The organism is Acinetobacter sp. SM1B, assembly GCF_003289665.1.
Taxonomy (GTDB): domain Bacteria; phylum Pseudomonadota; class Gammaproteobacteria; order Pseudomonadales; family Moraxellaceae; genus Acinetobacter; species Acinetobacter schindleri.
The window spans coordinates 700,473-782,475 of sequence record NZ_QMBM01000001.1 but is presented as its reverse complement, the minus strand read 5'-3'; the positions used below and the strand labels follow the sequence as shown (position 1 = coordinate 782,475).

78 protein-coding genes, 5 tRNA genes, 1 other RNA gene, 2 pseudogenes and 1 riboswitch are annotated in these 82,003 nt (G+C 43.6%); of the genes and pseudogenes, 43 read left to right on the top strand and 43 right to left on the bottom strand.

Annotated elements, in window-relative coordinates:
- Positions 1-76 precede the first annotated feature (76 nt).
- Entirely contained in the window at positions 77-949 is an 873-nt protein-coding gene (locus C8322_RS03745) for a hypothetical protein (protein ID WP_103799685.1), read from the top strand.
- A 37-nt stretch (positions 950-986) separates the two neighbouring features.
- Here the strand turns inward: C8322_RS03745 and C8322_RS03740 are convergent.
- The 4 genes from C8322_RS03740 to coaD form a co-directional block, all read right to left on the bottom strand.
- Positions 987-1,063 (bottom strand) — tRNA-Met (locus C8322_RS03740).
- Positions 1,064-1,135: 72 nt separating this feature from the next.
- Positions 1,136-1,513, bottom strand: an RNA gene (rnpB, locus tag C8322_RS03735) — RNase P RNA component class A.
- Between the two features lie 26 nt (positions 1,514-1,539).
- Positions 1,540-1,803, bottom strand: a complete 264-nt coding sequence (locus C8322_RS03730; protein WP_008305083.1) for a YfhL family 4Fe-4S dicluster ferredoxin — start codon at positions 1,801-1,803, stop codon at positions 1,540-1,542.
- Position 1,804: 1 nt separating this feature from the next.
- Entirely contained in the window at positions 1,805-2,296 is a 492-nt protein-coding gene (gene coaD / locus C8322_RS03725) for a pantetheine-phosphate adenylyltransferase (protein ID WP_103799684.1), read from the bottom strand.
- Between the two features lie 139 nt (positions 2,297-2,435).
- Between coaD and smpB the strand changes: the two genes are divergently transcribed.
- Positions 2,436-2,915 carry an SsrA-binding protein SmpB gene (gene smpB, locus C8322_RS03720; protein ID WP_008305081.1) on the top strand — a complete coding sequence of 160 codons (480 nt, stop codon included), beginning with the start codon at positions 2,436-2,438 and terminating at the stop codon, positions 2,913-2,915.
- A 59-nt stretch (positions 2,916-2,974) separates the two neighbouring features.
- Here the strand turns inward: smpB and C8322_RS03715 are convergent, their stop codons facing one another.
- The 3 genes from C8322_RS03715 to rluD are packed head-to-tail and all read right to left on the bottom strand — an operon-like array spanning position 2,975 to position 5,409.
- Positions 2,975-3,535 carry a flavodoxin family protein gene (locus tag C8322_RS03715; protein ID WP_008307619.1) on the bottom strand — a complete coding sequence of 187 codons (561 nt, stop codon included), beginning with the start codon at positions 3,533-3,535 and terminating at the stop codon, positions 2,975-2,977.
- Between the two features lie 40 nt (positions 3,536-3,575).
- A complete protein-coding gene (gene pgeF, locus C8322_RS03710) occupies positions 3,576-4,316 on the bottom strand; it encodes a peptidoglycan editing factor PgeF (RefSeq protein ID WP_008307617.1) in 741 nt (246 codons plus the stop codon).
- 40 nt (positions 4,317-4,356) lie between these two features.
- Entirely contained in the window at positions 4,357-5,409 is a 1,053-nt protein-coding gene (gene rluD, locus C8322_RS03705) for a 23S rRNA pseudouridine(1911/1915/1917) synthase RluD (protein WP_008307615.1), read from the bottom strand.
- 71 nt (positions 5,410-5,480) lie between these two features.
- On the opposite strand from rluD, the gene C8322_RS03700 reads away from it, so the two are divergent.
- The gene (locus C8322_RS03700) at positions 5,481-6,470 is read left to right on the top strand and encodes an outer membrane protein assembly factor BamD (RefSeq protein ID WP_004814916.1); all 990 of its coding nucleotides are present in this window, start codon (positions 5,481-5,483) and stop codon (positions 6,468-6,470) included.
- Between the two features lie 190 nt (positions 6,471-6,660).
- Entirely contained in the window at positions 6,661-8,595 is a 1,935-nt protein-coding gene (locus C8322_RS03695) for a DNA primase (RefSeq protein ID WP_103799683.1), read from the top strand.
- 65 nt (positions 8,596-8,660) lie between these two features.
- Here C8322_RS03695 and hemA read toward each other — a convergent pair whose 3' ends face one another.
- Positions 8,661-9,944: a glutamyl-tRNA reductase gene (hemA, locus tag C8322_RS03690; RefSeq protein ID WP_103799682.1), complete on the bottom strand. Its 1,284-nt coding sequence runs from the start codon at positions 9,942-9,944 to the stop codon at positions 8,661-8,663.
- Positions 9,945-10,023: 79 nt separating this feature from the next.
- Here hemA and C8322_RS03685 point away from each other — a divergent pair, with 79 nt between their 5' ends.
- The 10 genes from C8322_RS03685 to panD all read left to right on the top strand — a co-directional run bounded on the left by C8322_RS03685 (position 10,024) and on the right by panD (position 16,024).
- Positions 10,024-11,736, top strand: coding sequence for a tetratricopeptide repeat protein (locus tag C8322_RS03685; protein WP_034425016.1), 1,713 nt, complete (start codon positions 10,024-10,026; stop codon positions 11,734-11,736).
- Between the two features lie 7 nt (positions 11,737-11,743).
- A complete protein-coding gene (gene lolB / locus C8322_RS03680; protein ID WP_004814911.1) occupies positions 11,744-12,325 on the top strand; it encodes a lipoprotein insertase outer membrane protein LolB in 582 nt (193 codons plus the stop codon).
- A gap of 22 nt (positions 12,326-12,347) precedes the next feature.
- Complete coding sequence (gene ispE / locus C8322_RS03675; RefSeq protein WP_004814910.1) at positions 12,348-13,178, top strand: 4-(cytidine 5'-diphospho)-2-C-methyl-D-erythritol kinase; 831 nt, start codon at positions 12,348-12,350, stop codon at positions 13,176-13,178.
- Positions 13,177-13,251: transfer RNA gene (locus tag C8322_RS03670), tRNA-Gln, on the top strand. The genes ispE and C8322_RS03670 overlap by 2 nt, the downstream gene beginning before the upstream one ends.
- An 18-nt stretch (positions 13,252-13,269) precedes the next feature.
- A tRNA-Gln gene (locus tag C8322_RS03665) sits at positions 13,270-13,344 on the top strand.
- Positions 13,345-13,435: 91 nt separating this feature from the next.
- Positions 13,436-13,510: transfer RNA gene (locus C8322_RS03660), tRNA-Gln, on the top strand.
- 36 nt (positions 13,511-13,546) lie between these two features.
- The gene (locus C8322_RS03655) at positions 13,547-14,500 is read left to right on the top strand and encodes a ribose-phosphate pyrophosphokinase (protein WP_008307606.1); all 954 of its coding nucleotides are present in this window, start codon (positions 13,547-13,549) and stop codon (positions 14,498-14,500) included.
- 100 nt (positions 14,501-14,600) lie between these two features.
- A complete protein-coding gene (gene rplY / locus C8322_RS03650; RefSeq protein ID WP_004814908.1) occupies positions 14,601-14,897 on the top strand; it encodes a 50S ribosomal protein L25 in 297 nt (98 codons plus the stop codon).
- 19 nt (positions 14,898-14,916) lie between these two features.
- Positions 14,917-15,498 (top strand): aminoacyl-tRNA hydrolase, encoded by a 582-nt coding sequence (gene pth / locus C8322_RS03645; protein WP_008307605.1) that lies wholly within the window; start codon positions 14,917-14,919, stop codon positions 15,496-15,498.
- Positions 15,499-15,643: 145 nt separating this feature from the next.
- On the top strand, positions 15,644-16,024 hold the full coding sequence (panD, locus tag C8322_RS03640) for an aspartate 1-decarboxylase (RefSeq protein ID WP_008307603.1): 381 nt from the start codon (positions 15,644-15,646) through the stop codon (positions 16,022-16,024).
- A 71-nt stretch (positions 16,025-16,095) separates the two neighbouring features.
- Here panD and C8322_RS03635 read toward each other — a convergent pair whose 3' ends face one another.
- Both C8322_RS03635 and C8322_RS03630 read right to left on the bottom strand, forming a co-directional pair.
- Complete coding sequence (locus C8322_RS03635; RefSeq protein WP_008307601.1) at positions 16,096-16,680, bottom strand: GDYXXLXY domain-containing protein; 585 nt, start codon at positions 16,678-16,680, stop codon at positions 16,096-16,098.
- The gene (locus C8322_RS03630; protein WP_005222921.1) at positions 16,677-18,482 is read right to left on the bottom strand and encodes a DUF2157 domain-containing protein; all 1,806 of its coding nucleotides are present in this window, start codon (positions 18,480-18,482) and stop codon (positions 16,677-16,679) included. The genes C8322_RS03635 and C8322_RS03630 overlap by 4 nt, the downstream gene beginning before the upstream one ends.
- A 170-nt stretch (positions 18,483-18,652) precedes the next feature.
- Positions 18,653-18,807: riboswitch (FMN riboswitch) on the top strand.
- Positions 18,808-18,913: 106 nt separating this feature from the next.
- On the opposite strand from C8322_RS03630, the gene ribB reads away from it, so the two are divergent.
- Positions 18,914-19,573, top strand: a complete 660-nt coding sequence (gene ribB / locus C8322_RS03625; RefSeq protein ID WP_004814903.1) for a 3,4-dihydroxy-2-butanone-4-phosphate synthase — start codon at positions 18,914-18,916, stop codon at positions 19,571-19,573.
- 65 nt (positions 19,574-19,638) lie between these two features.
- Here the strand turns inward: ribB and C8322_RS03620 are convergent, their stop codons facing one another.
- A complete protein-coding gene (locus C8322_RS03620; RefSeq protein WP_005222924.1) occupies positions 19,639-20,250 on the bottom strand; it encodes a LysE family translocator in 612 nt (203 codons plus the stop codon).
- 44 nt (positions 20,251-20,294) lie between these two features.
- Positions 20,295-20,783: a DUF1289 domain-containing protein gene (locus C8322_RS03615; RefSeq protein WP_005222926.1), complete on the bottom strand. Its 489-nt coding sequence runs from the start codon at positions 20,781-20,783 to the stop codon at positions 20,295-20,297.
- 188 nt (positions 20,784-20,971) lie between these two features.
- Between C8322_RS03615 and C8322_RS03610 the strand changes: the two genes are divergently transcribed.
- From C8322_RS03610 to C8322_RS03590, 5 genes are all read left to right on the top strand, one after another.
- Complete coding sequence (locus C8322_RS03610; RefSeq protein ID WP_004814900.1) at positions 20,972-21,904, top strand: rhodanese-related sulfurtransferase; 933 nt, start codon at positions 20,972-20,974, stop codon at positions 21,902-21,904.
- A gap of 207 nt (positions 21,905-22,111) precedes the next feature.
- On the top strand, positions 22,112-22,390 hold the full coding sequence (locus C8322_RS03605; protein ID WP_004814898.1) for a hypothetical protein: 279 nt from the start codon (positions 22,112-22,114) through the stop codon (positions 22,388-22,390).
- Positions 22,391-22,474: 84 nt separating this feature from the next.
- Positions 22,475-23,092, top strand: coding sequence for a DedA family protein (locus C8322_RS03600; protein WP_005222928.1), 618 nt, complete (start codon positions 22,475-22,477; stop codon positions 23,090-23,092).
- A gap of 30 nt (positions 23,093-23,122) precedes the next feature.
- Entirely contained in the window at positions 23,123-23,545 is a 423-nt protein-coding gene (locus C8322_RS03595) for an ABZJ_00895 family protein (RefSeq protein WP_008307594.1), read from the top strand.
- Positions 23,546-23,730: 185 nt separating this feature from the next.
- Entirely contained in the window at positions 23,731-24,171 is a 441-nt protein-coding gene (locus tag C8322_RS03590) for an ABZJ_00895 family protein (protein WP_034593118.1), read from the top strand.
- Between the two features lie 79 nt (positions 24,172-24,250).
- Here the strand turns inward: C8322_RS03590 and C8322_RS03585 are convergent, their stop codons facing one another.
- Positions 24,251-24,775, bottom strand: coding sequence for a YecA family protein (locus tag C8322_RS03585; RefSeq protein ID WP_004814890.1), 525 nt, complete (start codon positions 24,773-24,775; stop codon positions 24,251-24,253).
- Positions 24,776-24,847: 72 nt separating this feature from the next.
- Positions 24,848-25,054, bottom strand: coding sequence for a PA3496 family putative envelope integrity protein (locus C8322_RS03580; RefSeq protein ID WP_004814888.1), 207 nt, complete (start codon positions 25,052-25,054; stop codon positions 24,848-24,850).
- 398 nt (positions 25,055-25,452) lie between these two features.
- On the opposite strand from C8322_RS03580, the gene rpoD reads away from it, so the two are divergent.
- The 6 genes from rpoD (at position 25,453) to C8322_RS03550 (ending at position 32,009) form a co-directional block, all read left to right on the top strand.
- On the top strand, positions 25,453-27,339 hold the full coding sequence (gene rpoD, locus C8322_RS03575) for an RNA polymerase sigma factor RpoD (RefSeq protein WP_111810399.1): 1,887 nt from the start codon (positions 25,453-25,455) through the stop codon (positions 27,337-27,339).
- A gap of 113 nt (positions 27,340-27,452) precedes the next feature.
- Positions 27,453-27,740 (top strand): YbeD family protein, encoded by a 288-nt coding sequence (locus C8322_RS03570; RefSeq protein WP_008307587.1) that lies wholly within the window; start codon positions 27,453-27,455, stop codon positions 27,738-27,740.
- A 154-nt stretch (positions 27,741-27,894) separates the two neighbouring features.
- A complete protein-coding gene (lipB, locus tag C8322_RS03565) occupies positions 27,895-28,554 on the top strand; it encodes a lipoyl(octanoyl) transferase LipB (protein ID WP_008307585.1) in 660 nt (219 codons plus the stop codon).
- A 75-nt stretch (positions 28,555-28,629) separates the two neighbouring features.
- Positions 28,630-29,163: a hypothetical protein gene (locus tag C8322_RS03560; protein WP_005222934.1), complete on the top strand. Its 534-nt coding sequence runs from the start codon at positions 28,630-28,632 to the stop codon at positions 29,161-29,163.
- A gap of 1 nt (position 29,164) precedes the next feature.
- A complete protein-coding gene (locus C8322_RS03555) occupies positions 29,165-30,349 on the top strand; it encodes an iron-containing alcohol dehydrogenase (protein WP_111810398.1) in 1,185 nt (394 codons plus the stop codon).
- A gap of 268 nt (positions 30,350-30,617) precedes the next feature.
- Positions 30,618-32,009, top strand: coding sequence for an APC family permease (locus C8322_RS03550; protein ID WP_076753989.1), 1,392 nt, complete (start codon positions 30,618-30,620; stop codon positions 32,007-32,009).
- A gap of 81 nt (positions 32,010-32,090) precedes the next feature.
- Here the strand turns inward: C8322_RS03550 and C8322_RS03545 are convergent, their stop codons facing one another.
- From C8322_RS03545 to rplU, 8 genes are all read right to left on the bottom strand, one after another.
- Positions 32,091-32,480, bottom strand: a complete 390-nt coding sequence (locus C8322_RS03545; RefSeq protein WP_051064890.1) for a hypothetical protein — start codon at positions 32,478-32,480, stop codon at positions 32,091-32,093.
- A gap of 173 nt (positions 32,481-32,653) precedes the next feature.
- Entirely contained in the window at positions 32,654-33,130 is a 477-nt protein-coding gene (locus C8322_RS03540) for a tRNA (cytidine(34)-2'-O)-methyltransferase (RefSeq protein WP_103799680.1), read from the bottom strand.
- Positions 33,131-33,167: 37 nt separating this feature from the next.
- Positions 33,168-34,541 carry a siroheme synthase CysG gene (cysG, locus tag C8322_RS03535; RefSeq protein WP_111810397.1) on the bottom strand — a complete coding sequence of 458 codons (1,374 nt, stop codon included), beginning with the start codon at positions 34,539-34,541 and terminating at the stop codon, positions 33,168-33,170.
- Positions 34,542-34,612: 71 nt separating this feature from the next.
- A complete protein-coding gene (gene serS / locus C8322_RS03530) occupies positions 34,613-35,884 on the bottom strand; it encodes a serine--tRNA ligase (protein WP_103799678.1) in 1,272 nt (423 codons plus the stop codon).
- Positions 35,885-35,984: 100 nt separating this feature from the next.
- Positions 35,985-36,740, bottom strand: coding sequence for a DUF3298 domain-containing protein (locus C8322_RS03525; protein ID WP_103799688.1), 756 nt, complete (start codon positions 36,738-36,740; stop codon positions 35,985-35,987).
- Positions 36,741-36,913: 173 nt separating this feature from the next.
- Positions 36,914-37,606 (bottom strand): outer membrane lipoprotein chaperone LolA, encoded by a 693-nt coding sequence (gene lolA / locus C8322_RS03520; RefSeq protein WP_005222953.1) that lies wholly within the window; start codon positions 37,604-37,606, stop codon positions 36,914-36,916.
- A gap of 240 nt (positions 37,607-37,846) precedes the next feature.
- A complete protein-coding gene (rpmA, locus tag C8322_RS03515) occupies positions 37,847-38,101 on the bottom strand; it encodes a 50S ribosomal protein L27 (protein ID WP_004814861.1) in 255 nt (84 codons plus the stop codon).
- Between the two features lie 19 nt (positions 38,102-38,120).
- Positions 38,121-38,432, bottom strand: a complete 312-nt coding sequence (rplU, locus tag C8322_RS03510) for a 50S ribosomal protein L21 (protein ID WP_004814860.1) — start codon at positions 38,430-38,432, stop codon at positions 38,121-38,123.
- A 456-nt stretch (positions 38,433-38,888) separates the two neighbouring features.
- On the opposite strand from rplU, the gene sdsA reads away from it, so the two are divergent.
- From sdsA to C8322_RS03475, 7 genes are all read left to right on the top strand, one after another.
- On the top strand, positions 38,889-39,866 hold the full coding sequence (gene sdsA / locus C8322_RS03505) for an All-trans-nonaprenyl-diphosphate synthase (RefSeq protein ID WP_111810396.1): 978 nt from the start codon (positions 38,889-38,891) through the stop codon (positions 39,864-39,866).
- Positions 39,867-39,881: 15 nt separating this feature from the next.
- Positions 39,882-41,924 (top strand): site-specific recombinase, encoded by a 2,043-nt coding sequence (locus C8322_RS03500; protein WP_004891896.1) that lies wholly within the window; start codon positions 39,882-39,884, stop codon positions 41,922-41,924.
- A gap of 745 nt (positions 41,925-42,669) precedes the next feature.
- Positions 42,670-43,938: an efflux RND transporter periplasmic adaptor subunit gene (locus C8322_RS03495; RefSeq protein ID WP_004891890.1), complete on the top strand. Its 1,269-nt coding sequence runs from the start codon at positions 42,670-42,672 to the stop codon at positions 43,936-43,938.
- A 12-nt stretch (positions 43,939-43,950) separates the two neighbouring features.
- Entirely contained in the window at positions 43,951-47,130 is a 3,180-nt protein-coding gene (locus tag C8322_RS03490) for an efflux RND transporter permease subunit (RefSeq protein ID WP_111810395.1), read from the top strand.
- On the top strand, positions 47,130-48,575 hold the full coding sequence (gene adeK / locus C8322_RS03485; protein WP_004891885.1) for a multidrug efflux RND transporter AdeIJK outer membrane channel subunit AdeK: 1,446 nt from the start codon (positions 47,130-47,132) through the stop codon (positions 48,573-48,575). The genes C8322_RS03490 and adeK overlap by 1 nt, the downstream gene beginning before the upstream one ends.
- Positions 48,576-48,685: 110 nt before the next feature.
- A complete protein-coding gene (locus tag C8322_RS03480) occupies positions 48,686-49,042 on the top strand; it encodes a YbjQ family protein (RefSeq protein ID WP_048882385.1) in 357 nt (118 codons plus the stop codon).
- 3 nt (positions 49,043-49,045) lie between these two features.
- Positions 49,046-49,483 (top strand): YbjQ family protein, encoded by a 438-nt coding sequence (locus C8322_RS03475; RefSeq protein WP_111810394.1) that lies wholly within the window; start codon positions 49,046-49,048, stop codon positions 49,481-49,483.
- A gap of 9 nt (positions 49,484-49,492) precedes the next feature.
- Here C8322_RS03475 and def read toward each other — a convergent pair whose 3' ends face one another.
- Positions 49,493-49,969, bottom strand: coding sequence for a peptide deformylase (gene def / locus C8322_RS03470; protein ID WP_111810393.1), 477 nt, complete (start codon positions 49,967-49,969; stop codon positions 49,493-49,495).
- A gap of 335 nt (positions 49,970-50,304) precedes the next feature.
- On the opposite strand from def, the gene C8322_RS03465 reads away from it, so the two are divergent.
- Positions 50,305-51,585, top strand: coding sequence for an MFS transporter (locus C8322_RS03465; protein WP_111810392.1), 1,281 nt, complete (start codon positions 50,305-50,307; stop codon positions 51,583-51,585).
- A gap of 63 nt (positions 51,586-51,648) precedes the next feature.
- Here C8322_RS03465 and C8322_RS03460 read toward each other — a convergent pair whose 3' ends face one another.
- From C8322_RS03460 to C8322_RS03450, 3 genes are all read right to left on the bottom strand, one after another.
- Positions 51,649-52,146, bottom strand: coding sequence for a DUF2505 family protein (locus C8322_RS03460; protein WP_004814839.1), 498 nt, complete (start codon positions 52,144-52,146; stop codon positions 51,649-51,651).
- 166 nt (positions 52,147-52,312) lie between these two features.
- The gene (locus C8322_RS03455; RefSeq protein WP_108619379.1) at positions 52,313-52,585 is read right to left on the bottom strand and encodes a hypothetical protein; all 273 of its coding nucleotides are present in this window, start codon (positions 52,583-52,585) and stop codon (positions 52,313-52,315) included.
- Between the two features lie 228 nt (positions 52,586-52,813).
- Complete coding sequence (locus C8322_RS03450) at positions 52,814-53,305, bottom strand: hypothetical protein (RefSeq protein ID WP_108675412.1); 492 nt, start codon at positions 53,303-53,305, stop codon at positions 52,814-52,816.
- 409 nt (positions 53,306-53,714) lie between these two features.
- Between C8322_RS03450 and C8322_RS03445 the strand changes: the two genes are divergently transcribed.
- On the top strand, positions 53,715-54,182 hold the full coding sequence (locus C8322_RS03445) for a GNAT family N-acetyltransferase (RefSeq protein WP_108675413.1): 468 nt from the start codon (positions 53,715-53,717) through the stop codon (positions 54,180-54,182).
- On the opposite strand, the gene C8322_RS03440 is transcribed toward C8322_RS03445, so the two are convergent.
- The 5 genes from C8322_RS03440 to C8322_RS03420 form a co-directional block, all read right to left on the bottom strand.
- Positions 54,183-56,030, bottom strand: a complete 1,848-nt coding sequence (locus tag C8322_RS03440; protein WP_108675414.1) for a diguanylate cyclase — start codon at positions 56,028-56,030, stop codon at positions 54,183-54,185.
- A gap of 173 nt (positions 56,031-56,203) precedes the next feature.
- Positions 56,204-56,542: an FKBP-type peptidyl-prolyl cis-trans isomerase gene (locus C8322_RS03435; protein ID WP_004891857.1), complete on the bottom strand. Its 339-nt coding sequence runs from the start codon at positions 56,540-56,542 to the stop codon at positions 56,204-56,206.
- Between the two features lie 79 nt (positions 56,543-56,621).
- Complete coding sequence (locus C8322_RS03430; RefSeq protein ID WP_004814826.1) at positions 56,622-57,245, bottom strand: MgtC/SapB family protein; 624 nt, start codon at positions 57,243-57,245, stop codon at positions 56,622-56,624.
- Positions 57,246-57,332: 87 nt separating this feature from the next.
- Positions 57,333-57,863, bottom strand: coding sequence for a YaeQ family protein (locus tag C8322_RS03425; protein ID WP_111810391.1), 531 nt, complete (start codon positions 57,861-57,863; stop codon positions 57,333-57,335).
- 81 nt (positions 57,864-57,944) lie between these two features.
- Positions 57,945-58,967: a CobW family GTP-binding protein gene (locus C8322_RS03420; RefSeq protein WP_111810390.1), complete on the bottom strand. Its 1,023-nt coding sequence runs from the start codon at positions 58,965-58,967 to the stop codon at positions 57,945-57,947.
- A 398-nt stretch (positions 58,968-59,365) separates the two neighbouring features.
- On the opposite strand from C8322_RS03420, the gene C8322_RS03415 reads away from it, so the two are divergent.
- A complete protein-coding gene (locus C8322_RS03415) occupies positions 59,366-59,602 on the top strand; it encodes a hypothetical protein (RefSeq protein WP_004814820.1) in 237 nt (78 codons plus the stop codon).
- Positions 59,603-59,968: 366 nt separating this feature from the next.
- Positions 59,969-61,573 (top strand): annotated as a pseudogene (locus tag C8322_RS03410) (bifunctional 3-(3-hydroxy-phenyl)propionate/3-hydroxycinnamic acid hydroxylase).
- Positions 61,574-61,647: 74 nt separating this feature from the next.
- Here the strand turns inward: C8322_RS03410 and C8322_RS03405 are convergent.
- From C8322_RS03405 to C8322_RS03380, 7 genes and pseudogenes are all read right to left on the bottom strand, one after another.
- Positions 61,648-62,265: a glutathione S-transferase family protein gene (locus C8322_RS03405; protein WP_111810389.1), complete on the bottom strand. Its 618-nt coding sequence runs from the start codon at positions 62,263-62,265 to the stop codon at positions 61,648-61,650.
- Positions 62,266-62,394: 129 nt separating this feature from the next.
- Entirely contained in the window at positions 62,395-63,288 is an 894-nt protein-coding gene (locus C8322_RS03400; RefSeq protein ID WP_111810388.1) for a LysR substrate-binding domain-containing protein, read from the bottom strand.
- Positions 63,289-63,301: 13 nt separating this feature from the next.
- A pseudogene (locus tag C8322_RS03395) lies at positions 63,302-64,489 on the bottom strand (MFS transporter).
- A gap of 31 nt (positions 64,490-64,520) precedes the next feature.
- Positions 64,521-65,084 (bottom strand): TetR/AcrR family transcriptional regulator, encoded by a 564-nt coding sequence (locus C8322_RS03390; RefSeq protein ID WP_171260588.1) that lies wholly within the window; start codon positions 65,082-65,084, stop codon positions 64,521-64,523.
- A gap of 132 nt (positions 65,085-65,216) precedes the next feature.
- Positions 65,217-65,738 (bottom strand): acyl-CoA thioesterase, encoded by a 522-nt coding sequence (locus tag C8322_RS03385; RefSeq protein ID WP_004814807.1) that lies wholly within the window; start codon positions 65,736-65,738, stop codon positions 65,217-65,219.
- Between the two features lie 296 nt (positions 65,739-66,034).
- Positions 66,035-66,211, bottom strand: a complete 177-nt coding sequence (locus C8322_RS14365; protein WP_004814805.1) for a hypothetical protein — start codon at positions 66,209-66,211, stop codon at positions 66,035-66,037.
- 344 nt (positions 66,212-66,555) lie between these two features.
- The gene (locus tag C8322_RS03380; RefSeq protein ID WP_111810387.1) at positions 66,556-67,554 is read right to left on the bottom strand and encodes a patatin-like phospholipase family protein; all 999 of its coding nucleotides are present in this window, start codon (positions 67,552-67,554) and stop codon (positions 66,556-66,558) included.
- Positions 67,555-67,676: 122 nt separating this feature from the next.
- Between C8322_RS03380 and chrA the strand changes: the two genes are divergently transcribed.
- Positions 67,677-68,885 carry a chromate efflux transporter gene (gene chrA, locus C8322_RS03375; RefSeq protein WP_111810386.1) on the top strand — a complete coding sequence of 403 codons (1,209 nt, stop codon included), beginning with the start codon at positions 67,677-67,679 and terminating at the stop codon, positions 68,883-68,885.
- Between the two features lie 52 nt (positions 68,886-68,937).
- Here chrA and C8322_RS03370 read toward each other — a convergent pair whose 3' ends face one another.
- On the bottom strand, positions 68,938-70,413 hold the full coding sequence (locus tag C8322_RS03370; RefSeq protein WP_005222998.1) for an alanine/glycine:cation symporter family protein: 1,476 nt from the start codon (positions 70,411-70,413) through the stop codon (positions 68,938-68,940).
- Positions 70,414-70,468: 55 nt separating this feature from the next.
- Positions 70,469-71,707 carry a sodium/glutamate symporter gene (gltS, locus tag C8322_RS03365; RefSeq protein WP_005223001.1) on the bottom strand — a complete coding sequence of 413 codons (1,239 nt, stop codon included), beginning with the start codon at positions 71,705-71,707 and terminating at the stop codon, positions 70,469-70,471.
- An 890-nt stretch (positions 71,708-72,597) separates the two neighbouring features.
- Here gltS and C8322_RS03360 point away from each other — a divergent pair.
- Positions 72,598-73,305 carry a nitroreductase gene (locus C8322_RS03360; RefSeq protein ID WP_005223003.1) on the top strand — a complete coding sequence of 236 codons (708 nt, stop codon included), beginning with the start codon at positions 72,598-72,600 and terminating at the stop codon, positions 73,303-73,305.
- 48 nt (positions 73,306-73,353) lie between these two features.
- On the opposite strand, the gene C8322_RS03355 is transcribed toward C8322_RS03360, so the two are convergent.
- On the bottom strand, positions 73,354-74,562 hold the full coding sequence (locus C8322_RS03355; protein WP_005223005.1) for a multidrug effflux MFS transporter: 1,209 nt from the start codon (positions 74,560-74,562) through the stop codon (positions 73,354-73,356).
- A gap of 150 nt (positions 74,563-74,712) precedes the next feature.
- Here C8322_RS03355 and yccS point away from each other — a divergent pair, with 150 nt between their 5' ends.
- The 4 genes from yccS (at position 74,713) to C8322_RS03335 (ending at position 81,218) form a co-directional block, all read left to right on the top strand.
- Entirely contained in the window at positions 74,713-76,887 is a 2,175-nt protein-coding gene (yccS, locus tag C8322_RS03350; protein ID WP_108675420.1) for a YccS family putative transporter, read from the top strand.
- A gap of 85 nt (positions 76,888-76,972) precedes the next feature.
- Positions 76,973-77,533 (top strand): YcxB family protein, encoded by a 561-nt coding sequence (locus tag C8322_RS03345; RefSeq protein ID WP_004814787.1) that lies wholly within the window; start codon positions 76,973-76,975, stop codon positions 77,531-77,533.
- 167 nt (positions 77,534-77,700) lie between these two features.
- Positions 77,701-80,337: a PepSY domain-containing protein gene (locus tag C8322_RS03340; RefSeq protein WP_111810385.1), complete on the top strand. Its 2,637-nt coding sequence runs from the start codon at positions 77,701-77,703 to the stop codon at positions 80,335-80,337.
- A 98-nt stretch (positions 80,338-80,435) separates the two neighbouring features.
- On the top strand, positions 80,436-81,218 hold the full coding sequence (locus C8322_RS03335) for a YdcF family protein (RefSeq protein WP_108675422.1): 783 nt from the start codon (positions 80,436-80,438) through the stop codon (positions 81,216-81,218).
- 25 nt (positions 81,219-81,243) lie between these two features.
- On the opposite strand, the gene C8322_RS03330 is transcribed toward C8322_RS03335, so the two are convergent.
- Complete coding sequence (locus C8322_RS03330; RefSeq protein WP_071320186.1) at positions 81,244-81,705, bottom strand: DUF2750 domain-containing protein; 462 nt, start codon at positions 81,703-81,705, stop codon at positions 81,244-81,246.
- A gap of 73 nt (positions 81,706-81,778) precedes the next feature.
- Positions 81,779-81,854: transfer RNA gene (locus C8322_RS03325), tRNA-Val, on the bottom strand.
- Positions 81,855-82,003: the final 149 nt, after the last annotated feature.

Here is an 82,003-nt window from a genome sequence, read left to right as displayed (position 1 = left end):
TATCACTTATAAATACGCTTTTAGTTGTTCAAACAAGTGGGACCACCTCTATTCCAAATAATTATTTTGAATAAATATGCAACTTTCAACTAAAACACTGGAAAAACTGCGCGAACTTATTAATGAAACTACCGAATATAGATCCGGCCCTAAAATTATAGATTTTTTTTCGGCTTTTGATTACACAGATGTATATGGTCAAGGTTTTCCATCAAGATGGGCATACACAGATTCTCGTTTAGCAAAGATAAATAGTAGCGAAAAGATAAAAATCTGCATTCAAAGACTCTTTAATCCTATTAATTATATGGATGACCTAAAGAGATTGGATACGCTAATAGCTGATTTTAATAAGTATCTTCAATTTGATAAATTTCTAGTTGTTCGAAAAAACACAGAAATTCATCTTAAACCTATTCATGAAATAAATCTCGATGAAAACTTACATACAGAAAAAGAATATCTAGAAAATAACTTTATTAAACACGAATTCAAAGTTGATTACTCACAACTCAATTTAATACCAACACTACTTCCTGTAATTGATAGTCGAATGCGAGAAATTGAAAAAGCATTTAAAGCAGAAGCGTACTTATCAGTAGTCTTACTAGCAGGTAGCACACTAGAAGGATTATTCTTAAATATTGCATCCTCAAACCCTAAGGTTTTTAATTTATCTCCACATAGTCCTAAAAAAGATGGAAAAGTTAAAAATTTTGATCAATGGACGCTCAATAATTTTATTGAAGTATCCCATTCCATTGGAATAATCGAGAAAGATACCTATAGATTCAGCAAAGAATTAAGAGATTTTAGAAATTATATTCACCCATTTCAGCAAATGACTGAAAGATTCTCACCTAGAGAACAAACAGCAAAAATTTGTCTACAGGTCTTAAAATCAGCCATCTCAGATATTCAAACTAACAAAAATAAATTTCAGCCATAAAAAAACCCACTCAATCGGAGTGGGTTTTTTCAGAATATGGTGGCTATGACGAGACTTGAACTTGTGACCCCCGCATTATGAGTGCGGTGCTCTAACCAACTGAGCTACATAGCCTTAAACTGTGCGCGCATTATGAGTTTTTCTAAAAAAAACGTCAACCCCATAATGCACTGATTGATCAAAATTTGGTGAAGTGAGCCGATAAGCCGGGTTCTGTCGAGAACGATCATTCCTCTAGGCGTACAATCACTCATACGCTCAAGCGACCTACCCGGATCCAGCATGGGCCATGCCTAAAGGATCCCTATTTGGTCTTGCTTCCAGTGGGGTTTACCATGCCATGAACTGTTGCCAGTCATGCGGTGCGCTCTTACCGCACCCTTTCACCCTTACCTCCGATTCCGATTGCTCAGAACCATAATGAAGGCGGTCTACTCTCTGCTGCACTTTCCGTCGGCTCACGCCGCCCAGGCGTTACCTGGCACCTTGCCCTATGAAGCCCGGACTTTCCTCCCCTGCTTCAATCACGGAGATCTCCACAGCAGCGATCGTCTGGCTCACTTCGAGCCGCATAGTACCAAATCTGGCGACTAATTGCTTGATGTTTTTTGAGCAGTCAGTTTTTCATACTTGGCCTGAAGCTCCTCACGCGTCTCGGCATGGTTCGGATCAAGCGGGATACAGTCCACAGGGCAGAATAACTGGCACTGTGGTTTGTCGTGATGCCCGACGCATTCTGTACATAAGTCCGGGTTAATTTCATAGATGACTTCACCCATGAAAATTGCCTCATTCGGACAGACAGGTTCACAGACATCACAGTTGATGCATTCATCGGTGATATATAAAGACACGCTACCAACCTTGCTGAAGTTTACGCTCGAAGGCTTCAACCACGTTTGGCGGAACAAACTTGGTCACATCACCTCTTAAACGAGCAATTTCACGCACCAATGTGGATGAAATAAAAGAATATTGCTCTGAAGGGGTTAAAAATACCGCTTCAAAATGTGAATCCAGCTGACGGTTCATATTGGCCAACTGAAATTCATACTCAAAATCTGACACTGCACGCAGACCACGCAGAACTGCTGTAGCATTCTGCTCACGGAAGAAATTCACCAGTAGGCCATCAAATCCTACAAATTCAACATTGTTCAAATGGCTCAACGACGCTTGGGCCAGCTCAACTCGCTCTTCCAGACTAAATACCGGATTCTTGTGATGTCCAATCGCAATTGCAACCACCACTTCATCAAACATCTTTGCTGCACGGGTCACCAGGTCAATATGGCCATTGGTGATCGGATCAAAGGTCCCCGGATAAATCACACGAGTTTTAGACATCCATTTGTACTCTGTTTGTTATGTAGAATCTTATTTTAGCAAAAACTTGTTTTTTTGGTGAATAATCCTCATTAATTTAAAAAACTTCACCTTATTTCTAGTTGCGGTACAATAGCAGCACGTTTGGAAGTATCAGATTATGGCGAAAGCATCTATTGTAGTAAAAAAAAATAATGGCGGTACCATTGCACTGAATAAACGTGCCCGCCACGATTATTTTATTGAAGAGAAATTTGAAGCGGGGCTTTCATTAAAAGGCTGGGAAGTCAAATCAATGCGTGCTGGTCGTATGACCATCGTAGAAAGTTATATTACCTTTAAAAATGGTGAAGCTTTCCTGTTTGGTGCCCAGATTCAGCCGCTATTGAGCGCGTCTACCCATGTGGTACCTGAAGCGACGCGTACCCGTAAACTGTTGCTGAATCGCCGTGAAATTGAAAAACTTCTGGGTGCAATTAACCAGAAGGGTTATTCATGCGTACCACTGGCTTGTTACTGGAAAGGTCCAAATGCCAAACTGGAAATTGCCTTGGTAAAAGGTAAACAGCTGCATGACAAGCGTGCAACTGAGAAAGACCGTGACTGGCAACGTGACAAAGCGCGAATTTTCCATCGATAATGGTTACATAATACCTATAAAAAAACCTCCATAAAATGGAGGTTTTTTTATGAATCCAACTAAGCCTTCAGATTCATACGGGCCAGCGTCAAGGCAATATATTCACCGAACCACAGCGCAGTTTTTAAATCCCCTTCAGGTGGGGTTACTTCAACAGGTGCATTGTCAGATTGGGTCATGAGGCCCAGAAAGCTCGACATGCGATTCAAATCGGTAGTGGATCGACCTGTCGGCATTAACGGTAGACCTGACCACAACATGCCATGTTGCATCGCAAACAGATTAATCTGCTGCAAGACAGCCAGCTTGTCCCCACTTAAGCCACCACCATTGGTAAAAGCTGCTGCCAGCTTGCCTTGCCAGCTACGTGCCAGCCAGCGCTTGGACGACTGCTCCATAAATAACTTCATGGCAGAAGTCAGACTACCCATATAGGTCGGACAGCCAAATACAATTGCATCGGCAGCGTCTAGCACCTCCCAATCCACCTGTTCCACATTCATCATATGCACTTGGACACCAGTTTTTTGTGCGCCTTTGGCAATGAAGTTTGCCACTTTAGCCGTGTGTCCATAAGGACTGTGATAAACAATCGCAACAGATTGGGAAGATAGGGACATAACAATCAAAAACCAAGAATTTCAATCAAGTTTAACATTTTCATGCCATAAACACGAATGTTGCCATGCGTCCGGTTTTGGCTTCACGGCGATAAGAAAAATATTCCTCTGGCTGGCGATAAGAACACTGATCCCCGCCCAATACGGTATTTATGCCGTGTTGCTGCAAGATATAACGCGCAATCGCATACAGGTCGGCATAATATTTACCTGCCTGTTCACCGGCCTGAAATGCACTGTCCAGTTCAGGATATTTACTACAAAAAGCAGCTTTTACTTCAGCGCCAATTTCAAAACATGGCTGACTAATGGCCGCCCCGAGCCAGGCCCAGGTCGGCGGAGTTTGCATGGCAGTAACTGTATTTTCCACAATCCCACCTGCCAGCCCGCGCCAGCCTGCATGTAAATTGGCAACTTCTGTGCCATCTGCATTTCCCAGTACCACAGGTAAACAGTCTGCGGTCATCATCATCAAGGCGTGCGCTTTGCGCTGCGTCACCAGACCATCACCGATCAGCGCCTCAAATGGCATCTTCTCATTGATGGTATGACAAATCGTGCTATGGGTTTGGGTCATCCAGGTGATTTTATCCACGCCAAAAGGCTGGAAGTCTTTTAGCAACTGGATGCGATGTTTTTGCACACGCGCCGGATTGTCATTGACATGCAATGCCAGATTAAAGCCCGCCAATTCTGGCTGCTCCGATGGCTGTACCTGTTCATGATGAACACGGGTCTGCCCTACATAAACGCCTTGAGGCAAACCTTGTACAAATTGCATGTCTCTTTCCTTTTAATGACCAATGCTGGAAATGAAGAAATTAATAAGCCTTGTTTTCGCTGCGCAGTACTTCAACCAGATTGGTGAAATCTTCTGGCCACGGCGCATTAAAGGTCATTTCTTCTTTGGTCCGTGGATGTTTCAGACCTAAAGTCGCAGCATGCAGTGCCTGACGTTTAAAGCCACGCAAGGTATCTTCAAGCAACTGTGAAGCACCGGCTGGCATACGGACACGCGGCATATACACCTGATCACCCACCAGACCATAACCGATATAGCTAAAGTGCACACGGATCTGGTGAGTACGACCAGTTTCCAGACGCGCTTGAACACGGGTAAAGTGCTGGAAGCGTTCTTTCACATTGTAATGCGTGACTGCATCTTTGCCACCTGGAAGTACGGTCATTTTGACACGATCTACCGGATGACGTTTGATTGGCTCATCAATGGTACCGCCGGCAATGATGTTGCCATACACAACCAGATCATAAACGCGGTACACCGATTTTTTCTCAAGCTGACGGCTTAAAGAGAATTGCGCTTCAAGGTTTTTCGCAACGACCAGTAAACCCGAGGTATCTTTATCGATACGGTGCACCAGACCGGCACGCGCCAGTTCTGCTGATTTTGGATAATGATGCAATAAGGCATTCACCAAAGTACCAGAACTATTGCCTGCACCCGGATGTACGACCATGCCAACTGGTTTGTTGACCACAATAATGTCATCATCTTCATAGATGATATCCAGTGGAATATCTTCAGGAAGGCTGCGGGTCTGTGCTTCAAGTTCAACATTTAATGTAAGCGTTTCAAAGCCATCACATTTATATTTAGGCTTTACAGGCTGGCCATTGACCAATAAATTACCGTCTTTGATCCACTGTTTCAGCTTTTCGCGGGAAAAATCGCTCCATACGAGCGCGGCAACCTGATCGATACGCTGGCCCAGATAGGTTTCATCCACTTGAAATTGCAACGCTAAACGTGTTGCAGTTGTGTCTGAAGTATGGTTATCTGCATCCTCAGAATCTTCAAGTAAATTAAAATCAGTTTCAGGGAAATTAGAATTGGAAGATTGTGCTTGACTCATTTGCTCATTCAGACAAAAGTGGTTTAATAGTGCAATTGTAGCTCATTGCCCGTATTAACAGAGGAATTTTTATGTCGCTACCACATTATAAAATGACAATGCTTGCAATTACGTTAGGCGTTGCATCGGCAATGGTAGGCTGTAGCAGTAATCCAACAAAAAAAGACGTCGTGGATAAAGGCCCTGAAGCCAGCGAACAGGTTTATATTCAAAAAGCACAAAAAGCGCTTGATCGTCAGCAATATAGTGATGCTGCACGTCAGCTTGAAGGTCTGGAAACCTATTTCCCTACCAGTCAGTATGCAGCTCAGGCGCAACTGGATCTGATCTATGTCAAATTCCAGCAAAAGGATTTTGAAGGTGCAGTAGCATTGGCTGAACGCTTCATCCGCCTGAATCCACAACATCCAAATGTGGACTATGCCTACTATGTGCGTGGTGTAGCCAACATGGAGCAGAACTATAACGGTCTGCTGCGCTATACCAAACTGAAACAGTCACACCGCGATGTCAGCTATCTGAAAGTGGCTTATCAGAACTTCGTCGATTTCATTCGTCGCTATCCTTCAAGCGAATATGCAGTTGATGCTGCTCAACGTATGAAGTTTATTGGTCAGGAACTGGCTGAGCACGAAATGAATGCGGCGCGTTTTAATATCAAGCGTAAAGCTTACCTTGCGGCTGTTGAACGTGCGCAATGGGTGATTGAACACTACCCACAAGTGCCACAAACTCCAGAAGCTCTGGCGACCATTGCCTACGGCTATGACAAGCTCGGTGATAAAGCCACTTCACAGCAATATATCGAAGTGCTGAAACTGAACTATCCAAATCTGGTGAATGCCGATGGTACAGTGGACTTAAGTTCAGCACGCAGTGAAGGCAGTTTCTTTAACCGTGCAACCTTAGGGATCTTCGGTAAAGAAGCGCGTACCTACTCAGGTTCTGACAATATTCCGGAACCAAAACAGGAACGCAGCCTGACCAATCGCATGTCATTTGGTTTGTTAGATCGCCCTAAAAACACTGAAACTGAACAGCCTGAGCCGACTGCTGAATAAGCCGACTGTTACAGGTGCAATTTTGCAAAGGGCAAGGTATCATACTTGCCCTTTTGCCATTTCTGAGCAGCGCTTGAACAAATCGTGCAAAAGGTATACAAAGGAATTTATATAGAGCCGGCTTAATTCCTACTCTTAATTTTTCAATGATTTACACCTTATAAACGCAGCACGAGAAGCTCAGCAGACTATGGCCATTCCTCAACATACGATTGATCAGATTCTCGATCGCACCGACATTGTCGATGTGATTGGTCAATTCGTGAAATTAAAAAAAACTGGCCGTACCTATTCGGGCTGTTGCCCTTTCCATCAGGAAAAATCGCCTTCTTTCCACGTTTACCGTGACAAGCAGTATTTTCACTGTTTCGGCTGTCAGGCCAATGGGAATGCCATCCGTTTTTTAATGGACATTGGCAACCGTAATTTCATTGAAGTGATGAAAGACCTGTCCAGTCAGACCGGCATTGAATTACCTAAAGATAATCAGGAATCCAGCAAGCTTAAATATAAGCGTGAAGCAGCGAAGCCTAAAGCTGCAACAAAACCGTCTGCGCCAAAGGCAGCAACCAATACATCCAATAATCAGAATCAGGCACCTTCAACTGCCAGTGATACTGCATCGGTCACCAGTTTTGACCCTTTTGCAGAGTTTAAGAATCCTGAACAGGATTACTATAGCGATCCGTTTGCTGCTTTTGAGCAAATGCCAATGCAGGACGCGCCTCAGGAAGGCAACCTGTTTGACCTATTGGAAAATATCGCACAGTTCTATGAGCGCCAGTTACCGAATAGTGCGAGTGCACAGCAGTATTTCCGCCAACGTGGCCTCAGTGCTGAAACAATTGCCTATTGGCGCTTAGGCTATGCACCGGAAGACTGGCAGCACCTGGAAAAAGCTTTCCCGCAGGATATTGAAGGTCTCAAGCTCTTAGGTTTGATTCGTACCAGCGACAATGGTCGTGATTTCGACCTGCTTCGTGACCGGGTGATTTTCCCGATTCGAGATGCGAAAGGTCGCGTGGTCGGCTTTGGTGGCCGTGCGCTCAATGATGAAATCAAGCCGAAATATATCAACTCGCCGGATTCGGAAGTTTTCCATAAGAATCAGTTGCTGTATGGCCTGTATGAGGGCCGTAAGCAGAAAGCCCAAGAGTGGCTGATGGTCGAAGGCTACATGGATGTCATTGCCTTGCAGCAATATGGCATTCATGGTGCTGTGGCGACACTGGGGACTGCCAGTAATACCGAACATCTGAATATCCTGTTCAAGCAGAATCATCGTATCACGATTGCCTTTGACGGTGATGCTGCCGGTCAGAAAGCGGCACGACGTACACTTGAGATTGCCCTGCCGTTACTCAATGATGGTCGTGAGTTGAAGTTCTTTGTACTGCCAAATGACCATGATCCAGATTCATTGATCCGTCGTGAAGGCATTGAAAACTTTCGCCGTCTATTAGATCAGGCTCCGCTGTTATCCGATTTTGTATTTGCTCATCTGGCCCAAAACCATGATGTGACCACACCTGAGGGTAAAAGCCAGGTCATGGCAGAGTTGCGTCAGCTAACCGAGCTATTACCAAAGCAAGGTTCTTATCGCTATCTGTTGCAACAGTTTTTCCGGGAAAAACTGGGCTTTAACCGCAAATGGCAACCCAAGGTTAATAATGACGCAAGCTTAAGCTTTAGTACTAAGATTGATGCTGAAGAATATGTAATTGCAATCTTGCTGAATCATCCCTATTTGTACATTCATTTTGAACCATTGCGTGCCTTGGTTTCACCGGACCAATTGCTCTATAAGATCTTGAATATTCTGAATGTGATTTTTGATGATCTACCAGATGATCCAGAATTGTCGACTTATTATGTACTCGGTGCCTGTGCCGCACATCACCATGAATTACAGCACATCCTGCAACATGCCAATGTCAGCGACTATACCTCTTCTCCTGAACAGGCAGACAAGCTGGCAGCTGATTTCTCGACCAAGCTGCAATATCAATGTTTAAAAAACAAGATTAAGTCGAAGAAATTTAGCAGTATTGAAGAAATGAAGAATCTGAAGTTGCAGATTTTTGAGATTGACCGGAAGCGTACGATGACACTGCTTGAAGAATAATTTTCTTATTTTAAGTTGAGTAATGGAGATCTGTAGATCTCCATTTTTTATTGGATCGAAAACATCTAGTGCTTTGGTTTACGGCGTTTTAGCATGACCTCATGCAAGGTATGCTGTACCATCTCAAAACAGCTCGGGTCTTCAGCTTTGGCCGCTTCACGCAGCACAATCGAAGTGGGATGTAGCAGCTTTTGAGTCAGACGATGTGATAAATCTGCCAGTACCTCTACAGCCAGATCACCTTTGGCAATACGTTGCATGGCATGGGCCAGTTCTTCTTCACGTAACTGTTCACCATAGTCACGATAGGCATGAATAGTGTCACCTGCCAGATTTACTTTCTGTTGGGTAACCAGTTCAGTTGCCAGCTGATTGACCATTACTTCTGCTTCAACCGCCGCCTGACGACGCTGTGCCAGGTTTTCCTCAATCACGCTTTGCAGGTCATCGACACCATAGAGATAGACTCCATCCAGCTTTTCAACCTTGGCATCGATATCCCGCGGTACAGCCAGATCAACCAGTAGCATTTGCTGGTAACGGCGTTTCTTTAATGCCGCTTTGACATCAGCAAAATGGATCACCTGATGCAGACTACCTGTACAACTGGAAATGACATCAGCACGATGCAGGTTCGCTGCCAGCTGATCAAATTCAATAATTTCAACATCGACACGATGCGCGATTTCCTGTGCCAGACTTTCAGCACGTGCGCGGGTACGGTTGCAGATAATGACCTTACCGACACCCATTTCCGCCAGATGCTTGGCCACTAGGCTATTCATTTCACCTGCGGCAACAATCATGACGGTCAGTTTTTCTGGCTTGGAAAAAACCTGAATCGCCAGCTGTGCCACCGCATACCCCATCGATACAGCATGACTCCCCACTGCAGTTTCCGAACGCACACGTTTGGCGGCATAGAAGGCATATTCAAATATACGGTTGAGGTTTGGCGAAACGGTATGAGCTTCTTTAGCCAGGGATAAAGCGGTTTTTACTTGTCCCAGAATCTGCGGTTCACCTAACATCAGTGAATCCAGACCACTGGCGACACGCATCAGATGTGTAACTGCCTGAGCATTTTCATAGCGATACACATGGTTTTGCAGCTGCTTGACATCAACCCCATTTTTTTGGGCGAGCCAGTTCAGCACCATGTCGACATTGTCAGACATCGCGTAGATTTCAGTTCGATTACATGTAGACACCACCACCATGTCATTCAGCTCAGGGTGCTGGCTTTGTTCAGCAAGCAAGACACTTAATTTTTCAGGATTAAAAGCAACTTGTTCACGAAGTTCTACAGAGGCAGTTTGATGGTTGACACCCAATGCAAAGAAAGACATATCAGGTCATCATTTCACTAAATTTATGCTATTGTGCAACATCGGTGTCATAAAAAGCATTACTTGGATCAAGAAAAAATTGCGATATATCAACAGCCGTGGTCACGGCCATACAATTAAGCAATATTCTACCACATTCTTACTTGTGGGTAGCATGGCTTCCACTGCCCAGCTTCAGGCAGCAGGAACAGTTTACCATGCCAACCCAAATTATGAAGCAATAAAACAGAGTATGATCGCCGAGTTTGCTTTAGCTTCCAACGACATTCCAACTGCACTACATAACTATACTGTGCTGGCCATCAAGAGCAATTCCACCACAGTAAAACAACGTGCCTTGAATGTTGCTTTGGAACATGATGATCTGCGTGCAGCCCTTGATATTTCGACACATTGGGTAGTTCAGGAACCACAAGATGTCCCAGCAATGTTCTATCTGGCGCATATCGCCTTAAAAGCCCACGAATATGAACTGGCAGCAGAAACCCTAGATAAAATTCTACAGATTGATGACAGTGCCGATCTGGAAGAAATTCTTGCAGGAATCGTCCCAACAGATACTGACGATCGAAATTATCTGATACAGGCACTCAGTTCCAGCAAAGCCAAAAATAACCCCTCTATTCTTGTCCTGGTCGCAGGACTGGAAGCCCAGAATGGTCAGTTTGAACAGGCACTGCTGACCATTAATCGTGCTCTAAAGAAGCGTCCCAGATCTACGGGCTATATTCTGCTGAAGGCCAATCTGTTACAGGCCTTAGATGACCAGGAACAGACCTTAAAATGGTATGAAAAAGCCAGCAACAAAAACCGCAACAATATCGAAGTGCGCCTGGCTGAAGTCAAATACCTGATCAAGCTCAATGAAACTAGATTAGCCCTGCAAAAACTGGAAACTATTCTAAAAAAATGGCCTACGCATGAAGAGGCCTTATTTATTGCAGGCCTGACCAGTATTGACCTTGAAGAGTACGACAAAGCAGAAAAATATTTGGTCGAACTGCGCTACTCAGATCAGTATCAGAATGAAGCTTATTATTATTTGGCGATTAATGCCGAGCGTAAGCAGCATTATGAAACTGCCAAGGCCTATTACCGTCTGGTGGATGGCAGCCTGTATACCGTTTCCAGGCGTAACATGATCTCTATCTTCAGCAAGCAGGAAAAACTGACAGATGCCCTGCGTTTCCTGACCCAGGAACGGGTTAATTATCCACAACATGCCAGTTTTCTGTATCTGGCTCAGGCAGATATCTTAAAAAAGATGGACAACAAGAAAGCTGCCCTGCGTCTACTGGAGGAAGCCAGCAACAATCTCCCAGATGATCCGGAACTGGTCTATGCTCAAGTACTATTGTTAGATCCACATCAGGATCGTCTTCTGCTCGATCAGTTGCTGAAACGCTTATTGAACATTGAACCGAATAATCCAGCTTATTTGAATGCCTATGCCTATACACTGGCAATGCAGAACCGTCGTCTGGAAGAAGCCCGTCGTTATGTCGAGCAAGCACTGGAATATGCTCCTGAGCAAGCCTCGATTTTAGATACCTTCGGCTTTATCTGCTATCAGCAAAATGACTTTGCTACTGCTGCTCTAGCTTGGGAAAAAGCCTACAACCTGAATCCGAGCGCAAAAATTGGCGTACGACTGGCTCGCTCACTGTACATGAACGGTGATATTGAACAATTCCAACAAGTCTTTAAACAATTACAACAAAATTATCCGGATGATCCTGAATTAAAGCAGCTTCATTCGTTATTGTTATCACCACCGATGAAAACGAGTTAATTCTATTATGCCTAAGCTTAGCCAGCTGGCCTGTTGCTTCCTTGCATCAGGCACTTTGATTCTGACCGGTTGTCAGCAGATTGCGCAACCCAAACAACCTGCCACATCGGCAATTCCAACTGCTGAAAATGAATTCCAGCTCCAAGGCAAGATTGGTGTGCGTACCCCACAACAAAGTGGCAGTGCCTTCTTTACCTGGGCACAGCAGCAGGAACAATTTGATATTGAACTGACGGGTATTCTAGGCGTAGGCAAAACCCAGATTTCTGGCCAACCTGGTCAAGTTTCACTGAATAGTGCCAAAACAGGTCTGATTAAAGCTGCTACACCAGAAGAGCTACTGCAACGTGCAACTGGCTGGCAGGCACCGATTACCCATCTGGTCGATTGGGTACAGGCTCGTCCTGCGACCAGCAATGCCCAATTGCAAAAAGATGATACTCAACGCATCAGCCAGATTATTGAAGATGGCTGGACCGTGGATCTCAGTTATGCAGCACAGGCACGTCTGCCAAACCGCCTGATTTTAAAACAGACACTTGGGAATGGCGGTGAAAACCGTATTACAATGGTGATTCAAAATCGTTAATGCATTTGATTGAAACTTAACCATGATTCGTGTTCCCTCGCCTTCTAAACTGAATTTGTTTCTCCACATTACGGGTCGCCGACCAGATGGTTATCATGAGCTGCAAAGTATTTTTCAGCTGATTGATTTGTGCGACTGGCTGGAGTTTGAGCAAACTGCAGATAAACAGATTCAGATTGAAGGGCTGGCATCTGTCGATCTGGAACAAAACCTGATCTATCGTGCGATTCAGGTGCTTAAACCTTATGCAAAAGCTTATTCGGGTCTAAAAATCCGTCTGGAAAAAAATATTCCGATGGGTGCTGGACTGGGTGGTGGTTCATCGAATGCTGCCACCACTTTAATTGTCGTGAACCAGCTTTGGGATTGTGGGCTAACAATTGAGCAGTTAGCTGAACTGGGTGTCAAGCTTGGTGCCGACGTGCCGATTTTTGTTTATGGCCGAAATGCATGGGCAGAAGGCATCGGTGAACACTTAACATTCATTGACTTAGATCAAAAACAGTTCATTGTGCTCAAACCTGACTGTTTTATCAGCACTCAACTGCTTTTTTCACAAAAAACGTTGACAAGAGACACGAAGAGCTCTAAATTTTGCGCCTATCAGATAACGCCATCTGATTTCGGAAATAACTTTGAGCCACTGGCAAGAAGCTTATATCCTGAAGTCGATGAAGCAATGCAGTATCTCGACCAGTTCGGTGTTGCAAAGCTTACAGGTACAGGTGCCTGCGTGTTTATCGAAGTAACTGAAAAGATGAATGTAACCAACATTCTTGAAAATGCACCATGTAAAGCTTACCTGGTGAATAGTTTACAAGAATCACCATTACGTCATTTTAAGGTTTGTTAGGGGTATCGCCAAGTGGTAAGGCAGCGGGTTTTGATCTCGCCATCCGTTGGTTCGAATCCAGCCGCCCCTGCCATCTTACAGTCATCAAATTAGGGGCGTCGCCAAGTGGTAAGGCAGCGGGTTTTGATCTCGCCATCCGTTGGTTCGAATCCAGCCGCCCCTGCCATTTTCTCAAAAAAGACAGGACATGGTTTTGCAGTAAGAGTGTTAATTTACCTTGACACAATAGCGCAAAAATATTAAAGTTCTGCCGCATTAGGGGTATCGCCAAGTGGTAAGGCACCGGGTTTTGATCCCGGCATTCGTTGGTTCGAATCCAGCTACCCCTGCCATCTACTTCCATACATACCAACCGCCAAGGGTGCTTCATGCCCAATCTTGTCGTTTTTAGTGGAACCGCGCATCCACAATTCGCTCAAAAAGTCGTAAGTCACTTACATATTCCTCTAGGTGCTGCATCTGTTTCTACCTTTTCTGATGGTGAAATTGCTGTAGAAATCACTGAGAATGTACGTGGTAAAGACGTATTTATCGTACAACCTACTTGTGCCCCAACGAACGACAACCTAATGGAAGTCCTCGTGATGGCTGACGCGCTGCGTCGTGCAAGTGCTGGTCGTATTACCGCCGTTATTCCTTACTTCGGTTATGCCCGTCAAGACCGTCGTCCTCGTTCTAGCCGTGTACCAATTACCGCAAAAGTTGTTGCAGATATGCTGACGACTGTGGGTATTGACCGTGTAGTGATGATCGACCTTCATGCTGACCAAATCCAAGGCTTCTTCGATATCCCTGTAGACAACATCTACGGTACTCCAGCATTGCTTGCTGACTTACGTCAACAACAGCATCATAACCTGATGGTTGTTTCTCCTGACGTGGGGGGTGTAGTACGTGCTCGTGCTGTTGCGAAACAGATGGGTGATATCGACCTGGCAATCATCGATAAACGTCGTCAAAAAGCGAATGAATCACAAGTGATGCATTTGATTGGTGATGTAAAAGATCGTGACTGTGTCATTGTTGATGACATGGTGGATACAGCGGGTACGCTTTGCAAAGCAGCTGATGCATTGAAAACTTTTGGTGCTCGTAAAGTGGTGGCTTATGCAACTCACCCGGTACTGTCTGGTAAAGCGATTGAAAATCTTAAAAATTCTGTAATCGACGAATTGGTTGTAACTGATACCATTCCGCTTTCAGAAGAAGCTTTAGCTCTTGGTAAGATTCGCCAGGTTTCAGTAGCAAGCATGGTTGCTGAAACAATTCGTCGTATTAACAACGAAGAATCTATTAGCGCAATGTTCGATTCTTATCTATAATATAGCGCTGAATTTCCAAAGCCCTGCCATTTGGCGGGGCTTTCTATCACCGGATCGGTCGCAGGTCCGGTTCATTTAAAACTTAAATAGGATGTCTATCATGGCAAACTTCGTATTAAACGCAGAAGCACGTGAAGTAGCACAACAAGGGAAAGGTTCGAGCCGCCGCCTTCGTCATGCTGCTAAAGTTCCAGCGATCATCTACGGTGGCGAAGCTGCTCCTGTAGCTGTTACTCTTGAACTTCGTGAGCTTGTTAAAGCTTTAGAAAGCAATGCTTTCTTCGAAGAAGTTGTTGAAATCAACATCGACGGCAAAACTGAAAGCGTTAAAATCCAAGCGCTTCAACGTCACCCAGCTAAAAACACACCTATGCACGCTGACTTCAAACGCGCATAAGTGTTGATGGTGTAAATTAGTGTCAAATATTTCACTGATTGTAGGTTTGGGCAACCCAGGTTCTGAGTATGCCCAGACCCGCCATAATGCAGGCTTCTGGTTCGTAGAACGCCTTGCCAAACAATATGGCATTTCCCTCAAAAAAGACCCAAAATTCAATGGATTTAGCGGTCGTGGTAATATCGAAGGCCAAGACGTTCGTCTACTTCTTCCAACAACATTCATGAATCTTGTCGGTAAAAGTGTTGTTCCCTTTGCCAAATTCTATAATATCGCTCCTGAGTCAATCCTGATCGCACATGATGAGCTGGATATGAATCCAGGAATCATTCGCCTGAAAACTGGCGGTGGTCATGGTGGTCACAATGGTTTGCGCGATATCGTGCCGCACATCGGTCCGAACTTCCATCGCTTACGTATCGGTATTGGTCACCCAGGTTCTAAGGAACGCGTGTCCAGTCATGTACTGAGTAAGGCACCGAGCAGTGAGCAGACTTTAATGGATGACGCGATTGCACATGCCATGAATCGCATCAAGATGCTGGTCAATGGTGAAGTACAACAGGCCATGAACCAAATCAATGCCTATAAACCAAACTGATCATTCTATAAATTGTTGAATAATCTTTCTTGCCATCTTACGCATTTCAGAGCAAAATGCGTTTGCTCGATTGTTCACCATACAGCAAGCAAGATTGATTTAACCAAATGATCAAACTCTTAGGTCAACTCAGGGGACGCTAGCCATGCTATCTCGTTTATTAAAATGCAAAATTCACCGTGCTCACGTTACACATGCAGAACTACACTATGAAGGTTCATGTGCAATTGATGGCGTTTTGATGGATTTGGCTGGCATTCGTGAATACGAAGAAATTCATGTGTGGAACGTGACCAATGGTAAACGTTTTGCAACTTATGCAATTCGTGGCGAAGACAATTCAGGCATCATTTCAGTGAATGGTGGTGCTGCGCATCAGGCTGATGTTGGTGATATCGTAATTATTGCTACATTCGGTGATTTCACTGAAGCTGAAGCAAATGCCCACAAACCACGCCTTGTCTATGCAAATCCAGACAACACGGTGAACCACACAGCGAACTGTATTCCTGTGCAAGTAGCTTAAGTCCAAGATTTTAAAAAGCCCGCAATATGCGGGCTTTTTTATTGAAAAATACTTCTAAAAATAAACCTTAATTAACTGCCCTGTACCCAGTCTTTTTGGCTTTCGCAATTTAAAGCTCGCAGATTCTGATCTACCAGATTCGCCAATAAAGCCTGTCCATTATCTTTAACTTTAATCTCGGCATATTTTGCGTTGTGATAGCATGGCTCCAATCCTTCTGCAAACAGAAAGCTATTCGCTGCCGGATATAAATTGGCCAATCGGTTGGAAGGATTTTTTAGAAGCAAACGCGCGGAAGTTCCCTGATGAGTTTTTAAAAGATTTTCATCCAAGCTGGTTTGAATCACACGATGCTGATCATCTAGCTGCACATAGCTTAAAAGATGTGTCTGATCCTGAATACGCTTTTCTAAGGCTGCAATTTTCTTATCCGCTAAACCACCCTCTTCTCCACGGTCAGCTTCAGCATCACCCTCGAAATGCAGCTCATAATTCAGTGCCATATAATCGCCTTGCAAGATTGAGCGCGGATCGACCGGAGCAAGCTCAACAAAGATGGACTGGCTGTTCGCTAAATGATGTTCATGTTTGAGGATCAGCCCCACAAAGATCAGAATACTGAATCCGGCCAGAATCAGAGGAAGAAACTTTTTCATGCAGTTTCCTCCTGACCAGATCTAATCCTTACCTGCTTTAAGCCATAGACCATGCACCAAACCATGAGACCTGAGATGAAAATCGTGAGGCTCTTTACCAGGAAACTCAGCCCCAGATTGTAATACAGCATCCATAACCAAAAGATCAGCAATAAAATCGATAGGGCTTGAATCATTCGTTGCTGATAGACTACAGCCCAAGCCATGAGCAGCATAATGATAAAAATTTCAAAATAGCCCAACAGGATCAGTAATAAACCCAGAACCGGAATTAACCACAGCCATTTTTCAGAAAATTGTTGCCAGTTTTGCCAAATAAAACTGAACAACAATAAGCTCGGAAGAATATAAAACAGCAGAATTTGGTCAAAGCTGATCTGTCCGATGCTCTGCCAGTGCTCTAATCCGGTTACCGCCTGAACCACCGCTGAACCTGTCAGCATGGCAATCATCCAGAGAAAGATACTTTTCTGATAATGCGAAGATTGCCAATAATGAGCTGTTAGGAATAGTCCGATGAAAATGACATAGTTCAAGCTGGGTATGATACTGATCACGATATCATCATGTTTAAAAGAATTTTCTAAGATCAGAACCACGATTGCTAATGCATGGGTAATCAGCAGCTGCAGGGTCAAAATAGACCAGTGCATCCGTTTGATGATAGTAAGCCCCAGTATTAATAATTGCAGCAGCAAGACTACAACCATACTGTCGGTGAGCAGTTCTGTATGAATTAAAACTGCTGCCTGACCACAGATCCATAAGCAATAGGCAAACTGGCGCATAAAAACTGAAAGCTGCTGACCCTGCAGTTTCCAGGCGATGCCTATAAAGATGATCCCCATTAAGATTGAAAATGCTTCCCAGTAAGTCAGTAACAGGACTGCAAGAATAATCCCGGAAATCCAGGCACCGAGTGCCAGAGGAATCACGGAGAATTTGGTTTGTGGAAAAATTCTATTTAAAGCAAAACTGATTAAGGCAAACCAGCCAAAAATCAGCACAGCCAGCATAAATAGCCCAGCAGCTGAATTGGTCAGTTGATTTTCAACCAGTTCAAATACCCATAAGCTCACACTGGCAGCCAAACCTGCAATGAGAAGAATGGCTTCTAGCGCCTGATGTTTCCTATAAAAATAAAATGCGGCACCTGTCGGTAAAACAACTGAAGAAGCTAAATAGATCAGCTTAAAGTGATGGGTAAACTGCATCATGCTGCTGATCGAAATCACGATCACAAATGTGATAAACAGAAAACGTAGCAGCGAGTAATAGCGCATGGCATACGCAAAGCTAAGTGCTGTCAGCAAATTTAGACCAAGCAAATACAACCCTTCTGCTCTTCCCATCCAGAAGCTCTGTTTAAAATACAGATACAACATCAGCTGGCTCACTACGCAAAGCATGACAAAAATGCCAATATTGAAGCGATAGAGCCATGGTAGGAGCAAGGCTGACCAGAGCAGAAATAACAGATAACTATCTGCGCCAGTTTGATAAATCTGCCCAATCACTGCCAGACTTAAACCCAGCATGAGACCAGATACCGTATCCAGACTCTGTCTCACCCATTCCTGCTGGTCGAAGTAAATACTTGCTGCTGCACTACAGAATAAAATCAGCATCGGGATTGCCAGCTGAACCGGATCCGGTAGCATCCACCAGTTCGCTGCCATTAAATACAGCAAACTGACCGTGATGAGTGCCAAGCCCAAGATTTTTAAATAACGTAGTACTTCTACATTGCAGAACAGCAAGGGCGAAAATTGATTATTTCGAATCAGCTCAGTTTTATGCATTGTTAGAATGATTGAAGGATTTCTAATCTTCCTCACACCATAGCATGTTTCCAGTATTTTGCTAAAAACTTGGGTAATTCAGATTATCTGTTTTGTTTATCTAAAATTCTGCAAATTACTTTCCATTTCAACCATCCCATTTTTTTAAAATCAGGACTATAATGATCCTACATCGCTTCAGGGCGGGGTGTGATTCCCCACCGGTGGTAATTTCAGCTTGTTATAATCAGGCTTGAATCAGCCCACGAGCGGTCAATTTCGATTGATCTGCAGATCTGGTGCAAATCCAGAGCCGACGGTATAGTCCGGATGAAAGAAGACGAAAGCAGCACCAAGGCTGTATGCCGTGCATACACCTGTTTTTGCTATAAGCCTATTTTCACTCAGTCCTGAAATGTTCAATCATATTTTTAGTTTAGGTGAGCATTTCAATGTCAAGTTTGATTCAACCCGAAATTTTCTTTTCTGCTTTAGCCCCTGCTGAACAACGTATCCTTCAGGCACTCGAAGATCTCCGCCAAGGCAAACCTGTCCTGGTCATGGATGATTTTGACCGTGAAAATGAAGCCGATCTGATTGTGGCAGCTGAAACTTTAACTGTAGAAACCATGGCGCGTATGATTCGTGATGGTTCAGGCATCGTTTGCTTATGTCTGACTGATGAGCTGGCAAATCATTTAGAGTTGCCACCAATGGTACAAGATAACTCTAGTCAGTTTAAAACTGCCTTTACTGTAAGTATCGAAGCAGCAGAGGGTGTAACAACCGGTGTTTCTGCCAAAGACCGCACGACTACAATTAAAACAGCGATTAAAGACGGGGCAGTTGCCAGTGATCTGAATCGTCCTGGTCATGTATTCCCATTACGCGCCCGTGAAGGTGGTGTCTTAACCCGGCGTGGTCATACTGAAGGTACTATTGACCTTGCGCGTCTGGCTGGTTTAAAACCTGCCGGCGTGTTGTGTGAACTGACTAATCCGGATGGCAGCATGGCTTCTGGTATTCAGGTTCTGTCATATGCACAGACGCATCAACTAATCGTAATTACTATTGACGAACTGGTAAAGTATCGCCAGCAACACAATATATAAGTCTATTTAAAAAGAAAATCCCGGCATTTGGTTCGGGATTTTTTGTGTCATGTATATTGATTGAATTAACTGAAGATGGAATAAATTCCATACAGTGCAACCATTAACAAGATCAAGCCGCATAGCCCCAGTAAATGCGGATAAAGCTGAGACCGAGATAATCGCTGAAACCCCAGATACACCAGTGACAGGGTGAGGAAATCCAGAACAATCCAGCTGATTGTCAGAATCACCAAGCTTAAATCGAGGTTTGGGCTAATGCCTATAAATTGCGGAAAAAAGGCGGCAAAGAAAATAATATCCTTGGGATTAGAAATACCTACCAGAAAACCGGTACGAAAGCCGCCCTGTACAGGCTGCAGGCTTTGTGGTCCAGTTGATCCCTGCCCTTGCCAGACTTCCCTGAAAATCTGAATTCCCAGCCAGGCAATATACAAACAGCCAAGTAGCTTAATGCCATTCAGCCAATTTTCGTTAACAACCAGAAGACCTTTTAGACTGAGAATGGATAAACCAATCAGAACCAGTGAGGCAAAGTTAGTCCCGAAAATAGTCTGCAAGGCATGCTTATAGCCGCCTTTGAGCCCGGCACTAGCGACCAGTAACATTACTGGCCCGGGTGTCGCGATCATGATTACTACGGCCAGACAATACAGCAGATATTCGGTAATATTCACCCCATTCCTCCTTGTCTAATATAGTCAGTATAAAAAAAGAGGACCTACTCGTCCTCTTCTTCCATCTGGATCAGATGCTGACTCATCCCATCAGCACGCAAGAATGCCAGATCATAACTGGCTTTTGCCAATGCCAATACTCGACGTTCAAATTCATCCCAAATCGGACGTACCTGTTTGTAATGAATGCCTAGGCCACTCTCATCAGTCAAATGCCGGTTTTTTTCACACAATTTTAATGCATGATAGAGCTTACGCCCTTTACTGGCATCATCACGCAACCGCACCCGCTTGGACAATACAAATTTCTCGACATGGGCCATATCTGCCAGAGGCAGCATCGGGACTAGAATCTGATCAAGTTGAGCATCCAGACGTTGCCATACTGCGTTATGCTGTTCAGCCGTATAGGTATTCCACTGAATCACTTCATGATTAAAACGGCGACAACCGCGACATACCGCATCACCAAATACGGTCGAGCAACGCCCTGCACATGGGGTTAAAGATGCAATACGACGATCTGAACTCAAAACTTACTCCAACATTGCTGATCATTTCAGCACAGGCAGGTCTGTAATAATACCGGGTCGGGCAAGACTATACACGCTCTCCTGCATGAATTGAAGTCCCTATAAATGCTATGGGTTTTACTCGCATAATCATGCAAATCACGTTAAAATGTGCGCCTTTCAAATATCATGCTACGTTGGAGTATTCCATGAACGCTACTGTAGAACAGCTTGCACCTGTAGAACAGCAAGCGACGACTGGTTGGGTTGTTGCCGCACTTTATCAATTTAAGGAAGTTCAAGACCCCGCAGGTCTTCAGCAACGCCTCCTTGACCTGGTAAAAACCATCGACCTTTGCGGTACTCTAATTGTGGCAGGCGAAGGCATTAACGGTACCGTTGCAGGTAACCGTGAAGCCATCGACAAAGTACATCAGTTCCTTCTAAACGAAGGCTTCAACGAAATGGAATACAAGGAGTCTCATAGCTCTGACAAGCCATTCCGTAAAATGAAGATCAAACTGAAGAAAGAAATCGTGACGTTAGGGGTACCTGTTAAGCCACGTGATCTTGTCGGTCATTACCTTGATCCTAAAGAATGGAACGAGCTGATTGCGCGTGATGACGTGATTCTGGTCGATACCCGTAATGACTACGAATACAAGGCCGGTACATTTAAGGGTGCGATTGACCCGAAAACTGAAACTTTCCGCGAATTCCCGGAATACGTAAAACAGAATCTGGAACAGCACAAAGACAAGAAAATTGCCATGTTCTGTACAGGCGGGATCCGCTGTGAAAAATCAACCTCTTTACTTCTTCAAGAAGGCTTTACTGAGGTTTATCACCTGAAAGGTGGTATTTTGAAATATCTGGAAGAAACCCCACCAGAAGAGAGTCTATGGGAAGGTGAATGTTTCGTATTTGATGGCCGTACTGCCGTGACTCACGGTATGGAAGAAGGTCAAAATACTAAATGTCATGCATGTGGCTGGCCACTCACTCCCGAGGAAGCAGCCTTACCAAGCTATGAACACGGTGTATCTTGTGTGTACTGTATTGACAAAACAACTGAGAAGCAAAAAGAAGGCTTCCGTATGCGCCAGTCACAAATCCTCGCTGCAAAACGTAAACGTTTATAATGTGTAGAATGTAACTAGATGTATACAAGCCCTCATTTGAGGGCTTTTTTTTTTACACAAACTTCACAATCTAAATAAAAATCTCAACACGCTTTTACCAAGATTCCCCTTTAAAAAGAAAAAGTCTTGATAATCTATATACAGTAATCATTTTCCACCTAAGTGTTTAATTACTAAATATATTTTTTATATGAAAAGGAACACAAAATGGCAAAATCCTACGCAAAATATGAAGATAATATTGTTCAGTTTCAACGCAAGGATCAAGTAAAAGTACAGCGGACTGTTGAAGTCATGGACCAGCTGGAACATGAATCACATCTTTTTATTGTTGTGCTAGGAACTGTTATTGGTGCGATCTTAGCGCTATTTATTGGCTATCACATCAACACTGGCATCGTGCAATTTTTGCTATTAAGTATATTGCCAGTATTCAGTGCCTATCTGCTGCGTCGAGTTTATATCTATACCCTCACGCATAGCTGATTTGTGCGATCTACAATTTATCTACTTTACCCATTCTGGAATACTCCGTAGGATAAAAGCAGTATTTTCAATTAACTGCTGCTTATGAATCTAACTGACTGGATTATTTCTATTATGGAACAGCTGGGCTATTGGGGTATTGCCCTGCTCATGTTCCTCGACAATGTCTTCCCGCCTATTCCCTCTGAAATCATTATGCCATCTGCGGGCTATTCCGCGTCCCAAGGTCAATTAGTACTGGTCGGCGTGATCATTGCGGGTTGCCTCGGCTCCCTGCTGGCTGCTGCCTTACTTTACTGGATTGGTTATAAATTCAGTCATGAATCGATTTTCAGATTTGTCGACCGCTATGGTAAATATCTGTTTATTAAATCTGATGATGTAAAAAAATCTTTAGCATGGTTCGAGCAGTATGGTCATCGCATTGTTTTTGTTGGACGTATGATTCCCGCAGTGCGCTCCCTGATCAGTATTCCTGCTGGAATGAGTCGTATGCCCTTCTGGAAATTCATGTTTTATAGCAGCTTGGGAACAATCATCTGGACGACTTTTCTGGCCTGTATTGGATTTTATTTCGGCGAAAATCAGAACTTGATGCATCAGATTTTTAGCAAGGTCAGTTATATCATTATTGCAATTGTAGCGATTATTATCGGCTGGGTTCTGTACCGTAGACATCAACGCAAAAATCGTCCATCCTGAATAGTAAGTCCTGTTAAGGAGGCCAGAACGATGTCGCATTATCTTAAATATTTTGCAGCCGTTTATCTTGCCTTACTGGTTTTGGTTGGCATGATTGTGTATTGGTTAAACTTGGGTGCCATTATTTTCATTCCTGCATTAATTGCAGCAGCATTCTTGAGTGCCCGGCATTTTGTGCATAAGGAACTGCGTGTCCCTGACGCCAAGGAAAAAAATACCTTGGTCTGGGGCTCTACCATTATTGCCATGAGCCTTGGCTTTATTTTTATCTTGGTGATGATCTGGCTGCACCCTTATACCGAGGAAATTCTGCGCCGAATGAATTATACAGGCCGAGGCCCAAATTCATTTATTGTCGCTGCCTTGATTGCCTTGCATGCTGCCCTGTTTCATGTCGCCTATCATGGCTATACCCACTATAGCTTGGCTAAACAGCCAAAGAAACATGCTTAATTTCAATCGAGTTCAAATCATGTCACGTGATCCTTCTATGCTTCACGTGACATTCGTCGTATTCTTTTAATTTATCTTGCCGAATATTCGAGCAAATTATTAAAATAAACAAACTTGTTGGTATAGCTTTTCCCATTTTCAACCACACAAGCAACAACAATAAAAACACAATATTCGAGATAAAAATGATGATTAAAAAATATTTTGGCTATTTCACTATAGTTTATCTGGTCGCGATTCTGATTGTCGCTGGTTTAAATATGTTTATCGATTTGCCTGGCAGCAGCACTGCCATCCCGGCATTATTCGGTGCAGGGGCAGCGGCAGCGATCAAATTTGTTCAGGATCAACAGCGTCTACCAAGTGCTATAGAGAAAAAACAGTTAATTTGGGGGTGTCTAGGCATTAGCGTACTCATTGGCTTGATCTTATCCTTGTCAATATTGGGTATTGCAGAACAACGGGAAATTATCCTCGGTATGCTGGAATCTTTATCTTTTGGCATCTGGATAAGCGTATTGCTGCTAGGCTTGGCGATTCAATATGTTGTCCTTGCCTTATGTTTCGGCTGGATGAGTAAAAGCGCTCTTAAGGGTTTGGAAGCAAAAAAACAGGCCAAGGAATAACTGCTTAGCTTAAAATTACAGATATAAAAAAAGCAAATATGAAAAAAGCACCCGAAGGTGCTTTTTTCATTTGGGAGAATTAATCTGGTGTATGATACATCAGGTACAATTCATTCAGGTTTTCTGGAATTTCTTCCGCAAGCTCGTCCATTAATTGGCCATTACGACGGAAAGTTTCCATTTGTGGATCTTCTTCGTCAATTCCACTGAAGACCATGATTGGCAGAGTTAAATCCACCAGTTGTTCTTCAAATTCTTCTGCAAACCATGCTTCTTCGTTCAGGAACATGGCATCAACAAAGCCTACACTCCAGTCACCAAGACTTGATTCGGTATCTGCTTCCTCGATTTCAAACGGGAAAGTGATGCCTTCTTCATTGGCCAAGCTTTGACGGATAGATTCCAGCCATACTTTAACCTGTTCGATGATTGCTGCTGGAACTTTTTTCTGATTGTTATCAAAAAGCTCATCCAGCCATCTGTCAAACTGCGGACCTACTGCAATTGCACACAGGAAACCGTGAGTTGCCGCGAAATCCAGACCATACTCATTTTGGTCGCCATCCAGATAGTCACTCAACAGGTCTAAATCTAAAGCACTCATCTAATATCCAAACTTAGAAATTCCGAAAGGCCTAGCATAGCATTTATTCAGGCCATGCTAAATCCGAATTGCTTAATCTTCGTCGTCGAAGTCATCGTCATCGTCGAAGTCATAGTCAAAATCTTTGAGTTCGCGCTCGAGGCGGCGTTGAGTCAACAGGTCATCAATCAAACGACGTTTTTCCAACGACTCTTTTGCGCTGAGCTTGCTGGAAGCCTCATCGAAGCTAACATCATCATCACCGTAGTTATCATCTAGTTCAAAATCTGTAGAAGACACTAAAACTACCTCATTGTGAAAAATGTAAAGGGTCCTAGGCGCTATTTATCTTGCCTAAAAATACTTGTCAAGTTTTATTTAAATTTTAGTATCTTAAAATTGTAATTAGGGCTTTTTTTCCAAGTAAATTGTATGGCATGATATAATCCACCCTGCGTCCTTATATTTTTTGACTATTATATTTTTGGTCAGATACAGATACGCCGGGGCTGGACTTGAAAATAACAAATTCATCCCCATCTTAAATTACTGAATTTCATTTTAAATATTTTGTCAGACAGCCTCGATGCTGAATAATCTGATGAAATATGTAGGCTATTCACTAAATTTAATGAGCTTAAGTCGTGCAGAGTTGTACGATTTTTTACTGTCACAGATTCAACGAAGAGTAAGCAAAGATGAGCGATATGACTTCCCCTACTTCGCAAGTAGCGGCTCTGATTAGCCGAGGCAAAGAACAAGGTTATTTAACCTTCGCTGAGGTTAACGATCATCTCCCGGACTCAATCACAGAAAGTGAACAGATTGAAGATATCATTCAGATGTTGAATGACGTCGGCATTCCGGTACATGATCGCGCGCCTGAATCTGATGATGCGATGTTTGAGGATACTGCAGAAGCTGCCGATGAAGTTGCAGAAGAAGAAGCTGCAGCAGTACTTGCATCTGTAGAAAATGAGCCAGGTCGTACAACTGACCCAGTACGTATGTATATGCGTGAAATGGGTACTGTTGAACTTTTAACGCGTGAAGGCGAAATCAGCATTGCAAAACGTATTGAAGAAGGGATCCGTGACGTTCTTCACTCCATTGCTTACTGGCCAAATGCCGTAGAAGTTGTACTACAAGAATACAAAGATTATGAAGCTGGCGAACGCCGCCTGGCCGACCTGCTTTCAGGTTATTTAGACCCTGAAACTGATGATGATATTCCAGAAGTGCTGGAAGAAGTCGCTGACATCGAAGAAGATGAAGAAGCAACTACCAAGTCAACCAAAGATGTAAAACTGGATGATGAGGAAGATGAAGAAGAGTCTGACAGTGATGACGATTCTGAAGGTGACTCAGGTCCAGATCCAGAAATCGCTAAAGTTCGTTTTGCTGAACTTTCAGATGCCTGGAAAAATACCAAGGCTGTTATTGAAAAGCATGGCCGCAACAGCAAAGAAGCAGAAGACGCACTGCAAGCTTTAGCTACTGTGTTCATGATGTTCAAGTTCACACCGCGCCTGTTCGATATCATTTCAGAAATGATTCGTGGTACCCACGACCAGATCCGTAGTGCAGAACGTGAAGTAATGCGTTATGCAGTCCGTCGTGGCCGCATGGACCGTACCCAGTTCCGTACTTCTTTTCCGGGTCAGGAATCTAATCCAGCCTGGTTAGATGAGCAAATTGCAAAAGCGCCTGCTGATCAAAAAGCTTATCTGGAAAAAGTACGTCCTGACGTGCTAGCATTCCAGCAAAAGATTGCGGACATTGAAAAAGAACTTGACCTGAAAGTTCGTGACATCAAAGACATCGCCAAGCGTATGGCGGTGGGTGAAGCGAAAGCGCGCCGTGCCAAGAAAGAAATGGTTGAAGCGAACTTACGTCTGGTCATTTCGATTGCGAAGAAATACACCAACCGTGGCTTGCAGTTCCTGGATCTGATTCAGGAAGGTAACATCGGTCTAATGAAAGCCGTGGACAAGTTTGAATACCGTCGCGGTTACAAGTTCTCGACTTATGCAACTTGGTGGATTCGTCAGGCGATTACCCGTTCAATCGCGGATCAGGCACGTACTATCCGTATTCCAGTTCACATGATCGAAACCATTAACAAGATCAACCGTGTATCTCGTCAATTGCTTCAGGAAATGGGCCGTGAACCGACTCCGGAAGAACTGGGCGAACGTCTGGAAATGGATGAAGTGAAGGTTCGCAAAGTACTTAAAATCGCCAAAGAACCGATTTCGATGGAAACACCGATCGGTGATGATGAAGATTCGCATTTGGGTGACTTCATTGAAGACAGCAACATCACCTCTCCTGTGGAGGCTGCAACGTCAGAAGGTCTGAAAGAAGCGACACGTGAAGTACTGGAAAACTTGACTGAACGTGAAGCGAAAGTCCTGAAAATGCGTTTTGGTATCGACATGCCAACTGACCATACTTTGGAAGAAGTAGGTAAGCAGTTCGACGTAACCCGTGAACGTATCCGTCAGATTGAAGCGAAAGCCTTACGTAAGCTGCGTCATCCTTCCCGTTCTGAACACCTGCGTTCATTCCTTGAGAATGATTAAGATTTGATGCTTGTTCTGGAGACTTGAAATTTGCTTCAGGGTCTCCATTTTAACTAGCCAAGACAGACCCAAACGCCTGCATGATTGCAGGCGTTTCAAATAAGGGGACTACCATGTTAGACCGTACACCTTCTCGCGAATTACAGGAACATCTCTGGGTGTTCCCGATGAACTATCCGATCAAACTGATTGGCCTTGCTGGTATTGAGTTGCATCAGGCCGTAAATGAGATCTTTGTAAAGCATTTTCCTGAATTTGATGGCAGTAAAATGACCGTTACGCCCTCACGTACAGGTAAATATCATTCGATCACTGCACAGCTCCGTTTTCTAGAACTGGAACAGGTTCATGCTGTTTATGCTGATCTGGCTGCTTGCCCCTTGATCAAAACTGCGCTTTAAGACAGCTCAGGCCATGATAAGAAACACGCTTCAGGGCGTGTTTTTTTATATCTGTAAATTGGTAATTGAGAATTACTGTGAATCACTCCCCTATCACGGCTTGAAATCATTATAATTATTGGCAGTATTTTTTATCTTTCCAAGGACGCACACTGTGACTGATGCGGTTCAAAAACCCTGCCTGATTATTCGTCAATATAATGACCTGACTCCCTACGAAGACCGCTTTCTGGAAATGAAAGCCCTGACTGAAAACCGTGATGAAAACACCCCGGATGAGTTGTGGATTTTGCAGCACTATGATGTCCTGACTCAAGGGCAAGCGGGTAAGCCGGAACATATTCTGATGTCATCCAATATTCCGGTAATTCAGACCGATCGTGGTGGTCAAGTGACCTGGCATGGTCCGGGCCAGCTGGTGGCGTATTTTATGTTTGATCTGAACCGTCTTGGCTGGAACGTCCGTACGCTGGTCTCCTATGTCGAAAACCTGATGATTGAGCTACTCAAAAAGTATGATATTGAAGCCTATGCCAAACCGGATGCACCCGGTGTCTATGTCAATGAACGGAAGATTGGTTCTCTCGGCTTTAAAATCCGTAAAGGTCGCAGCTATCATGGTCTTTCCTTGAATATTGACTGTGACCTGACAGGTTTCCATACCATCAATCCATGTGGCTATGCAGGACTGGAAATGGTCCGCATTAACGACTTGGTCAACAACCCGCCAAAATTTGCTGACTTGTGTGTCGAAATTATTGAAACTTTAACCAGCAGCGGTTACTTTAAGGACGTTAGCGTCGAGCAAAGATAAAGCCTTTGCATTTCAACAATAAATAAATTAGAGTAATTACTCTAAACAAATAATATTCCAGGTAGGGATCATCACGTGATTGCAACTAAATCCGTTAAACCTGCTTTGCAACAGGCCTATGTCAAACTCATGATGGATGTGATTGGCAGAGGCTTAGTCATGGCAAGCCAGGTCGATGAAGAAATCAAAAAGGAAGTTGCCCAGTTTCCGGCGAATTTCAGTCTTTCCATGAAAGTTTTCCCCCACGGCCCGGCATTTATTGCCCGGGTTACTGAAGAGAAGCAACTTGAACTCGTGAAATCTATGGACACTGCGCCTGACCTTACGATCACTTTTAAGCATCTGCATCATGCCTTTTTGGTCTTTTCATTCCAGGAAAGTACCTCACAGGCCTTTGCCCATGACCGCATGATTGCCGATGGTGATATCTCTTATGCTATTCGTCTGGTGCGTTGTCTGAATAAAATGGAAGCCTTGATTTTGCCGAAAATGGTGGCACAACTGGCTGTCAAAGAATATCCAAGTAATCTCAGCCTGAAAGAAAAATTAACTGAAGCAAGCAGCATCTATTTAAAAATTGCTCAATCTTATTTGAAACGGAGTGCCTAACATGACCAAGCCTTATTATGAATTTTTCTGTCCAGTCAAGGTGATTGCCGGTCATGCTGCGCTCGAACATATTCCGTTTGAACTCTCGACATTAGGTGCCAAACGTCCACTCATCATTACCGATAAAGGCGTACGTGCCAATAATCTGCTTGCACCGATTGAAGCTGCTTTTGAATCGACGGATGCAGAGATTGCAGCGATTTTTGATGATGTCCCACCCGATTCGAGCTTAGGTACAGTACGTCGTGCTGCACAACTATATCGTGACAATAACTGCGATGCGATTATTGCCATCGGGGGCGGTTCAGTTATCGATACCTCAAAAGCGACCAACATTCTGGTCTCTGAAGGTGGTGATGACTTGCTTAAATATTCTGGCGCACATAACCTGCCAAAGCCCTTAAAACCATTTTTCGTAATTCCAACCACGTCTGGAACAGGTTCTGAAGTAACCATGGTTGCAGTGGTATCGGATACTGAAAAGAACCTGAAAATGCCGTTCGCATCTTATTATCTGATGCCGCATGCTGCGATTCTTGATCCACGTATGACCCAGACTTTGCCACCGCACTTAACCGCAATGACTGCAATGGACGCGATGACCCATGCGGTCGAAGCCTATACCTGTATGGCAGCCAATCCGATTTCAGATGCTTATGCCACAGCAGCAGTGAAGAAAGTCAGTGAGAATCTGTTTAAGGTGCTGGATAATCCGTCTGATGCTCAAGGTCGTCTGGAATTGGCACAAGCTTCTACCATGGCTGGGATCGCTTTTTCGAACTCAATGGTTGGTCTGGTGCACTCACTCGGTCATGCGCTCGGTGCGGTAGCTCACTTGCCGCATGGACTATGTATGAATCTGTTCCTGCCTTATGTACTGGAATACAACAAGGAAGTGAATGGTGGCAAGATTGCAGAGCTGCTTCTCCCACTGGCTGGCCCTGATATTTATGCACAGACCCCGGGGCATCTGCGTGCCGATAAAGCGATTGCAACCATTCAAGCGATGCGTGACCGTATTTATGCTCTGACTAAATTACCACGTACATTAAGTGAAACAGGTAAGGTTTCTGAAGCCCACCTCGATGAAGTGGCAGAGAAAGCCCTGAATGATGGTTCCATCATTTATAACCCGAAAGAAGCCACCCTGGAAGATTTGAAAACCATCTTAAAAAAGGCTTGGTAATTACTGAAAAATAAGCCAATATAGCCGAAATTCTAGCCTGATGTTTTTTTAAGCATCAGGCTTTTATCTTGCATAAGAAAAAATTCGATTTCTTTTTTTGAATGGCACATTTTATGCAGGACAAAAGTCAAAAAAATAGCTAGCAAAAGCCGTTCTTTTCAAGTAGATTGGCGGACTTTTATAGAAAACTGTAGGGGGGATCGTTCGTCTCAAACGATCCTTATTCAATATGACTGATCCTTGATCAACGATTAAGAGGATAACGCCGTTGACTAATATCTCTGGGACTCAATCGGCAGCTAAACTGCAAAAAACGCTAGGACTCTGGCACATCATTATTATTGGTTTAGCTTATATTCAACCCATGACCTTGTTTGATACATTTGGTCTGGTATCTGAAGAAAGTAACTTCCACGTTCCTACCTCTTACATTTTTGCACTGATTGCAATTTTGTTAACCTCCTTGAGCTATGGTCATATGATTCGTCGCTACCCTTCTTCGGGTTCGGCCTATACCTATGCGCAAAAATCCATCCACCCGAACGTAGGTTTCATGGTGGGTTGGTCATCCTTGCTGGATTACCTGTTATCGCCAATGGTCAATATCATTCTGGCGGTGATTTATCTGGAAGCACTTTTTCCAGACATGAACCATTGGGTTTGGGTCATTGGTTTAACCGCGTTTATGACTGCGATTAACCTTCGCGGTGCGAGATTTGTTGCCAACTTCAACAGTATGATTGTATTCGTACAATTGGGCGTCATTGCATACTTCACCTGGATGGTTTACCAACTTCTGGAAGGTGGCGTAAATGCAGACGGCACATTAGTCGATGCAAAGTATCAACTGTGGAGTTTAGAGCCATTCTGGAATGAGTTTACTTCTGTTGCTGCCCTGATTACCGGTGCAACCTTACTATGCTTCTCTTTTACAGGTTTTGACTCTTTAAGTTCACTGGCTGAAGAAACCAAAGATACTGAAAAAACTTTGCCTAAAGCGATTTTCTTGACTGCATTAATAGCGGGTATCATTTTCATCATCAGTACTTACTTCATGCAGATCTTCTTCCCGAATGATCCAAAAACCTACTTTGAAGATATTGCTGCAACACAGCCTGATATTTTACAAGCAGTAGGTGGCGTGGCATTTAAGACAGTGGTACTTTACTTTGCGATTGTGACAGTTATGGCTTCCGGTATTTCAGCGCATGCGGGTGTGTCTCGTCTGATGTACGTAATGGGTCGTGATGGCGTAATTAACAAAAAAATCTTTGGTCACATTAGTCCGAAAAACTACACACCGTCGTACAACATCCTGATCGCTGGTGCAGTTGCTTTAACTGCTGGTTTCATGGATCTTGACTTTGTCGTGTCACTGATCAGCTTTGGTGCGTTAACTGCATTCAGTTTCGTCAACTTGTCGGTGATTTCACGTTATGCACTGCGTGATGGTCGCACGAAGAGTGCCAAAGAGATCATGAATTTTGTCGTCGTTCCCTTACTTGGCTTCATTTCAGTGTTTGCATTATGGCTAGAAGTCGACGAAGCTTCGCTTAAATACGGTCTGATCTGGGCATTTGGCGGTATCTTGTACCTGGGTTATAAGACCAAAGGCTTCAAGCACCCTGCTCCTCAGCACAATGAATTTGATGATAAATAATATCCTTCTTATTCAAATAAAAAAGGCGCTTGATGCGCCTTTTTTAGTTCTGACTTGTTTATTTTTTAGTTCAGTTCAAAATCATTTTAGACGACAGTTAAAGCCCATGCGGGTATCAACAATATTGTCTTTATAACCAAGCCGTTCGATAAATAGATTACGATTTTTTAAAACCTCCTGACTTTCAGGACTCAAACGCGCCTTGTTTTGTACAGCCAGATGATAGGTTTCATTCACCACACCCTGGAAGATATTACACACTTCCTGACGTTTTGGTTGATTCAGAATCCGTCCGCGCCAACTCCATTCAAAATCATCTTTGCTAAGGGTTTTACCCCAAGCTTCAATACGCTCATTCAGTTGCTGCTGCATCTCTGCCATACCCTGCCTGATTTCCTCCTGAGTAAGCGGTTTTACCTCTTCTACTGGCTGTTGTGGTTCTGGCTGTGCCTGGCTTGCTCCACTAAACATTAATAAAACCGCACAACTTGCTGTGATCCACCCCTTATTCAAGTTCTTTCCCTTTTTCCATGTTCTCAACTATTTATACCGAAGATAAGCCCAATGACCAACCACTGCACAAGCCTTGTTACATAAATAAAAAAAGCCACCAATTGGCAGCTTTTCTTAAAAAAAGAAACTAATTAAAGCATTTTAAACCCCTGCTGACGCCAGGCCTCGTACACAATCACTGCTGTCGCATTGGACAGGTTCAGACTACGCGAATTCTCAGCCATTGGCAGACGGATCCAGTGTTCTTTCGGAAACATCATACGCACATTTTCTGGCAGACCACGTGTTTCCGGCCCCATCAATAAAGCCACAGGACGATTTAAGTCTGAAGTATGTGGGGTTTCAGAACCTTTAGTCGTCAATGGATAGACCGCATCTGCACCAATGCCTTGAGAAGCCAAATCTACCAGACATTCTTCAATATTTTCCCAGATTTGCATATTGGCATATTCATGGTAATCCAGACCGGCACGTTTTAGCTTTTTGTCATCCAGTTCAAAGCCCAGCGGCTTGACTAAATGCAACTGTGCTCCCGTATTTGCGCATAGGCGAATAATATTACCTGTATTGGCAGGAATTTCAGGCTCATATAAAACAACATGGATCACAGCTTTTCTCTACTCTTGGGAGGAGTTAAGTGGTCGTTTACGACCACTTAAGTTTTTCACGTAAACGCACCACTTCACCAATAATGGTCAAAGTTGGTGCCTGAATATGGTGCTCAGAGACTTTAGATGCAATATCTTGGAGCGTTCCAATGACTACTTTTTGCTCAGGCGTAGTGCCTTTAGACACTAAGGCCACCGGCATATCCGGGCGCTGGCCATGCGCGATCAGTTGCGTACAGATCTTTTCCAGCCCAACCAAACCCATATACAGCACTAAAGTCTGGTTTTCATAGACCAGTTCACTCCAAGGCAGCTCGGGTGAACCTTCTTTTAAGTGACCTGTCAGGAAACGTACACTTTGCGCATAATCACGATGAGTCAGTGGAATACCGGCATAGGCTGAACAGCCAGAAGCCGCGGTAATACCTGGCACCACCTGGAAAGCCACACCCGCAGCGAACAGTTCTTCAATCTCTTCACCACCACGGCCAAAGATAAACGGATCACCACCTTTCAGACGACAGACACGCTTACCTTCACTGGCATATTTTACCAATAAGGCATTGATCCCTTCTTGTGGCACTGCATGATTAGATCGTGCTTTACCGACGTAGATCTTCTCTGCATCACGCCGGCACAAGTCCATGATTGGTGCAGAGACCAGACGATCATAAATCACCACATCGGCTTGTTGCATTAAACGCAATGCTTTTAAGGTCAAGAGTTCTGGATCACCAGGACCTGCGCCAACGAGGTAAACCTCACCTTTTGGCTTTTGCCATTCCAGTAGTGCCTGTTCAATCAGATGATCAGCTTCAGCCAGATTGTCATTAAACACCTGTTCTTTCAAAGGACTAGCATAAAGCTCTTCCCAGAAAATACGGCGTTCATCTGGATTAGCAATCTTGGCTTTTACCGCGCTACGCCACTTCCCAGAGAATTCAGCCAGTTTACCCATACCATGTGGAATGGTGGTCTCTAGCTGGGTACGAATCTGACGGGATAACACCGGTGACGTGCCATTTGATGCTACCGAAATCACTAGCGGTGAACGGTCAATAATCGCCGGAACCATAAAGCGGCAATGCGGTGGATCATCTACACTGTTCACCAGAACATTTTCAGCTTCACAGGCATTAAAGACCTGACGGTTGACTTCAGCATCATCAGTCGCTGCAATCACCAGACGATAAGAGCGTAATGGAATTTCAGGATTGAAAGGTGCCTGAACATATTGGCCAGCAGTTGCTTGAATAATCTCAAGCAGAGCTGCTTCAATTTCAGGTGCAATTACCGAGATAACTGCGCCTGCTTTCTGTAGCAATACCGCTTTCCGGTACGCAATATGTCCACCACCAACAATCAGACAGGGTTGCTGCTGCAACTTTAACGAGATTGGGAAAATATCCACGAAAAGCCTCAAATATTTAGATCTGACTGTCTAAGCAATTTTCATGCACATTTTGGTGCATACACCGATATTTAGTCGATGTAAGTTGCACCACCCATGTACGGACGCAATACTTCAGGGATCTCAATTGAACCATCTGCACGTTGGTAGTTTTCCATCACAGCAAGTAAGGTACGACCCACTGCCAGACCTGAACCATTTAAAGTATGCACAAATTCAGTTTTCTTCTGGTCGGCCCGGTAACGCGCTTTCATACGACGTGCCTGGAAATCACCCATATTTGAACATGAAGAGATTTCACGATAGGTATTTTGGCTTGGTACCCAAACTTCCAAATCATAAGTCTTGGTTGAACCAAAGCCCATGTCACCGCCACACAGAATGATCTTACGGTATGGAAGGCCTAAAGCTTGCAAGATACCTTCTGCATGACCAGTCAAGTCTTCCAGTGCCTGCATAGAATCTTCAGGTTTTACGATCTGAACCATTTCAACTTTATCAAACTGGTGCTGACGGATCAGGCCACGGGTATCACGACCATAAGAGCCCGCTTCACTACGGAAACATGGCGTATGTGCAGCATATTTCAATGGCAGGCGGTCGGCATCAATAATTTCATCACGCACGAAGTTGGTTACTGGCACTTCAGCTGTTGGAATCAGATAAAATTCTTTTTCGCCTTGCAGCTTGAACAGGTCTTCTTCGAATTTGGGTAACTGACCTGTGCCACGTAGCGAATCAGCATTTACTAAATATGGTACATAGGCTTCGGTATAACCATTTTTGGTGGTATGCGTATCCAGCATGAATTGAGTCAACGCACGTTGTAGACGCGCTAAAGGGCCTTTAAGAACGCTGAAACGTGAACCAGTCAATTTAGTTGCTGTTTCAAATTCCAGACCGCCCATCATTTCACCCAGGTCAGTATGATCTTTGATTTCAAAATCAAATTCGCGTGGTGTACCCCATTTCAGGATTTCCACATTGTCAGACTCATCTTTACCTTCAGGAACAGATTCATCTGGCAAGTTTGGAATAGACAGGGATTTTTCTTCCAGTTCAGCTTGCAATTCAGCCAGTGCTGCTTCTGCTGCTTTAATTTCATCGCCAATTGCAGACATGCGTGCCATGATTTCAGACGCATCGCCACCAGCTTTTTTGATTTGGCCAACTTGTTTCGCACCCGCATTACGCTCAGCTTGTAGCGATTCAGTTTTAGACTGAATTTCTTTACGGCGAGCTTCAAGTGATGCCCACTCTTCGACATTCAGTTGAACACCACGTTTTGCCAAGGCTAAATTTACAGCCTCAATATTATTTCTGAGTAATTTCGGGTCGATCATAGCCAATCTTTAGATAAGAAAAAAACTGGCTATAGTGTAAGCTCTTAACGGCAAAAAATACAGTGACCTGGTGAATGGCTGCGCCTTATTAGCACAATATTTAAAGGGTTGTTTTTGGCAAAACGGATAAATATTCAGGTCGGATGATCCCGTTTAATGCCGTATAAGGTACTTTTAATTCTACCATTGCACTTGTGGACTTGCTCAACTCACCTGCTGGATAAATCAGTACCAAGCCTTGACTGTTAAAATAATAATTGTCACTTAATTCCAATTGCTTTGATGTTACTTGGGCACGATCCAACCAGTCTTTGTTTTCTTGATACAAGCTTTGTTTTAACTTTCCTTCAGTATTGCCCAGCATGATTTGATAAAGAGCCAGACGCTTCTTTTGCTTAAGGTCCAGATTGACGTATTCAGTATGAGATTGTGGCTGTGCTGCACGTTTAGGCTGATGAGCAGTTTTGAATATAAAAGTCACCAGATGACCATGCTGATTCAGGTAACTGGCCTGAATGGAACGCTGCTCAATAAATTTCGGCTGATCCTTTACTTTGATTTTATCAATGCTTACTTTCCTAAAGGCAACTGGTTCTGTACGCTGGATACGCTCTAGAAAATACTGGTCAATCCAAGCCATATTGGTATCTACAGTTTGCAGATCAAAGCGCACACAACGCTCTACTTCGCACACGACCTGATTAACACCTTTAACCGGAATGGTTTTGGATTGTATTTGCCCTGCTTCTTCTGTTTGCGCAGATGCATTGACTGAGGGCGTTTGAGGCTGACAGGCAAACAACCCAATATTTAAACATAAAATACAGCTAATCCAGCCGGTTTTAAATGAAGTCATTTTCATCCTAAGCACCTGAAATTTCATAATTTCATTGACTTGACTTTTGTTTATTCTAAAACGCCTGAATCTCCAGATATAGGCAAACCTTGTAATATCTCCAAATCCATTTCTATTATTGGCAAATAAAAAGCAACCCGAAGGTTGCTTTTTTATTTTGCTGATATTGATGCTTATTGATCAATAATGTCCGTTCCTTTAGGCGGTGTGAAATTAAAGGTAGATGCCGGAATGCTGGCATTCACTTTCACATTGCTAAAGTTGATATAAGTGGTTTGACCCAATGAATCTTCCAGAATCATCAGACTCGGTGCCTTGTTAGCGCCAAAGCTAATCGTCAGGCTTTCAAACACACCATCACTTGCCTTTGGATACAGCTTGTAATAGGTCTTGCCTTTGTTTGGCTGTGTCACACGATAAGACTGCATGATCTGGTTGGTATTTCCAGAGAGCAATAATGCTGGTGTATTGGAGACTTGTTCATCCAGGCTCTGACGAACGGCTTGCTGCAAGTCTGGGTCATAGATCCAGACAGTTTTTCCTGTGGTAGCAATTGTCTGTTTCGAAGGTGCCGTAGTTTCCCAATAGAATTTACCCGGACGCTGCACTTTCATCACACCACGAAAGGTCTGGTTCATGTGCTGGGCGCTCAAACCCTTTTTCTGAGTTGCTTTCGGATTGGTAATCTTGGTGGTTTGCTCAAAGTTTGCCGTTAAGCTACGGATATTACTGAGCTGCTTCACCAGATTGGCAGTGGCTTGCTGCTCCGTCGCTGCAGTTGCGGCAAATACAGTCGTGCTCATGACAGGAGCCAGTGTTGCCGCACCGATTGTTATGGCACATACAGTTTTACGAAGCATATTCATAATCTCACCTTTTTGTATTTGCATATCGCTATGTATCTAATGGCTCATCTTAAACGAATTTCAAAAACTAAGATGATAGAAAATAAGAAGTTTTGTATTGTTATTAATGCAAAATCCCTGCTTTTGTTCATCATGATGAAGATGAACGTTTATTCTTCAGCCATATGTTTCAGACTAACTCGTCAATCTTCAAGCATAAAAAAACCCACAGAATCTGTGGGTTTTTTCTATTGTCGCAGATTATGCTTCAACAGATACGTAGCGACGACCGAACTGGCCTTTCACTTCGAATTTTACTACGCCATCAGCAGTAGCAAATAAAGTATGGTCACGGCCCATACCTACGTTAACACCAGCGTGGAATTCAGTACCACGTTGACGAACGATGATGTTACCTGCAGTTACAGTTTGACCACCGTAAACTTTAACACCTAACATCTTAGGATTCGAATCACGACCGTTCTTAGTCGAACCACCGGCTTTTTTAGTTGCCATGTCTCATTACTCCTAGTAATTAGCCTGAAATGCTAGTAATTTTCAACTCGGTAAACCATTGACGGTGACCTTGTTGTTTACGGTAGTGCTTACGACGACGCATTTTGATGATGCGGATTTTGTCGTGACGACCATGGCTAACTACTTCTGCAGTTACTTTAGCGCCAGCTACCACTGGAGCACCGATTTGAATGCTTTCACCGTTTACAAGCATCAACACGTCATCAAAAGTAACAGTTGCGCCAGTTTCAGCTTTCAATAATTCAACTTTAAGGGTTTCGCCCTCAACTACACGGTGCTGTTTACCACCGCTTTGGATTACTGCGTACATAATGTACTCCAAATATGCCCGTGTCGTCGTGCCGATAAAGGGATATACCGGTCTTAAAACGTACGCCACTGGGGGTTATACAAGGGCAAAGATTTTAAGGGATATTCGTATAAACAACAAGCCATTTTATAGAAATATTGATGAACGCATTTATCCATCTCTTTGAGATTATACTAATTTTAGTAAAATCAGACACTCATGCAATTTTTCGCTACAAAAATCAACAGAGCCGGACGGTTATTTTTGAGTAGTATACTGAGCCACAAATTTCAGAGTACATGATCCGTAGAGGTAAATCGATAGAGTACAGTCAGCCACCAGAATCGGGCTGGATGGATTATATTCATCATAAAAAACTGATTTTTAGTGGAGTTTGTACGTTTCTTATGTTTCATGGATGTTATAAATTGTTAAACTATCGACTTGAGATTTACCAAACTAGAGGTTTCCTTTCACATGACCATCGACTTTAAGCAAGATATTCTCGCTCCTGTGGCACACGACTTTGCTGCGATGGACACATTCATTAATGAGGGGATTACTTCGAAAGTTGCCTTAGTCATGGCAGTGAGCAAACATGTGGTTGAAGCCGGTGGCAAGCGTATGCGCCCGATTATGTGTTTACTTGCAGCCAAAGCCTGTGGTGCCGTAGAACTGGAACAACATCGCAAACTGGCCGCCATTATCGAAATGTTGCATACGGCAACTCTAGTTCATGATGATGTTGTGGATGAGTCAGGCTTACGCCGTGGCCGTCCAACTGCCAATGCGACCTGGAACAATCAGACAGCTGTGCTAGTGGGTGATTTCCTAATTTCGCGTGCCTTTGATTTGTTGGTCGACCTTAACAATATGACCCTGCTCAAAGACTTCTCTACGGGTACCTGCGAAATTGCCGAAGGCGAAGTTCTGCAACTGCAATCGCAACATCAGCCAGAAACCTCAGAAGAAACCTATTTGAGCATTATTCATGGCAAGACTTCTCGCCTGTTTGAACTGGCGACCGAAGGTGCCGCTATTCTTTCCGACAAGACTGAGTTCCGTGAACCGTTACGTAAATTCGCCGGTCACTTCGGTAATGCTTTCCAGATTATTGATGACATTCTGGACTATACATCTGATGCTGAAACCCTAGGTAAAAACATCGGTGATGACCTGATGGAAGGCAAACCGACCCTGCCATTGATTGCTGCCATGAAGAATACTACAGGTGAATCACATGAAATTATCCGTCGCAGTATTGCAACGGGCGGAACAGATCATTTGGCAGAAGTCATCAAGATCGTAAATGATTCTGGCGCCTTGGATTATTGTCGCCAGCGTGCAACTGAAGAAACCGAAGCTGCGATCGCTGCACTGGATCTACTGCCGGATTCTGAATACCGTCAGGCGCTGATTAACCTAGCCAAACTTGCGCTTCATCGCATCCAATAGATACCTACCTCGCCTATGCATATTAAGTTTCTCGATATTTTCCAAAGCATGCAGCAACAGCTTGAGCAGCCTCAGGCAAAGCTGGATGAAAACCTGTTAATTGAACTCGTGAATCGTATACGACCAATAGACAGCAAGAATACCGAAGAAATAGAAGAAAAATTTCAGGCGTTTTTACAGTCTTTACTGATCACCCCCAATGCGGTTTCTACCCTGCAGACCTTTGTGCTGCGCGTGATTAACCGCTACAAACAGACCAGCCTGTTTTCTGATACAGGTATTTTATCCTTGGACGGTTTCTGGAATCAGCTCAATCAGCGTATTGGTGCACATATTCTGCCCATGATTCCGGATGATAAAAGCTTGCAGGAACTGATGCGTCGGGTATTTCATGAACGCAGTGACCGCTACTGGCTCGACTATCTGGCCGATGAAGACTGGCTGCGACTGTTTAGCGTGATGAATCAGGGTCATTCTAATCAGCCTGAAAAAACCCGGATTAAAGATGAACTGATCAAGGCACTGACTATCCTGTCATATCGCGTCAGTGGTATTGCCCTGCATCCTGAATTTATCAATGCCCAGCCTGAACTGATGGAATATGAATCGCCTTTTCTGATTCAGAACCGTGAGATCAATGAATTTATCCAGGAATATAAGAAGCGCTTTAATAATGTAGAACTGGTGGATTCAATCCTGCCACCAGACGCTTCTCAGGCAATGGTGATGCTTGAGCAATGTCATGATGTCGTCGCGAAAATTCGCCGCTCCACCAAACGCATTGGCGTAAGTGTCAGTTTGACCTACATGCTGGCCCTGTTGGAACAATGTCTGGAACGGATTGAAATTCTGCTGAATATGATCATGGATGATGACCAGTTGCGTTATCAGTCTATGGGGTATTTTCTGGTAGATATTACTGAAGCACTTTATAGTGAACGTAGTGTCCGCTCCCTGCTGGCGACCAACAGCGAATTACTGGCTTTACAGGTGACTGAGAATGCTTCCAAAACTGGAGAGCATTATGTAAGTACCGACAAGCAGGGCTTCCTGGCCATGTATAAGGCCGCAGCGGGTGCCGGGGTCATTATTGCCACTATGGCTACCCTGAAGATACTCATGGCACGTGTCACCATGGCACCGCTCATGCAAGCCTTTAGCTACAGCATGAATTACTCATTGGGCTTTATGCTCATCCATGTGCTGCATTTTACTGTAGCGACCAAACAGCCCGCGATGACTGCAGCTGCACTGGCTTCTACCGTACAACAGCGTAAAGGCTCTAAAACCGCTCAGATTGCTGAACTGGCTGCATTGATCGTGAATATTATCCGGACCCAGTTTGTAGCAATTCTGGGAAATGTTTCAATTGCCATACCCGTTGCTGCCTTGCTGACCTTTATGTGGGATGCTGCCCTTCATGAACCTTTAATGAATCATGCCAAAGCGGCCAAGACCTTACATGACCTGAATCCGTTTACTTCACTTGCGATTCCACATGCTGCGATTGCCGGGGTTTGCCTGTTCCTGTCTGGCCTACTTGCGGGTTATTTTGACAATATGGCGGTATATCGTAAGGTCGGACCACGTCTGAAAGCGCATGCTCGTCTGGCTAACCTGATGGGACAAGAGCGCTTAAACAAATTTTCCGAATATATGGAACGTAATTTGGGAGCCTTGGGGGGTAACTTTATTTTCGGGATCATGCTCGGCAGTATGGGCACCATTGGTTTTATTCTCGGTATGCCGCTGGATATTCGTCATATTGCCTTTGCTTCGGCCAACTTTATTCAAGGACTGATAAATATTAATGGGCCTGATATTGGCCTGGTGGTGGTTTCGTTTCTAGGTGTTCTACTGATTGGTCTGACTAACCTGTTTGTCAGTTTTAGTCTGACCATTATTGTGGCATTACGTGCACGTCGGGTGCGTTTCGAACAATGGAAACCACTGGCGAAGCTAGTCATGACCCATTTCCTGACTCGACCGAGCGATTTCTTCTGGCCACCAAAGCAAGATGTTGATATTGACAAAAATCATACAACCAGCAAAGGTTGAAACTGAGACAATTCTTATTGATTTATCAACAGAATTACCTAATAAAAATATGGATTTTGTATAAATTACGCACACTTGAAAAAAAGTGTACTGACAAGTACACTTCAGGACAGACGGTTAACCGGTATCATGTCGGTTAGAAAGAACAAGGATATTTGGCATGCCCTACTTGTTGCTTTTTGTCGGTTTTTTTATTTGATTTTCAGTGTGTTCGTTCATCTTGATTCAGCTTATAGCAAGTTTGATTTGCTGATTGCTGAATAAATAAAGTACTACACAGAGATCTGTCTGTATTAAATAACCGCAGCCATAAGGTGCCTGTATGGCATGCCATTTGTATTACTTTTAACCATCTGCTGGTGTATTGCCCCAGTTTGGTATAAAAAGTATGCAAACTTAATTTTATATGTATCGGAATTCTTGGAGGATTTATTCTCAAATGGCGACTTAAAATTCTCATTGCCTCAGTATGGCATTTTGGATGTTTCATAAATTGAACAATACAGATTGCCCATTCCAGTTATGTCGCTTGGTGATTTACATCAGCCAGCAATATCTTCCTCATAAACTGATGGTGTGATGGGCATAAGAATTTTAAAAAACCTTTGGTGAATATGGTTTCCTCTAAAAGTAATCGCCGACCGAAGTATAAGTTTTATTTGGATCTTGTCATTGTGTTTAATTTTTTTAAATACAATAAGTTACAAATAAAAAATTTAGATAAAAATCTAATCGAGGTGGAACAATGATGTCTGCAAAGCTTTGGGCACCTGCCCTGACTGCTTGCGCATTAGCAACAAGTATCGCGCTTGTTGGCTGTAGCAAAGATCCTAAAGAGGGCCAGCAAGCTGGTGCTCAACAGCAAATGCCACCGACTGAAGTTGGTGTGCTGGTTGCACAGCCACAAAGCGTTGAGCAGTCTGTTGAACTCTCAGGTCGCACAACAGCATTTGAGATTTCAGAAGTACGTCCACAGGCGACTGGTGTCGTGCTAAAACGCTTATTCAGCGAAGGCAGCTATGTCCGTGAAGGTCAGGCGCTGTATGAAATTGACTCTAGTACTAACCGTGCCACAGTGGACAATGCTCGTGCAGCAATTGCACGTGCTGAGGCAAATCTGGGCGTGTTACGTGTTAAAGAAGGCCGTTACCGTCAACTGGTTGGTACTAATGCAATTTCCAAACAGGAATATGATGATATTGTAGCGCAGGTTAAACTGGCTGAAGCTGATTTGAATGCGAACCGTGCAACATTGCGTAATGCTCAAATTAACTTAGGCTATTCAACTGTACGTGCGCCAATTTCTGGTCAAACTAACCGTTCTTCAATCACTGCAGGTGCGCTGGTAACTGCAAACCAGCCAGAGCCTTTGGTAACCATTCAGCGTCTGGATCCGATCTATGTAGACATTAACCAGTCAAGTGCGGAATTGCTTCGTCTGCGTCAGCAGTTGAGTAAAGGTGACCTGAACAGCTCTAATAACACACGTGTGAAGTTAAAACTGGAAGATGGCAGCATCTATCCGGTTGAAGGCCGTTTAGCATTCTCTGATGCTAGCGTGAATCCTGAAACTGGTACAGTGACACTGCGTGCAGTATTCCCGAACAAGAATCACCTGTTGCTACCAGGTATGTTTGCTACTGCGCAAATCGTTCAGGGTGAAGTACCAAATGCTTACCTGATTCCTCAGGCGGCATTAACACGTACGCCTACCGGTCAAGCTATGGCAATGTTAGTGGGTGCTGATAATAAGGTAATCCCACGCCCAGTCACGACTGCGGGTACACAAGGCCAAAACTGGATCGTGACTGAAGGTTTGAAGCCGGGTGATAAAGTGATTGTAGATGGTATTGCGAAAGTAAAACCGGAACAACAGGTCGTGGCTAAACCTTACCAGCCTCAAGCTGCTACACCACAGGGTGCTGCACAACCTGCTGCCCAACAACCTGGTGCAGCGCAAAAAGCGGATGATGCAAAAGAACAATCTGAACAAAAACCTGCTGCCAAAGCATAAGGAGTAAGGTTTATGGCTCAATTTTTTATTCATCGTCCTATCTTTGCGTGGGTGATTTCATTGGTGATCATGCTGGCGGGGGTTATTACCCTCACCAACATGCCAATTGCCCAATATCCGACCATTGCACCGCCAACGGTCACCATTGCTGCAACCTATCCGGGTGCATCTGCTGAAACTGTGGAAAACACGGTAACACAAATCATTGAACAGCAAATGAACGGCTTGGATGGACTGCGCTATATTTCATCCACCAGTGCGGGTAATGGTGCTGCATCCATTACATTAAACTTTGAACAAGGCATCGACCCAGATATTGCACAGGTTCAAGTACAGAATAAATTACAATCTGCTACGGCGCTGTTGCCTGATGATGTGCAACGTCAGGGCGTAAAAGTCACCAAATCAGGCGCAAGCTTCTTTCAGGTTCTCGCTTTTTACTCACCTGATGAAAGCCTTTCTGCCGATGACATTCAAGACTATGTTAACTCTAACATTTCTGAACCGCTGAGCCGTGTTGCAGGTGTGGGTGAACTTCAAGTCTTTGGTGGCTCATACGCGATGCGTATTTGGATGGATCCTGCCAAAATGGCAAGTTTGCAAGTCACACCAAGTGATATTGCTCAAGCCATTCGCACCCAAAACGCACAGGTTGCGGTAGGTCAATTGGGCGGTGCACCTGCAATTGAAGGTCAAGCTTTGAATGCGACGGTAACTGCGCAAAGCTTGCTGCAAACACCTGAACAATTTAGCAATATTTTCCTAAAAAATACCGCTTCGGGCGCTCAAGTGCGCTTGGGTGATGTGGCACGAATTGAACTTGGTGCAGACAACTATCAGTTTATTTCTAAATACAACGGTAAGCCTGCAGGCGGTGTCGCAATTAAATTGTCTACAGGTGCTAACGCCCTCGATACTGCTGCTGCTATCGAAGAAAGCCTCAAGCAATTACGTCCTAACTACCCTGAGGGTTTAAAGGATGAATTGGCCTTTGATACCACGCCATTTATTGAACTTTCGATTAAGAGTGTTGTTAAAACTTTAATTGAAGCGATCATTTTGGTCTTTATTGTGATGTTCCTGTTCTTACAGAATTGGCGTGCCACCATTATTCCAACTATGGCCGTGCCTGTGGTGGTACTGGGTACTTTTGCCGTGATCAATATGTTTGGCTTCACGATTAACACCCTGACCATGTTTGCCATGGTACTGGCGATTGGTTTATTGGTCGATGACGCAATTGTTGTGGTGGAAAATGTAGAACGTGTCATGGTCGAAGAACATCTTGACCCTGTAGCGGCGACTGAAAAGTCCATGAAACAGATTTCAGGCGCACTGATCGGGATTACCTCGGTATTGTCTGCAGTATTCGTACCTATGGCATTCTTTGGTGGGACGACAGGTGTTATTTATCGTCAATTCTCCATTACCCTTGTGACTGCAATGGTGCTATCACTATTAGTAGCATTGACCTTTACCCCTGCCCTGTGTGCCACGATTCTTAAACAGCACGATCCAAACAAGCCAGAAAGCAACGGTATTTTTGCACGTTTCTTCCGCTGGTTTAACCGCAGTTTCGATAAGCTCTCAGTTAAATATCAAGGCGGTGTTAACCGCATGACGCATCATAAAATCTTCTCGGGGGTTTTATATGCAGTGGTACTGGGCATTATTGTGTTATTGTTCCAAAAACTACCATCATCATTCTTACCTGATGAAGATCAGGGTGTGGTGATGACATTGGTACAACTCCCACCAAATGCAACCTTGGAACGTACTGAAGCTACCATGACCAGCATGTCTAATTTTTTCAGAGAAAATGAAAAAGAGCATGTGCAATCGGTATTTAGTATTTCGGGCTTCTCTTTCTCAGGGATTGGTCAAAACGCAGGTATGGCGTTCATTCAGTTAAAAGATTGGAGTGAGCGTACCAGCCCTGAATCACAAATTGGTGCAATTATCCAACGTGGTATGGCACTGAACATGATTGTGAAAGATGCGACTTACATCATGCCATTACAGCTTCCTGCGATGCCAGAATTAGGGGTCAGCTCAGGCTTTAACTTGCAACTGAAAGATGCTGCGGGCAATGGCCACGAAAAACTCACCATGGCACGTAATATAGTGTTGGGTGAAGCAGCGAAAGACCCACGCTTAATGGGGGTGCGTCCAAATGGTCAGGAAGATACACCACAGTACCGTATTATTATTGACCAAGCGCAAGCAGGTGCGGCAGGTGTCAGCATTGCTGAAATCAACAGCACCATGAGCATGGCTTGGGGTGGTTCGTATATCAATGATTTCATTGACCGTGGTCGTGTGAAAAAAGTCTATGTTCAAGCTGAATCAGACTCTCGCATGATGCCTGAAGACCTGAACAAGTGGTATGTCCGCAACAATAGTGGTGATATGGTGCCATTCTCTGCCTTTGCAACAGGTGAATGGACTTATGGTTCACCGCGTTTGGAACGCTATAACGGTGTATCTGCCAAGAACATTCAGGGTTCACCTGCGCCAGGTGTCAGCTCTGGTGAAGCCATGCAAGCGATGGAAGAAATTGTCGCAAAACTACCGTCTATGGGCTTAAATGGCTTTGATTATGAATGGACAGGTTTATCGCTTGAAGAACGTGAATCGGGCGATCAGGCACCATTCCTCTATGCACTGTCATTACTGATTGTATTCTTATGTTTGGCGGCCTTGTATGAAAGCTGGTCTATTCCATTCTCAGTCCTCTTGGTGGTACCGTTGGGTATTGTCGGAGCGTTATTGCTTACCTTCGGGGGCATGATTTTGTTCAAAAACCCGAACCTATCCAACAACATTTACTTCCAAGTGGCAATTATTGCCGTGATTGGTTTATCTGCTAGAAACGCGATTTTGATTGTGGAATTTGCCAAAGAGCTACAAGAAAAAGGTGAAGACCTGTTTGAAGCGACTTTGCATGCTGCAAAAATGCGTTTACGTCCAATCATTATGACCACGTTGTCCTTTGGTTTTGGTGTATTGCCGCTTGCACTTTCATCAGGTGCGGGTGCAGGTAGCCAACACTCGGTCGGTTATGGTGTTTTAGGTGGTGTGAATAGCTCAACCTTGTTAGGGATCTTCTTTATTCCTGTATTTTATGTTTGGATTAGAAGTATCTTTAAATACAAACCAAAACAACAAAATCATCAGGAGCATGTATCGTGATGCAAAACTTATGGTCGCATACAGGCCGTGGTATTGCGGTTTCTGCCCTCGCGCTTGCTTTGACAGCTTGTCAAAGTATGCGTGGGCCAGAACCCGTCGCTCAGACAAGTATTCCAAGCAGCTATACTGCTGCATCGGGTACTTCAGTGGCTGAACAAGGTTATAAAGATTTCTTTGCCGATCAACGCTTGTTACAAGTCTTAGATATGGCATTGAACAATAACCGTGATTTACGCACAGCGACGCTGAATATCCAACGTGCCCAACAAGCCTATCAAATTACCGAAAACAACCAGTTACCTACCATTGGTGCAAGTGGCAGTGTATTACGTCAAGATCAAGGCGGTGGCGCACAAACACGCTATAACGTCGGTTTAGGTGTGACTGCTTATGAGTTGGACTTTTGGGGACGTGTACGTAGCTTAAAAGACAATGCATTGGACAGCTATTTAGCCACCCAAAGCTCACGCGATGCCACACAAATTGCCTTGATTGGTCAGGTGGCGCAAGCATGGCTCAACTACTCATTTGCCAATGCCAATTTAAAACTGGCAGATCAGACGTTAAAAACGCAGCTTGAATCTTACAATCTGAACAAAAAGCGTTTTGATGTTGGTATTGATAGCGAGCTGCCTGTGCGTCAGGCGCAAATTTCTGTCGAAACGGCACGTAATGATGTTGCCAACTATAAAACCCAAGTCGCGCAAGCACAAAACTTGCTGAACTTGCTGGTGGGCGAACAAGTTCCAAGTGCGTTATTACCAACGCAGCGTGTGACGCGTATTACCAACACTACCGCAATGGGTGCAGGTTTACCTAGTGACTTGCTGAATAACCGTCCTGATATCCGTACTGCAGAGTATCGACTGTCGGCTGCGGGTGCCAATATTGGCGCAGCAAAAGCACGTTTATTTCCAAGCATTAGCCTTACGGGCAATGCAGGCTATGCGTCAACTGACTTGAGTGATTTGTTTAAATCAGGCAGTTTTGTTTGGGCAGTGGGCCCGAGCATCGACTTGCCAATTTTTGATTGGGGCACACGTCAAGCCAACATCAAAATTTCAGAAACGGATCAGGAAATTGCGTTGGCTGATTATGAAAAATCAATTCAGTCTGCGTTCCGCGAAGTAAATGATGCTTTGGCAGTTCGTCAAAATATTGGTGATCGTTTAGCGGCACAAAAACGCTTGGTTGATGCGACCAATACCACTTACAAATTGTCTAATGCACGCTTCCGCGCAGGCATTGACAACTATTTAACCGTGTTGGATGCACAGCGTACCTCTTATGCAGCAGAACAAGGTTTATTGTTGTTGGAACAAGCCAATTTGAACAATCAGGTAGAATTGTATAAATCTTTGGGTGGCGGTTTAAAAACCAATACCTCAGATACGATTCAATACCCGCCATCTACAGCTGAACGTAAACAGGCAAATCAGCAGTAAGTCTCGGTTTTCGATCTTATTGAAAAAGCTCACTTCGGTGGGCTTTTTTATTGCTTTTTATCATGGAGTTTCTTATCTTCAAAGGAACAGAATCAGGTTCTCTATCCCTTATGTTACTCAGTAATCTGGAATCCGTCCCGGGACATGTTATTAGCCGTCAAATCGATGTGGTCTATGGCAGTACGGTACGTAGTAAACACGTTGGCCGTGATTTGCTCGCAGGTTTGAAAAATATTGTTGGCGGTGAGCTGACTGCCTATACCGAACTTCTGGAAGAATCGCGCCAAGAAGCGATGAACCGGATGATTGAAAAAGCTCGTCAGATGGGTGCCAATGCAATTGTCGGCATTCGTTTCTCAACGTCTAACATCGCCCAAGGTGCATCTGAACTGTTTGTATATGGTACAGCGGTGGTAGTGGAGCCGAATGTTCCAAAGCTTCCAGATCCCTTCCCGTCAGCAGGTTAAGCTATGGATAACCTGATTTTTCAGTTTGTCGTTTTTGCCCTGCTGTTTTCGGTAGGTTTTGGCTTTGGTCGTTATTATGAACGAAAACATCTAAAAGAGCTGGCGGAACAGGAAGTACGGCTTGCTCATATTGTGCTGGATACTCACCGTTTTACAACTTCAGAATTTGAAGGTCAGCTGATTAGCTCCAATGTAGTGATTTCCCATGATTATTTTAAATATGTGATTGCCAATATTCAGAACATTTTGGGTGGACGTCTGGTCAGCTATGAAAGTATTGTGGAACGTGCACGCCGGGAAGCTGTTGTTCGCCTGAAGCGTGAAGCTGAGAAAATCGGTGCTACTCAGATTATAGGATTACGCTTGAGTACTACAGAACTGGGCATGCAAGGTGGAATGGTGGAAGTCTTTGCTTATGGCACTGCCATTAAAAAGCCTTAAGTCTTAGATTCAAAGTCTCTCAGTGAATAATATTCCATTCAGATGATCGATTTCATGCTGCACAATCCGTGCAGCAAAGCCACTAAATTCAGCATCAACCTGCACACCTTCCATGGTGTAATAACGCACCCGGATATCTTGTGCCCGGGCAACTTTGCCTCTTTGATCCGGTACACTCAAGCAGCCCTCTTCACCCAGAACTTGTGCTTCAGAAACATGTACAATTTCCGGATTGAGCATTGTCACTGCTTCCATATACGGCGCATCCGGATAACGTAAATTGGGCCGTGATGCGACAATAATAATGCGTTTAGACACATAAACCTGCGGTGCTGCAATACCTACCCCCTGACGGTCAAGCATGGTATCCATCATGGATTTATTGAGCTGATACAGCCACTCACTGCCGAATTCCGAATCTGCCACAGCAGTTGCAACGAGTCCTAAAATTGCCTCACCTTGCCTGGCCACGGTTAACACAGTCATGTTAAATCTCTCTTCATTTAAGGCAATACCTCTACTCTTTATAAGCCAGTTTTAGCGCGTTCCAAAGCAGATTTTTTTGTAATCTGTATCACTGAAAACTGTTTAAACGAATAGCCTGATCAGGAAAGAACATCAATATGAACTAAAAAATCAATCATCTCTATTTTTTAGTTCAGTTCTTTGCTCAATTTCAACTTTTATTATTCCAAAGCATTTTATAAATATCTTTTTTTATAACTTTTAGTTTATTTTGAGCAAAGAAAGATTGATTATTCAATAAAAAATGTTTCTTTTAAAATCAAACAAATACTCAGTAATGGATTAAGGATTTCAGCATGGATGCACCTCCGCGCCTGTCACAAGCAGATAAACGCACTCTTGGACTTTCATCACTGGGCGGCGCGCTCGAGTTTTATGATTTTGTCATCTATGTGTTTTATGCCAAGCTCATTTCAGAGCTATTCTTCCCTAGTACACTCAGTCCTTTCTGGGCCATGTTGAATACCTACGGCATTTTTGCTGCGGGTTATTTCTTCCGTCCATTGGGCGGTGTAGTGATGGCACATTTTGGTGATCTAATTGGACGTAAACGACTGTTTAGCCTGTCAATTCTGTTAATGGCACTCCCTACTCTGATGATCGGGGTCATGCCGACCTTTGAAAGCATTGGTTATGCAGCGCCAATTCTGTTGCTGTTAATGCGTGTGCTACAAGGAATTGCCATTGGTGGTGAAATTCCTGCTGCCTGGACCTTTGTTTCTGAACATGTCCCTGAACGCCGTATCGGGATTGCCAATGGTGTGCTTACCGCAGGCTTGTCACTCGGGATTCTGCTGGGAGCCTTGATGTCACTCTTTATTTCCTTACAGTTCTCTGAAGCAGAAATTAAAGACTGGGCATGGCGTATTCCCTTTATCCTCGGTGGTATTTTTGGTTTTGTAGCGTTGTACCTGCGGAGTTACCTGAAAGAAACACCGGTATTTAAAGCCATGCAGGCCAAAAAAGAACTGGCAAAAGAATTGCCGGTGAAACAGGTTCTGGCAAAGCATAAAACCGGTGTCGTGATTGGAATGCTTTTTACCTGGTTCTTGACGGGCTGTGTAGTGGTGCTGATTCTGGCGATGCCAAACCTGCTGGTTGGTGCTTTTGGTTTTGAACGTGCCGATGCTTTCAAAATGCAAAGTGCGGCGATTGTGATGCAAATGGTGGGCTGTGTACTGGCAGGTATATTGGCCGATCGTTTTGGTGCTGGGCGTGTCATTCTGTTTGGTTCTCTTCTAGTTGCAACTATGGCGGGCATTTTCTATAACAGCCTAGGCCATGTTGCACCATCAACCGTGTTCATGCTGTATATGTTGTTAGGTTTAAGCTCCGGTACAGTCGGGATGGTGTCTTACAGCATGGTGAGAATGTTTCCAGCACAGATCCGCTTTACCGGGATTTCTTTCTCTTACAATCTGGCCTATGCCATTGCCGGCGGAATTACCTTGCCACTCGTACAATGGCTTAGCCTGTATAGCAATATTGGTGCAATGTACTATGTCTGGACTGTATGTCTGGTGACCCTGTTCACTGCCCTGATTTACAGAAGTAAATTTGAAAAATCGGTAGTCTGATCAATAAAATATTGTGATAAAAAAGAGCCCAAATATGGGCTCTTTCTTTGACCTTCTTGCCATTTAGGCAGTCAGGCTTTTACGGATTTCATCTTCAATGATACTGATTTCAATCTGGCTAAATTTGCGGATTTCGCCTTCCGCATGTTTTTCCAGCATGCCGCCGACCAATGGCACCTTTACTTTTACGGTCCAGTCCAGTTGAAACTCAATCTGACGTTCATCACCTTTTACTGCGCGTTGGCAAGTCGCTTCGATTGGCAGGTTCGCACCAAGCTCGACTGTAGAAGTTAAATGTTCCAGATTACTGATGTCGGTACGTTGCAGACGAAAAGCATCACGTAACAGTTTTTTTGCGATATCTGGAATATTCACGTCCAAATTATATGCACGTTTCAAGGTATAGATTTCACCCTGTTTCTCAGAAACCAGAATCTCCATGTTCTGCGCCGGAATACGACGACAGACCGCTTCGTGCATGCTGATATCACTGACCAGACGTTTAAATTCATCAATAGAAACACCATTGATGTTTGCCTTTACAGTAAATTGATGTGCCATGTGGTTTTCCTTTTTATTTTTTAAATTGTGGATGTCGCTTGTATTGGGGAAGCTTATTATAAAGCCAAATTCAGAATCAGATAACTTTGCTGTATATCGAAAGTATTAAACTGAATTTCTGATCCAGAGTCATTATGCAGTGTTTAGGTAAATTAAGGCACATAAGTCAATCATCCACCTTTAACCACACTTGAGTTTTCACGCCACTACTGATGATCAGCTTGGCTCCGGGATAGTAAATGACAGCTTCAAACTCATCTGCACCATCATCCAGCCCAGAGGTATACCAGGTCGTACCTTTCGGAAAATCATTCAGCCAGGTAGCCTTATAAAAATCTGATACCGAATCAAACTGGAGATACTGCTGCGGCTGTGCCTGAATTTTCCATGCCAATTCGATAAAAAGACCCAGTTGGGCCTGCCGGAAGTCAATCAGCATTGTCGTGCGCCTGACAAAAGCAGATTTTAGCATGCTGACTGCTTGCGAATAACAGACAGGGATATTTGCACAGTGACATATGGCTGAGGATCTCGATCCTATAGAATATATGCACTGGCTTCATCAATAGACAAAAAACAAGAATGAGGGCTATTAATAGTTAAGAAATTTATAGACCAAACAGATTGCATCAACCTGAACAGTTATCCGTATTCATTCAAAACTTTATTAGGCACAATGTGCATGGTCTGACTCGAAACGATGTTCATATCGATGTTCTTCTCCATGCCGGTCCACATGCGTATAGAAAACTCCATAACGTCCCACATAATACTCGATGGATTGACCATAAAAATTCCAGTAAATAGACCACTCTCCCAAGTCCATTTTTCGGATCACACTATTGGTCTGCAACGGCATTCGATTCAACCATTTCTGCTGTAACCCTTCAGCCTGAGTACGCTCGGTAATGATCGCGGGCTGCTTAAATAACATTTTAGCGATATCATCGAACAGTTCTAGCTCATAAGCATCTACCGTCATAGCCAGTTCATGTGGCTTTTGTGCGTTAGAAATAGACGTTTGATCTTGGGAAGATGGCGGCACTGCTTCAGGCTTTAAGCGCTGACCATGATAGCGGGCTTTATAGATTTTGAAGGCGATTATCCAGGCAACATACATCACCAAAACACTACAGATAATAAGCATTACTTTGACCATAGGCTAAGCCTCTTATTCATTTTTCTTATCTTCAATCTGTAACCACAGATCTACTCAATTACAGTTCATTTACAAACCATAACATATTGATTGAAAAATACCCAACTTTAGTCATTTCAAAATATTTCGAAAACTTTATATTTCCCACTATAGGATGATTTCTTTAAATACTTCTAAAATATTTTTTATACTGACTAAAGAATTTAGCTCTAATGGAAATGCGAATAAAAATCAATACACGCTGTCTAACAATTTAAACAAGCCACACAAATGCGCCACAGAAACGCTGCATAAAGGGCTTTTTTGCCGGAAAATTCCCTAAAAATATAACAATCCTAGGCTTTCATTCATACTTTAGATGCTGCTAAATGAAACACTCGTTATTATTTAGTTTAGTTAAATTTGCCTTATGATTCGTGAAGGAAAGGTTCAGGATATTCCTCAAATTGTACATGTTGTTCATGACAGTATTCGCTCCTGTGTCATGGATCATCAACGTGAGGAAACCCGTATACAAACCTGGCTTGAAGCATTTACCCATTCCACCCTGATTGTGGAAATGCTGTATAACGATTGCTGGGTATATACCGTACATGACAGAGTGGTCGGTTTTCTGATCGTAAGTGATCAGGGAGAAATCCGCATGCATTATGTAAGTAGCGGTATGCAGCGCATGGGATATGGAACACAGTTATTTTATTACATGCTGGATTTTATGACGCCTAAAAAAATTGACCGTCTCGAAATTGAAACCACACGAACTGCATTGCCCTACTATACTAAACTTGGTTTTCAGAATACTTCTCCCCACATGCAGGATGAACCTGCGTTGCACCTGTTCAAAGCTTTATCTTCCAGCACCTATCCTCAGTTCTGATCAGGCTGCAACAGCCTTGCTTTTGATTTGGTCTCTACCTGCAAGTTTGGCTTCATACAGATGCTGGTCTGCTGTTTTCATTAGTGTATGAATATCAGCATAAGGATGATGAGCATCCATATAGGCAACCCCTATACTTACAGTAACATAATCTTTATCATCCCCACGGTTGTCATGCTCTAACTGTTCTGCCCGCACTGCAAGCAGGACAATTTCAAGAATTTCCCGGGCTTCCGCAATCGGCATATCATGTAACAGAATTGCGAATTCTTCCCCTCCGTAACGCGCTAGATACCCCTGTTTAGGCAGAACCTGCTGCATCACTTGAACCAGCCGTTGCAATACTTCATCACCTTTTAAGTGACCATAATAATCATTATATTTTTTAAAGTAATCTACATCGATCATGGCAAAGGACAAGGTCTGTTCAGGATGTTGAATGGTCTGATTAAACAGGCGCTGGATTTCTTCATTTAAGGCACGCCGGTTATAGGCGCCAGTCAATGCATCGACATTAATCTGATACTGCAGTTTGGTATTCAGTTCATGTAACTGGGCTGTTCTTTCTCGAACTTTCTGATCCAGTGAACTGTTCAAGACCATTAATTTATTATTCAGTCGCTCGGTATAGTAGGTTTGATGGGCATAATTACGAGATTGTTGAAACATAATAATCAAGGCATACAGGCTGGTCGAAATAAATGACAGATGCACGCTCTCAATTACATTCAGTAATACCAGATAATCATTAAGAAAAGTCACACACAGAAAGATGATGGCAAACAGGTTAGTGGACGAATATTCATCCCCTTGAGAAAGTGTCACATAAAACCCGTAAATAAAATTACCCAGTATCACTAGACCATAGATAACACTATACAAAGCCAGACGCTCAAAAACTTCCGGTGTGCTGAACAATGTTACTGCGATATTAAAAATCAGTAATCCCGCACCTACGTAATAAATTGAACGTCGGATATAACGCGGCTTAAACAGGTACATGTAGCTCAGGAAGAATAAGATTGCCAGAAAAGTGAACAGATATTCTAGACGAGCTCCCCATAACCAACTGATTTTACTAACAATAGCGTATGGATGTGGCGCAGAAAACAGATTATGCAATGCCAAAAAAATAATAAATAAGCCAAAAATAAATACACTGCGGCTATTTCGCTCCACAGATCCGCGAAACAGGGAAAATAAAATGGTAAATAGTCCTACACCCAGCACTGTGCCACAGACCACGGCGATACTCATCATTTGCAGCATAAACTGTCGATTAATGGTCGCAGAGGGGCCAATTTTCAGAGGCTTTTCTAGTCCGCCATGCAAATTAGTATAGTTGGAAACCTGAATACTTAAGGTAAAATATTCATTCTGTGGCACAAAAGATGCGATCTTAGGTGCCTTTTCAGTCACCTGCCTGGTCGGGGTTTTACTGATTTCACCAAGACGCAGCAAGATATCCCCATTTAAATAAATGCTATAAGCACCATACTGACTCGGAATCTGAATCGCTAAACGTTGTCCGATAAATTTTTTGGGAATTTTAAAATGGCTAATAAAAGTGCCATAAGTGGCATTGGTTCCGGTGAGACTCTTGAATGAAGCTGGAAGTTCAACTACTTGTGATTCGAGTTCAGGATCTGGTTGCTCAATGAACTGACGTGGATAGAACTGCCATTTGCCTTGCAACAAGGTGGTACTATCTTCATCAAATTTTAGTTCGGTGACCTCATTCTGATGAGCTAGGAAATAAGATTCTGGAGCAGCATCATATTGAGCCCACACGATCCGTGTAGTCCCCATCAAAAATATCAGCATCAACCACGATGCCAATATCAGCATAATCCCCCTAAATCTGAGCAAAAAGACCATCCTGTAACTACTGTTATTAATTCTAATGTACGTGGAATGTTGGATATTGCCAATGATTTTTCATATAAAAAAGCAGGATAACCGACGAGCTATCCTGCTGCTGAATTCCTGACATATTGTACTGTTCAGAAAGTCACATAATATCAGTCACGTGTTTTAACGTCATACAGTTCGATTTCAAAAATCAGGTTGGAATTCGCCGGGATAATGTTCCCCATTTTACGTTCACCATAAGCCAGGTGAGCAGGTACGATCAGCTTACGTTTACCCCCTACTTTCATGCCCATAATGCCTTGATCCCAGCCTTTAATCACACGGCCAGTGCCGATGACCGTCTCAAAATAGTTGCCACGATCCAGCGATGAATCAAACTTGGTTCCATCTTCCAGCCAGCCAGTGTAATGCGTGGTAATCAGTGCACCTTTTACCGCTTCTTTACCTTCACCCACCACCAGGTCAATAATTTCTAGTTCTTTGGTCATCGCCCATATCCTTCATTTTGCAAATAGCACTAGTATAAACGCGATTGAGCCAAATTCCTCAGACTTTAACTGCAATGGATCAAAAGCTGAGTTCCTGAATCTTCTTATCCTGTAATAAATACTGGGTTAATTTCTGGTGATTTTTAGCCGAACCCATCAGGATCCAGCGGCCTGTGATCCGCCGGTCAATTTTTTGCTGACTGGAATGAATGACTTTTAATTTGTATTGTTTAAACAGTTTTTCATAATGATCCGGCTCATGCTGCTCAAAAGGACAGACAATTTCGTAATTTCTTTCTTGATTCAGATGCTCAATCCCACGTTGCACATAGACCAGTAGAACCAGTACGATCAGTACGATCACCGTTGCCCAGACACTTAACAGTTCATAGCCCGCACCGACTGCCATGCCCAGTGCAGCTGTCATCCAGATTGTGGTTGCAGTGGTAATACCAGAAATCCGGTTATCATCTTTTAAAATCACGCCGGCTCCCAGAAAACCCAGGCCAGTTAAGACATTGGCTGCCAGACGGTCGGGGTTGGCGACGCCGATTTTTAAGGAAATAATAGTAAATAGACAGGAACTCAGACTGACCATGATCATGGTGCGCAGTCCGGCAGACTTACTGTGATATTCCCGTTCTGCCCCAATAACTGCACCAATCACGACTGCTAACAGCAAATCATAAAGTTCATGATACATGCTTCGTCCCTGGAACTTATTATTCTCTCCAGATATACGAAATATTGGGGCGAGGATACAAGTCGAAACTTGCATCCTTGTGAGTTGTTATTGTAACTGTTCCCACTCAATCACAGCCTGTGCCTGATCGCCAATCAAAGTCCATTCACTATCCATGATGTTTAGCTGCAACTGCATAGTGCGTTCACACAGTTGTTGTATCGCTTCGGTACTGGCCGGAGACAGCTTCCAAACTTCCACATTGGATAGGGTCTTCAGTTTAGAACTGCGCTTGTACCATTCATCAACAGAAGTACCATAAGCCACGACGGCAACTTTCTTGCAACGGGCACTTGCCTTTTTGACCTTATCTTCATCGGGCAAGCCGACTTCGATCCACTGTATCAATTGACCGGTCAGGTCTTTCTCCCAGAGAGCAGGTTCATCAGTTTCAAACAGGTCTTTAGTAAATTCAAGCGCTTCACCAGCAAAACGTGCATAAGCCAAAACACGCACCATTAGACGTTCAATGGTTTCCGAAGGATGCAATGCCATCGTTAACTGATAGTCTTGATAACGATGGTTATCCATATCGGCAATATTCAGGTCAGCCTTGTAAATCGTTGCTTTAAGCGCCATAACACAATCCTCAAATTTGGCGCCTAGCATATAAGATTTATATCGATTTTGCTGAACAGATTTATCGCCATGCCAGAAAATTTAGCTAGCAGAATGTCCTGCTTCCGCATCAATCCGGCATTGCATCAGCGCAGTTTCAAAATTCAGCCAGTCACGTTCAGTCTGGTAAATAATCTCGACCCGGTTATCAATACCCTCTTCTGCTGACTGATAGTTAAACTGCTCCGGATTAAAGTTAAAGCTTTTCCAGCCCTGATTGGTATTAAAAATCCCTTTGATACGTAGCCAGTCCTGCAGTTCACAGAGCAAATCAAGCAGATCATAAAAATCAAACTGCCAGCGTTTTGGCAACTTCCAGCCAGCCACTGCATAACCTTGGGCGGATTCCACATAATGATAAGGTAGCTGCTGGATTTTCACTGCAACCTCATCTGCACCAAGGGAACGCTGCTGTTTTAACAAGGGCTGAATCTGACGAACAGAACCAATATAGTCCTGCTTGAGCTGTTCAATATCAATCTGGCCATTTGCACTAAATAACCAGACCTGGTTATAAGCTTGGTACTCCTGCTGTAGCTGCTTCAAACTTTCCTGATCTTCTGCAGTCATTAAATCGGTATGTGACACAATGACAATATGTGCAGCCTTGAGCTGATCGGCATACAGGTTCTGGGTCGTCCAGACCTGATCATGCAAACGCGAACCATCGACGACAGTAATCAATGCCTGCATCTTCAGATGAGTCTGCCAGTGCGGTTCTGTGAGCTGTTCCAATAACTGCGCTGGATGCCCTAACCCGGTTGGTTCAATAAACAGTCGATCTGGCTTGGATTCAGATAATAATCGGGACAATGCCACCTGCATTGGCAACTGACTGCTACAGCATAAACAGCCACCCAATAGTTCTTTGACTGCGTAGCCTTCATCTTGTGGTAATAAGGCTTGATCCACGCCAATCTGACCAAACTCATTCATCAATACTGCCCAGACTTCATTTTCCGGCTTTTGACTGAGCAAATGCTTCAGTAGTGTGGTTTTTCCTGCCCCTAAAAAACCGGAAATAATATGCACGGGCACTGCAGATGAAGGAGAAAGGAGTTTCAAGGCGAGCTCACATAGCAATGAAAATGAGGAAATTGATACATTATAACAATGCCATTTGGCTTACAGGGAGTTAATTTACTGACTTAACTAGTAAGTTCTTCAAAACTTCAATTCTGTCAGTTTTTACCAATTTTCAGCGTAGGCAACTACTGACACAAGCTTAAAATTTAATCAATTATGAAATGTTTTAAAACATTTTAATTGATTTTTTGGGGTTAAATTTAACAAAAATAAAACATAACCCTGAGTTTTGTATACCGGACGTACACATTGTTCTATAGCTTCTGTTAAATCAATTGCGGTACGAATTTTCAGCCCCTAGCATAAGTCCCTGTTGTGTTGATGTGATGGTCAACACAATAAATGACTTGTGAATAAAACCTATAAGGATGCCAAACATGAACTATGCTCAAATTCTACTTGCAACCACACTAAGTGCAGCAGCGGCAACTAGCTTCGCAGCAACTAAAACCACAGATAGCAAAACAACAACTGAAGAAGAAAAAGTGGTCGTGAGCACTCAGGAGCTTCCTGAAACTCAAGCTGCAACTGCTCCGGCGACTGCAGAACAACCAGCTTCAGAAGCAGCTGCAGAACCTGCAACTAAAACACCAAAAGCATCATCTGCTCAATAAGGCAATTTTGCTTTTACCGATAATGAGTAGCCGTTCATTCGGGTACTCATAGCTCCTGTTGGGTAACTCTCCAGTGGATTTATGGTCCATACTCTACAGGAACTTTAAATGGCTGATTGCAGACCTCTGCATTCAGCCATTTTTCTAAGCTCTTTTTGCTTTCCATCATAATAAATGATGATTATTAAATCACTCCCGACTATGAGATATATTTATAAATTTTATTATTTATCAAAAATATAAATATTAAAATTGTTTTTTCACCATGCATTATAACTATGTAACACCGACTATGGCATAGCTTGTTTAGACTTTGGATTTAGCCCTTAATCAACTTCATTCTGGACGGATTTAAGGAACCTTGCGATGAGCAATGCAAATTACACAACTGAAGTAGCCATTTTGGGTGCAGGTCCGGTAGGCCTGACGATTGCCAACTACCTGAGTAAACAGGGTGTACAGGTCACTATAGTTGAACAGCTGGACAGCCTGATTGATTACCCTCGTGCAATTGGCATTGATGATGAATCATTGCGTACGATTCAATCATTAGGTCTGGTGGATCAGGTTCTTCCACATACTACACCTAACCATGCGATGCGTTTCCTGACTCCAAAAGGTCGCTGTTTTGCGGATATTCAACCACTGACGCGTGAGCTTGGCTTCTCTCGCCGTAACGCATTTATTCAGCCACAGGTAGACAATGTTCTACTGCAAGGTCTAAAAAAGTATAAGAAAACTGAAGTACTGTTCTCTCGTCACCTGACTCATTTCAGCCAGGATGCTGACAGCGTGACACTAAATGTCCAGACTAAAGATGGCGGCTCAGAAGTTGTACGCGCGCAATACCTGATCGCATGTGATGGCGGTAACTCTTATGTGCGTCGTACTTTAAATATTCCATTTGAGGGTGAAACTGCACCAAACCAGTGGATTGTGATCGATATCGACAATGACCCATTGGCAACCCCGCATATTTACCTGTGCTGTGACCCGGTGCGCCCTTATGTATCTGCTGCCCTGCCTCACGGTATCCGTCGTTTCGAATTCATGGTCATGCCAGGTGAAACGCAGGAAGAATTGAGCAAGCCAGAAAATATTGCCTAACTCTTGTCTAAAGTCCTGCCAAATACTGATGGTATTGAAGTGATCCGTCAGCGTGTTTATACCCATAATGCGCGTATTGCGGACAAATTCCGTGCCGACCGTATTCTGCTTGCCGGTGATGCTGCGCACATTATGCCTGTATGGCAAGGTCAAAGCTATAACAGCGGTATGCGTGATGCCTTTAACCTGGCCTGGAAAGTAGCACTAGTGGTACAAGGCAAAGCAGGCCCAGACTTACTGGACTCTTACCAGATAGAACGTAAGGACCATGCCAAAGCGATGATCGATCTTTCAGTCATGGCAGGCCATGTGCTAGCGCCACCGAAAAAATGGCAAGGTTTTGTGCGTGACGGTATTGCCTATGCATTGAACTATATTAAGCCAATCAAACAGTACCTGCTGGAAATGCGCTTTAAACCAATGCCGAAATATCATGATGGTGCGTTACTGGCAAATACTCAGAAAGATTCTCCAGTTGGCAAAATGTTCATTCAGCCACAGGTCAAACTGGAATCTGGTGAAACAGTATTACTGGATGAAGTCATTGGTAATGACTTTGCTATCATTGCCTGGGGTGTAGATCCGAAATGGGGCTTAAGCAAGGAATCAATGCAGCAATGAAAAAAACTTGGTGTGAAGTTCATTCAGGTCATTCCTGCGGTCCAGCTGTCTAATCAACAGCGCAAGCAATATGAAGATGTTATTACCATTGGTGATATCGGCACTGATATCCATACATGGTTTGGCAAGACCCAAGATTCTATCGTCATCCTGCGTCCAGACCGCTTCGTAGCAGCTCTTGCCATTCCTCAATCTATGGAAAGCACAAGCAAGGCGCTGTTCAACAAGCTTCATGTTAAATAATAATTGACCTGACTTAAAAAACCACGCTACGGCGTGGTTTTTTTATGTATGGATGACAATAAATAAGGTTTCAGCTAAGTACGGTATCGCTGAAACCATGGAATATCTTTGAGTGAATCACGGTACGCCATCTGCTGTAGAAAAGGCTTGAACTCATCAAAAGGTGGTAATATTTCGGAGGAAATAGCAAAGATTAAACAATAAGCCACATATAAATCTGCAGCCGAACATTTTTCACCAAGTAAATATGGATTCGCTTTCTGTATTTCGTGCTTAAGGAAACTAAACACAGAATCTTCGTGACCAAAGCTCAGGCTTCTACGATTCTTTTCGATCTCTGTCTGAAGTACCTTGAGGTTTTTGATATCAATATATTCAGTCAAAGGACCATGGCAGAAGAACATCCATTTCAGATAAGCCCCGCGTTTAGGGTCATCTAGTGCAGGTGCCAGACCTTTCTCCCGATATTTATCTGCCAGATAGACATAAATTGCTGCCATTTCTGAAATGACAATATCGTTATCCACCAGACATGGAACCTTGCCCATGGGATTAATCTGCTCATAAGCTGGCTGGTGCATCTCAGTATAAGCAATTTCAATCTGCTCAAGCTGATTTTCAATTTCCAGCTCTTTCAGCAAGGGCAACAAAGTCAGGCCGCGAGACTGCGGATTATTATATAAGGTCATCATAATCGTGGACCTATGGTTTATTTTATTCCCTGAATATAGCGTTATTTTAGAGTGAGATTAGTGAGGATATGCTACCAATCATTTCATCCTCATCTGTGTCGGTTTCCCTAGCCGATCCCTCTCCCTAAATTAAAATAAATCCAGGCAGAATTTTTCTTTTAACACTTTCAGGATCAGGTTAATCACTTCATGTTTTTGATCCTTGCGATAAGTCGCATACAAACCAATCATCGGGAGCGGCTCGATGGTCTTTTTCACCACAATATTTTCACCTAATAACGGAATGACATAAGCCGGTACTAAACTCCAGCCTACTCCCATACCGACCAGATTCACATTCAGCAAAATATTGGTGGAATGCTGTACCACATTGACCTTAATACCGGACTTGTTCAGAAATTCATGGATGATATTAAAGAGCTGAGGTGAAGCCTGTTCATCACTGATCACGAAGTTACGTCCTGCAAGATTCTTGATACTTAAGGCAGGTATATCTCTTACATCGGAGTCGCGCGGTACGATCAAGGTTAATGGCTCATCAAAAATCTTGATCGATTCAAATTCTGCTGAAGGATCTGGATAGCGGGTAAAAGCGATATCAATTGTCCCCTGGCGAAGCCATGAGAACTGTTCAGCATCGGTCAAGCTATGGAACTGGGCTTTTAAATCCGGAAAATGCGCACGGATATTCGGCATGATGTAAGGGAAAATTTTCATTTCTGCCACAGGTACAAAACCAATATCCAGATGCTCTTTTTCCACTTCTGCGACTTGGCGAGCCAATTGGATCGCCCGTTCAGCATGTTCCAGACTCTGCAAAGCTTCTTTGAGAAATACCTCTCCTGCTTCGATCAGCTCAACTTTACGGTTAGAACGTTCTAATAGCTTGACCCCAACTTCCTGTTCCAGATCTTTGATCTGCTGGCTAAGAGAAGGCTGCACTGTATTTAGCTTTTCCGCAGCACGAGTAAAGTTGAGTTCGCGTGCAACCATACAAAAATAACGTAAATGTCTAAGTTCCATGTTCTTATTCCTGTTATATCGCTATTTTTGTTCGTTTTTTGGATATGGTGTATCGATAGACCAGCAGAGTCAATATCACTATCATCGCACATAACATATATGTGGTTTGATACCCCCAATGCGCTATAAAAATACCCATCATTACAGACCCGACTGCCAAACCAAGATCAAACAAGGTAAAGAAGGTTGAGATGGCATGTCCCATACGCTGTTTCTCCACCGCCTGAATCGCCAGAGTTTGCAGGCATGGGAAAAGTGAACCATAGCCAATCCCAATGAAAACAGCGGAGAGCCACAACATCCATTGATTATTGACTAAAGTGACCAGCACCAGACCTAAGGCAAAAAAGATCAATGATGGGTAGATCACGGCGTCTGGACCTTTACTGTCATAAAACTTACCGACCCAAGGACGTACCAGCAACATGGACAACGCGAAGACAATAAAGAACAGGCTGACATAGGCTAGCAGCTGCTTGGTCTCTGCAAAGACCGTAATAAAGCTGGTAATACTGGAATAAGCAAATGCAGTAAGTAGCGCTACAAAACTCACAGCTAGGACTTTTGTTTCGATAATATCCTGCAAGCTTAATCGCGATTTTTCTGCGGTTTTTAGTTTCGCTTGAGGCAGCTCTCGAATATTCAAGATTAAACTAAAAATCAAACCCAAACTGATCAGGACGGCGAGAATGCCAAATAGCATCTGAAAGCTGGTGAACTGAATCGTAGTTAAAGCAATCAGCGGACCAAATACTACGCCCAGATTGGTCGACATGACGAAATAGCCCATACCTTCCCCTTTACGCTGATCCGGAATAAAGTCATTGGCTACCGGTACGGTCACCGTAGTCAAAATACTGAACCAGATGCCATGCAGAAAACGCACGATTAGTAGTGAACTCATGCTATCAATCAGCAGATAACTAAAGGCAAACAGCGCAAATAGGAGTCCTGCCCCACGCATCGCCAGTTTCTTACCCAATTTCTCAATAATCAAACCTCAAAAAGGACGAATGGCAATAGAAGACACCAAAAATAAGGTCAGCGCCAAGCCCGCTTCTTTCACCGTTCCACCCAGATCCGTGGTGATGTAGATTGGCAAAATCGCGATCAGGGCAAAATAATAGGTAAACAGAAATAAATTATTCAGTACGCACAAAATAAATGAGCGATTCCATAAGGGAGCTGTCGTGCTAGACATAAAAACCAACTATATACAGAAAATTCTAAAATCAGGCCTGAGGTCTTGCAGGCTGTAGGTTCAGTGCAACCAGCGCGCGAATATAATTCTCATCCGGCATTTTGTTAAAAAAGATAATCTGGTAGTGAATCGGCCCGTACAAACAGTCCAGCATCAATTCAAAATTATAGTCCCCATAGATTTCTCCACGCTCAATCGCTTGCTGGATCAAGCCGCGCATTTGTTCTCGACGCGGTAGCAGATACTGGGTGAAAAATTCCCCTGCAAGTTCACGATGATTAGCCATCACCACCAGTAATGCCCGTCCTACCGGATGATCCAGTGCCTGAGATAACCGTATTAATTGCTGTACCAGGTTATCTTCCAAGGACCTGGAAAAATCCAGATCAAAAATAGACGCGGTATGTGCTCTGAAGGTATCCAGAACCAGTTCAGACTTATGTTTCCACCAGCGATAAATGGTGGACTTACCCACCCCCGCCCGTGCAGCGACATCTTCAATGGTGAGCTGATGATATTCATATTCAGTCAATGCTTCCGCCACCGCCTGCAAAATACATTTCTGACGACGTGAGCCTTTTTCTTCTAGTGTCATATAATCCATCAAAAAACGAAACGATACGTATCGTTTCATATTAGATGATTTATAGGGTTATGACCAGTCCATATGAAAAGTACAGGCCAAAAAAAGACCTCAAATTTGAGGTCTTTTTTCACTTTATAGAAATTAGCTGTGGGCTGTTTTCTTATAAATACTGCAAGAAGGATGATGATTTTCTTGCAGTCGAGCAATCTTACGCTGTTCAGCTGCTTCAAAACGACAACGTTTCCAGTCATTATCAAGATTCAGTGGCGGAATATGTTGCGGTTTACCATTTTCATCGACTGCCACCATAGTAAAGTAGCAGCTGTTGGTATGACGCACAGTACGTTTTTGGATATTCTGCGCCTCTACACGGATCCCGATTTCCATCGAAGTACGGCCCACATGGTTCACACTCGCCAGGAAAGTCACCAGTTCACCCACGTGAATAGGTTCTTTAAAATTCACTTTATCCACGGACAGCGTAACCACATAACTGCCTGAATAGCGGCTCGCACAGGCATAAGCAACCTGATCCAGCAATTTCAGAATGGTACCACCGTGGACATTTCCTGAAAAATTCGCCATGTCTGGCGTCATAAGAACAGTCATTGTTAATTCTGACTGATCGTCTGAAGCTGGTGCAATTTGATCTAATGGGGCCATCGCTTTCTTTGAACTCTTTGAATGACAATGATATAAGCACATTATTATATCGTTTTTACTACTAATTAAATGTTCTATTCGGCAAAAAATCCATCATTATTATTTATATGAAAAATGATTTCATACAGAAATAAATATAATAGAAGCCGCTTGAATGATATTCCATCGAACCTGTATTCCAGAAAATCATTATTCATTTATTATTTTCATGATGAATAATCTGTATATAGATTGAATTAAGAATTTATCCAGACTGTTTTCATAACCTCTCATAGATAAATTCTTCTACTCATCCTTTAGTCAGCACTGAGTCTTAACATTTCCTGAGCGACATTTTGATAACTCAATACTTGCTGACCGTCGAGCTGTGTTTCTACGGTATAAGTGCCATCCTGATGTGTAGCAGTTACTTTAAAGATGTATTGCTCAAACTGAGCCAGTTTGACCTGCTGCCCGACTTCAAGATTATTCATATGTCATCCTAGATTTGATCTTATCTGTTTTCATCAATTGCATTCTGACATGACTGATTGAATTTTCAAACAATTGATAAACTTAAGTATATAAATAACCATATAAAATTCTAAAAATATATACTTTAATAATATATTAATTCTAGTAATTTATTTAAATTTCAGCAGCTTATATTTTTAAGGCTGATTGTTTTTTATTAATATATACTTAATAACACTTAGCTCATATTTTCTATAGATTGATATTTTCTTATAAGTAGTTCTTATTATTTTTTTGAATATACGAATTAAAAAACCCTCATTTATTACAAATAAGGGTTTTAATTGAATGGCTGCTTTAGAGATTATTTTTCACGGGCCAGTAATTGTGGAATCTGATGTCCCTTTGCATAATCATGTTTCTGATATACCTGTTCAATTTCAAGCAATTTCCCCCGTGCCGCTTCAATACCCGCTTCCATAGTCATGGTTCTGCCACGCACATCAAAAATATGTCCTTTCTCACGCAAGTCTGGCTGGATCACTACATCCGCATGTTTTAATTCTTCAAAGGCAAGTCGCTTCTGCATGATGTTGATGTTCTGATTAAACAAGCCCCAGACATTGGTCGTTTCGGTATGAATCGGCTGCGCCAGAATATCTATGGCAATGACAATATCTGCACCCAGTTCACGAGCAACATCTACAGGTACCGGACTAACCAGACCGCCATCCACATATTCCTTTTCTTCAATCATGGTGGGAATAAACATACTTGGAATCGCGACCGATGCACGTACCGCCTGACCGGTATTACCATAATTAAATACGACTTTCTTGCCTTCTTTCAGGTCTGTCGCCACCACAAACATGGGGATCTTCAGGTCCTGTAAAGGAACATTGTCTACCTGCAAGTTGACATAATCTTCGACTTTTTTGCCATCAAAGAAGCCTTTTAGATCGATTCTGAAATCACGAACATCATTGGCTTTCATGCTCAGCGCAATATTGCGCAGCTCAATCGCAGGTTTGCCACTGGCATAAATAGAACCAACAATACTGCCAGCACTGGTTCCCACAATCATGTCCGGCTGAATGCCTGCCTGCTCCAGTACCTCAATCGCGCCAATATGCGCATAACCACGAGCACCACCACTGCCTAAAACCAGCGCAACTACAGGACGCTGCTCAATCGTTTTAATCTTCAGAAAATCGATTTGATTCGGACGTGCTTGTGCTGTGCTGTACTGCATTTGCTTGGATTGAATACCTGCATTCACTGCCATCACTCGCTGATCAGGCATGCTCTGACAGCCGTTTAAAAACAGTCCCAGCATGATGAAGCTCAACCCATAGTTCCGCATACAGCACTTATCCTCATTTTAATAGCTGCATAGTGTATAAACACCATGTTAAATTAACTGTTGAATTTCGTAAATTTGTCATACAGTTTGAATAACTTGTAGCTATTTAAACCTGTATTACCATGCAGTCACCTACCCTTTATCAGATTTTTCTGACTTTCTTCAAGCTTGGATGTACCGCATTTGGCGGACCTGCTGCACATCTGGTATTTTTTCACCATAAGATAGTTGGTCAATTAAACTGGTTGAATGATGCCCAATATCAACAACTGGTGGCATTGGCCCAGTTACTTCCAGGCCCCAGTAGCAGTCAGGTCGGGATCGGCATCGGCTATATGCAACGAGGTTATAGCGGTGCCTTAATAGCCTGGCTAGGCTTTACTTTGCCATCTGCACTGTTAATGACTTTGGTTGCCCTGCTCGGACAACGCTACTTTCACATTTTAAACTCGCATAGCTTTCATGTGATCCAGCTTATTGTATTTGCAGTGGTCAGCTGGGCATTCTGGCAAATGTTACGTAGCTTCTGTAAATCCGGGTGGCAATATAGTCTGATGATCGCTGCCACAATCTTTCTGGCTGTCGTCCCACTCAGCTTTAACCAGATCCTGGTGATTCTACTGGCTGGCTTGATCAGTATTGCGATGAGCAAGTTTCAAAGTCAAGCACTGTTACAATTGACACCAGTGAAAAATGCCACTCTAGACACCCCCTATATTCAGAAAAATCATGCAGTTTACTGGTTTATCGCCTTTTTGCTACCCTTCATAAGTATCCCCCTTCTGGTTCAGTACCTGCACTGGTCTGAACTCGGTTTCTTTGCCGATTTCTATCGAACAGGTTCTCTGGTCTTTGGTGGTGGACATGTCATTTTGCCCCTGCTTCATCAGGACTTTGTCAGCACCCAGCTGGTCAGTGCACAGGCTTTTGACCTAGGCTATGCTTTTGCCCAGTTGATGCCTGGTCCGCTGTTCAGTTTTGCTAGTTATCTTGGTGCTTTATTGGACTGGACCGATCAGCTGTGGCTCAATGCCCTACTGGCGACTATTGCTATCTTCCTGCCCTCATTCTTGATGATTTTTGCAAGCTTACCTTACTGGTCCTGGCTGATGCAGCAAGCTGTGATCCGTCATGCAGTGGCAGGGATTAATGCAGCAGTGGTCGGACTGTTACTTTATCTGGTCCTGCAACTTGGACAAAGTTATCTGAAGCGCTGGGAAGATGTGGTATTTATAATCGTGATGATTTACCTGCTACGGTCAAAACTTCCACTCTGGTTCAGCCTGATTGCAGGCTTCGCAGTCTATTATAGCTATCTCAGTTTTTTATAAAACTGGAGCCATAAAAAAGCCCCGAATGATTCGGGGCTTTTTCAATAGGGTTTTACCAGATATCGGATTTGACTTTGTCTTTAAACTTAGGATGTTGATCCAGTTTAAACACTGGCTCTTTCACCCCACGCTTTAACTGACCAGTATAGTCTTTCAGAAGCATCAGGATAAATGGCATCAATAACAGAATCGCAATCAGGTTAATACTTGCCATCACACCCATGAACAGATCCGCCATGTTCCAGATCAGTGGTACGCTGGCAATCGAACCGAAATACACCATGAACAGTACCAGAATACGGAAGATCATCATCACACCTGGATTGTTATTGATGAACTGCACATTCCCTTCTGCATAGGCATAGTTCCCGATAATGGAGGAGTATGCAAACAGGAATAGAATCAATGCCAGGAAGTCATCCCCCCACGCACCGATCTGGCTTTCTAGTGCCATCTGGGTCAGGGTCACGCCTTCAAATCCGGCATTTTCATACAGTCCAGACACCAGAATAATGATCGCGGTACATGAACACACCACAAAGGTATCTACAAATACACCGAGCATTTGTACTAGGCCCTGATTCACCGGATGTTTTACATCCGACGCAGCAGCAGCATTCGGCGCAGAACCCATCCCTGCTTCATTAGAAAACAGGCCACGCTTGATACCCATCATCATCGCCATAGAAACCATGGCACCGAAGAAACCACCTGCAGCAGCTTCAAACTCAAACGCTTTAGTGAAGATCAGCTGGAAGATAGATGGCAGCATATCGTAATTGATCACAGCAATATAAAGCGCCACAATCAGATAGAGAAGCGCCATAAATGGCACAAAGCTTTCAGCAACTTTTGCAATCCGCTTGATGCCACCGAAAATGATCACCGCAGTGATCAAGACCAGAAATAGACCTAACCATGAAACTTCAAGGTCAAAACCACCCAATGGCAAGTTCAGATTCGCCTGATCCCAGCCCCAGGCATGTGAAGTTGCACCAATAATCGCATTGGCCTGCACCGCATTAAAGACAAAGCCGTACGTCAAAATCAGCGCGATAGCAAAGAGGATACCCAGCCATTTCTGTTTCAAACCTTGCGTAATGTAATACGCTGGTCCACCACGGAACTGCTTGTTCTGGGTATCACGAATCTTGAACAGCTGTGCCAATGAAGATTCAACAAATGCCGAACTCATCCCCAGAAAAGCGGTAAACCACATCCAGAACACGGCACCTGGACCACCAATGGCAATGGCAATCGCAACACCAGCAACATTACCCACACCTACACGGCTAGCCAAACCCGTTACAAAGGCCTGGAATGGCGTAATCCCATGCTCATCCTTGGTTTCATTCCGGCTGCGTTTCATGACTTTCATACTGTGCCAGAACAGACGAATCTGTACGGCCCCAGTCATGATGGTATACAGAATACCCACTGCCACTAGGAAGACGACCAGAAAATCCCAAAGTGGACCATTTAGGGCATTGACCCAACCCAGCAGGGTTTCATTGAGCTGTTCATTCATATTCAATCCTTTCTATCCGTCTTAGATTTATTGTTATGACTCTGCATATCTATCCTTATACAAAGAATTTCAGAATTACCTGAATCACAGTGGCATTGATCAAGTCTACGAAGAACGCACCACAGAGCGGTACAATCAGGAAGGCCTTATGTGATGCACCGTACATATTGGTAATGGCCTGCATGTTTGCAACTGCCGTCGGTGTTGCCCCCATACCGAAACCACAGTGACCTGCTGCCAGGACAGCCGCATCATAGTTTTTGCCCATGACACGAAAGGTTATGAATGCTGCGTACAGTGCCATGGTAATAGTCTGTGCACCGAGGATCACCATCAGTGGGCCCGCAAGGTCGGCTAATTGCCATAATTTCAGAGATAACAATGCCATCGCCAGGTAAAGTGATAATGAAGCATTACCAAATACATCAATCGCGCGATCAAAGACCTTAACCTTAAACACACCTTCAAGCACGTTACGCAGGATTACACCACCAGCCAGCGCCCAAACGAAGGTTGGCAGTTCAAATGCAGTACCTTTACTGAAACCGGTCATAAATTCTGCAAATGCCAGACAGCCTGCAAACAGACCCAGTGTAGTAATTGCATTATCTGCGGTAATCAGGCGTACGCGGTGTGGATATTCAAATGGAATGTATTCAGTTGAATTCACATCTAGCGGAGTATTATCACGTTTTTCAACCTGAGCCGCAGTACGAGGCGTGGCTAATTCATGGCGGTTAATCAGCATTTTCGCCAAAGGGCCACCGATGATACCGCCAATGATCAGACCGAAAGTCGCACTGGCCATACCAATCACCAGGGCACCCTGGATACCATGTTGCGTTTCCAGAATCTCGCCCCATGCACCTGCCGTACCGTGACCGCCAGTGAGTGTAATTGAACCTGCAATCAGACCAATCAGTGGATCAATACCCAACAGGCTAGCCAATGTCATACCGACAGTGTTCTGTACTATGATAAACACTGAAACTGCGATCAGGAAGATCACCAGACCAATACCACCTTCACGCAGCTTGGCAAAGTTTGCACTCAAACCAATCGATGCGAAGAAGATCAGCATAAAACTGGTCTGCAATTCTGCACTTGTGGTAATACTGTAACCCCACAAGCTATGGATGATCAGGGAGATAATCGCTGCAACCAGACCACCTGCAACAGGTTCTGGAATGTTATAGCGCTTTAAAAAATCGATTTTATTGACCAGGAAACGACCGAGCAATAAGACAATCACTGCAGCAATCAAGGTATAAAATGCGTTAAAAGTAAAATCCATAATTATTTGCCCAAGATGATTCTGAATTTTTGTTGTTCTAAAAGTAATCTTTTGACCTAAGTTTAGTGGATGATGTCCACCTCCCTACCCTATATCAGTCAACACGGACAGTAATCTCTTTTAGAAAAACAAAACAATTCAGCACCTGATTCAAATTCGTTAATGCAATCTGGCAGATTGCATATAACCCTAAGACCATCTTAAAAATACAATGTGCGAAATCTTGAGGCTGTTAAACAGTCGGTTCTGCATCGAAAGATGAGATAAAAGCTTCATCATCCTGCAGGATCTCGAAGCACAATATTTTTAAATTCATTCCAAACCCACAGATACGCTACAGAAATACCGCGATAACCACAGTTTTTTATATTTACGATCCGTTCAGAATGTTTAGAATGAACCTTCAGATGAAAAGTCGGACATTATGCGGTGTCTTAATGCACTGTATTATTGTTTTTTATTAACAATATTTTGACTTTTCATAAAAATAATTCATAAATAGATAATTTTTTGATCTATCTTTCCTTATTTTAAAGTTTTAACAATTCATTATAAATACCGCATATTTAATGGAGATTCATTGAAGCTTCGATCTATTTTATTAGGATTATTGTAGTCTATATTGCTTATACAGCATTTTTATGAAAGTTTTATTTATCTTAATCACAGGATATTTAAGAAAAAATTAATTTATAGATAGCTAATATCGAATTTAGCCAAGAATAAAAGGTGCAGCGGCATGTTTTAGAGTAATGAAGTATTGATCAATTCTTAAAAACCAATATTTTTAGCTTAGCCTTTGTTCATAGATGAACTTACTTCATCGCATCAGTTAATATCATTTGTTTAGTTTATAGTCAGAACTTACCATCAAGGAAATAACAATTCATATGGATCAAACAATCGTCAATGCTGTGGATCAAACCATCACTTCCCGTCATTCAGTTCGTGCTTTTCTGAATACGCCTGTAGATCAAAATACCTTGAAAGATATTTTAACGGTTGCCAGTCGCGCACCTTCCGGTACCAATACCCAGCCCTGGAAAGTCTATGTACTTACAGGTAAAAAACGCGATGAACTGGTCGAGAAAGTATGTCAGGCACAAATGGAGATTTATCAGAATCCAAAACTGGCTGAGCAATACAAAGAAACTTTCTCTTATTATCCTGAACAATGGCTTTCACCTTTTATTGACCGTCGCCGTGAAAATGGCTGGGGACTGTATGGCTTGCTGAATATTCAGAAAGGCGAAAAAGAGAAAATGGCACGCCAGCAGTTGCGTAATTTCCAGCTGTTTGATGCTCCAGTAGGTTTATTTTTTACTGTACACAAATCATTAGGCATTGGCTCGAAAATGGATATTTCCATGATGATCCAGAATGTGATGCTGGCAGCTAAAGCACGTGGATTAGATACTTGCCCACAGGCAGCTTGGAACTATTTTCATCCTATTGTGCTAGACGTGGTGGGTGCTCCTGAAGATGAAGAATTGGTTTGCGGTATGGCTCTCGGCTATGCAGATCCAGAGGATATTGTAAATACTTTCATTACGCCACGTGTGCCAGTTGAGGACTTCGCTGTCTTTTTAAATGACTAATTGTCTGAACTTGTAAGCTTATCTTGAGCAGTTATGCCGTCCCTATGTTTAATCCCCTTTAGGCGACGGCAGCTGCAGACGGTAAATGGTCACTGCCGCAATCCCAACAAAGATCGCCATTACCAGCGCCATATTAAATAAAGCATTCCACCACATAAAGTTCAGCAGAATCCCGCCAAGCAGACCACAGGCAAACTGCATGCTGCCCATAATGGCACTGGCAGTTCCAGCACGTGCCCCCTGCTCAGACATCGCAATCGCCATGGCATTTGGTCCGGTAAAACCAATAGATGCCACCACCATAAACATGGCAACAATGACCAGAATTAAAGATTCAGTCTCAATTATTCCCAGCACCAACAAAGCAATTACGCCACTAAGTTGTAAGGTCGTTCCAATTCTTAAACGACTTAAAATCCCAAACCGATGTGCCAGCTTTTTATTCAAGGTGGAAAACAGCATAATCCCGACCGCATTACCACCAAAGACATAAGCAAACTGCTGCTCACTTAAATGAAAATGATCCATCAGAATCGCTGAAGATGAGGTGATATAACAGAACAAGACTGCACTGGAAAAACAACCAGCAAACATTGGCTTTCTGAAACTTTCATCCTGAAAAATTGCCTGATATAGGCTCATGACCTGGGTAAAATTCAGTTGTAAACGGCGTTCTGGCTCTAGGGTTTCTTTAAAGAAAAAATGTACGCATGCCAGAATCACCAGACCAAACAGCATCAGCAATACAAAAATCATATTCCATTCAAATACCAGCAATACCCAGGCACCCATACTCGGCGCTAGAATTGGAGCAATCGTACTGACAATCATCATGCTGGCAAAAGCCTGAGCTGCTGAATGCATATCTAGGCGATCACGGATCGCAGCGCGGGCAATTACCACACCGACACATCCGCCTAAGGCTTGCAGCACCCGTGCGGCAATTAGACTCCATTCATTTTGAGCAAATACACAGAGCAGACTTGCCACTGCATATAAGGCTAAACCAAAGTACAATGGCGGTTTACGTCCGATACGGTCACTGACCGGACCATAGACCAGCTGCCCGATCGCTAGCCCCAGAAAATAGGCGGGCAAACTGTTTGCCACCTGCTGGGTAGTGACACCAAAATCATCAGCCATTTGTGGCAATGCCGACAGATACATATCAATAGAAAGCGGGCCAAGTGCAGTGAGGGATGCCAGTAATATGATCCAGGACATGGCATAGTTTTTATTGGTCGTTGTTGTCGACATAATAATATTTAGAATTTAAATGAGCGCTGTGCAGACAAGTTTACACAGGGCATAGTATGATTTGTGAAGCAAATTTACTTATTTTTATTGCTAAATTTTCACACACTTATTAAGTCTTTATCTAAAGACAGTGGTATAGAAGGACGAATCTTGAAATCCTGGCTCACTCGTTTCAAGCAAACCACCGGCAATACGACCTTTATGTATAATCTGCGGATGATCATTGCCTTTGCAGGAACTGCCTTTGTGCCTTATCTGATGGGTCAGCAGTTAATGACCATTCCACTGACCTTGGGTGTGGTGGCAGCAGGTTTAAGCGATATTGACGACCGCTTCTCGGTCCGGATTCTGAATCTCCTCTATACTTATATTGGCTTCTTTATTACAGCCTCTGCCGTTTATCTGTTATTTCCGTACCCGATCCTGTTCGCCTTGGCACTCATCGTGTCCTGTATTGGCTTAATTCTGCTCGGCTCGCTGGGACGGCGTTATGCTACGATTTCCTATGGCTGTCTGGTGATCTCGGTCTATTCCATGCTCGGGGTAGAACTGTTTGATAACTGGTACACCCAGGCAGGCCTGCTGGTTATCGGTGCCATGTGGTATGGCCTGTTATCTACAATTAGTTTCCTGCTGTTCCCTGCCCGTCTGGCACAAGACAATTTGGCCAAGTGCTATTCGTCGCTCGGTAACTTTCTTTATGCCAAATCGAATCTATTTGATGTTGATATGACATCGAGTAGTTATCAGCAAAGCATGATTGAACTTTCACTTGAAAATGGCAAATTAATTGCGATTTTTAATGATATGAAAGCTGCTTTACTGACCCGACTCAAGGGAGATCGAGGACAGAAAGACACCCGTCGCAGCCTGCAATATTATTTTATTGCCCAAGACATTCATGAGCGGGCGGACTCAGCGCATATTGATTATCAGAAACTGGCAAAGATTTTTGAGCATAGCGATATTCTGTTCCGCTTTCAGCGCATTTTGTCGATTCAGGGCAAAGCCTGTAAGGACCTGAGCGAAAGTATCCTTCAGCGCAAAACATACCAGCATAATTCGCGTTTTAAACATGCCTTTAAGAACCTGCGCTATTCACTGGATAAGTTACGTCAGGAACAGCAGTATGATGAAGTCTGGATCAATGCACTGTTTTCTCTGTATCAGAACTTAAAGTCGATTGATGCCCAGTTACGTAATCTGGAAACCGAACGCAATATTAAGTTCGAGCGTGCCAAACATATTGAAAACCAGCTCAAAGATGACGACTTAAAAGGCTGGGAAGATATCCGGATCCGGATCAAACAGCATCTGACCCCGGAATCCGTGCTGTTCCGTCATGCGGTGCGTTTGTCGATTGTACTGCTGATTTCTTATATCTTTGTACAGCTGACCAATATCGAATATGGATACTGGATTCTGCTGACTGCCCTGTTCGTGAGTCAGCCTAACTTTAACGCCACCAAGCGCCGCTTACGTCTGCGGATAATCGGCACACTAATTGGGATTAGCCTGGGCTTTGCCGTTCTGTATTTTGTCCCTTCAATCGAAGGTCAATTATTGCTTCTGATCCTGAGTGGCGTGCTGTTCTTTGAATTACGCAGCAAGCAGTATGCGCAAGCTACAGCCTTCATCACCATTCTGGCTTTGATTAACTTTAACCTGGATGGTGTGGGCTTTTCCGCAGCATTGCCACGGATGATTGATACCCTCATTGGCTGTGCGATTGCCTGGTTCGGGGTGAGCTTTATCTTCCCTGACTGGAAATTCCGCCGTCTGCCGCGTTCAATCAAACGTTCTTTAAATGCTGAGGTCGATTATCTTAGCGAAGTGATTGAACAGTATAAAACTGGGCGTAACAATGGTCTGCGTTACCGGATCGTACGTCGCGCTGCACATAATACCGATGCTGAAGTTGCTTCCCTGATTTCGACCTTGGCGACTGAGCCCGATTTTGATCCTTTGCAAAAGAGCCAGGCTTTCGAATTTCTTTGTCTGAATCATACCCTGATCAGCTATATTGCTGCGCTGGGTGCACATCGTGAGAAAATCGAGGATCAGGAAATTTTAAGCCTGCTAGATCAGGCGCTTGAAGACATTCGTGGGGCATTACTGGCCGATGAAGTGCCCGATCTCAGTGCACAGAATATGATCCACAATATTCGTCAACGCCTGTCACACCAGCAGGATGAAGACCAGAAATCCCTGATCATTTTGCAGCAACTGTCCTTAATGTTCAGTATCTTGAATCAACTCAGTCAGTTAAAGCAAAGTTTAAGCCATGAACGTGATGAGCAGGCAACCGAATTAGCCTCATTATAATTTGACTGATTTTGGAACAATATACTCACTGAATTGGTACAAATAATGCTAAACTTTTTGCAGTTTTAAATTTGTAAATTTCACTATGACCGCGAAAAATTTATACGCCTATACCCTACAGCCTGTGAACTATGAAGTGACAGAACAGGAACAACGTCATGCTCAGCTAATGATCTGGCGCAGTACCAATAAAATTGGCATGAAAGCTTGGCTGATCATGGGTGCAGTTGTGGCACTTTCTATTCTGGGCATTATCATGCTCAAGAACTATTCTACGATTTTTTGCTGGGTGGCACTGGTGTGTGTGGTGCTGTACTACCTGATCCGTACTTTTGGTCTGGAATGGTATGTAAAGCGCAAGATGAACGAATTTCCAGTTCAGGAAATTAAAGGTATTCGTCTGGGTGTACAACCTCACGGGATCGTGATGCGTCAGAAAATGGGTCTACAAGAAGGTGTAGGGGCGATTGGCTGGAAAGACATCTATGAATGGTACAATACACCTGAATTCATGCTGGTTAATTTCAAAGTTAAAGGTCAGCAAGGTGCTTATATCCTGCCAAAACGCCTGGATAGCAAAAATTTCTCATTCGAAACCATTCGCAAGCATTTACGTGAAGAAGTAGGCGAACCGAAAGAAATCTGATACGAACTTTCATTAAAAAAACCTCCTACCTGGGTACGGAGGTTTTTTTGTATTTATAACTGTAAACGATAATGAGAATAAATATTATCCGCAAAATCCATCATTCTATTGCGATATTCCTTTATAATCAGACCATTTTCTAATATTCGTATTTTCATCCAACGACCATGTTTAAAAAAACCTTTTTCCAGATCCACTGGTTTCTTGGAATTACTGCCGGTCTGGTCCTGTCAATTATGGGCGTTACCGGGGCGATATATTCCTATGAACAACAGATCCTGAAATGGATCAATACGGACAGTTATACCGTACAGGCACAATCCGGGCCGAAACTCAGCCCGGCTGAGCTGTATCAGCACTTTAAGCAGCAAAATCCTGAGATGCAGATTAACAGCGTGAGCCTGGATGCCAGTCCAACAGGATCCAGTACGGTTAATATTGCCAAAGAAGGTGCTCGTCGTGGCTACAACATGATGGTCAACCCGTATACGGCTGAAGTACTACCTGAAATCAAAGGCCGTGAGTTCTTCCAGTTCATACAGCAGCTACACCGTTATTTAACCATGGGGCCTGTCGGCAAGCAGATCACAGGTGCCTGTGCCCTGATGCTGATTTTCTTTGTCTTGTCGGGTCTTTACCTACGCTGGCCAAAACGCCATTCAGTGAAGCAGTGGCTAGCTGTGAAGCCGCAACTGAAAGGTCGTAACTTCATCTGGGATCTGCACGCGGTTGTTGGAACCTGGGTCGTGATTTTTTACCTGATCCTGGCGTGTACCGGACTGTACTGGTCTTATGACTGGTGGCGCAACGGTATGTTCAAGGTGCTGGGTGTAGAACGTCCACAACCTGAAATGCAGCAAGGTCAAGGCGGCCGTGGTGGTGCAGAACAAGGTCGTAATGCTGGCGAATCACGTGGTGAAGGTGCAGGCGAACGTGGTCCACGAAGCGAAGGTCAGCGCGAAAATCGCGGTGAAGGTCGCGAGAGAGGTGTTGATGATACCCTTCTACTTACTGCATTGAACAAGAGCTGGGCAGGTTTCCAGAATGAATTCAATGACAAATATTCAACAGTTACTTTTAATATCCCTAAAAAAGCCGATGGTGAACTGAAACTCAGCTTTACCGATGTTGAAGTTCAGCATGAGCGTGCCCGTAATAATGCTACTTATAACTATCAGGATGCAGCTTTTACATTGGTAGAAATGTATGAAGACAAAAAGCTGAATGAGAAGATCATGAGCAGTATGTTACCGGTGCACCGTGGCAGCTTCTTTGGTCCGATCTACCAGTTCTTTGCCATGGTCGCGTCACTGCTGATGCCACTTTTCTTTGTGACCGGCTGGATGCTGTATCTGAAGCGTCGTAAACAGAAGAAATTAACCCTTGCCGCACGTCAAGGCGCTACAGCCGTCGATATTGATCCAAATGCCAGGCCTTGGCTGATTGCTTATGCCACACAAACCGGTGTTTCTGAACAGCTGGCATGGCGTACCGCAACTGCCTTGCAACAAGCACATCAACCAGCAACGGTAAAAGCCGTACAACAGCTGACGCTGGCTGATCTGCAACAGGCTGAACAGGTGCTCTTTATTGCAAGTACTTATGGTACCGGTGAAGCACCAGACCTGGCTTCGTCATTTGAGAAGAAAATTATGTCCGGTCAGGCTGACCTGAGTCATCTTCATTATGCTGTACTGGCGCTGGGTTCTAAAGAATATCCAGATACTTTCTGTAGTTTTGGTCACCGTATTGATCAATGGCTGAAAAATAATGGTGCTCAGCAATTATTTGCCACTATTGAAGTCGACAATGCCAGTAACGAGCATATCCAGCAATGGAATGCCGCACTCGCTCAGTCAACTCAGCTAGAACTTCAGGCCATGGATATTGATAAAACCTTTGACCATTGGACCCTTGTAAAACGTGAGGTGTTGAATCCAGGCAGTCTGGGAGCTCCAGCCTTTAACCTGGAATTTAAACCTGAACATGAAGCACAATGGCAAGCGGGTGATATTGCAGAAATCCAGCCAGGGAACAGTGCTGAACGCATTGCGCAATTCCTGGCAGTACACCAAATTCCTGCAGGTACTGTGGTTGCCTCTATGCAGCAACGTATAGAAGACATCCTCTGGAATCGTGATCTGACTCAGCTAATTTTCCCATTTATTTCTTCAGAAGAATTACTGAATCAGTTACCCGTGTTACCAACACGTGAATATTCTATTGCCAGTATTCCAAGTCAACAGATCTTGCGTCTGGTGGTTCGTCAGCAACAGGATGCCTCTGGTGAACTTGGTCTAGGTTCAGGCTGGTTAACACAATATGCTGCACTCAATGCACCTATTGCCTTGCGTATTCGCAGCAATGATTCCTTCCATCTGGTGGATGATAACCGCCCAATTATCTGTATTGGTAATGGTACCGGGATCGCTGGCCTGATGAGTTTACTGCATACTCGTAACCGTCAGGACTATAATGAAAACTGGCTGATCTTCGGTGAACGTCAGCGTGCACACGATTTCTTCTATCAGGAAACCCTGGAAGCCTGGCTGACTGTAGGTACACTAAAACGTCTGGATCTGGCATTCTCACGTGATCAGGCTGAAAAAGTTTATGTACATCACAAGCTCCGTGAACAGGCGGATGAGCTGAAAACCTGGGTGAACAATGGTGCTGTGATTTATGTCTGCGGTAGCATTGATGGCATGGCCAGTGATGTCGATCAGGCACTGATTGATATTCTAGGTGAATCAACTGTTGATCAATTACGTCAGGACGGTCGTTATCGCCGTGATGTGTATTAATCAGTGAATGATAGAAAAACCGGGCCATGTTGCCCGGTTTTTTCTTGCCTATAGAACTGAAATACCTACAATAAAATATGAAAATTACAGGATTATTCATGTCAGATTTTTATAAACGCCTGATCAGTAGTATTGCAGGGATTTTACTGAGTGCAGACAGTCTCTGGTTACTCTTACAGAACAAGATTCATCTGGGAATCTTGCTACCACTATTGATTGGCGTGTTACTGATTATTTACGTCCTGTTCTTTTCCTATTTCCAGCAATGGCACCAGCACTCCAGGTTTCGTTCCAGTGTATGGAAATGGATGTGGATTGGATTTTTTACCTGGGTCGCCAGTGTTCTGATCTTCTTTGGCTATATTCAAAGCAATATCAATAGTGATAATAGCCAATTGCCAACCAAGGCAATCCTGGTTTTAGGTAGTGGTATAGAAAACAACCGACCCTCGCCAACCTTGCAAAAACGTCTCGACACTGCAGCTGACTATGCACAATTCCATCCAGAAGCATTAATCATTATGACGGGCGGCTTGAGTTTTCAGGAGAAATATACTGAAGCCGAAGTGATGCAGGCTTACCTTAAACAGTCATATCCTGCTGTTCGTAATCTAGTTGCAATGGAAGATCAAAGTACCAGCACCGAACTCAATCTGATCAACTCCAAAAAGATTTTAAACCGTCATCAGATTACTTTGAATGATCCAATTACCATTGTCACCAGTGACTTTCATAGCATTCGTGCTCGTGCCATAGCCAGACATCAGGGCTATACACAGGTCATCAGTATTAGCGCAGAAACACCACTATATATTCGCTATAACTCATGGCTACGCGAGTATTTTGCTTTTCTTAGCGGCTGGTTGCTGAATGAATATTAAAAAAGAGTTATTTAAAAGATGAAAATCAATGCAATCGGATTTGGCGTGGCAATGGAATATGACCGCTTTTAAAGATCTCTGGCTTCTGCACATAAATCTGATACAGATAATTCTTGATATCCAGCAGCATTTTTTCTGGCGCAACCAGAATATTTTGCCCTTCAGGCGTCAGATCTAGAGATAAAGCGGTATGCTCTTCACGCAGGAAAGGAATCACTTTTTCAATAAAATCTTTGAAGCTGATTTCCTGAATTTCGTATTTTTCCCAGTTATCTTTGATGAGCAGTTTTGCCAAGCCTTTACTCTGCCAGGTTGCAAAAGCCTTTTGCCCTGTTGGCGTTGCACAGAGTGCCCAGCCATCTTGGTATAAGGCGTAAATGCAGCCTTGTGCCACAATTGTTTCAATGAACTGTTTATAAACTTGTAGAGGATCGTAAGGAGTATTTTGAGTTTTAGCCGCGGCCTTGCGCTGATATGGATTTCTCATAGCCATGAAATCTTATAAATTATTATAGACTTAGGATTCTATGGAAAATTTAGATTTTAAGCAAGAGAGAATATGGTGGGCGCTGACGGGATCGAACCGCCGACATTCTGCTTGTAAGGCAGACGCTCTACCAACTGAGCTAAGCGCCCTGAAGAGTAAAAAATAACATCGTTATTTTTTATGATGCAAGACAAGCGAAGCGCGTAGTCTTGGACTTTGATAACACATTCTTCACATCAGGAAATGAAAAATGGCGCAGCGGACGGGACTCGAACCCGCGACCCCCGGCGTGACAGGC

Excerpts from the sequence above, each read along its gene's own strand:
- C8322_RS03525 (WP_103799688.1), bottom strand. The coding sequence starts at position 36,740 with ATGACTTCATTTAAAACCGGCTGGATTAGCTGTATTTTATGTTTAAAT.
- C8322_RS03600 (WP_005222928.1), top strand. The coding sequence starts at position 22,475 with ATGAATCTAACTGACTGGATTATTTCTATTATGGAACAGCTGGGCTAT.
- C8322_RS03745 (WP_103799685.1), top strand. The coding sequence starts at position 77 with ATGCAACTTTCAACTAAAACACTGGAAAAACTGCGCGAACTTATTAAT.
- rpoD (WP_111810399.1), top strand. The coding sequence starts at position 25,453 with ATGAGCGATATGACTTCCCCTACTTCGCAAGTAGCGGCTCTGATTAGC.
- C8322_RS03380 (WP_111810387.1), bottom strand. The coding sequence starts at position 67,554 with ATGCGGAACTATGGGTTGAGCTTCATCATGCTGGGACTGTTTTTAAAC.
- C8322_RS03370 (WP_005222998.1), bottom strand. The coding sequence starts at position 70,413 with ATGAATGAACAGCTCAATGAAACCCTGCTGGGTTGGGTCAATGCCCTA.
- C8322_RS03445 (WP_108675413.1), top strand. The coding sequence starts at position 53,715 with ATGATTCGTGAAGGAAAGGTTCAGGATATTCCTCAAATTGTACATGTT.
- C8322_RS03555 (WP_111810398.1), top strand. The coding sequence starts at position 29,165 with ATGACCAAGCCTTATTATGAATTTTTCTGTCCAGTCAAGGTGATTGCC.
- C8322_RS03355 (WP_005223005.1), bottom strand. The coding sequence starts at position 74,562 with ATGTCGACAACAACGACCAATAAAAACTATGCCATGTCCTGGATCATA.
- C8322_RS03455 (WP_108619379.1), bottom strand. The coding sequence starts at position 52,585 with ATGCTGATTGACTTCCGGCAGGCCCAACTGGGTCTTTTTATCGAATTG.
- C8322_RS03450 (WP_108675412.1), bottom strand. The coding sequence starts at position 53,305 with ATGGTCAAAGTAATGCTTATTATCTGTAGTGTTTTGGTGATGTATGTT.
- C8322_RS03400 (WP_111810388.1), bottom strand. The coding sequence starts at position 63,288 with ATGGAACTTAGACATTTACGTTATTTTTGTATGGTTGCACGCGAACTC.
- C8322_RS03360 (WP_005223003.1), top strand. The coding sequence starts at position 72,598 with ATGGATCAAACAATCGTCAATGCTGTGGATCAAACCATCACTTCCCGT.
- gltS (WP_005223001.1), bottom strand. The coding sequence starts at position 71,707 with ATGGATTTTACTTTTAACGCATTTTATACCTTGATTGCTGCAGTGATT.
- C8322_RS03435 (WP_004891857.1), bottom strand. The coding sequence starts at position 56,542 with ATGACCAAAGAACTAGAAATTATTGACCTGGTGGTGGGTGAAGGTAAA.
- smpB (WP_008305081.1), top strand. The coding sequence starts at position 2,436 with ATGGCGAAAGCATCTATTGTAGTAAAAAAAAATAATGGCGGTACCATT.
- chrA (WP_111810386.1), top strand. The coding sequence starts at position 67,677 with ATGCAGTCACCTACCCTTTATCAGATTTTTCTGACTTTCTTCAAGCTT.
- pgeF (WP_008307617.1), bottom strand. The coding sequence starts at position 4,316 with ATGCAATTTGTACAAGGTTTGCCTCAAGGCGTTTATGTAGGGCAGACC.
- C8322_RS03340 (WP_111810385.1), top strand. The coding sequence starts at position 77,701 with ATGTTTAAAAAAACCTTTTTCCAGATCCACTGGTTTCTTGGAATTACT.
- C8322_RS03440 (WP_108675414.1), bottom strand. The coding sequence starts at position 56,030 with ATGCTGATATTGGCATCGTGGTTGATGCTGATATTTTTGATGGGGACT.
- adeK (WP_004891885.1), top strand. The coding sequence starts at position 47,130 with ATGCAAAACTTATGGTCGCATACAGGCCGTGGTATTGCGGTTTCTGCC.
- C8322_RS03545 (WP_051064890.1), bottom strand. The coding sequence starts at position 32,480 with ATGTTTAGTGGAGCAAGCCAGGCACAGCCAGAACCACAACAGCCAGTA.
- C8322_RS03430 (WP_004814826.1), bottom strand. The coding sequence starts at position 57,245 with ATGTATCATGAACTTTATGATTTGCTGTTAGCAGTCGTGATTGGTGCA.
- C8322_RS03425 (WP_111810391.1), bottom strand. The coding sequence starts at position 57,863 with ATGGCGCTTAAAGCAACGATTTACAAGGCTGACCTGAATATTGCCGAT.
- lolA (WP_005222953.1), bottom strand. The coding sequence starts at position 37,606 with ATGAATATGCTTCGTAAAACTGTATGTGCCATAACAATCGGTGCGGCA.
- C8322_RS03490 (WP_111810395.1), top strand. The coding sequence starts at position 43,951 with ATGGCTCAATTTTTTATTCATCGTCCTATCTTTGCGTGGGTGATTTCA.
- C8322_RS03655 (WP_008307606.1), top strand. The coding sequence starts at position 13,547 with ATGCCCAATCTTGTCGTTTTTAGTGGAACCGCGCATCCACAATTCGCT.
- C8322_RS03480 (WP_048882385.1), top strand. The coding sequence starts at position 48,686 with ATGTTACTCAGTAATCTGGAATCCGTCCCGGGACATGTTATTAGCCGT.
- lolB (WP_004814911.1), top strand. The coding sequence starts at position 11,744 with ATGCCTAAGCTTAGCCAGCTGGCCTGTTGCTTCCTTGCATCAGGCACT.
- C8322_RS03460 (WP_004814839.1), bottom strand. The coding sequence starts at position 52,146 with ATGGCACATCAATTTACTGTAAAGGCAAACATCAATGGTGTTTCTATT.
- C8322_RS03465 (WP_111810392.1), top strand. The coding sequence starts at position 50,305 with ATGGATGCACCTCCGCGCCTGTCACAAGCAGATAAACGCACTCTTGGA.
- C8322_RS03475 (WP_111810394.1), top strand. The coding sequence starts at position 49,046 with ATGGATAACCTGATTTTTCAGTTTGTCGTTTTTGCCCTGCTGTTTTCG.
- C8322_RS03630 (WP_005222921.1), bottom strand. The coding sequence starts at position 18,482 with ATGCATAAAACTGAGCTGATTCGAAATAATCAATTTTCGCCCTTGCTG.
- C8322_RS03335 (WP_108675422.1), top strand. The coding sequence starts at position 80,436 with ATGTCAGATTTTTATAAACGCCTGATCAGTAGTATTGCAGGGATTTTA.
- C8322_RS14365 (WP_004814805.1), bottom strand. The coding sequence starts at position 66,211 with ATGAATAATCTTGAAGTCGGGCAGCAGGTCAAACTGGCTCAGTTTGAG.
- C8322_RS03345 (WP_004814787.1), top strand. The coding sequence starts at position 76,973 with ATGACCGCGAAAAATTTATACGCCTATACCCTACAGCCTGTGAACTAT.
- C8322_RS03590 (WP_034593118.1), top strand. The coding sequence starts at position 23,731 with ATGATGATTAAAAAATATTTTGGCTATTTCACTATAGTTTATCTGGTC.
- rluD (WP_008307615.1), bottom strand. The coding sequence starts at position 5,409 with ATGAGTCAAGCACAATCTTCCAATTCTAATTTCCCTGAAACTGATTTT.
- C8322_RS03700 (WP_004814916.1), top strand. The coding sequence starts at position 5,481 with ATGTCGCTACCACATTATAAAATGACAATGCTTGCAATTACGTTAGGC.
- ispE (WP_004814910.1), top strand. The coding sequence starts at position 12,348 with ATGATTCGTGTTCCCTCGCCTTCTAAACTGAATTTGTTTCTCCACATT.
- C8322_RS03570 (WP_008307587.1), top strand. The coding sequence starts at position 27,453 with ATGTTAGACCGTACACCTTCTCGCGAATTACAGGAACATCTCTGGGTG.
- serS (WP_103799678.1), bottom strand. The coding sequence starts at position 35,884 with ATGATCGACCCGAAATTACTCAGAAATAATATTGAGGCTGTAAATTTA.
- C8322_RS03495 (WP_004891890.1), top strand. The coding sequence starts at position 42,670 with ATGATGTCTGCAAAGCTTTGGGCACCTGCCCTGACTGCTTGCGCATTA.
- C8322_RS03385 (WP_004814807.1), bottom strand. The coding sequence starts at position 65,738 with ATGGCCCCATTAGATCAAATTGCACCAGCTTCAGACGATCAGTCAGAA.
- C8322_RS03695 (WP_103799683.1), top strand. The coding sequence starts at position 6,661 with ATGGCCATTCCTCAACATACGATTGATCAGATTCTCGATCGCACCGAC.
- sdsA (WP_111810396.1), top strand. The coding sequence starts at position 38,889 with ATGACCATCGACTTTAAGCAAGATATTCTCGCTCCTGTGGCACACGAC.
- def (WP_111810393.1), bottom strand. The coding sequence starts at position 49,969 with ATGACTGTGTTAACCGTGGCCAGGCAAGGTGAGGCAATTTTAGGACTC.
- C8322_RS03605 (WP_004814898.1), top strand. The coding sequence starts at position 22,112 with ATGGCAAAATCCTACGCAAAATATGAAGATAATATTGTTCAGTTTCAA.
- hemA (WP_103799682.1), bottom strand. The coding sequence starts at position 9,944 with ATGTCTTTCTTTGCATTGGGTGTCAACCATCAAACTGCCTCTGTAGAA.
- C8322_RS03610 (WP_004814900.1), top strand. The coding sequence starts at position 20,972 with ATGAACGCTACTGTAGAACAGCTTGCACCTGTAGAACAGCAAGCGACG.
- C8322_RS03585 (WP_004814890.1), bottom strand. The coding sequence starts at position 24,775 with ATGAGTGCTTTAGATTTAGACCTGTTGAGTGACTATCTGGATGGCGAC.
- C8322_RS03635 (WP_008307601.1), bottom strand. The coding sequence starts at position 16,680 with ATGAAAAAGTTTCTTCCTCTGATTCTGGCCGGATTCAGTATTCTGATC.
- rplU (WP_004814860.1), bottom strand. The coding sequence starts at position 38,432 with ATGTACGCAGTAATCCAAAGCGGTGGTAAACAGCACCGTGTAGTTGAG.
- C8322_RS03405 (WP_111810389.1), bottom strand. The coding sequence starts at position 62,265 with ATGATGACCTTATATAATAATCCGCAGTCTCGCGGCCTGACTTTGTTG.
- C8322_RS03715 (WP_008307619.1), bottom strand. The coding sequence starts at position 3,535 with ATGTCCCTATCTTCCCAATCTGTTGCGATTGTTTATCACAGTCCTTAT.
- C8322_RS03390 (WP_171260588.1), bottom strand. The coding sequence starts at position 65,084 with ATGACACTAGAAGAAAAAGGCTCACGTCGTCAGAAATGTATTTTGCAG.
- C8322_RS03330 (WP_071320186.1), bottom strand. The coding sequence starts at position 81,705 with ATGAGAAATCCATATCAGCGCAAGGCCGCGGCTAAAACTCAAAATACT.
- C8322_RS03415 (WP_004814820.1), top strand. The coding sequence starts at position 59,366 with ATGAACTATGCTCAAATTCTACTTGCAACCACACTAAGTGCAGCAGCG.
- C8322_RS03500 (WP_004891896.1), top strand. The coding sequence starts at position 39,882 with ATGCATATTAAGTTTCTCGATATTTTCCAAAGCATGCAGCAACAGCTT.
- panD (WP_008307603.1), top strand. The coding sequence starts at position 15,644 with ATGCTATCTCGTTTATTAAAATGCAAAATTCACCGTGCTCACGTTACA.
- coaD (WP_103799684.1), bottom strand. The coding sequence starts at position 2,296 with ATGTCTAAAACTCGTGTGATTTATCCGGGGACCTTTGATCCGATCACC.
- rplY (WP_004814908.1), top strand. The coding sequence starts at position 14,601 with ATGGCAAACTTCGTATTAAACGCAGAAGCACGTGAAGTAGCACAACAA.
- C8322_RS03595 (WP_008307594.1), top strand. The coding sequence starts at position 23,123 with ATGTCGCATTATCTTAAATATTTTGCAGCCGTTTATCTTGCCTTACTG.
- ribB (WP_004814903.1), top strand. The coding sequence starts at position 18,914 with ATGTCAAGTTTGATTCAACCCGAAATTTTCTTTTCTGCTTTAGCCCCT.
- rpmA (WP_004814861.1), bottom strand. The coding sequence starts at position 38,101 with ATGGCAACTAAAAAAGCCGGTGGTTCGACTAAGAACGGTCGTGATTCG.